Annotated in this window: 63 protein-coding genes and 1 tRNA gene (1 of these 64 only partly in view); 18 read left to right on the top strand and 46 right to left on the bottom strand. The window is 39.4% G+C overall.

The genetic code is table 11. From position 1 onward, the window contains the following. Positions 1 to 844 precede the first annotated feature (844 nt). The 5 genes from GKD17_RS02870 to GKD17_RS02850 all read right to left on the bottom strand — a co-directional run bounded on the left by GKD17_RS02870 (position 845) and on the right by GKD17_RS02850 (position 9609). The gene (locus GKD17_RS02870) at positions 845 to 1633 is read right to left on the bottom strand and encodes a hypothetical protein (protein WP_007836405.1); all 789 of its coding nucleotides are present in this window, start codon (positions 1631 to 1633) and stop codon (positions 845 to 847) included. A 24-nt stretch (positions 1634 to 1657) separates the two neighbouring features. Continuing rightward, positions 1658 to 3199: a RagB/SusD family nutrient uptake outer membrane protein gene (locus tag GKD17_RS02865; RefSeq protein ID WP_007836406.1), complete on the bottom strand. Its 1542-nt coding sequence runs from the start codon at positions 3197 to 3199 to the stop codon at positions 1658 to 1660. 24 nt (positions 3200 to 3223) lie between these two features. Then, entirely contained in the window at positions 3224 to 6163 is a 2940-nt protein-coding gene (locus tag GKD17_RS02860; RefSeq protein WP_007836407.1) for a SusC/RagA family TonB-linked outer membrane protein, read from the bottom strand. 1392 nt (positions 6164 to 7555) lie between these two features. Then, complete coding sequence (locus GKD17_RS02855; RefSeq protein WP_007839296.1) at positions 7556 to 8329, bottom strand: IS5 family transposase; 774 nt, start codon at positions 8327 to 8329, stop codon at positions 7556 to 7558. Positions 8330 to 8448: 119 nt separating this feature from the next. Further along, positions 8449 to 9609 carry a site-specific integrase gene (locus tag GKD17_RS02850; RefSeq protein ID WP_007836410.1) on the bottom strand — a complete coding sequence of 387 codons (1161 nt, stop codon included), beginning with the start codon at positions 9607 to 9609 and terminating at the stop codon, positions 8449 to 8451. Between the two features lie 368 nt (positions 9610 to 9977). Here GKD17_RS02850 and GKD17_RS02845 point away from each other — a divergent pair, with 368 nt between their 5' ends. The 4 genes from GKD17_RS02845 to GKD17_RS02830 all read left to right on the top strand — a co-directional run bounded on the left by GKD17_RS02845 (position 9978) and on the right by GKD17_RS02830 (position 19307). Next, positions 9978 to 13106, top strand: coding sequence for a SusC/RagA family TonB-linked outer membrane protein (locus GKD17_RS02845; RefSeq protein ID WP_007836412.1), 3129 nt, complete (start codon positions 9978 to 9980; stop codon positions 13104 to 13106). Positions 13107 to 13118: 12 nt separating this feature from the next. After that, entirely contained in the window at positions 13119 to 14615 is a 1497-nt protein-coding gene (locus tag GKD17_RS02840; RefSeq protein WP_007836414.1) for a RagB/SusD family nutrient uptake outer membrane protein, read from the top strand. Positions 14616 to 14864: 249 nt separating this feature from the next. Next, positions 14865 to 17663, top strand: coding sequence for a SusC/RagA family TonB-linked outer membrane protein (locus GKD17_RS02835; protein WP_007836416.1), 2799 nt, complete (start codon positions 14865 to 14867; stop codon positions 17661 to 17663). Positions 17664 to 17765: 102 nt separating this feature from the next. Continuing rightward, entirely contained in the window at positions 17766 to 19307 is a 1542-nt protein-coding gene (locus tag GKD17_RS02830; RefSeq protein WP_007836419.1) for a RagB/SusD family nutrient uptake outer membrane protein, read from the top strand. Between the two features lie 214 nt (positions 19308 to 19521). On the opposite strand, the gene GKD17_RS02825 is transcribed toward GKD17_RS02830, so the two are convergent. From GKD17_RS02825 to rsmI, 3 genes are all read right to left on the bottom strand, one after another. Further along, positions 19522 to 20211: a YjjG family noncanonical pyrimidine nucleotidase gene (locus GKD17_RS02825; protein ID WP_007836420.1), complete on the bottom strand. Its 690-nt coding sequence runs from the start codon at positions 20209 to 20211 to the stop codon at positions 19522 to 19524. A gap of 76 nt (positions 20212 to 20287) precedes the next feature. Continuing rightward, positions 20288 to 21136 carry a Cbp1 family collagen-binding glycoprotein adhesin gene (locus GKD17_RS02820; protein WP_007836421.1) on the bottom strand — a complete coding sequence of 283 codons (849 nt, stop codon included), beginning with the start codon at positions 21134 to 21136 and terminating at the stop codon, positions 20288 to 20290. A 28-nt stretch (positions 21137 to 21164) separates the two neighbouring features. Continuing rightward, a complete protein-coding gene (rsmI, locus tag GKD17_RS02815) occupies positions 21165 to 21839 on the bottom strand; it encodes a 16S rRNA (cytidine(1402)-2'-O)-methyltransferase (protein WP_007836423.1) in 675 nt (224 codons plus the stop codon). A 205-nt stretch (positions 21840 to 22044) separates the two neighbouring features. Between rsmI and GKD17_RS02810 the strand changes: the two genes are divergently transcribed. The 8 genes from GKD17_RS02810 (at position 22045) to GKD17_RS02770 (ending at position 30852) form a co-directional block, all read left to right on the top strand. After that, on the top strand, positions 22045 to 22644 hold the full coding sequence (locus tag GKD17_RS02810; protein WP_007836425.1) for a thymidine kinase: 600 nt from the start codon (positions 22045 to 22047) through the stop codon (positions 22642 to 22644). Between the two features lie 10 nt (positions 22645 to 22654). Further along, on the top strand, positions 22655 to 23791 hold the full coding sequence (locus GKD17_RS02805) for an AI-2E family transporter (RefSeq protein WP_007836427.1): 1137 nt from the start codon (positions 22655 to 22657) through the stop codon (positions 23789 to 23791). Positions 23792 to 23882: 91 nt separating this feature from the next. After that, positions 23883 to 23958, top strand: a tRNA-Lys gene (locus GKD17_RS02800). A gap of 1072 nt (positions 23959 to 25030) precedes the next feature. After that, positions 25031 to 26326, top strand: coding sequence for a cardiolipin synthase (cls, locus tag GKD17_RS02790; protein ID WP_007840615.1), 1296 nt, complete (start codon positions 25031 to 25033; stop codon positions 26324 to 26326). 356 nt (positions 26327 to 26682) lie between these two features. Beyond that, positions 26683 to 27636 carry a methylenetetrahydrofolate reductase [NAD(P)H] gene (gene metF, locus GKD17_RS02785; protein WP_007836433.1) on the top strand — a complete coding sequence of 318 codons (954 nt, stop codon included), beginning with the start codon at positions 26683 to 26685 and terminating at the stop codon, positions 27634 to 27636. Positions 27637 to 27663: 27 nt separating this feature from the next. Further along, positions 27664 to 28788: a DNA polymerase III subunit gene (locus tag GKD17_RS02780; protein WP_007836435.1), complete on the top strand. Its 1125-nt coding sequence runs from the start codon at positions 27664 to 27666 to the stop codon at positions 28786 to 28788. A gap of 89 nt (positions 28789 to 28877) precedes the next feature. Then, on the top strand, positions 28878 to 30392 hold the full coding sequence (locus GKD17_RS02775; protein ID WP_007836438.1) for a PSP1 domain-containing protein: 1515 nt from the start codon (positions 28878 to 28880) through the stop codon (positions 30390 to 30392). Beyond that, complete coding sequence (locus GKD17_RS02770) at positions 30355 to 30852, top strand: gliding motility lipoprotein GldH (RefSeq protein ID WP_007836440.1); 498 nt, start codon at positions 30355 to 30357, stop codon at positions 30850 to 30852. Before GKD17_RS02775 ends, GKD17_RS02770 begins: the two co-directional genes overlap by 38 nt. 3 nt (positions 30853 to 30855) lie before the next feature. Here the strand turns inward: GKD17_RS02770 and rodA are convergent, their stop codons facing one another. The 6 genes from rodA to purH all read right to left on the bottom strand — a co-directional run bounded on the left by rodA (position 30856) and on the right by purH (position 38261). Then, positions 30856 to 32310: a rod shape-determining protein RodA gene (gene rodA, locus GKD17_RS02765; RefSeq protein ID WP_007836442.1), complete on the bottom strand. Its 1455-nt coding sequence runs from the start codon at positions 32308 to 32310 to the stop codon at positions 30856 to 30858. Then, on the bottom strand, positions 32291 to 34141 hold the full coding sequence (gene mrdA, locus GKD17_RS02760; RefSeq protein WP_007836444.1) for a penicillin-binding protein 2: 1851 nt from the start codon (positions 34139 to 34141) through the stop codon (positions 32291 to 32293). Before mrdA ends, rodA begins: the two co-directional genes overlap by 20 nt. Then, complete coding sequence (mreD, locus tag GKD17_RS02755) at positions 34141 to 34641, bottom strand: rod shape-determining protein MreD (RefSeq protein WP_007836446.1); 501 nt, start codon at positions 34639 to 34641, stop codon at positions 34141 to 34143. Before mreD ends, mrdA begins: the two co-directional genes overlap by 1 nt. A gap of 8 nt (positions 34642 to 34649) precedes the next feature. Further along, positions 34650 to 35498 (bottom strand): rod shape-determining protein MreC, encoded by an 849-nt coding sequence (gene mreC, locus GKD17_RS02750; RefSeq protein ID WP_007836447.1) that lies wholly within the window; start codon positions 35496 to 35498, stop codon positions 34650 to 34652. Between the two features lie 105 nt (positions 35499 to 35603). Continuing rightward, positions 35604 to 36626: a rod shape-determining protein gene (locus GKD17_RS02745; protein WP_005842742.1), complete on the bottom strand. Its 1023-nt coding sequence runs from the start codon at positions 36624 to 36626 to the stop codon at positions 35604 to 35606. A gap of 111 nt (positions 36627 to 36737) precedes the next feature. After that, entirely contained in the window at positions 36738 to 38261 is a 1524-nt protein-coding gene (gene purH / locus GKD17_RS02740) for a bifunctional phosphoribosylaminoimidazolecarboxamide formyltransferase/IMP cyclohydrolase (protein WP_007836449.1), read from the bottom strand. Positions 38262 to 38540: 279 nt separating this feature from the next. On the opposite strand from purH, the gene GKD17_RS02735 reads away from it, so the two are divergent. Together GKD17_RS02735 and GKD17_RS02730 are read left to right on the top strand one after the other, a co-directional pair. Further along, complete coding sequence (locus tag GKD17_RS02735; protein WP_007836450.1) at positions 38541 to 40793, top strand: inorganic phosphate transporter; 2253 nt, start codon at positions 38541 to 38543, stop codon at positions 40791 to 40793. Between the two features lie 105 nt (positions 40794 to 40898). After that, positions 40899 to 41981: a phosphotransferase enzyme family protein gene (locus GKD17_RS02730; RefSeq protein ID WP_007840604.1), complete on the top strand. Its 1083-nt coding sequence runs from the start codon at positions 40899 to 40901 to the stop codon at positions 41979 to 41981. A 78-nt stretch (positions 41982 to 42059) separates the two neighbouring features. On the opposite strand, the gene GKD17_RS02725 is transcribed toward GKD17_RS02730, so the two are convergent. The 6 genes from GKD17_RS02725 to GKD17_RS02700 all read right to left on the bottom strand — a co-directional run bounded on the left by GKD17_RS02725 (position 42060) and on the right by GKD17_RS02700 (position 54669). Then, positions 42060 to 44501, bottom strand: coding sequence for a S9 family peptidase (locus tag GKD17_RS02725; protein ID WP_007840602.1), 2442 nt, complete (start codon positions 44499 to 44501; stop codon positions 42060 to 42062). A 111-nt stretch (positions 44502 to 44612) separates the two neighbouring features. Further along, positions 44613 to 45347 (bottom strand): outer membrane beta-barrel protein, encoded by a 735-nt coding sequence (locus tag GKD17_RS02720; protein ID WP_007836453.1) that lies wholly within the window; start codon positions 45345 to 45347, stop codon positions 44613 to 44615. Positions 45348 to 45543: 196 nt separating this feature from the next. Beyond that, complete coding sequence (locus GKD17_RS02715; RefSeq protein ID WP_032936388.1) at positions 45544 to 49944, bottom strand: hybrid sensor histidine kinase/response regulator transcription factor; 4401 nt, start codon at positions 49942 to 49944, stop codon at positions 45544 to 45546. A gap of 195 nt (positions 49945 to 50139) precedes the next feature. Beyond that, the gene (locus GKD17_RS02710) at positions 50140 to 51867 is read right to left on the bottom strand and encodes a pectinesterase family protein (RefSeq protein WP_007836455.1); all 1728 of its coding nucleotides are present in this window, start codon (positions 51865 to 51867) and stop codon (positions 50140 to 50142) included. A gap of 6 nt (positions 51868 to 51873) precedes the next feature. Beyond that, positions 51874 to 53034: a dienelactone hydrolase family protein gene (locus GKD17_RS02705; protein ID WP_007836456.1), complete on the bottom strand. Its 1161-nt coding sequence runs from the start codon at positions 53032 to 53034 to the stop codon at positions 51874 to 51876. 21 nt (positions 53035 to 53055) lie between these two features. Continuing rightward, a complete protein-coding gene (locus GKD17_RS02700) occupies positions 53056 to 54669 on the bottom strand; it encodes a pectate lyase (protein WP_007836457.1) in 1614 nt (537 codons plus the stop codon). A gap of 188 nt (positions 54670 to 54857) precedes the next feature. Here GKD17_RS02700 and GKD17_RS02695 point away from each other — a divergent pair, with 188 nt between their 5' ends. Continuing rightward, positions 54858 to 55349 (top strand): cupin domain-containing protein, encoded by a 492-nt coding sequence (locus tag GKD17_RS02695; protein WP_007836458.1) that lies wholly within the window; start codon positions 54858 to 54860, stop codon positions 55347 to 55349. A gap of 90 nt (positions 55350 to 55439) precedes the next feature. Here GKD17_RS02695 and GKD17_RS02690 read toward each other — a convergent pair whose 3' ends face one another. From GKD17_RS02690 to GKD17_RS02600, 19 genes are all read right to left on the bottom strand, one after another. Continuing rightward, positions 55440 to 57440, bottom strand: a complete 2001-nt coding sequence (locus tag GKD17_RS02690) for an alpha/beta hydrolase family protein (protein ID WP_007836459.1) — start codon at positions 57438 to 57440, stop codon at positions 55440 to 55442. 17 nt (positions 57441 to 57457) lie between these two features. Next, complete coding sequence (locus GKD17_RS02685) at positions 57458 to 59842, bottom strand: glycoside hydrolase family 31 protein (protein ID WP_007850932.1); 2385 nt, start codon at positions 59840 to 59842, stop codon at positions 57458 to 57460. A gap of 13 nt (positions 59843 to 59855) precedes the next feature. Beyond that, entirely contained in the window at positions 59856 to 63224 is a 3369-nt protein-coding gene (locus GKD17_RS02680; RefSeq protein WP_007836461.1) for a sugar-binding domain-containing protein, read from the bottom strand. Beyond that, positions 63221 to 66256 carry a glycoside hydrolase family 2 protein gene (locus tag GKD17_RS02675; RefSeq protein ID WP_007836462.1) on the bottom strand — a complete coding sequence of 1012 codons (3036 nt, stop codon included), beginning with the start codon at positions 66254 to 66256 and terminating at the stop codon, positions 63221 to 63223. The genes GKD17_RS02680 and GKD17_RS02675 overlap by 4 nt, the downstream gene beginning before the upstream one ends. 85 nt (positions 66257 to 66341) lie before the next feature. Continuing rightward, positions 66342 to 68030 carry a RagB/SusD family nutrient uptake outer membrane protein gene (locus tag GKD17_RS02670; RefSeq protein WP_007840592.1) on the bottom strand — a complete coding sequence of 563 codons (1689 nt, stop codon included), beginning with the start codon at positions 68028 to 68030 and terminating at the stop codon, positions 66342 to 66344. Positions 68031 to 68048: 18 nt separating this feature from the next. Next, on the bottom strand, positions 68049 to 71348 hold the full coding sequence (locus GKD17_RS02665; protein WP_032936391.1) for a TonB-dependent receptor: 3300 nt from the start codon (positions 71346 to 71348) through the stop codon (positions 68049 to 68051). Positions 71349 to 71403: 55 nt separating this feature from the next. Continuing rightward, positions 71404 to 72336 carry a FecR family protein gene (locus GKD17_RS02660; RefSeq protein WP_007836466.1) on the bottom strand — a complete coding sequence of 311 codons (933 nt, stop codon included), beginning with the start codon at positions 72334 to 72336 and terminating at the stop codon, positions 71404 to 71406. A 70-nt stretch (positions 72337 to 72406) separates the two neighbouring features. Next, positions 72407 to 72970: an RNA polymerase sigma-70 factor gene (locus GKD17_RS02655; protein WP_007836468.1), complete on the bottom strand. Its 564-nt coding sequence runs from the start codon at positions 72968 to 72970 to the stop codon at positions 72407 to 72409. Positions 72971 to 73034: 64 nt separating this feature from the next. After that, positions 73035 to 74582: a pectinesterase family protein gene (locus GKD17_RS02650; protein WP_007836471.1), complete on the bottom strand. Its 1548-nt coding sequence runs from the start codon at positions 74580 to 74582 to the stop codon at positions 73035 to 73037. A 35-nt stretch (positions 74583 to 74617) separates the two neighbouring features. Then, a complete protein-coding gene (locus GKD17_RS02645) occupies positions 74618 to 77164 on the bottom strand; it encodes a hypothetical protein (RefSeq protein WP_007836473.1) in 2547 nt (848 codons plus the stop codon). A 192-nt stretch (positions 77165 to 77356) separates the two neighbouring features. Beyond that, on the bottom strand, positions 77357 to 78964 hold the full coding sequence (locus GKD17_RS02640; protein WP_007840587.1) for a DUF5060 domain-containing protein: 1608 nt from the start codon (positions 78962 to 78964) through the stop codon (positions 77357 to 77359). A gap of 37 nt (positions 78965 to 79001) precedes the next feature. After that, positions 79002 to 80501 (bottom strand): family 43 glycosylhydrolase, encoded by a 1500-nt coding sequence (locus tag GKD17_RS02635; RefSeq protein WP_007836477.1) that lies wholly within the window; start codon positions 80499 to 80501, stop codon positions 79002 to 79004. A gap of 9 nt (positions 80502 to 80510) precedes the next feature. Further along, a complete protein-coding gene (locus GKD17_RS02630) occupies positions 80511 to 82547 on the bottom strand; it encodes a RagB/SusD family nutrient uptake outer membrane protein (RefSeq protein WP_007840585.1) in 2037 nt (678 codons plus the stop codon). Positions 82548 to 82577: 30 nt separating this feature from the next. Next, the gene (locus GKD17_RS02625; RefSeq protein ID WP_007836481.1) at positions 82578 to 85988 is read right to left on the bottom strand and encodes a SusC/RagA family TonB-linked outer membrane protein; all 3411 of its coding nucleotides are present in this window, start codon (positions 85986 to 85988) and stop codon (positions 82578 to 82580) included. 247 nt (positions 85989 to 86235) lie between these two features. Next, the gene (locus GKD17_RS02620) at positions 86236 to 88257 is read right to left on the bottom strand and encodes an SUMF1/EgtB/PvdO family nonheme iron enzyme (RefSeq protein WP_007836483.1); all 2022 of its coding nucleotides are present in this window, start codon (positions 88255 to 88257) and stop codon (positions 86236 to 86238) included. Between the two features lie 395 nt (positions 88258 to 88652). After that, positions 88653 to 90806 (bottom strand): RagB/SusD family nutrient uptake outer membrane protein, encoded by a 2154-nt coding sequence (locus GKD17_RS02615; protein ID WP_007836488.1) that lies wholly within the window; start codon positions 90804 to 90806, stop codon positions 88653 to 88655. Positions 90807 to 90809: 3 nt separating this feature from the next. Then, positions 90810 to 94040, bottom strand: coding sequence for a SusC/RagA family TonB-linked outer membrane protein (locus GKD17_RS02610; protein WP_007836490.1), 3231 nt, complete (start codon positions 94038 to 94040; stop codon positions 90810 to 90812). A 218-nt stretch (positions 94041 to 94258) separates the two neighbouring features. Continuing rightward, complete coding sequence (locus GKD17_RS02605; protein ID WP_007836492.1) at positions 94259 to 95209, bottom strand: pectinesterase family protein; 951 nt, start codon at positions 95207 to 95209, stop codon at positions 94259 to 94261. A gap of 14 nt (positions 95210 to 95223) precedes the next feature. After that, positions 95224 to 96453 (bottom strand): glycoside hydrolase family 88/105 protein, encoded by a 1230-nt coding sequence (locus GKD17_RS02600; protein WP_007836494.1) that lies wholly within the window; start codon positions 96451 to 96453, stop codon positions 95224 to 95226. A 289-nt stretch (positions 96454 to 96742) separates the two neighbouring features. Here GKD17_RS02600 and GKD17_RS02595 point away from each other — a divergent pair, with 289 nt between their 5' ends. The 3 genes from GKD17_RS02595 (at position 96743) to GKD17_RS02585 (ending at position 100802) form a co-directional block, all read left to right on the top strand. Next, positions 96743 to 98134: a PTS galactitol transporter subunit IIC gene (locus GKD17_RS02595; RefSeq protein ID WP_007840563.1), complete on the top strand. Its 1392-nt coding sequence runs from the start codon at positions 96743 to 96745 to the stop codon at positions 98132 to 98134. A gap of 18 nt (positions 98135 to 98152) precedes the next feature. Next, a complete protein-coding gene (gene kduI / locus GKD17_RS02590) occupies positions 98153 to 99109 on the top strand; it encodes a 5-dehydro-4-deoxy-D-glucuronate isomerase (RefSeq protein ID WP_005849178.1) in 957 nt (318 codons plus the stop codon). 217 nt (positions 99110 to 99326) lie between these two features. Next, a complete protein-coding gene (locus tag GKD17_RS02585; protein WP_007840561.1) occupies positions 99327 to 100802 on the top strand; it encodes an MFS transporter in 1476 nt (491 codons plus the stop codon). Between the two features lie 52 nt (positions 100803 to 100854). Here GKD17_RS02585 and GKD17_RS02580 read toward each other — a convergent pair whose 3' ends face one another. The 7 genes from GKD17_RS02580 to GKD17_RS02550 form a co-directional block, all read right to left on the bottom strand. Beyond that, positions 100855 to 104181 (bottom strand): DEAD/DEAH box helicase, encoded by a 3327-nt coding sequence (locus tag GKD17_RS02580; RefSeq protein WP_007836509.1) that lies wholly within the window; start codon positions 104179 to 104181, stop codon positions 100855 to 100857. Positions 104182 to 104202: 21 nt separating this feature from the next. Further along, positions 104203 to 104943, bottom strand: coding sequence for a hypothetical protein (locus GKD17_RS02575; protein ID WP_007836510.1), 741 nt, complete (start codon positions 104941 to 104943; stop codon positions 104203 to 104205). 95 nt (positions 104944 to 105038) lie between these two features. Further along, a complete protein-coding gene (locus tag GKD17_RS02570) occupies positions 105039 to 106502 on the bottom strand; it encodes a glycoside hydrolase family 140 protein (RefSeq protein WP_007840555.1) in 1464 nt (487 codons plus the stop codon). A 68-nt stretch (positions 106503 to 106570) separates the two neighbouring features. Beyond that, positions 106571 to 107575, bottom strand: a complete 1005-nt coding sequence (locus GKD17_RS02565; RefSeq protein WP_007836518.1) for a glycoside hydrolase family 43 protein — start codon at positions 107573 to 107575, stop codon at positions 106571 to 106573. A 185-nt stretch (positions 107576 to 107760) separates the two neighbouring features. After that, positions 107761 to 109197 carry an aldehyde dehydrogenase gene (gene aldA, locus GKD17_RS02560; protein ID WP_007836524.1) on the bottom strand — a complete coding sequence of 479 codons (1437 nt, stop codon included), beginning with the start codon at positions 109195 to 109197 and terminating at the stop codon, positions 107761 to 107763. Positions 109198 to 109389: 192 nt separating this feature from the next. Continuing rightward, positions 109390 to 113643 carry a hybrid sensor histidine kinase/response regulator transcription factor gene (locus GKD17_RS02555; protein ID WP_007836527.1) on the bottom strand — a complete coding sequence of 1418 codons (4254 nt, stop codon included), beginning with the start codon at positions 113641 to 113643 and terminating at the stop codon, positions 109390 to 109392. 125 nt (positions 113644 to 113768) lie between these two features. Continuing rightward, positions 113769 to 115343: the 3' portion of a glycosyl hydrolase family 28 protein gene (locus GKD17_RS02550; RefSeq protein ID WP_007836529.1), read on the bottom strand. 975 nt of this gene lie beyond the right edge of the window; only the last 1575 of its 2550 coding nucleotides appear in the window; its start codon lies off the right edge, out of view; the stop codon is at positions 113769 to 113771.

Here is a 115343-nt window from a genome sequence, read left to right as displayed (position 1 = left end):
TAAATCTCATTATAATGATTGTATTATAATAAGATTATAATTTTTTTGCAAAAAAAATGCATGAAATAATGAAAGAGGAAATCCAAATTGGAATTTAGAAATGGGAGAGAGCAAAAAACGTCTGTTACTTTGGACGAAATACTTAGCTATCTAGGAAAAGCAGACAAAATCTGCCTAGTAGCGATTGACTAATTTCAAGTTATCGCTCAATATCCGGGAAAGAACGTTAAAGCCATTTTGAGCATCTATATATAACATTGTACAATGTCCATTTATATATTTATGTTCACAATGTCATATGACGGGAGAAATTTTTATAAGTCTTCCGGCTTTTTTATCAAAGTACTATGATTTTGGATTTACAATCTATCAGACTGAAAGAATATACAAAATTTGTTACACACCATTTCCAGAAAAACGGGAAGTACATTAATAAAAATGTTATATCTGAAATATATCAACTGTTTGACGGCATAATATGCTACATCCGGTCTATGATCGTTTTTTTGAGTTTTGGCTGAGAAGAACATTAAAAAAACTGATGGAAGATTCCGTGTGTAATCAAAATTTGACTTCCCGTCAGGAGTTACAATCAGTTCATAAGGATTGATGGTGGTTTGTTGTGTTCCTTCCAAATATGTAACTAAATATTTAACATATATGTCTTTACAAGCACATTTATATAGTAATCGAATTCGAGTTAACAGATGTTTATCAATAATTTCTAAAGACCGATTTACTATATAGATTTACCCAAGTATACATTAATTTTGTATACTTGGGTAATAATTTATTGGATAATTAAGGAGAAAGCTTCATCTTTTCCTCATATCTTAAATCTAAATTATTTAGCAGGTAGGTAAAGTATTTCTTTAAATTCACCAAAACCACCAACATTGGGTACATCATGCGACAGCTTCACAGTAATAACCCCGTCTTCCAAAGCACCTTTGCCTGAAACAAAAACTTCTCCATAGGATGCGTGCTTCCATGCCGGCTGAGATTCTACAGTGACCTCATTGGCTTCATTAACTTTGAAGACAATGTTATATCCTTTTTCATATAAGTTCATAGCTTTATACCATGATATCTGGTCTGCTTTTTGAACTTCCACTTCCCAAGTTGCAAAATCTTCTCCTTCCTCTGCCATAGCCGCAGATTTAAATGTTCCAGTTCCTAATGAAGAAAAAGTATAATCCCTATAAACAGTTATGACTTTATCCGAAGTCTGGTCTATCGTAACCATTTCCTCCGGCAAAGATATCTTGACTTTATAATTCTGTCCAGGAGTTATATCTCCAACTGTAACATGAATATTGGTCTTAAATTCCCCTGCTGCGAATGAAACCGAGGAAGGTACGGTAATGGAGGCAGGGAGTTCCTGCTCTTTATCACCGACAACTAATGTTGCTGATAAATTAATTGTAGTAGCTTCCGAAGATTTCGCGCGTAAGACTTCTACATCAAAACCCTCATATCCTGTGGAAGGAAAGGAAACCGATTGTGTGCCTGTGGCGAATGTCACCCCCATTGTTGTGCTATTGTATATATCTCCTTCATTGTCGGTGTTGCACGATACAAAAAAAGTTGCAGTGGCAACAAACATGCCGATTATATATTTATTTACTTTCATAATTTACTTGCTTACAGATTAATACTATTTATGATCACCTATCGGATTCTGATCTTTGCTAGGATCCATGTTCGGATTACCATCAAATTCCGTTTGAGGAATAGTTAATACCCATGCATACGACTCAGGATCTTCCGTATCTGTACCAGCAATTAAAGCACTGGATGGCCAGCCCATGTCTGCAGTACGTCTGAACCCTTGTTTCAGACGGCGTATATCATAGATACGTCCAAATTCTCCCCAAAGTTCAATACGGCGTTGAATTATAATTTCTTCAAGTAAAGAACCAGTTTCATCTGAGGTGAGCTTACCTAATGCCGTTCCTGTTTTTTTGCAAGTGTAATCCTCATCACGTTTTTGCATTAAACTGTTCAACATCAGTTGTGCGCCTTTGTCATCATTTAAACGACAAGATGCTTCTGCTGCGGTTAAAAACATTTCCTCAATACGCATAAAAATATAGTCACCCGTCCATTTCGCATAATCTTTAAACTTGAATTTTTCTTGTTGGTAACCATTCTTTTCATTATTCTCGTCTTGTGGATTCCACCATTTTTTGCGGACATCATTTGTGCCTAGCTTTGCATAAAGCAGTTTGTTTATCTGTTTTCGAGCACTAGCTCCATATTTCCCTTGATCCGCATCCATGTGTGTAAAGAAACCTGCATACATTCCGGACTGGTCGGCTATGATTTCGGCCGCCCACATCACATTATTGGCAGTAGCATCATTCATTCCACCGGTTACCGCAGTTCCAGTGCCGATACTACACCCACTTTTGCTTATTGCGGCATTCGCGGCATCCAAAGCGGTCTGCCAGTCTTCCATCACTAAAGCGACACGAGCCTTTATACCTGAGGCAACAGCCTCATTGATATGGCTGATATGTTTTCTTTTACCTGAGTTGCCCAGCATGGTAATTGCTTTGTCAAGATCCGAAGTGATTTGTTGATATACTTCTTCAACCGTTGCGCGCCCTTTACCTTCTGTTGCAATATCAGTCGGTTCTGTATAGAGTGGTACACAAGGTTCGCTTTCATGTCCTTTATAAGTGCGAGAAAACATTTGTGCCAGCATAAAATAACTGTAAGCACGTACAGCGTAGGCTTGTCCAAGCACATAATTCTTTTCGGTTTCACTTCCAGACATGGTTTCCTCTTCTGCCAAAATGTAATTGACATTAGAAATCCAAGTGTAATAGCCATTCCACATATCATAAGAACGCCATCCGGTAGAGGTATATCTTGATTTTACGTTGTAAACGCAATCATACCAAAACCAGCCGCTACCTTGTCCGTTCATAATGCAATCTTCACCCATAACATCTGCCACCAGATTATAAGCTGTGATACCGAAACATTGATGAGTGTTAGAGCTGTTTGAAACCCCTGCTGTATACATTGCTCGATATACACCATTCAATGATACTAATGCATTAGTTGCTGTTCCTAATAATTCGTTGCCAGAAACAGAAGATGAAGGACTGGTTTCCAAAGCATCCTCACTGCAAGCTACCACAGACATTGCAGCCATCCCGGCAAATATGTATTTAAATATTTTTTTCATACTTTCCTGTATTCTTTTAAATTGTTAGAAATTAATTTCAAAACCTACTGAATAAGTCTTGTTGGGAGCATAAGAATAGTCTGTTTCGCCCTTGAAGTTATACTGTGGGTCCATACCGTCCAAATGAGAAAATAAAGCGAGATTATCTACCGATCCGAATATGCGGACAGACTCTAGCCCGGCCTTCTTTAGCCATTGTTTGGGAATAGTGTAGCCCAAAGTGATATTTTTGATAGCAAAGTATGAAGCATCAACTAAAAAACGGTCTGAAGCTGTGTAGGAACCTCCAATTTGAATACGAGGTACATCTGTGATGTCACCAGGTTGTTGCCAACGTCTCAAAGCATGTTTGTTCCATGTATTGCCTGCATACATAACTTCCATAGAACCAGCGTATAATGAATCATAAACTTTACCTCCTATAGAATATGTACCCAATATTGACAAATCGAAATTCTTGTAAGAGAAATCGGTATTGATACTACCATATAAATCAGGTATACGGCTGCCGGAATAATATTTGCTGTTCGCAGCTTTTTGATAGTCACTGCTGATATATTCGTTAGTGATGTTGCCATTATCATCCTTATCATATACCCAATAGAGCTGCGCTCCTGTTGCAGGATCCACACCGGCAGATTTAGCCATATAATATGTATTAATAGGCATTCCCTCTTTAATACTGAAAACTCCTTTGATAATTTCAGGAGATTCCCCAGTTAGTTTCAGCACTTTATTGGTTACAGTAGAGCCCATCCAAGTTAAGTTCCATATAAAATCAGTGGTTTTGATAAGGGAACCACCTAAACTAAATTCAAACCCGGTATTACGCATAGAACCGATATTCGCATTGTATTCAGAGAATCCACTAGAAGTAGCCTTAGGGTATCCCAGCAACATATCCGTTGTTTTGCGGTTATAATATTCAGCACTAACATTCAAGCGTCCGTCAAACATACTTGCCTCAATACCGACATTTAAATTACCGCTTTTTTCCCATGAAAGTTTTTTGTTTTCCAAAGCACCGATCAGACCTCCTACTTGATTGGCATTCGGATATTCCAATGGATAGAGTCCTTGCCAAGGATAATAATCCGGTACATATCCTCCTTCAAGACTATCATATCTTAACAGATTATCATTACCTTGTTCACCATAACTGATTTTAGCTGATAAATTAGAAATCCAAGTCAAATTCTGCATAAACTTTTCTTGTGAAATTCTCCAGTTGGCACCGACAGACCAGAAAGTACCCCAACGGTTATCTTTTTGGAAGCGTGAAGAACCGTCCGTACGGATAGAGGCTGAAAAATAATATTTTTCATTAAAGTTATAATTGAATCTCCCAAAGAAGGATTCCACACGATAATCTTCCGAATACGAGTCTGCATTGTATAGATTTGTACCCGGACGCAATTCAAGAATACCATCTACTAAATTGGTTTTTCCGGCAGACAGAAATTCATATTTGTATGCATAAAATTCATGACCAACCAAAAGATCGATGTTATGAAAGTTAAAAGAACGCCCCCATGTCAGTAACTGGTTAAAAGTATAAGATTGGGTTCTTCTGTTATATTTCATCAACAAACCGCCGGCAGCTGCCTGATTACCATGGTGCATATTCATATATGATTTTTGAGATTTGTTCCGGTAGTCCAGACCAAAGTTTAAAGTCAGCTTAATACCTTTAGCCCATCCGGCATCTTCCGAATCTGAGCCGAATGCCAAAAATGTGCGCAAACCGGCTACATCTGTTTTTATATCAGCCTTGTCATCTACCAAACCGCCTACGGGATTGAAATCACTATACTGTGGGCGTTGTACACTACCGTCACCGTAGTCCAGTTGGCGATTTCCATCGGCATCTAATACATCTTTACCATCTTCTCCCTTTATATACACCGGGTAAATCGGAGCCATAAATTGTGCAGAGTACCACACATTTGAATTAGATGAACCTTCGTAATCACTGAAATTTTGTGTGGAATTGGAAAGTGACACATTCAATCCAGTCTTCATCCATTTATTCACTTCTGTGTTTATGTTTGCACGGGCATTATAACGTTGGAAACCGGTATTAATCAAGATGCCATCTTCATTTAAATATCCCAAAGAGAACATATATTTGGTCTTTTCTGTACCTCCATTAACAGACAACTGGTGTTCATGACGAAATGCATTGTCTCTTTGTATTGCATCCATCCAAGATTCATTCCATGCGGATGTAGCATCACCCTGCACTCTACCTGTTGCAGGATCTATAATTGTTCCCCATGTGTAATTTTTAAATGGATTATATTGTTCTCCACCTAAAACGCCACCTAAATCTGCTGATGCTTGTCTACCGGCAGCTTCCCAGTTATATCCATTGTCAAAGATATATCCGTTGCGTAAACCTTCATACGTTAACTGTACAAATTCTTTTTGGTCAACCATGTCATAGGCTTTCAAGGAACGTGAAGACCAACCTGCCGTAGAACGCCAAGATACCTTAGTCTTGCCTTCTTTTCCTTGTTTGGTAGTAATCATAATTACACCATTTGCACCACGGGCTCCATAAAGGGCTCCGGCTGAAGCATCTTTTAAAACTGTCATGCTTTCAATATCGGCAGGATTGATAGAACTCATATCTCCACTAAAAGGTATTCCATCAACTACATACAAAGGATCTTGTGAGGCATTGATGGAACCGTAACCGCGAATCACGATCTTGGCAGCTTCGCCAGGTTGACCTGAGCCTGAAGTTGTTAACAGACCTGTAGTCTGTCCTTCCAATCCTTTAGTAACATTACTTATAGGACGTAATTCCAGTTTCTTATTATTAATAACGGATGCTGATCCTGTAAAAGATTCCTTTTTTGCAGTACCATATGCAACAACCATCACTTCTCCAAGCACTTTAGTATCAGATTTTAAAATGATGCTAACATTCTGTTTGATAGAAACCTCTTGACTAGCCATCCCGATAAAGGAAACTACCAAAGTCTTTGCAGAACTAATCAGTTATTTAATTTATTGATAATCAGTATTTAATACACTAAAGTCTTATCTGTTTTTCTTTATTTAAGCCATTCTAAGAGTATGAAAATAATTGTTTTCTACCTTTCTTCTACTGAAAGAAATAATAGACGTATAACATTTTGTAACACTCACCGCTGCCCTGTTCATAAAATGAAACTAAATTTATTATCTTCACTGAAAAGATATCGATAGCCCCTAAATAACATAAATTTGTTCTTAAAAGAGCCCCTTATCTTTGCTTTAAAACAATCTTGGCTTTTTAATAAGGTTCATCCTGTATAAATAGAAAATATGTGCAAAAAGAGTGCTACGAAAATTTTCACTATTAATAGAAATATTCTTTTCAAGCTAATAGGAAGATTTTATATCGTACAGAGTTACACATTCCTAAATATACAAAATGATATTATAAGGTTACATGTTTTTCTAATATATGAGTTTATACAATACTAATCTATGAATAACAATTAATATTAAGTTGTATCATTATATCCATGTTCTCACTTTTTGTTTTTTACATAATATTCTAAATCTTTGTTTTACAGAACAATATGTATACAGGTGTATAAATATCTGTTTTAGTATCCTTCTCTTTTCCCGTTTCTCTACAAAAAGTGAGGTAAACGAGAGCATAATCCACATAACTTTATATTAAATCAAATGAAGACAAATATTATTAGTCAAAATGGCTTTGATTAGTTTTATTCTTGAATTCTAATTTATCCATTTTAGGTCTATTTGTTTTAAGCTATACTTGTATATTACTTAAATTACAATTTGATTCTATAATTATTACAAAATTATTAATTCTGTAATTCGTATATATATTATATAGATCTTAAGAATGTCCTACAATTTCTAAGCATTGAGCTTTAAGTAAAGTTTTTGGATGGATAGCCTATATCTTTCATTTATGTATTGAATGTATTGCCAAAGTTGATATTTCTTGGTCTTTTTATATTTTAAGGCTTCCAAAAGATTGTTTGCTCTTCGAATTACAGAAGAAAACAGGGGGCATAAAGTAAAGTGGCAAACTATTATCATCATTTTCCGATGCAAAATTTTATATATGAATATTATATGGTATACATATATGATTCTTGCAGAAATTCAAGAACTTTGGTACCTATTTTCTACCCAGTTATGCCAAGATATGAATATTGTCACATTTTATTTCTTTTAGTTTATCGTATTGCAACCACAACAAAAATTTATCATGTTCACAAAACGATAAACTTTATTAAGAAGATAAGACTACATTCACTTTTGAAAATGACCCTTCCTCGTCTTTATAAGAAATATTGTATAGACAATAGAGAAGCTGTTTTGATTTCATTCGATAAATCTGTTAAGCATGATTTGGATGAATGCAATCTGTACCATAGCTTCTGCGGTTTCAGCAAGGAATTCGTAATCGATGGTCAGCCTTCTGAAGTTTTCCAGCCATGAGAAAGAGCGTTCCACAATCCAGCGTTTGGGCAGTACCTGAAATTTGGATGGACATTCGTCCGGTCTGAGTACGACCTCCAATATCCATCCGAATTTCTTCTTGACCCAATCAGCCAAATCTCCCCTGTAGCCTCCGTCCGCCAGGATTTTCACCAAACGCGGAAATTTATAAGCGAGTTTTTCTATGGCTTGTGGGGCGCCCTTGCTGTCATGCAGGTTGGCCTCATGGATTGCGACGGCTAACGGAAGGCCAAGCGTATCGACAATGATGTGCTCTTTCCGTCCTTTGATTTTCTTGTTCCCGTCTATACCACGGTCTGAATCAACATGATGGGAAGTCTTTACGCTTCTGGAATCCATGATGCCAAGACTGGGACTTTCCTGCCGTCCTGCCTGTTTACGGATGAAAGCGTGCAAGGTATCCATCACTTCTTCAAACACGCCTTCAAGCTTCCATTTACGGAAGTAGTAATAGACGGTTTGCCAAGGGGCGAAGTCAGAAGGAAGCATACGCCACTGGCAGCCGGTCTTGTTGATATAAAGGATGGCATTCATTATCTCTTTAAGCGAATGTTTTCGGTTCCTCGCTTGCGGCTCTAAAATATTTTTTATAACTTGCCACTGTTTTTCAGTCAGGTCGGTTGGATACTGTGTCATAACTTTATTGTTTGGTACCTTTAAAGATATAACATTTTTCCAATTGACCGGCTGATTCTGAATTGTATGTAGCCCTATAACATTATTCTTAAATCAATTCAAAACAGTTTCAGAGTTTACTACCTTTTTTGACATTTTTTTAGATCTCGTACGATTGTACTTCCCATTACTTCTCCATAAATTTGTGTTGTAGCAAGATTTTTATGTCCTAACAATTTTTGTACAGTTGTTATATTAGCACCTTTATATATCAATAAAGTAGCATTGGTATGCCTTGCAGAGTGGAATGAAAAGTGTTTGTTTATTCTAGCCAATTTACCAATTCGTATCAATTCTTTATTTACGCTTGAATTATTTTTTATTGAAAAAAAAGAACTCCATTTTCCTTGGTATTTTTGTAACAAAGTTAAAGCTTTACCTTCAAACAATAAACTTAAAGGCAATTTCACTTCTGCACCAGTTTTGACAGAGTCAAAGATTAGCCATAATTTTCCATCCATTTTTACGATATTTTTCTCATTTAAGCTTACAAAATCAGAATAACGCAATCCCGTATAGCAGCAAAATAAAAATGCATCAAGAGTATGTTCCAAACAACTATTTCTTCCTATCAAAGACACTTCTTCTAATTTTTTCATTTCTTCCGGTAATAAAAAAACATGCTTTCCTTCTTTCATTTTAATTTTATATCTTCTGAAAGCATAGTTATTAGGATCGATGTATCCTTTATTAATTGCAGCATTAACAAAAGATTTCAAATGCTTCATGTGTTTAGCTACTGTATTTGTTTGATAGTCGGAATCATAAAGAAATTTTTCAAAATCTGTAACGAAATTATAGGTTAAGTCTTCAAACTCAATTGTCGGTTTGAACGATTGTAAAAGGGATATTGTCGTTAAATGGTTACGCTTTGTGCTGTCTTTTAGCTGAGAAGACATTATTTCTTTACGTGCAAACCCTAAAAATGAAGCATCTGTGTTCGATTTGAACTCTTCTTTTATGAGGCTTAAGGTTATTGTCTTTCCTTGCCTCCACAAACTTAATTCTTTCTTTTCTAATTCTATAATAAATTCATTAAGCATGCCATTCAGTGCATCTTGATTAGGATGCTCTTTAATAATCTTTCTTTTTACATCCCATTGTTCTGGCCGTAAATAAACATGCGTAGAAAAATACACTTTCTTTTTATTCAAGTAAGCTTCAACTTGAACTAAAGCAGTTCCTCTGTCATTTAAACTTTTTTTTCGATTGTAAACGAAACGATAACTGATTTTCCTCATAATTTAATTCTTTAAATTGAAATTCTATAATAAGACGCAATAAAGAAAAGTAGAAAAGCATTATTCTGCTATTTTGTTCTCATCTTTATATTTATTAGGCGATTTGTTAACGTTTATAGGTTAATGTATGTTTATATGGTCAGTTATAATTTGAAACTCTCTTTTTCTTACGACTTAAAAAAAAGAATAAATATGAGGTTTATTTTCGTTTTTTGTGAGTTTTAAATGCCCAAAAGCATAAAAATATAGCAGTTTAGTATGATTTTTACAATAATTTGTTTGAGATTACAATTTTATTCATACCTTTGCAATTTGTTAGAGTGAATGAATTTATATTAATGTAAAGTTAAACTTTAAGAGAGAATTTTATGAAAAGAAAATTAATGCTGTTATTGACCTGCCTTTTTGTAGGTATAGGTTTGGTAACCGCTCAGATCACGAAAGTAACAGGTACTGTTATTTCGGAAGAGGACGGATTACCCGTAGTTGGCGCCTCTATTTTAGTAAAAGGTACCACTGTAGGTACAGTTACTGACATGGATGGTAAATTTACATTATCAAATGTTCCAAGTTCTGCAAAGACTTTGGTGGTTTCCTTTATCGGAATGGCTACACAAGAAGTGGCTATAAGACAGACTGTTAATATCACTTTGAAATCTGATACAGAGATGCTTGACGATGTGGTGGTTGTAGCTTATGGTACTGCGAAAAAGTCGTCTTTTACAGGTTCTGCGACTGCTGTTAGTGGAGAAAAAATAGCAAAAATGCAGGTTTCTTCAGTTTCTAAAGCCTTGGAAGGTGCAGCAGCAGGTGTACAAGTAATCAACACCAGTGGGCAGCCTGGAGAAAATGCTAAAATAAGAATCCGTGGTATTGGCTCTTTTAGTGCATCGTCGGCTCCTTTATACGTAGTTGATGGTATGCCTTATGATGAAGAGTCTGTTAATGCATTGAATCCTGCCGACATTGAAAGCATGTCTATATTAAAAGATGCTGCATCTGCATCTCTTTATGGTTCACGTGCGGCAAATGGTGTTGTGATGATCACTACCAAAAAAGGTATGGTAGATAAATCCAAAGTAACTCTTGATGCACGCTGGGGAGTAAATACTCGTGGTGTTCCAGAATATGATATCATGAAAGATCAAAGAGAATACGTACTAACAGCTTGGAATACTTTGAAAAATCAATCTACAGGTGCAGAAGCTTCCGAAGGATTAATAGGTAGCATTGGGTACAATCCATTCATCGGTGTAGCTAATAATGCCATGGTTTCAGCAGATGGTGTAGTTAGTTCTGCGGCTCTCCGCCATAATGACGATTGGGCTGATGCCGCATTACATAATGGTATGCGTCAGGAATATAATTTGAGTCTGCAAGGTGGTAACGCTAAGACAACTCATTTTTTATCATTGGGATATTTGAAAGATGAAGGAATTTTAAGGCATACTGACTTCGAACGTATTTCAGCACGTGCCAATATTAATCATACTGTAAATAAGTTTATTGACATCAATGGTAATTTGGCTTACGCAAGAGCGGAAAAAAATGCAGGCCAGTCACAAAATGCTAGTTTGTCTAATTACTCTAATGCCTTTATGTTCACTCAGCAAATCGCTCCTATTTATCCTGTATATGCGTATGACGAAAACGGAAATCGCATATATGACGAAGAAGGCAACACTGTTTATGATTTTGGTGATGGTACATATAGTACACGTATGGGCGGTTTCAGTAATCAAAATGTTGCAGCTAACTCTGGGTTGGATGTGCATCAGACTTTGAATGACAATTTTAATGGCCGTGGTACTATCAACATTAATATTATTGATGGTTTAAAAGCGACTGCTAACATTGGTTATGATTTAATGAATCAAATCCGTACAGACCATATGAATCAGTTATATGGGGATGCTGCTAATGTGAATGGTCGTACTTATAAATATAATCAACGTATTGAATCGTTTACAGCAAATCAACTTTTAACTTATAGTAAAGCATTTGGCCATCATAATATTGACATAATGGCTGGTCACGAATCTTATTCATATACACTGAAATATCAGTATACTCATAAATACAATTTTTATACTATTGGAAATCCTGAGTTCAACAATGCCATAACTATGAGTGATATGAATTCATATACACAAGAACATAGTATGGAAAGTTTCTTTGGTCGTGTAAACTATGATTTTGATAACAAGTATTATCTATCTGCAAGTATTCGTTCAGATGAATCTTCCAAATTCCATCCTGATCACCGGCGTGGTACTTTTTGGTCTGTCGGAGGTTCTTGGAGATTAACACAGGAAGAGTTTTTGAAAGATGTGGAATGGTTGTCTAATCTTAAACTAAAAGCAAGTTATGGAACACAAGGTAATGATGGAATTCTTGATATAAATGGTTATGTAGTCTATCAACCATATTTGAAGCAATATTCTGTAACCAATAATAACGGAGATTTCTCTGTAGTCGAAACTTATCGTGGAAATAAAGATTTGACTTGGGAAAAAAGCAAAAATTTAAATATCGGTTTGGAAGCTGCTTTTCTTAATAACCGTTTGAAACTAGAAACTGAATATTTCTTGAAGAAGACTTCGGATATGTTGTACAATATGCCTTATCCCATTTCTTCTGGAATTTCTTACGTTCCAATGAACCTGTTGGATATGCAGAATAAGGGGATTGAATTTACCATTTCTGCCACCCCAATTCAAACAAAAGATTTTATATGGAATTTATCTTTTAACGGTACACACTATAGCAATAAGATTTTGAATCTTCCAGAAGACAAAAGAGAGAATGGAATTATTCATGGTACCGCTTCTTTGTTCCGCTTAATGGAAGGAGGGTCTATTTATGATCTTTATACGTATGAATATGCAGGTGTTAATCCAGAGACAGGAGCGGCACAATGGTATATGGATGAGAAAGATGCTAATGGCAAGGTGACCGGAAGGACCGTAACCGAAGACTATACTCAGGCAAGCAAATATGAATTAGGTTCTACTTTGCCCGATTTCCAAGGAGGTTTTTCAACTGATTTTGCATACAAAGGAATCGATCTTTCTATAGCTACAAACTTTCAAATTGGTGGAAAGATATATGACAGCATGTATTCTTCTTTCATGCATGCGGGAAGCAATATTGGCAGCAACTGGCATAAGGATATCTTGAATGCTTGGACTCCGGAAAACAAAAATACAAATGTGCCTATAATGGATGGTGCGCAAAATAGTAATAGCCAATCCTCACGTTTCTTGATAAATGCATCATTCTTTAACATCCGTAACATTTCATTAGGATATACTTTCCCGAAAGAATGGATGAAAGCAATATCAGCAAGCAGTGCACGTATTTACGTATCTGCCGATAATGTAGCTTTATTCTCTAAACGTAAAGGTATGGACCCCCGCCAATATGCTTATGGATATTCGGCTGCCAATTATTCTGCGATTCGTACTTTATCATTCGGCATTAATTTGAACTTTTAAAAGAATAGAATTATGAAATATACAAAATATTTAGCAATATTGGCTGCAGCGTTTATGATGGGATCTTGTAGCGATGACTTTTTGGACAAGGAACCTTCAGAAAATGCATCAGAGGACCAAATTAAAGATTTGCTTGATAAAGATCCTACAGCTATTCAAGCATACATTACAGGATATTACAAAAATATGTTTTCTCCGGAAGCACAGCAAAGTCATGATGATTTCGGGTTAAAGGCATTTGAATTGGCCACAGACTTGATGGGAGATGATATGGCGTATATGACTTCACACTTCTTCGTATATGATTATCTGCTTGACAACCGTGCTTCAAGTTATCGTCGTACTACCACTTACTGGCAAGAATTATATGCTGTAATCAGTGGTGCAAATGAAGTAATCAGCGGTCTGAAAGAACAAGCGGACAGCGGTGATGAGAGTGTTGAGAAGATGCTGGGACAAAGTTACACTATACGTGCTTACTGCTATTTTTGGTTAATAAACATGTACCAACAACCTTATGAATGGAATAAAGATAAATTAGGTATTCCTATTTATACTGAATCTGAAACCAAATTGAATCGTGTTCCTGTAGGTGAGGTCTATGAACAGATATTAAGTGATATAGATAAAGGATATAATTATTTGAAAGGAAAAGGAATATCCAAGAAAGATGAATTAAATGAATATGCAGCAGCTGCTATTTATGCAAACATTCTTTCATTTGTTAATGATTATCCCGATCAATGGAATGAAGTTGCTAAATACGCAAAATTGGCTATTGAAGGTGGCTCACTGATGAGTGAAAAAGAATTACTTTCCGGCTTTAATGACCTTTCTTTGAGCGAAGTGTTGTGGGGGGCTGATATTAATGGTGAAACGAATACATTCTACGCTTCATTCATGAGTCAAGTTGATCCTTACGGTCCGGGATATGGTGGTAATTTAGGAAATTACAAAATGATTTCCAGTGATTTGTATGAAAAAATTTCAGATAATGACATTCGTAAAAAATGGTTTGGAGTTGATTTGGGAGAAGCAAATACTCATTATAAAGTAAGACAATATGTGCAGCGCAAATTTATTGATGTAGGTTCTACCGCGCCTGGTTTTACTCCTACAGGTGATACTTTTTGCTCTGACTATATTTATTTGCGTACTGGTGAAATGTATTTTGTAGCTGCAGAAGCATTATATAGGGCAGGGAAAGAAAGTGAAGCCAAAACAATGCTGACTACGATTATGAAAACTCGTAATCCAAAATATGAAACATCCGCAACAAGTGATGCACTTTTACAAGAAATTGAACTTCAAAAGCGTATTGAAATGTGGGGTGAAGGTCGTCGTTTATTTGATATGAAACGTCGTAATGAAAGTTTGGATAGGACACATGCAATTAATCATAGTGCGATTGCTCCAAAGGAAGTCCCTGCAGGTAGTAAATTATTCATTTATCAAATCCCCGATAAAGAGTTAAATGCCAATAGTGAGATTACTGATAAAAACGAATAACTAATAATAAGTCTATAATAAAAAAGATGCCTAGATTACTAGGCATCTTTTTTATGCTTAAGGTAGAATAAAAGTAGACATAAAATCAAATTATTTTTTTCTTTTTATAATATATAGTTGATTTATAGTTTGTTATAATAGACGTAATATTGTATATCTGTAAGAAAACAGAATGCTAAAACTTTGATTACTAGATGCTTTTTTGTATATTTTAGTTCTGCAAAGACTTTGGTAGTTTCCTTTATCGGAATGGCTACACAAGAAGTAGCTATAAAACAGACTGTCAATATTACTTTGAAGTCGGATGCCGAAGTGCTTGAAGAAGTGGTAGTAACAGGATATGGTAATTTCAAAAAATCATCATTTACAGGATCAGCCTCTAATGTATCAACAGAGAAATTACAAGATATCCCTACAGTTAGTGTTCAGGATCGTTTAGCGGGTTCTGTATCTGGTGTACAAATTACATCAACTTCAGGACAACCCGGAGCTGTCGCTTCTGTACGTATTCGTGGTATGGGTTCTATCAATGCCAGCAATGAGCCATTGTACGTTATTGACGGAGTCCCTATGCTGAATGGCAATGTTAGTGAATTCTCATACGCAGATTCAGGTAACAGCCTTATGGCTACATTAAACAGCAACGATATCGAATCTATGACCGTGATAAAAGATGCCGCCGCTGCATCACTTTACGGTTCTCGTGCTGCCAACGGTGTAATTGTTATCACAACTAAAAAAGGGGCATCCGGCAAGACAAAAATCAATTTAAGAGCAGATTGGGGACTTTCCAACATGGCCATTAACTACCGTCCGATCTTAAATGGAGAAGACAGACGTGAAATATTACATCTGGGACTTGCAAACTATGCATTAAACAATGGTAATGACGAAACAGCTGCAAAAGCCTTCGCAGATAAGAATATTGAAGACTTCGCCGCAAGACCATGGTCGGGTTATACAGACTGGAAAGACGTCTTATTCCGCAACGGAAGTCACCAAAATTATGAAGTAAGCGCACAAGGAGGAAGCGAAAAAACACGTTTTTATACTTCCTTTGCTTATACTAAACAGGAAGGTATTACAAACGTTTCCGGCTATGAACGCTTTACCGGACGTGCCAATGTAACTCATCAAGCCAATCGTTTGACACTGGAGGCAAACACAATGTTTACCAACTCCACTCAAAACGTAAACAACGAAGGGACCAGTTTTGCCAGCCCCATCATGTGCTATGCAATGACTGCCTCTCCTTCTACATATCCGTATAATGAAGATGGTTCTTTCAGCACAAACTTCCCGGCATTAAATGGTGCCAATCCTATACAAACAGAAGCCTATAATTATAACAGAAGTACAATAAACCGTTTTTTAGGTTCTCTTTCTGCAACATGGAACATTTGGGACAACTTAAACATAAAAGAGGTAGTCAGTTATGATTTCAATCAAAACAATGAACGTGTTTGGTGGGATCCCCGCTCAAATGACGGACGTTCTTCTAATGGAGTTTACCAGCGTGTTATGGGAAACCGTGCGAAATTGAATACCCAAACTCAATTGACATATAACAAAGTAATTGCAGAAAAGCACACTTTAGACGCTTTAATTGGCTTTGAAACAGAAGATTACAAATATGATTATGTATATGCTAACGGAAACACCTATCCATCTTATCTGCCGGAAATAGAAAATGCAGGTAATACCCGTGCATCCAGCAGTGTACAAAGATATCGTATGACATCATTTCTAGGACGTTTGAACTATGATTATGAAAATAAATATTATTTCAGTGCCAGTTTCCGTCGTGACGGAAGTTCACGTTTATCTAGAGAAAGCAGATGGGGTGATTTTTGGTCTGTATCCGGTTCGTGGAGAATTACCAGTGAATCTTTCATGGAAAATATAAAAGAAGTAATTACTGATGCCAAGTTACGTGCTTCTTACGGTGTAAATGGTACACAGCCATCTGATTATTATGGTTATTTGGGTGTTTTCGGATTTGGATACAATTATAATAAAGGAGCTGGTTCTGCAGAAAATCGTATCGAGAATCCTAATATGAAATGGGAAAAGAACTATGCAACAAATATAGGTCTGGACTTAACTTTGTGGAATCGTCTGGCTTTAACATTCGAATGGTACAATCGTGAAACTAAAGACTTGTTGATGGATAGAGCTATATCTGCTGTACCCGGCATTATTGACGGGAGTGGTATTGCTAATACATTGATGAATGTAGGCTCAATGAGAAACCGGGGATTTGAGTTTGAAATCAAATCAACGAATATTCAAAACAACAATTTGACATGGACTACCACATTCAACATCAGCCACAATAAAAACAAATTAACAAAGTTGGATGGTGAACAGAACGAAATGATTAGCGGTGTATCCATTCATCGTATTGGGGAACCATACTATTCTATTTATGCTTATGAATATGCAGGAGTTGATCCTGCAACAGGTAAAGAATTATATTATATAAACGGAGAAGATGGAAGCAGAGAGACAACTACCAACTCCGCACAAGCAAATAAAACAATCATAGGATCAGTTGAACCTACCGTACAGGGTGGTCTCACAAACTTTGTAAGCTGGAAGTTTATTGATTTCAATATGACATTAACCTACTCATTAGGAGGCCATGCTTATGACTATGCGACTTGGTTGCAATCTAACGGAGGTACATATAATTATTTGGGTAACGTACCTGCTTATTACAAAATAGAAGACACTTGGAAAAAACCGGGCGATAATGCTAAATTACCTCAGTTTGCATATGGAAATACTAATATCGCATCATCTCGTTGGTTGATGTCTACAGATCATTTGCGCATCAAAAATATCACATTAGGTTTCACTATGCCTTCCAAAGTATCTCAAAAGTGGGGAATCAACAAATTAAGGGCTTTCGTTTCTGCAAACAATCTGTTGACATGGAAATCAGATGGTTTATATGTTGATCCGGAAACACCCGTTGATGGACTATGTACATTTGAAACACCGGCTTTAAGAACCATTACATTTGGCTTAGAAGTTGGATTCTAATTTATTAATTATAAAGTTTATACAGAATAAGAAACAGGATATTAAAATTCCATTATCCAGAAATCTTATTCAACATATAATCTAAAAAATAAAGAGAACAAAATGAAAAAAATATATAAATCTCTAGTTTTCACGATGGCAACCATTGCATTGACTTCGTGTGTAAACGATTGGCTAGATCTGACACCATCAGATAGTATTCCCAGTAATTCTGCCATCACAAATTACAATGATGCAAAAACCGCTTTGTATGGTATGTATGATGGTCTGCAGGGAAACTCTACCTATACACAGTATTATGCCGCACGTATGTTTTACTATGGTGACGTCCGGGGAGATGACATGCAGGCACGTACACAAGGAATGCGCTCTTCCAGTTGTTACGAAATGAAATACACCATTGACGATGCTCCCAACATGTGGAATGTACAATACAATGTATTACGCCGTGCCAACCGTTTGATAGAAGCCGTAGAAAATAACAAAATAACAGATGCCGAAAAGAATCAGGCAAATGTGAACAACATCTATGCACAGGCAAAATCTGTTCGCGCCTTGGTACATTTTGATTTGGTAAAAGTATATGGTATGCCTTATTCTTTTGATTATGGAGCTTCAATGGGAGTACCCATTGTGACCACCCCGATAGATCCTTTGAATGCCAGTGCTATTCCCGGACGTAATACAGTGGCCGAAGTATATGCCCAAATTGTAAAAGATTTAACCGAAGCCATTGACTCCAAAGCCTTAAATGTTTCTAAATCAGCTGGAGACAATCAAGGATTTATTGACGAATGGGCTGCCAAAGCTCTACTTACACGCGTGTATATATACATGGGTAAAAACCAGGAGGCTTTAGATATAGCAAAAAACATTATCGAAAATTCTCCTTATAGCCTATGGACAAAGGCTCAATATGCAAACGCTTGGGATAAAAACAACGCCAATCATATCAATGAAATGATTTTTGAACTTGTCAATAGCGGCTCTGATGACTGGGCAGACCGTGAAGGTATTGCATATTTATATCATGAAGATGGATATGCCGATGCTATTTGCACAAAATCATTTGTTGATATGTTAGCTCAAGATCCAAGTGATGTTCGCTTGGATGTGATTCTGCCGGTACAATTGAAAACAGATGACAGTGGAAAACCGACCGATATGTATAAGACCTATGGAGACAATCGTATCTTTATCAATAAATTCCCAATGGGAAGTTTAGGGGATATGCGATTAAACAATTTACCTATTCTTCGTTTGTCAGAAGTGTATTTAAATGCAGCAGAAGCTGCAGCTAAGTTGAATGACAAAGCTTCTACAGTTAAATATCTGAATGAAATTATTAAAAACCGTACAGATGATACAAAACAATTAGTTACAGAGTCTACCGCTACTCTAGAAAGAGTCTTATTGGAACGTCGTAAAGAATTAGTAGGTGAAGGACAACGTTTCTTTGACGCCATGCGTAATAATGAAACAATAACACGTTATACCAATGAAGATGAGAAAGGTTGGCATTATTCTATAAATAAAGAATCACAAGTATTCGACCGTTCTTATTTTAGAGCGATTTTACCAATACCTGTCAGTGAAACCAATGCTAACCCTATTTTAAAAGCTCAACAAAATCCAGGTTACTAAATAAAAATTCAACTCCGCTAATTCTCAAATAATCTTTAAAGGAAGGAGTTGAAAGAAAAAAATGCTTATCAAGGGATGTTCCAATACACAGGAGCATCCCTTTGAAACAAATACCTGACACTCCTTATACAAATACATTGTTTGTGCCAACAGAATTATCCATCAACATCTTCCATTGCCAACAGAATTATCCATCAACATCTTCCATTCAATTTCATAAGAAAGAAGCGATATCCTGCCAATCCCTCATATCAAAACCAGGTTTAAAAGGCAAGCCCCTCTCACCTTTTATATTATAATAAACATTTCCCATCCCTACGTTTTTCGCACCTTCAACATCATTCTTCCAGTTATCTCCAATCATTAAAGAAGTATGTAGCTCGGACTGTGTAGCCGACATGGCAAAATAAAAAATCTCCGGAAACGGTTTATGTACTCCTATGTCCTCTGACAAAACAATTTTCTTAAAATACCCTTCCACACCGGCAGAACGCATCTTCTGCTCCTGCAATTCCCTGAATCCATTGGACAAAATATACAGATTATAACTGGATGCCAAATATTCCAAAGCTTCTCTTACATGAGGCATTAGTTTCTTCTTGTAAATTATATCATCAAAAAAATTATCCGAATAGGCTTTTACCAACGCTTTATCTGTAACTCCTACCTGCAACAATGGATAGGAAAATCTTTGCTCATTCAACTCATCTTTTGTAATCCTACCAGCACCATATTCATTCCACAACTCCTCATTCTTCCCGCTGTACAAGGTATAAAAATGAGAAAAAGAACGAAAATAACGATCAAAATGATATTTATCATACATATCTTGGAATGTATCACGAGCGTTTTCAGTAAAAGCCCATACTGTATCATCCAAATCAATAAATATACTTCTATACATACAACATAAAGCAGATTAAAAAAGGGTTGCGTCACTCACGGCACAACCCTTTCACAAAACAATAATTTAAATTCTCTTATTTCACCTGAATAACAAGATAACGTGATACGCTCCAAAATTCAGTAGGATTTGTAATTTTCAAGGCCAGTTGCCCTTTTGCATCTTTCACTAGTTCATATGAACCTACCGGATGTGTAGTCAGCAATTCAGCACGTTTAGAATACAACTTGATTTCCTTATCAGTACGAATATCAATCTGAGTAAAATAATCCTTATTAAAGTCCGCACTTTTCAGGACATCACCTTTTTCAAGAATTTTCTGGTCTTTCAATTCAGATTTTGTTCCAAAAACAAACCAGGCAGCATTCAAAGCTTTATCCTGGCTGGCTACAGTTGCAGCCTTCGCTTCATTTTCAGCGGTCAGTTCACTTACATTCTGGCTTAAACCAGCTACAGCATCATCCAGCTCAGCGATACGAATATTTTTTGAAGCTAATTCAGCCTGCAGAGTCTCAATCTGCTGCTGTTTAGCTTCCAACTCCTTCGTCAGGTTGGCTACAGCTTTCTTCAACTGAGCGGAATTATACTGACTATTCTTCAATTGCTTCTCCAGTTTCGCAATCTGCTCACGGTTTGACTGCAATTTTTCACTGATGAAGCGAATATCTTCTTTTATCTTATCAGCACTATTCTCACGAATAGAACCACTCTGTAAGTCTACACGATTTTCAGCCTCATTTATCTGACGAAAACCTTCCTGTACTTCATTGAAAGCACCCATGATATCGTCCAATTCAGCATTTCTGTTTGACAGTTCCACCATCAAAGAATCATTTTGAGCCTTCAAGGCATCTTTCTGAGCTCCATTACCACATGAAGTCAATAAAGCTACAGATAACAACGATAAAAATACTAGTTTTTTCATTTGCTTTACATTTTAAGTTTATTCATTTTTAGTCCTCTTTCCCACTGAGTACAATTACAATTTCACCTCGCGGCTCGTTTTGAGTGAAATGCGCTATAACTTCAGTTAATGTGCCCCGAACACTTTCTTCGTGAATTTTTGAAATCTCACGACATACGGAAACAGGCCTTTCGGCACCGAAAAACTCGGCAAATTGAGTTAAGGTTTTCACCAAACGGTAAGGTGATTCATAAAATATCATCGTCCGTTTTTCTTCTTGTAAAGAAGTCAAACGGGTCACTCTTCCTTTTTTTTGTGGCAAGAATCCTTCAAAACAGAAACGTTCATCAGGCAATCCCGACGCCACCAGCGCAGGTACAAAAGCAGTAGCTCCAGGCAAACATTGCACTTCGATGTCATTCTTCACACACTCACGCACTATCAAAAATCCGGGATCAGAAATACCAGGAGTTCCAGCATCAGATATTAAAGCAACAGTTTCGCCTGCTTTGATACGATTCACAATACCTTCCACTGTTTTATGCTCATTAAACTTATGATGAGACTGCATGGCGTTCTTAATTTCAAAATGTTTCAAAAGAATGCCCGAAGTACGCGTGTCTTCCGCCAATATCAAATCAGCCTCTTTCAACACACGGATGGCACGGAAAGTCATATCCTCTAAATTTCCTACAGGAGTAGGTACGACATACAGTTTTCCCATAAAACAATTGCATTCTGTTATAATGGAACAAATGTAGAAAGAAATTAAATGAATAAAGTTAATTGCCTCCATTATTTAACAGATGTTGCACTTTAGTTTAACATTATATCTTTTATTAATAAATTTCCGAGTGAAAATAGTCCTTTTTCGAGGTACAAATCGTACATTTGTACCTAAAATTAATCTATATTGTTACATCAAAATTATGGTAGTTTTTTCAGAAGACCACATTCAGGAAACGCGTAGAAGAGGAAGAATAGAAGTAATATGCGGTTCTATGTTCTCAGGTAAAACCGAGGAACTAATCCGCCGTTTAAAAAGAGCGAAATTTGCCCGTCAACGGGTTGAAATATTCAAACCGGCCATGGACACACGCTATTCAGAAGAAGAAGTCGTATCACATGACAGTAATTCCATTGCATCCACCCCCATCGATTCTTCTGCCAGTATCCTACTTTTCTCATCAGACAAAGACGTAGTGGGAATAGACGAAGCTCAATTTTTTGATGAAGGCCTGATTGATGTTTGCAACCAGTTGGCCGACAATGGCATACGAGTCATTGTAGCAGGATTGGACATGGATTTTAAAAGAATTCCTTTTGGTCCTATTCCTGCCCTGCTGGCTATCGCTGATGAAGTAACCAAAGTTCACGCCATTTGCGTGAAATGTGGAAATCTAGCCTATGCCACTCATCGAATCACCAAAAGTGACAAGCGGGTTTTATTGGGAGAAAAGGCTGATTATGAACCGCTTTGCCGAGCCTGCTATATGGAGTCCTTGAAAGAAGAAACTGAAAATAAATAACATATGCTTTATGCTGCAGAAAAAAATAACATTCGACAGTTTTATCCGTGGAATATTGACAGCGGTTGTCATTATCGGCATTCTATACTTAGTAAATCAGCTTAGCGGAGTGCTACTCCCCTTTTTCGTGGCATGGCTTATTGCTTATCTTATCTACCCGATGGTTATTTTCTTCCAGCATAAACTGCGTCTGAAGAATCGGGTTATCTCCATATTTGTTGTTTTATTAGTATTATTATCCATTATCACACTAGCATTTATCGGACTTGTTCCACCTATCATTGAAGAATTCGGCAAGCTGAAAGAACTGCTTACCGAATATTTTATCGAAGGTTCCAAGCAAGCAGCTATTCCCGGCACTGTGGCCAATTTCATAAAAGAACATATAGATATGCTGAAAATACATGAAGCACTGAACGAAAACAACTTCGCAAATACTATGCGTAATGTGCTTCCACAAGTATGGACCTTGTTGACCCAATCCGTCAATATTGTGGTCAGCGTATTTACCTCATTCATTATCCTGCTTTATACCTTCTTTATTTTATTGGATTATGAAGCCATTGCGCGAGGATGGATTAAACTGGTTCCTATCAAACACCGTGAAATGACAATACGCATTGTTACTGATGTGCAAGATGGAATGAACAAATATTTTCGCGGCCAGGCATTTGTTGCCTTTTGTGTAGGAATTCTATTCAGTATAGGTTTCCTTATTATTGACTTCCCATTAGCTATCGGTTTCGGTTTATTTATCGGACTTCTCAATATGGTACCTTATCTTCAGCTCATCGCTTTCATCCCCACCGTCTTATTGGCACTACTGAAAGCAGCGGATACAGGAGAGAATTTCTGGTGGATATTATTTTGCGCTTTTTTGGTATTCTGTATCGTGCAAATCATACAAGATGGCCTAATTGTACCAAAGGTTATGGGAAAAATTACAGGTCTGAATCCTGCCATCATCCTATTATCTCTCTCTGTTTGGGGAGCGTTAATGGGAATTGTAGGAATGATTATTGCTCTACCTTGTACCAGTTTAATGCTCTCTTATTATCAAAGGTATATACGAATAAAAGAAAAAGAATTTTCCGAAAGTACAAAAACGACTGACAATCAACAAATAAGCAATACCAAAGAGAAATAATTCAAAAAAAACAGGTAATATATTTGCATGTTTCATTTAAAAAGTCTACCTTTGCACTCGCAATTCGGAAGAATAGCAATAACAAAGGATTGATTCGCTAGCTCAGCAGGTAGAGCACAACACTTTTAATGTTGGGGTCTTGGGTTCGAGCCCCAAGCGGATCACCAAGAAAAAAAGAGAGTTACATCAAAATAACTCTCTTTTTTTATATCAGAATTAAACTGGTTAAACCAAGAATGGATTTTCCGGGTCAGTTTCCCAAAATATTCTTGACGCACCAGTCTTTCTCACTAGAAAGTTTGAAACATTTATGCCCTCATGCCCTCACAACAAACATAACAAGCTAATTATAAACCACTTATACATCAATGTAAAAATACTTACTCTCATTCATGCTCTCATGCCCTCACTACATTTTCAAGATAATTTTCTCATAGCATATTGGTTATCAGTTATATATTCTCTTTTTTATAAACTATTCCAGCTTGATACAAAGTAGAGCATTCCAAAACTTTTTCCTCGTAAAAAGCACCATAAAGGATTTGTACCTCCACGGAATGACGGCTTACGATGCGTCGGCAAAGATAAAAAACACCCCCGTTTCTGATGTGGAATTTCATTCTGGACGTATGGAAGTTCATATACATACACATAAGAATGAACATAATGTATGTATGGCCTGCACATACATCAGATTCGCCACTAAAAGATTTTATATGTATCCTCAGACCTTTCCTACCTTATGATTAAGGGTTTTCTTCCCGTGTGTTTTATCTCCGCAAGCCTTTGGAGTAAACTCCATAGCCTTGGGAGATAACTCCAAAGCTTATGGAGATAATTCCAAAGGCTATGGAGATAGAATACATCCGTATAAAAAGGTTTAATCAGAAGACAGAAAAGGCTTATGCAACAGGGCTGGAGATGCGATATGCATTCTTTTAATCCCGCTGACAGGTTATTATTTTTTTCAGTATCTCCTCCTCTTGAATGTCATAACAGCAGAAAGGCCGGACTGACAAACTTCTTTCACACACACTACAGATGTTTATACCGAACCTGAAGAAAGATATGAATAGAATAATAAAAAGCAGTCTTCATTAAATTTCTACCGCCCAATTTATCAACTGTTTAAACAGAATGACCACACTGTTCTATTTCTCCCTTTTAAACATAAATAATACCGATGGCTTGTTCATTCCTAGAATAATAAATACCTTTGCAGCTTTAATAAAAAAAACAATGAAGTTTGATATAAAAAAACATATTTATTTAATACTTTTATTCATCTTACCCTTCACTGTAAAAACAGCGCAGTCACAAGAAGTGACCAACATCCATATAGCGGTAACAGATACTGTACCAGCCTATACAAGCGACTCTGCCGTTATCAACTTCTTAAAGGACGCCGGCATTCCTATCACCCAAAACAGCAAACTGAAATTATTAAAAAGCGGTCGGGCCAAATTCATCGATCTCTTTGAAGAAATACGGCATGCCAAACATCATATCCACTTAGAATACTTCAATTTTCGTAACGATTCCATAGCGAACGCACTATTTGATTTATTGGGGGAGAAAGTAAAAGAAGGGGTGGAAGTTAGAGCTTTATTTGATGCCTTCGGCAACTTGTCAAACAACAAGCCATTAAAAAAGAAACACATAAAAGCAATCCGTGACAAAGGTATAGAAATTGTCAAATTCGACCCTTTCAAATTTCCCTATATCAATCATGCCCTGCACAGAGACCATCGCAAGATTGTAGTCATAGACGGAAAAATAGGATATACTGGTGGAATGAACATAGCCAATTACTACATAAAGGGTCTGCCGGAAATAGGCGACTGGCGTGACATGCATATCCGTATAGAGGGAAATGCCGTAAACGAATTGCAGAACATCTTCCTGACTATGTGGAACAAAAGCACTAAACAACACATAAGCGGAAGCCAATACTATCCCCTACGAAACGATTCTACTTTCAAGGGAAATAAGAATGTAGCTATTGTAGACCGTATTCCGAAAAAAGAGCCCAAACTGATGAGGCAGACTTATATCAAGTCCATTGATGCCGCACAGGATAAAATACAAATAGTGAACCCTTATTTCACTCCCATTCCAAGCATTAAAAAAGCCATAAAACGGGCTCTGAAGCGAGGTGTTGAAGTAGAAATCATGATACCGGGCAAATCGGATATTCCTTTTACCCCCGACGCCGCATTCTATACAGCAAACAAGCTGCGTAAGAAAGGGGCAAAGATTTATGTGTATAATGGCGGGTTCCATCACTCTAAGATCATGATGGTGGACAGCCTGTTCTGCACTGTGGGAAGTACGAATCTGAACAGCCGGAGCCTACGCTATGACTATGAAGTCAACGCTTTTATTTTTGACAAAGAAACCACACATGAACTGAGTACCATGTTTGACCATGACAAGCTGGACAGCACTCTGCTCACTAAGGAAGAATATAAAAAACGCTCCGGATGGAAACGCTTCGTCGGTTGGTTCGCCAATCTGTTCAGTCCGTTCCTATAAACCTCTGCCACTTCCCCAAACAAAGGTTTACAAATTGTTTCATCTCCTGCAAGGACGGGACTTATCCCATCTGCAACTTATTCTCCATGCAGTAAAGTTTGACAGGTCATCCTCTAAGAGAACAATGCCTGTAATCATGAGAAATGTTACTCCACCATCACGGACGGTATCCCTGACAAGTATGGAAAACCACGGCTTAACTGCAGGGAAATGCTTTTCTCTCCGTATGTTTCACTTTATTATAGAACAAAGATAAAATAAATCGCTTTTTCATCCCCATAAACTACGATATTTTTCTTATTTTTGCCCAAATATGTAATTCCGCCCGAGAAGGCATAAGAGAACGAGACAGAACGATGAGAGTAGTTGATTTAATAAAAAGCACGGACAATACGGCTTTTTCTTTTGAAATTCTCCCTCCGCTGAAAGGAACGGGTATTGAAAAACTATATAAAACGGTTGATACGCTACGCGAATTCGACCCTAAATATATTAATATTACAACCCACCGCAGCGAATATGTGTACAAAGAGCTGGGAAACGGGCTGTACCAACGTACACGCCAGCGCCGCCGTCCCGGAACAGTTGCTGTTGCCGCCGCTTTGCAGAACAAATACAATATAACGACAGTGCCACATATCCTGTGCAGCGGTTTTTCCCGCGAAGATACAGAATATGTATTGTTAGATCTACAATTCCTGGGCATCACCGACTTGTTGGTACTGCGTGGTGACAAGGCAAAACACGAATCAGCTTTCGTACCCGAAAACAACGGTTACAACCACGCCATAGAACTGGAAGCGCAGATCAATGATTTCAATAAAGGCGTATTTGTAGACGGTTCCCCTATCAAGATAACAGGAACTCCATTCAGTTATGGAGTAGCTTGCTATCCTGAAAAACATGAGGAATCACCCAATATGGAACAAGATATTTATTGGCTGAAGAAAAAAATTGAAGCAGGAGCTGAATATGCCGTGACACAGATGTTCTATGATAACCGCAAATATTTCGAATTTGTAGAAAAAGTAAGAAAAGAAGGAATCAACGTGCCTATTATTCCGGGTATCAAGCCTTTCCGCAAATTATCTCAGCTGAACATGATACCTAAGACGTTCAAGATAGACTTGCCGCAGGAACTGGCAAGCGAAGCGATGAAATGTCAAACAGATGAAGAAGCGGAAAGTCTTGGCATAGAATGGTGCATACACCAGTGCCGTGAATTAATAGCCTGTGGTGTTCCCAGCATTCATTTCTATACCGTAAGTGCCGTGAACAGTGTAAAGGAAGTTGCAAAAGCAATTTATTAAACAGTAAATAAATGACTATAAAAAGCAATGTTATTTAAAGATGTAATAGGACAAGAGGAAGCAAAACAGCGGCTCATAGCCGAGGTAAAAGAAGGAAGAATCCCTCATGCACAACTGATTTGCGGTCCCGAAGGTACAGGAAAGTTACCTTTGGCAATAGCTTATGCCCGTTACATCTGCTGTGAAAACCGTGGTGAACAAGATGCCTGCGGAATTTGCCCCACTTGTGTGAAATTCAATAAGCTGATACATCCCGACCTGCATTTCGTTTTTCCTGTTATCAAGAAAAAAGCCGGAAAGGATACTGTATGCGATGATTTCATAGCAGACTGGCGCAACTTTGTCCTGCAGAACCCATATTTTAATCTGAACCATTGGCTGAAAGAGATGGGAGCAGAAAACCAGCAGGCGCAAATCTTTGTAAAAGAAAGCGATGAGATTGTACGAAAGCTCAGTTTGAAATCCAGTCAAGGCGGTTACAAAATCATGATTATATGGCTTCCCGAAAAGATGAATGTGGAATGCAGCAACAAACTGCTGAAGTTACTGGAAGAGCCTCCTGCCATGACCGTCTTTTTATTAGTATCCGAAGAGCCTGATGCCATTTTGCAAACGATCCAAAGCCGTACCCAACGATTTAACATTCATGGGATCAAAGAACCTGAGATTTCAAAAGTATTGCAAACCAAATATGGATTACAACCGGAAGATGCTGACGATATAGCACATCGCTCAGAAGGCAATTTTCTGAAAGCACTGGAAACCATACACCTGAGTGAGGAGAACAAACTGTTCTTTGAACTCTTTATAAATTTGATGCGTCTCTCCTATCAACGGAAGATACGCGAAATGAAACAATGGAGCGATGCGGTAGCCTCCATGGGGCGTGAACGTCAGAAGAATTTTCTGGCTTACTGCCAACGTATGATACGAGAAAACTTCATATACAACTTTCATCAACGTGATTTAGTGTATATGAATCCCGAAGAACAAAATTTTTCCACCCGTTTTGCACCGTTTGTCAACGAGCGGAATGTGATGGGCATAATGGACGAACTTAGTGAAGCACAATTACATATAGGACAGAATGTGAATCCCAAAATGGTGTTCTTTGATTTCTCTTTAAAAATGATTGTGCTATTGAAAAATTAAAAATTGAGAATTGAGTATTAAAAAATAACAGAATTGCATGGCATTTATTTCTTAGTTCTCAATTTTCAATTCTCAATTAAAACAGAATTATGGACAATGAATTCAAATTAAAGAACGGAAGCGGCTGTTTGTGTTGCAAAGGCTGCGGACGACAGGATAAGCAGCTGAACACCTACGACTGGCTGGCTGATATTCCCGGCAACACCGAGGAACAGGAAATGGTTGAAGTTCAATTCAAGAATACCCGCAAAGGGTATTATAAGAACAGCAACAAACTGAAGCTGGGAAAAGGAGATATAGTAGCTGTAGAAGCAAGTCCCGGGCACGATATCGGTACAGTAACCCTGACGGGAAGATTGGTACCTTTGCAAATGCGTAAGGCAAACATCAAACCCGATGCCGAAATCAAGCGTATCTACCGCAAGGCAAAACCTGTAGATATGGAAAAATACGAGGAGGCAAAAGCCAAAGAACATGACACAATGATCCGATCCCGTCAGATAGCCAAAAATCTGAACCTGGACATGAAGATCGGTGATGTGGAATATCAAGGCGATGGTAACAAAGCTATCTTTTATTACATCGCGGACGAACGCGTAGACTTCCGCCAACTGATCAAAGTACTGGCCGAAGCTTTCCGTGTACGTATAGAAATGAAACAAATTGGCGCCCGTCAAGAAGCCGGACGCATTGGCGGTATCGGACCTTGCGGACGTGAATTGTGCTGCGCTACCTGGATGACAAATTTTGTATCTGTATCTACCAGTGCGGCACGTTATCAAGATATTTCTCTGAATCCTCAAAAGTTAGCCGGACAATGTGCCAAACTGAAATGTTGCCTAAACTATGAGGTAGACGCTTATGTAGAATCCCAAAAACGCCTTCCAAGCAAAGAAATGACTTTAGAAACGACAGATGGTACATTCTATTTTTTCAAAGCGGATATTTTGAAGGGAACTATCATGTACTCTACTGACAAAAATTTCATAGCTAATGCTGTAACCATCACCGCACGCCGTGCTTTTGAAATTATTAATATGAACCGACGTGGTGAGAAACCGGAAAGCTTAACCGAATCAGTAAAAAAGAACGAACCTCAAAAACCTGTCGATTTAGTAGAACAAGAAAGCTTAACCCGATTCGATAAACGAAAAGGCAACAACAGCAACCGAAAGAAAAAACGTAAGCCGGAAAATAACGGTAATAACGGAGAAAGTATTCCCAATGAAAACAGACGTCCGCAACAACCTAAAGAGAACCGGTCACAACAACCCAAGGAAAACCGGCCACCTAGAGAAGGACGTCCCAAACAACCTAGAGAGCCTAAAGAAAACAAAGCTCAGCAGCCACGCGAAGAGAACGGAAACCGCCCTAAAGAAGAAAATCGCAACAGGGAAAGTCGCGGTCGGGAAGAACGCAGTCGTGAAAATCGGGAAGACGGAAACCGGAACCGCAATAAACGCCGCCCCAATAATGATAATAATGAAGGAGGCAGTGAAAACCGGAATAACGGAGGAGGGAAGGAAAATGACAACAAGAACAACGGAAACAATAGCCAAATTCCGAATGAAAAGCCACAAACTCCTGTATCAATTAAAGAATAAACTGACATGGCTGCCAATAATCATATTGGCAGCCTGTCAAAACAATATAATCTATCACTCTTATACCCCCGTCCCCCTTGACGGATGGAATAAAAGTGATACTCTTGTTTATACCCTGCCCAATTCTATCCCTGCCGGAAATTACGAAGCAGAAATCGGCATCCGTTATCAAGAATCTTATCCTTACAGAGATATTTGGTTAGGAGTCAGCCATAACACAGAGGATACTTTGACTTACGTCACAGACACTTTACAACTTTTTCTAGTTGACGAAGCTGGAAATAAAACAGGAAATGGTCTTTGTGGATTATATCAATGTAATCTGCCTTATAAAGCATTTATTCCTATCCGTACAGAAGGAAGCACACGTACTTTCCGCATCGTCCATATCATGAGGGATAACCCGTTGACGGGAATCAGTGATATAGGTATCCAGTTGCGCAAACTGGAAAACCAATAAACTCTAACGTTTTCCCCGCCCTGCATCAATACGCAAGAATACAAAAAGCAAGATCGTAAATCCCCACAAAGAAGACCCCCCATAACTGAAAAAAGGCAATGGTATGCCTATAACGGGGGTCAGTCCTAAAACCATACCTATATTAATAAACAGATGGAATAAGAAAATGCTTAATACCGAATATCCATAAACACGGGCAAAACGAGTATGCTGACGCTCTGCCACCACAATAAGACGCAAAATAAGTCCGGTAAAAAGAAACAATACAGCTGCCGAACCTATAAAGCCTTCTTCTTCCCCTACCGTACAAAAGATAAAGTCTGTATCCTGTTCAGGCACATACTTCAGTTTAGTCTGTGTACCATTCAAAAAGCCTTTCCCCCATAAGCCTCCCGAACCAATAGCAATCTTACTTTGGTTCACATTGTATCCTGCCCCAGCCAAGTCTTCCTCCATACCAAGTACCACTTTAATACGTATTTGCTGATGTGGCTCCAGCACATTATTGAAAACATAATCAGCAGAAAAAAGGAATCCCACTGAACCTACCGCAAATAGAGCAATATAAAAATAATTACGCATACGTTCATGCATAGAAAGGAAGATCAAATAGAACAATAAAACTACGCACAATCCATATTGAAACCAAGTAATATCAAAAGGGATAACATAAAACGAAAATAATAAAGCCAGCAAGGTACCACCAACACCAACCCCTCCAATATACCACACTACCGATGCTTTTTTACAATAACTATTAACTAATAAAGCAGAAAGAATGACTATCAACAGCAACACAGAAAATTCACCGATGGAAGTACAGTCATCCGCCATCAATTCATTGCCAAAACGGATCCCAACTACAAAATAAACCACAGCGCAAATCCCAGCAAACAAAATAGAACCTGGCATCCCCTCCCGGTACAGCATAAAAAAGAAAGCCAGATAAACCAAAGCCGACCCCGTTTCCCGTTGCAAAATAATGAGCAGCATAGGCAGCAACACCATCCCTACTACAGGCAATGAATACTTTAACTTACTCATTGTAAACCCATAGACATTCATAAATTTAGCCAAAGCCAAAGCCGTAGCAAATTTAGCAAATTCCGCCGGTTGCAAACTTACAGGTCCGAATTTTATCCATGAATAAGATCCCTTGGTATCCTCTGCCAGAAAAGGTGTTATCAACAACAACAGCATCATGCCTCCATATAAAATGTAAGCAAACATATCATATAACTTATCCTCTAACATCATCAGGATAAATCCGAGCCCCAAAGAGCAACAGATCCATACAAATTGTTTTCCTGCACGAGTGTCGAAACTAAAAAAATCAATTTCACCATAATCATAGCTGGCTCCACATACACTGAACCATCCAAAGATAACCAGCATCAGATAAATGCAGATAGTCATCCAGTCCACTGATTTCCATATACTATCGTTCGTGTATGCCATAATCTATTCGTCTGTTTTGTATTTCCGCCGCTTTCGCCTCACTTTCCGGTGAAAGTTCTCCTTTCAAATATTTCTCCATAATCAATGCACCGATAGGTACACCATAAGTTGCTCCCCAACCTCCATTCTCTACATAGACTACCACGGCAATCTTAGGATCATTCATTGGTGCAAACCCCATAAAAGCAGAATGGTCCTTTCCACGGTTTTGCGCCGTACCTGTCTTGCCACACACCTCAATCCCCGGAATATTCGCACTACGGCAGGTTCCTCCCAATACTGCCGAACGCATACCTTCGACTACTGTCTGATAATGTTCACGGCTTACTTTAGTATAATGTTTGGTCGTATACAGGGTATCCAACGGCTCGTCTTCTACTTCTTTCACTACATGCGGAGTTATATAGTAGCCCCGGTTAGCAATAGTAGCCCCAAGGTTAGCAATCTGCAACGGAGTAGCCGTCACTTCCCCCTGACCGATGGAGATAGAAATAATCGTCAGTCCGTTCCATGATCCCCGATAGTTCTTATCATAATAAGCAGCATTCGGGATCATCCCACGCTTCTCACCCGGAAGGTCTACTCCCAAAGGATAACCAAATCCCATAGAAACCATATAATCACGCCATGTATTCATGGCAGCCTGTACAGAACCATACTTCTTCTTTGCCCCTATCATGTGAAACAACCCCCAACAAAAATAACCGTTACAGGAAGTTGCAATGGCAGGCACCAAAGGCAGGGGCGACCCATGGGAGTGGCAACCCACCCTAAGACCGGCATACACAAAACCATGATAGCAAGAATAGGCTGTCTGAGGAGTAATAATCCCCTCTTGCAGAAAAGTCAACGCCTGAGTAGTCTTAAAAGTAGATCCCGGTGGAAATTGCCCCATAATAGAACGGTTCAGCAATGGTTTCCAACTGTCACGCGCCAGTTCCAGATGATTTTTACCCCGTTGGCGCCCCACCATCAATCTTGGGTCAAAAGTGGGAGCAGATACCATACAAAGTATTTCTCCTGTGGATGGCTCGATAGCCACTATACTGCCTATCTTCCCTTCCAACAAACGCTCTCCTAACATCTGAAGCTCTATGTCTATACCTAGTTTCAGATTCTTCCCCGGAACGGGAGTCTTGTCATATTTCCCGTCCATATACCGTCCCTGAATACGTCCACGGGCATCGCGCAGTAATATCTCCACTCCTTTCTCCCCCCTCAACTGTTTTTCGTATGAGCGTTCCACCCCCTGTTTCCCTATAAAGTCACCGCGTACATAGTAATCATCCGCTTCAATATCCCCCTTGGACACTTCTGCAATATCTCCCAGAACATGAGCAGCCGAATTGTAATTATACTGACGGATAGTACGCCGCTGAATATAGAAACCGGGAAACTTGAACAGCTTTTCTTGGAAGACTCCACACTCTTCTGCCGAAAGCTGGGTCATAAATACTTGATGAGTATATGGAGAGTAACCCGGATTGGAACGTCTGTCCTTTATCTCACGAATACGCTTCTTGAAATACCCGGGAGTAATATTCAATGTTTTACATAAATCAAGCGTATCAAGATTATGCACCTCTTTCATCACCATCGTTACATCATAGGCAGGTTGGTTGTATACCAGCAGGTTACCGTTCCGATCATACATTACCCCACGGCTAGGGTATTGTGTCTTGTTCAGAAAAGCGTTGCTATCTGCATTCTTTTTATAATCCTCACTCATAATCTGCAAGGTAAAAAGACGTATCAAGTAAATCAGCACAATAACGATTACCGATGCACCGATTACATATTTCCGCTTCTCCAGATTATAATCTCTTTCCACTATTTTTTCCTCCTGATTGCCTCAGCACACAATATACAAATGACGGTTATTGAGGCATCTGTCAATATTTTCAACAATAAGACAGGCAGATTGAAGAATGAAAAAGTATCTATGACAAGTAAAATGGTACAAAATAAGAAAGTACATAATAAGATATACCGGAAGAAAGGCGAGAATCCCATACTTTTGATACCTGGTTCAAAATCCTCGACGCTATCGCGGAGTGTGACTAATCTTAAAATAGGTTCACGCATAAAAGCCAGTACAGTGGCCGCAGCCGCATTCATCCCCGGAGTGTTGCCAAATATATCGACTGCCAATCCCAACAGGAATGCCCATATCATAAGGACATTACGGCTAACTCCCGAATTGTACTTCAAAATAAAATAGATAAAAAAGAAAGGAGTGGCATACCCGTTGATATGCATATGATTCAGCACCAACACCTGCAACAGTACCAGTCCGATAAACCACTCTATTCTTTGTAGATAAGTCAACATCAACCTTCTTACTTAATCGTTTTTACCTGCTTTTCCAACTCCAATTGTTCCTCCTGCCCTTTTTGAGCAATTACGCGCACATCATTCAAACGGGCGAAGTCCGTAAATAGTTTCACCCGCAGCAAATAAGACAAGCCATCGTGACTATCGGCAATATCATCTACCGTACCCACCGGAATGCCGGAAGGGAAAACAGCACTGTGTCCACTGGTTACAATAGTGTCACCTAAAGAAAATAATGAATGACGGGGCATATCCTTTATAAAAGCAAATTCGGATGAACCGCCATCCCATTTCAAGAAGCCGAAATAATCACTCCGTTTTATTTTACAGCTAATACTGCTTTTGGAATTCAATACCGGAATGACAATGGAGTAATGTGGAGAGGTGAGATAAACAATACCAACCACACCGCTTCCATTTACCACTCCCATCTCACTACGAATGCCATCTACTTCTCCTTTATCAAGTGTAATATAATTATCAGCATGGGTCACACTGTTATTTATCACGCTAGCCTTAAAGATATCATATCCTGCCAGTGCTTCCTGCTTAAGCTGTTCCACACCACTGCTGTCTTCCGTTGCTTCAATCAAAGCTTTACGAATACTCTCCAACTGCAATTCCAGTTCCACATTTTTCTGTACCAACTCATCGTTAATCGTTTTCAAATGAAAATATCCGGTAACATTATTGGCTGCATCATACATAGCTCCCGACACAAAATTAGCAGATGTAAAGAACGCACTTCCCTGATAACTGTTGAAGCGGAATAATAAAGCAAAACTGATTATCTCCAAAAGAACAAAGAGAAACCAGTAATTATACTTTAAAAAGAAATTCAGCAGATTTTTCATTAATACTAATTGTTCAATGTGCTAATTTGCCAATGTGCCAATGTACTGCGCTATCCATACCGCATGGCATTAGCAAATTAGCAAACTGCCTCATTAGCAAATTATTTACCGCATCAAAAAAGAGAAACGATCTACATTCTTCAGTGCAATACCGGTACCTTTCGCCACACTCAGCAAAGGATCTTCGGCTATATGGAACGGAATATTGATTTTGTCTGTCAGACGCTTGTCCAAACCACGCAGCAAAGCACCACCACCAGCCAAATAAATACCGTTCAAAACAATATCAGCATAAAGTTCAGGCGGAGTCTGTTCCAATGCACTAAGGATAGCTGTTTCAATTTTTGCAATACTCTTTTCCAAACAATGCGCCACCTCCTGATAACACACTGGAACTTCCATGGGAAGAGCAGTGATACGATTAGGCCCGCGTACAATGTAATCTTCAGGAGCATCATCTCCCAAATCAGTCAAGGCAGCACCTACATGTATCTTGATACGTTCAGCCATACGTTCACTAACCTTCACATTATGCTGACGGCTCATATATTCCTGAATATCGGCTGTAAGATCGTCACCGGCAATACGTATCGAATTGTTGGAAACAATACCACCCAATGAAATCACGGCAATTTCTGTAGAACCACCACCTATATCAACAATCATATTACCTTCAGGAGCCTCTACATCAATACCGATACCAATAGCCGCGGCCATAGGTTCAAAAATCAAATAAACGTCTCGTCCTCCCGCATGCTCAGCACTGTCACGTACCGCACGAAGCTCTACTTCAGTGCTACCCGAGGGGACTCCGATCACCATACGCAAAGAAGGAGAAAAGAAACGATTACCCATGTTCACTTTCTTTATTAAACCGCGCATCATCTGTTCACAGGCATTAAAATCGGCAATAACCCCGTCGCGTAGCGGACGTACAGTACGAATATTCGGATTTTCCTTCTCGTACATCATTTTAGCCCGTTCGCCTACGGCAATCATCTTGTCGGTACGGCGATCAAGCGCAACGACCGAAGGTTCGTCCACTACAATCTTCCCGTTATTTAAAATGATGGTATTGGCAGTGCCAAGGTCCATCGCAATCTCTTGTGTAAAGGAGAATAATCCCATAAATTCATTTACAATTTAGCAATTTACAATTGACATTTGCAATTGACCATTTACTGAACAATGCTGTATAAACAGTCCGATTGTAGCCGCAAATGGTAAATTGCAATGATCTTAGTGTTTAAAGTGACGAATCCCTGTAACGACCATAGCTACGCCATGTTCATTGCAGTATTGGAAAGTCAACTCGTCTTTTACAGAGCCTCCCGGCTGGATAACAGCTTTCACACCCTCCTTATCCGCTATCTCTACACAATCGGGGAAAGGAAAGAAAGCATCACTGGCCATCACTGCGCCATTCAAATCAAACTCAAATGACTTCGCTTTTTCAATGGCTTGTTTCAATGCATCCACACGTGAAGTCTGACCGACACCGCTAGCCAGCAGTTGTTTGTTCTTAGCCAGTACAATAGCATTACTTTTACTATTCTTCACAATCTTATTTGCAAATAACATATCCTCTACTTCAGTCGCCGTAGGAGCTTTTTCAGTAACCTGCTTCAAGTCGGCAGGAGTTTCCACATCCAGGTCTCTTTCCTGAACCAAAACCCCATTCAATAAAGAACGGAATTGTTTCTTCGGCAATTTAGCTTCCTTACGAACCAAAATAATACGGTTCTTCTTCTGTCCCAAAATCTCTAATGCATCTACATCATAATCCGGAGCAATAATTACCTCAAAGAACAGTTTATTGATTTCTTCTGCTGTTTCTTTATCAATCACGGCATTAGTAACCAACACACCGCCGAAAGCCGACACCGGATCGCCTGCCAACGCATCTTTCCATGCTTCCAGCACAGTAGGGCGCGAAGCTAATCCACAGGCATTATTATGCTTCAGAATGGCAAATGTCACCTCATCAAATTCATCAATCAAATCAACAGCTGCATTGATATCCAACAAATTGTTATAGGAAATTTCTTTTCCATGAATCTGGTCGAACATCGCATCCAGATTTCCATAGAAATAACCTTTCTGATGAGGATTTTCACCATAACGAAGTTGTTTTTGTTCTTCCACCGCGCAACGGAAAGCCGAACCTTCACCACCATCAAAATAGTTAAAGATAGCAGAATCATAATGAGAAGAAACAGCAAACGCTTCTTTTGCGAACCAACGGCGTTCCTCGCGTGAAGTAGTAGCGCCATGTTCCAGCAACATATCACGGAACGGCTTATATTGTGCCTGACTAGCGATAATCACTACATCATTAAAGTTCTTAGCAGCAGCACGAATCAAAGAAATACCACCTATATCAATTTTTTCGATGATAGCTTGTTCTTCGGCACCCGAAGCCACAGTTGCCTCAAACGGATACAGGTCAACGATGACCAAATCTATTTCGGGTATCTCATATTTTTCTATCTGTTGCATATCTTGTTCCAAACCACGACGGCATAAAATACCTCCAAAGACTTTAGGATGCAGTGTCTTCACACGTCCGCCCAAAATAGAGGGATAAGTAGTAAGATCCTCCACCGCTTTGCAAGGGAAACCTAAAGATTCGATAAACTGTCTTGTACCTCCTGTTGACAGGAACTCTACTCCTTCTTCGTGTAGTTTGGTTATAATCTCGTCCAAACCTTCTTTGTGATAAACCGACACCAATGCGGTTTTAATTCTCTTAGCCTCTGACATTTTTTATAGATTAAGTATTTGGGCTACAAAGGTATAAATTTTCACTCTATAAATTCCACACATAAACGTGAAATATTATTTATCCACTCATATTTGTCTCAAAAAAGAAGAGATTCGCCACTAAATATGGATAATAATAAATTAAAAATCAAGTTGTGTGAATCCGTGCAATCTATGGTGAACAAAAAACACCTGTAACACAAATGTAACATATATGACATTTTATCATAATATACCTCCCGTACCTTTGCGCCCAATAAAATAGAGAGACAAAATTATATGGAAACTATGTTTTTGGGAATCGTTGTATTCCTTTTTCTGCTAGCCATATTCGATTTGGTAGTAGGCGTCAGCAATGACGCAGTGAACTTTATGAATTCCGCCATTGGTGCTAAAGCCGCGTCATTCAAGACCATCATCGCCATTGCCGCTTTCGGTATCTTCATCGGCGCCACACTGAGCAACGGTATGATGGAAATCGCACGACACGGTATTTTCAGACCTGAACAATTTTATTTTCAGGAGTTAATGTGTATCTTTCTAGCAGTTATGGTAACAGACGTAGTCCTATTGGATATTTTCAATTCCTTAGGAATGCCTACCTCCACTACCGTATCCATGGTATTCGAACTATTGGGAGGAACTTTCGTTCTAGCTCTTATCAAAATAGCAGAAGACAAAACCGGAATGCTAGGATTTGCTGATCTGCTGAATACGGAAAAGGCATTATCCGTCATTTTAGGTATCTTCCTCTCAGTAGCAGTAGCCTTCTTCTTCGGCACATTAGTACAATATCTCTCCCGTCTCCTCTTCACATTTAATTATACAAAGAAACTGAAATACACTATCGGACTGTTCGGCGGTATCGCTGTTACGGCCATTATCTACTTCATGTTGATAAAAGGCCTGAAAGATTCCGCCTTCATGACTGCCGAAAACAAACATTGGATTCAGGAAAACACCTTGATGTTAGTAAGTTGCAGTTTTGTGTTCTTCACCATTCTGATGCAAATACTGCATTGGTGCAAGATAAATGTATTCAAGGTGGTGGTAATGTTAGGTACTTTTGCCTTAGCTATGGCTTTTGCAGGCAATGACTTAGTAAACTTCATTGGTGTGCCTTTGGCAGGCTTCTCAGCTTATACAGACTTCATGGCTAATGGAAACGGTGAACCAATGGGATACTTGATGAATTCACTGAATGGTCCGGCTAAAACCCCATTCCTTTTTTTATTTTTAGCAGGCGTCATCATGGTATATGCGCTGATTACTTCAAAAAAAGCGCAAAATGTAGTGAAGACTTCGGTAGATCTCTCGCGTCAGGATGAAGGTGACGAAATGTTTGGTTCTTCCGCTGTAGCACGCAGTATTGTCCGTTCTACCATGAGCGCTTCAGAAAATATAGCCAAAATATTGCCCGACAATCTGAAACGATGGGCCGACAGCCGTTTTAACAAAGATGTGATGATTATGGAGAATGGGGCAGCATTTGATTTGATACGCGCTTCTGTCAATTTGGTACTGGCCGGTCTGCTCATAGCTTTGGGAACCTCTTTGAAACTCCCTCTTTCTACCACTTACGTAACTTTCATGGTAGCTATGGGTAGTTCATTAGCCGACCGTGCCTGGAGCCGTGACAGTGCCGTATATCGTATCACCGGTGTGCTTTCTGTTATCGGTGGATGGTTCATTACTGCCGGAGCTGCTTTCACTATCTGTTTTGTGGTTACGCTCATCATGTATTATGGAGGCACATTCGCCATGTTGGCTCTTATTGCACTTGCCATCTTCCTATTGGTACGCAGCAACATACACTACAGCAAGAAACAGAAGGATAAAGGCAAAGACGACATATTCTCCCGCCTCATTGCCAGTAAAGACAAAGAAGAGCGTTGGACATTACTTCGCCAGCATGTAAATAACACATTGGTAGCCGAAATGGCATTCACCAATGAAACCTACCGGCAGATAACCGACGGTTTCATCAACGAAAATCTGAAAGCTCTGCGCAAGGCCGTGAGCAATACTGACAACCAGAAAGAAATGTTAAAAAAGATACGCCGTAAAGAAATACTGGGCCTACGTCGCATAGACAACTTCACTGCTATTGAGAAAAATACTTGGTTCCATTTAGGAAGCAACAGTTGTGAACAAATGCTTTACTGTCTGAAACGTATCTGCGAGCCTTGTAAAGAACATGTGGACAATAAGTTCACCCCATTATCGGAACGTGCCACTAACGAGTTCATCCCTATCCGCGATGAGATGACGGCATTAATGGCCAAAGCTACTGAAGTACTTGCTAACAAGGCCTACGACCAGACTGATGCTTTGCTACGTGAAGGCGCCCTTCTGAAAGGCAAGATCTCCACCTTGCGCAAAGAACAGATGGACCGCATACAAGAACGGGATGTCAATGTAAAAGCTTCTATGGTGTACCTCAATGTATTGCAGGAATCACAAGAATTGGTTTCCTACTGGCGTCATCTGTTACGCGCTGACCGTATGTTCCAGACTGATTTAAAAAAATAAAAAGATTTATATTCCTATTATATGTTTTTTAAGATAACTTCTTTCCTCCAATTGAAGGAAAGAAGTTATCTTTGTTTCATATATAGACATTATTCAAACAAACCTATGGAAAACCTCAAAAAAATTATCAAACAGTTCCCCAAAGTGGGTGAAGTGAAAGAAATCAAAGCTTTGACATCCGGCCTCATCAATCAGACTTATCTGGTAAAATCGGTATCTCCTGAAGAGCCTGACTATGTATTGCAACGAATCAACCATTTAATATTTACCAATATTGAAATGCTGCAACACAATATAGAAGTAGTAACCAGACACATCCGCCAAAAGCTGGAAGCCAGACACGAAGAGGACATTGAACGTAAGGTACTCCATTTTCTACCTTCCACCAATGGCAAAACCTATTTCTATGATGGAGAAGGTTATTGGCGAATTTCAATATTTATTCCACGTTCACAAACATTGGAAACAGTTACACCGGAATCCTCCTATCTGGCAGGACTGAAGTTTGGTGAATTCCAAGCCATGCTGGCTGATGTACCCGAACAACTCGGAGAAATCATCCCCGATTTCCACAATATGGAATTCCGCTTAAAACAATTACGTGAAGCCGTATCTGCCAACATGTCTGGCCGTTTGGCAGAAGTACAGGACATAGTGGACGCAATAGAAAAAGATGCTGATACGATGTGCAGCGCTGAACGTTTTTACCGTGAAGGCAAATTGCCCAAACGCATCTGCCACTGTGACACAAAAGTCAGCAACATGTTATTTGATGAAAACGGAAAAGTGTTGTGCGTCATTGACCTGGACACAGTAATGCCCAGTTTCATTTTCTCCGATTTCGGTGATTTCCTCCGTTCGGCAGCCAATACCGGCAAGGAGGATGAGGCTGATTTAAATAAGGTGAAGTTCAACATGGAAATCTTCAAAGCATTTACCAAAGGTTATATTGAGTCGGCCCGAGCTTTCCTGACCCCTCTTGAAATAGAAATGCTACCATACGCTGCAACTCTGTTCCCTTATATGCAAGCTGTACGCTTTTTAGCAGATTATATAAACGGAGACACGTATTATCAAACCCGGTATAAAGACCATAATCTGGTACGTACCAAAGCGCAGTATAAACTGTATCTGGAAGCAAAATCCGCGACACCGGACATGAAGGCTTATATCAACAGTCTGCTATAAAAACAAGGAGCACAAAGGTATCTTAATGACACGAACCCTCTGTGCTCCTTTCATATTCGTCCGGCAATTATCCTAAATCTACCGTTTCGGTATATCCACCGATTTTTCACTTCTCCCTTTCAGATGTTCGGAGAAGTAGTCTACCAGTTTCCAATAGAAATATTCATTCATATCGCCGAATCCATGACGCTGTTGAGGAAGAATCAGCATATCAAAACGTTTCCCGGCACGAATCAATGCATCAACTACCCGTAAGGTATTGCCTGGATGTACATTATTATCAATATCACCATGAATCAGCAACAAATTTCCTTTCAATTGCTTCGCTATTTCAGGATTAGTAGCAATCTTATAAACGAAAGTTGTATCCCCTTTCTCACTCACTACTTCTTTTACGCCGTGATGCGTTTCACTCCACCAACGGTTATAGATATTATTATCATGATTTCCGGCACAAGAAACAGCCACTTTGAAGAAATCCGGGTATTGGCACATAGCCGCCGTACTCATAAATCCACCTCCCGAATGTCCATGAATACCAACCTTATCTATATCTATAAAATGATGACGCTGCGCCAATTGCTCGATAGCATATTTATGATCGGCCAGCGGATAATCACGCATATTTCCATATCCATAATTATGATACCATTTAGAGCGGCTAGGGTGCCCGCCACGTTGTCCTACAGAAATAACAATAAATCCGGCCTGTGCCAAACGGTCGGTACGGGGACTCATACGGGTAAACGGATAATAAACACCTTCCACCTGTGGCCCAGGATAAACATAATCCACAATAGGATAAACCTTAGTTGAGTCAAAATTAAAAGGTTTATACATCACACCATACAAATCTGTCACACCATCAGCCGCCTTTACTTTAAATATTTCCGGAAATTTATAACCGGCAGCAAAAAGCTGTGAAAAATCACTCTCCTGAATATCCATTACTTTATTGCCATTAGTATCCAGCAGGATGGCGCAAGGCACTGTATTTACACGCGAATAATTATCCACCACAAAACGAGCATCATCATCCACTTCCACACGATGGAAATAATCCCCTTTAGTCAGTAGTTTCAAACCGCTGCCATCCAAATTCACACGATACAAATGTTCATAATAAGGATGTTCTTTAGCATTCATTCCATTAGCAGTAAAATAAATCACACGCGCCTTATCATCTACTTTCAAGATTTCCTCCACGTGCCAGGGACCTTTTGTGATACGATTTTTCAAATTACCCTGATCATCATATAAATAAAGGTGTGCCCAACCATCACGCTCACTCCATTGAATAATTTCTTTTCCACCATTCAAGACTCTTAAAGGACGAGTTTCCTGATAGGTATTCATCCGTTCTTTTATAACAGGTACAACGGAATCCTGTCCTATCGTATAGGAACAAACATCAATCCGATGTAAATCACGGCTGCTGCGAGTCAGAAAAAAACGGTTGTTATCACCCTGCCAAACGACAGCCTGATCTTCCATATCACGCTGTTTTTGCATCATTGGTTTGTATTCCAGGCCAATGCTTTGATCTTTATAAGCTGCTACTTTAATTTCCTTACGTTTATTATCAACCAAGTCAAACAAGTACAGATGTTCTATGGGAGCTTCCTTTTCTCCCGGCATCTGGTATTTATAAGTTTCCAATGTGGGACGCGGATGGGCCATCGAATTTATTACCCATAATTCTTTCACAGCGCGATCGTCAGAAACTGTCATAGCAAAATAACGTGAATCCGGAGACCACACTCCACCTACACGACGACGCTTGCCATTACATAAAGTATCTGTATTAAGCATACTATAGGGAATACCATAGCCAAAATCCTTCATGCCATCTGTAGTAAGCTGGATTTCCACGATCGTACTATCCTTTTCATTTTTTTTCGCTTTTTCATAATCTTCACGACTCATGCGATACAAATTCAAATCCTTGGCATAAATCACCGTTTTACCATCAGGAGAAACTGATCCCCAATAGATTTTCTTCAGGTCGTCTTCTTTATCTTTCAAATGAGTCAATTTACGAGTAGGATAGTCATAAGAAAAATAAAAGATTTCCTTCTCATTCTTTTTGTCTTTCTTATCCTTACCTTCTGTCTTTGGTGTCGCATCTTTTGTTGATTTTACTTCAAAAGTAAAGGTACGCCCATCTTCTTTCGCTTTCAGATTTATAATTGGCAAATGGCGTGCCTCAAAGGGATCTTTTACAATTTCAGTAAGCTGAGAAGCTAATTCATCCCTATCAAACAAAAGCTTCTTTGTCCGGGCAACCGGATCAACCACATACCAAAAGGTTCCTTCACTTGTTTTGTACTCGAACCAGAAATTATTACCTTTCTGGAACCAATGCGGATCCACCACAGTAGAAAACAACATGGTGTTCAATTTTTCTTGTGTGTACTTCTCTGCCTGCAGGTATTCTGGCAAGCGTTCCTGTGCCTTTGCAACAGAGACAGTCGTACACAGACCGCCCATTAAAAGGGTAATGAATAGCATTTTCCTCATAGATTGAACTTTTATCGTGTTTATGAAAAAACAAACATACACAAAATTCTTCATTTAACAATCTTAAACAAGAAATTTTGTGTATGTTTGTTTCATTTATCCTTTTTCTTATCAAAAAGTATACCCTGAAATAAAGCTAACCATATGATTCCGTATCCTTAAATCATTCTGTTCCTTATTATATTTTCCCCAAGCCAAATCATACCCGATAGTAAATGAAATCCGTTTAACAGCAATCCCGACAGAAGCCGTTCCTCCCCAATCCAAACGAGGGGACGCCTCAAAACCAAATTCCTCATTTACTGCTTTTCCTTTAAATGTGCCAAACCGGTAATAATCATTCCGATATTCATACTGTCCAACACCTGTTTCTTCATCTATATTATATTTTGAGGAAGAAACATAAGCATGAGTGCGTCCACCAATTCCTACAGCTACATAAGGCCCTACTGCTAATTTAAGACGCACATCATCACAAAGTTTAAAACCCCAATGAGCCATAACAGGCAATTGCAAATAATAACGCGTGGACTCAACATCCGTTTTTTCATAATCCATGCTAAATCCTCCCCCTGTTGATATGTTTCCCCAACTCATAGGATGATACCCACCTTTCTGCATTAAGATATAAACTCCGGACTTCAAGCCAAAAGAAGGCTTTTTTCCCACCCCTTCCTTTAACTGATACAATACACCGGCACCAGCTTTAAAACCTAATGTAACTGATGTCCCTTCATTTTCCTTATTCACTACCAAGCCGGCTTCCGGCGTAACACTCCAACGAGACTGAGCACTCAACATCAGACTCGCCAAAACACCTACCATAAATAAAATTACTTTTTTCATCTTTTTCCTCTTTTTAGTTCATTATCTATGTAAAAGACTAAAAATTCAGAAAAACCCCCATTACATATTCGAAAAAATAATAAAATAACATGAGCAACTCACTCACATAACAAAAGAAATACCCGACACTTAAACATACCCTTTAAGAAATCATTAAAAAATAAACGCTGCAAGAACTAACAAATAGCAGCAAAAGTTATCGCTTATTTTTTGCATTCTCTTTATATTCAGTAGGTGTCATACCAAAACGTTGTTTAAAACATTTGCTGAAATAACGAGGATCATTAATACCTACCATATAAGCAATCTGCGTCATATTATAATCACCACTTTCTATCAATTGCGCGGCACGTTTCACACGCATCTCTTTAATAAACTCAATGGGGGCAAGTCCTGTCAGGGTTTTCAGTTTCTTGAAAAAGACAGAACGACTCACCGCAAGTTCTTGTACCAAATCATCCACTATCAAATCGCCATTATCCATATTCTTCTCCATTAATTCCGTCAGTTTTTCCATAAATTTACGGTCATGCGAAGACATCTCAGGCTGTGTTTGCTGTTCTTCCTCCGGAACAGGCTGAATATTCATCAGATTCGCACAATACAACTGTTGTAACTTGACACGTTGTGTCAAAATATTCTCCACCCTAGCCTTCAGGTAAGTGGCACTAAACGGCTTCGTTATATAATCCTCAACTCCCAGCTCCATACCCTCCAACTTACTGTCCATATCCGTTTTAGCCGTCAGTAAAACCACTGGAATATGACTGGTCGCCATATTAGCACACAAATCTTCTGTCATAGTAATACCATCCTTTTCCGGCATCATGATGTCACTAATAATAATATCCGGAACAAACTTCAAAGCTTTATCCAAACCATCAGCCCCATTAACAGCCTCTATGACGTTGAAATTTGAGATAAAGATACTACGCAAAAAGAAACGAAGTTCCAAATTATCTTCAACCAGCAACATCGTTTTACTTTCATTCCTTTTCTCTTCATGTCCCTGAACTGGTTCTTCCACCTCTTCCGGCCTCATTTCGACAGAATCAGAGAGAATGAACTCCACATTCTCCGTATAGTGCTCTTTACCTTTCAAAAACTCAACCGTGAAACAGCTGCCCTCCCCCTCTTTACTATCCACACGGATAGTCGCTTTGTGCAGTTCCACCAATTCCTTAACCAAAGAAAGACCGATGCCTGAACTTTGCTGATTAAACAAATTCTTGTCCAGCAGATTTTCAAAACGGACAAAAAGAGAAGCTTTCTTGCTTTCAGAAATTCCTATACCTTGATCCTGTACACCAATCGCCACATTATGCTCATTTTCATGAATGAAAAGCGTAATCATCTTACCCTGTGGAGTATACTTAAAAGCATTGGAAAGCAGATTAAAGACAATCTTTTCCAGCTTATCCGCATCTACCCACAGTTTCAAGGAAGGCATTTCACTTTCGAATACAAAATCAATATGATGCTCTTCGGCCAACGATTCAAAATTATCCATGATATGGCGTACAAAAGGAACAATATCGATCTGTTCTATACGCAACTTCATTTTATTTTTCTGTATTTTGCGGAAATCAAGAATTTGGTTCACCAAGCGAAGCATACGGTCGGTATTACGTTCTACTACATGCAATTGCTCACGTACATCATCTGGCAAAGTCTTGTTTTTCAAAACATATTCTACAGGACCTGCAATCAACGTTAGCGGAGTGCGAAGTTCGTGAGAAATATTTGTAAAAAAACGAAGTTTTATATCAGAAACCTGCTGTTCCACAGACACTTCATGTTTCAGACGATAAATAGTAAACAATATATATACTCCTGAAAACAGAATCAACAGAAAAGCAAGAATATAAATTGCCATAGCCCAAGCTGTTTCCCAAAACGAAGGCTGAATGGTGATTCTCAAACTGCGCTCGTTCTCTACCCAAACACCATCACTATTGGTCGATTTAACCTGAAAAACATAATCTCCTTTCGGAAGATTAGTATATGTAGCGGTACGCTGTCTGTCTACATAATTCCATTCTTTATCAAATCCGCGTAAACGATAAGCATAACGGATATTTTCAGGATAAATCATATCCAATGCAGCAAACGATAAGGTTACAATATTCTCCTTATGTGAAAGTACCAGATGTTCTGTATTATTGAGTGATTGCCGCAACAAACTTCCTGATACCCCTGGAACTACCTCTTGATTGGATATCTTCAAAGTACCTAAAATAATGGATGGTACATAATTACTCTTCTTAATATGCTCTGGTTCAAAATAAAGCACGCCACGACTGGTACCAAACAAAATGGTGCTGGAACTAAGATTCAACGACGTTCCCTCCTCAAAACGTATCTTACCACCAAAATCCCTTTCATTATAATTCTCAAAACGTTGTTCGGACGGAATAAATTTACTCAATCCGTTTTCCGTACTTATCCACAAGCTTCCTGTGTCATCCTCTTCTACAGACAACAGGATATCTGAAGGCAGACCATTCTTCACTGTATAGGATTTAAATACAGCTCCCCCTTCTCCGTTCATGGAAACAAGTTGGTTAAGGCCACCACCAAATGTAGCTAAATAAACTTCTCCTTGAGAAGTGGTTACAACCCGATATACGTTATTGTTGCTCAGACAATTCATATCATCGGGGATACGTGCATAAAGATGGAACACAATCGACTCCGGATCCTTAAAATCCTCTTTAAAACTAAGTGCGCCATCACTGCTCCCCACCCATATATTCCCCTTCTTATCAGAAGTGATATGGCGTACACGATAACAACGGTCATACGGAAAACCTTTCAGGTTATTTCTAGAACTAATAAACACATATTTCCCTTCAGGAGTTTTCTGAATATAATTCAACCCTCCACCAAAAGTTGCCACCCAAATACGTCCATGCTTGTCTTCATGTAACCAGTAAACACTATTATGACTCAGGCTATAAATATCATCTTCATCATATTTGAATCGAGTAAACTTAAAATGTGCCCCCTCCTTTTCTGCCAGAATAATACCATCCCCTTTAGTAGCAATCCAAATGTTTCCGCGAGAATCTTGCATGATATGATAAGGAACTCCACTTAACGGCCTACCAGATTTAGCTATAATCCCCTCTTCAGTCAGAATACCCTGAAAATCTAAATCAGAAGAATAAATTTCAATCTGACCGTCCCGTTTTCCCATCCAGATGCGATGTTCGCTATCTTCAAACAACGCACGTACCGTATTGGCATTCAAGTCATAACTGTGCCCCATGCGGGGATAAATATGGAACTGGCTTCCTAAAAAAGTAATCTTCTCCAACCCCTTAGAATGAGTACATAACCAAAGATTGCCTTGTTTATCGGATAACATAGAATGTAATTTGTTAGAAAAGTGCCAATCAGGTGAATCGGGGTCATTGTAGAAAGGTAACAGCCGATTTGCCTCCCTGTCATACCAAGAAAGCCCTCCTCCTTGCGGATGTACCCACAAATTACCGTTCAAGTCCTCACAAATATGAAAACTGGGATAGGAACGATCGGCACCACGAGGCTCCACTTGCATCTTTTCTTGCTTAAATACTTCCGTCAAAGGATTGAAATGACAAACCTTTCCCCATTCGGTCATCTCAAACCATGCTTCCTGCTTACTGTCAACATAAACAGAACGGAAAGCGTCTGCCGGGAATTCGGGACAATTGGATTTATTATAGACTTTACACTCTTTTGTATCCGAATGGTACAATATCAATCCTTCATGGGCAGTTGTTATCAACAGTCCCATACCTTTTATTTCATTTATAGCAATCACTTTATCCTTTACCGGCAATTCCCAAAGACGAAAGATTTCATTTTGCAAAGAATAGCACCATATCCGTCCCCTGTCTGATCCAAAATAAAGTTCGTCACCATAACTGCAAAAAGAGTAGAAAGCCTGTACGGATTCATCTTTGCCTGATTGGATATTCACAAAATAAGAAACAGGCTCTTCTTTATCATTCGTAATCTTTAGCAGACCGTTATCAGTAAGTAACCACTCTTGATTATAAGCATCGCTAAAAACCTGATTAATGTGAGCGGCATTTCCTCCATGACTATGAGTAGCATATACTTGAGTGGTTACACTGTAATCCTTAGGATTTGTTTTCACACGGACAGCCCCCTCATTTTCAGAAAGTAGCCAAATGACACTGTCGGGCAATATTTTAATAGAAGAGAAACGCATGCCCTCCTCTTCACCTTCTGCAGGAATTTGTTCGAATTTCTCTGTTCTTTGGTCAAAACGATACACACGGTAATCATACGTTTGCAGCCAAATATAATTATAAGGGTCTACTTCCAATAAGTCTACCCGGTTGTTAGTCATAGTAATTTTATTCCCTTGTCTGGCTTTATAAACTTTGAAGTCATAACCATTGAACCGGTTGATTCCATCCCAAGTAGAGAACCATAAAACTCCATTATGGTCTTGTACCATGCTCATGATAGAGTTCTGAGACAAACCGTTTTCCGAAGAATAATGAGTAAAGATACAATTAGGCTGACTTTTTGCATAAAAAAAGAACAGCAAAGTAAGTATAAACAGAATGTGTCTTTTCATTTCGTAGATTTTCATATATAGTATGGCAAAAATACATAAAAAACGAGAGATACCGACATACAAGTTCCTAAAAAAATAAAAGGGGCAAAGTTAAATACCCCTTTTATCATTCCACTCTTCCTTGACATTTTCCATAGGGGTAAATAAGATCCATCCCTACAGTGACAAAGTATTATTACATGAAGAAAAAACAGCTTATCTCTTTAAATTCTGCAACAATACATTTCCATTTTCCACAGGATTCCATCCGTCATCACCTGCCAAAATCTGTGCTTCATTATAATTACTGATATCGTTCAGTTGCTTTCCAAACGAAGCACGCGAAGCGGTAGCCGCCCCTTCTCCTGTATTCTGATATTCAGCATAGAATACGGTTTCCTCATTTTCTTTTTTGCCCCAGTTGTTCCACCCCACCGGAAGAATATGCTTTCCTAAATCACAATGAATAAAGACAGCCTGTGCATAAGGACGCCAAGGACGGGACAAATACACCTTCTGAGCCTCAACCACACCCGTCAATTTACAGCCAATAAAAACATAACCATATTTCTTGCCTTGATCTGTAGAAGGAGCGGTAACATAACCATCACCCAAGCTATGGATGGTGCAATCCTTAAACAATGCCGTAGACCAGCCAAAAATAAAATCCACCGTACCCTCTATATAACAATGGTCATAGAACTGACGACTGTCTTTGCCATAAGTATACAAAGTATCCTGATTTCCCAAAAAACGACAGTTTTTGAAATAAGCGCGATCTCCACTAACAAAACAGGCCACTGCCTGCCCTACTCTGCCGGCACTATTCTCGAAGGTGATATTCTCAGCATAGAAATCGGGAGCATAGATATAACAGGTTGACGAACCGGAGGTAGACATTTCTTCTCCGAAACAGTTCTTTTTAGAAGCAAAATCATCATTTGTCAGAATTGCTCCGTCCTCACCTATCAAAGAAATACTAATCTTACTTTCAGGAATAACCACTTTCTCTTTATATACCCCTTTACGGACTAGAATAGTAGTGCGTCCTGCTTTACGAAAATCGGGAACAGCATGGATCGCTTCCTGAATGGTAAAGAAATCACCACTGCCATCTTTTGCCACAACAAAATCATAATGACGTATAAAAGGCCCCAATACAGGAACCTCTTTAGCTATAGCATCCACTGTCAAACCTGCAATAGTACGCGCCCCATATACATTCAGGTGCGTATTATCCTCACGGCCTTTCGGACAAGCTGCACACACGCCTTCAGGAATCCACATGAACAATTTTTTTGAGGCCTCCGGCCCCATTCTCTGCACCAAATCATGCGTTATCTTATTCATATCCACAAAAGGCACATCCAATTCTTTTGCCACATTGCGCGGAGAATCCAAATATTTTCCATGAGTGTCAATCAGCACTTCTCCATCTTGAGAAACACCCCCCTTTGACAAATCCTTGCGCACATCATCTTCGGCCACCGCATTTTTATTATTCCGAAAATTACGGCGAACTATAGCATTGAACAAAACGGGAATTCCTCCTTTGGCACGTGTTTCTTTTACAAAACGGCGTAGATTGGCATCAAAAGTAGATCCGGGATCAGTATGACGTTTCTCATCTACCTTCTCATCATTATGCCCAAACTGAATAAAAACATAATCACCCGGCTTTACTTTATTAATTACTACCTCCCATAATCCTTCATCAATAAAACTTTTAGAACTCCGACCATTTCTAGCATGGTTTTCCACACGAATATTTTCACTGAAATATCCTCCCAGCACATGGCCCCATCCACGTTCCTGATTACCTCCCTCTAAGGATTTGTTGGCCATAGTCGAGTCACCTATCATAAAGATAGTAATTGTGTGGTCTGCCGTAAAAGCAGAAAATAACAACAAGGCAACAAATGCCATCAACATCTTAATTTTCATCGCTTTCTATTTTAAATTTTGATTAAAGAACTCAAGTATATCAGCCTGTATCTCCTTACTGCAAAAATGAGGCAAATCATAGAACTTGATAGTCAATAGATTTTCTACCGATTGACCCTTCCATACATCCTGCATGGTAGAGAAAGCGCTTTCAACGCCCTTTACAGGAAAAAGTTTGTCCCGCAAACCATTGATGAACAACATCGGTTTGGGACAGGCGATAGATGCCACATGAGGATAATCCATCCAATTCCGTATTCCGGGAATAATCATGGAATAAGCAGACCCGCCTTTGTTCTGATTATTGGTAAGTGTCATTAAGCTATCTGTAGTATTCATCCAGCACACAGCAGCGCCTGCCTTCACCACATCTGTAGCGGCACTGATCATCCAAGCACGATGTGCTCCCATAGAAAAGCCCATAGTACCTATTCTATCTTTACTGACCATAGGCAATGTAGCCAAAAACTCAGCACTACGGATATCATCCCAAACAATCAAGGCCCCCCATGACATTCCCATCTGTAGCATATTGGCAGCCAACGCTTGCTGTGAGTCATAGCGCACTCCTTCCTTACGTCCCCGTTCCCCCCAAAACAAGGCATCCACAGCAAGCACTACATATCCATGGCTTGCCAGATAATCACCCACATACTGTTTATCATAACATCTTTCCGCCCAATCATCCGCATTGGCTGTCACAGATGCCTCCACACCGAACGGACGTACCATCTTCTCTTTCCCTATTGAGAAATGGGCCCCATGGTCGTGAAGTAATAACACTGCAGGAAATGGTCCCTTCCCCTCAGGGACCAACAGATAAGCGGGAACACGGGAATATTTCGAAACATTAAACAGAATTTTTTCCACTGTATACCCTTCCCTCCGCTCAATATCTATCACTTCTTTATCAAAAGCCGCTACAGGAGGAGCAGGCTGCATACAATCCAACAAAACTTTTCTAGCCTCTTCACGCCATTTTTCAAAATTTCGGATAGAAGAGTTCCCCCATGCCATAGGATAAGTCAGACTTTCTTTCAGCTTCTGATAAAACAGCGGCATATCATTCTGCGTTTCATAACGCATAGAGACGGTTTCCACCTTTTCTTGAGCAGAAACCGTCAGACATATCCCGAACAACAATAAACAAATTACAGCATTCTTCATAAACCTATACCTAACAAACTTTTACTTTTCAAGGTAACTAATTAATTTTATCATATTATCAATATAATCCCCTACAGAGATGCACAATTCTCCGGTAGTACACGGATAAGGTGATGTATCGTGCTCGTCCCCTACAAAAGTAGCTATATATTTCGTTTCCTCACTAGATCCTGAAACAGTATATGGCTTATACGGGTTCGAGGTTGACTTTAAAGGAGAGAGCCAGCAACCGTCCTTAGTCAGTGATTGCACCAATTTCCGGGCAACTTCTTCCGTAGCTTTTCCACGTAAACGAGTATAATATTTAGGTAAAGGAACCAAATGATCCTGTAGCAAAGGTGAATTCTTCGCCAACTCGGATACAGGAAGTTTCTTCACTTCCTCATAACGGCGACGCAGTTCACCAGGATTCACAAAAGTTGCCGAATTATAATGAGCTATTGTATTTTCTATATTCTGATCAATATAATACGTTCCATTTTTCACATTACTTCCCTTACGATGGACATACAGTGGTTTACCTGTATCAGGATCAACAAAACGAGGAACCAAAATAGCTTCCGGATTAGTAGACTGACGCTTCCATTTCTTCACATCCGATTCCGGTAATTTCATTGAGTCCAAAAAACGAATTGCAGCAGGAATCCCCGACAGGAAACGAGTATCAGCTGTAAGTTTATAGTAATCCATCATTAAATTGATAAGACGGACGGTAGTACCGGTATTCACACTGCGCGGTTCATAAGAACGGGCATGAGCCGGTTTCAAATCATCTACTGTATATTGGTCCGCCCAGCCTGCATAAGGTTCCCCTTGTTGAAGAGAAATCATCAAGTACATAGCACGCATAATAGGCTCCTTTACCCCTTGCAACCCCATTGCTTGATAGCATTGAATCAAAAACTCGGTCGCATCAGGAATCACATCATCATTCAGAGTAATAAAAGACGAATAATCTTTCTTACCTTGAAAAGGGTGATCATACATCAAAGGATAACGTTGAGGCCATCCACCCACCGGATATTGACTTTTCAAAACAAAATCAATGGTTTTCTCCAAAGCCGGACGGAAAGCAGGATCATTTTTTTCCACATACATACGAAGTAGAAATTTAGCAGCCTCCATAGTACCCGCATCATCATAAGTCGCATTTCCATAATAATGTTGAAATTCCTCCAGACGCCAGCCATTTTTACCAACGGTATCATACCAGGACTTTAACGAGTTCTCTCCTGCAAAATCAAATACATAATTCCATCCTCCACATTCAAGCTGCCCCCAAATCAAAGTGTTAGCCACTTTTTGGGCAGCTTCATAATAGTACTCATCTCCTGTAGCATGATAAGCGTCAAGCAACAAATGACCGACAGAAGGAGTTCCCGGTGGCTGAATCCAAACCATTGTCCTCTTGGCTTCCATCTCTCCCCATGAGCGGGACATATCCGGCAAATAATTCCATACAAAACCACCATTATAACTCACTTTATCCATCATAAACTGAGTGGCGGTTTTCATTGTATTTATCACTTGGTCATCTAACTTTTTATTAGTTTGAGCCATACCTGCGCAAGCAAAATTTGCCATACACAAGCAAAGGGCAATTCTTCCCCATCTCTTCTTTAATGTGCTTTTCATTGTTGTTGTAGTGTTTTGATTCAAGTTTGAATATCATTATGAAGCAAAATAAGCCATTTTTTAGGGTATGGGATTGTAATATTTGGTCTTTTCCTCGTATATTTTAATCACGGTGAACCACTCTCCTTATATATTATATATATTTGAAGAAAAGTTTTAGTTATTCATTTTATATTAAATGCAAGATCATGAATCGTAAAGTAAGAACCGCATTGTATGCTTGTGCCCTGATGGCACCACTAATATTGCAGAGCTGCAATGCACAAAGTGAAAAAAAAGAGAGCGACAAAGAGTGTACTGAAGAAACAAACAAAAACACTGAAAAAAAGGTTATGAAAACAGGTAGTGAAAACTTCATTTTTGCAGAAGGCAAAGAATGGGAACCTGCAGGCGAAGGTGTAGTGCGCCAAATCATGGGTTACAATGATGACATCATGGTTGTTAAAGTAAAATTTGAAAAGGGAGCTGTAGGAGCTGTTCACCATCATATCCATTCACAAGTGACTTATGTAGAAAGTGGAAAATTTGAGTTCACCATCAATGGTGTGAAAAAAATTGTATCGGCCGGTGACTGTCTGTATAAGGAACCAGATGCAGTGCATGGTTGTGTATGCCTGGAGCCGGGTATGCTGATAGATTGTTTCAGCCCGATGCGTGCTGATTTCCTGGAAAAGAAATAGACAAGCCATATATTCCATCCACTGCAGGAGCAGATTGTTGTGCCTTCAGGACATTTAATATGCTCCTACAGTGGAGATAAATTCTGTTTTTTAATCTGCAAAACGGATGGGACGATTGCTTAACCTTATCAAATCCGGTAAATCATAATATTTCAAAGCACCATACAACACATTAGAATACATATCCCACTGCATAGGCTTCTCAATGTATTCCTTCCAAGTCTTCACACTATGTGTTATCTCCACACTGTTGATTCTTTCATCCAAATAAGCAGCATGAATTACAGCTGGACCATAAATACCATTGGCAAATACTTTGACGGGATGTCCTTTCAAAAGTTCATGTTCTGAACAAAAATCAAGCAAAGTCAGGATATCGACTACCCGTTGTCCCATAATAGGACGCCCTATATGCATACTGATCATTGCATTACGATATTCACGGTTCCAATATTTAGCATCCGTATAAAATGCAGGATCTGTTGTTTCCCCCAATCCGCGCAAGTCTGCCAACAACAAAATTTTTCCTTCCGTCAAGGCAGCAGCAAAATTCGCATATTCACTCAAATAAGTTCCTTTCCCCTCTTCCTGCAACCTTAACTCAATAGGAGAATCAGCATTCGCTCTGGACGGCATGATAAGAATACAAGGAACAGGCATCTCCCCTTCCCTTATGAGCTGAAACTTATATTGTTCATATTCACGCATTGAATCATGTCCGGTTGCCTCAATTCTTATTTTATGGTCAGGAAGACCTTTAAGACCTAACAAATCCAGCATCTTTGTTTGAACAGTTTTCTTTCCTTTCGAAAGAAACGTCTCACGCTTGGAAGCCCACTCATCCAGCTGATTCACATTTTCCTGCATAATACTGAGTGCTCCAGGCATAGATACATTCACCTGTCCTTTAGTCGTACAAAGCATATCTGACAACTGGAAACGGTCTTGTGCCGCTTTCTTCACCGGAGATTGATTATCTTTCAACCAACGCTTGAACCAACTGACCAACTTTTGCCTTTTTTCAGCTCCAAGTCCATGACCGGTTTCTACTGTCAGCATATCCACCTTTTCGGGAACTCCCAATACTTTATAGCACTGTTGTAATTCAGCAAATCCTTGTTGCGCACCCCATAAATCGACAAAATCATATTTACCGCTTAAAATCAATAAAGGCCGTGGAGCCATCATTAAAGCAAAATCAGGTACCTCCAGTTGTTCACGCCCTTCGTATGGTATATGTTGGCAACCATCGGAAGGACCTTGCAACTCCATAGTACGTTCTCGGGTAGAAAAGAAACTACAAATAACCGCTACCTTTACACGGGGATCCAAACCTATATAATAAGCGGTCTGAGTGCCACCGCCAGAAGATCCATATACTCCGATATGCTCCGGATCAATATCCTTACGGGTCAGTAAATAGTCCAAAGCCCGATGATTATCCCAATATTCCTGTGCTGCCAAACTAGTACCAAGCAAGTTAAAGCCCGCATTCAGTAAGGTATGTTCCGTAGTAGCCCCCCGTGTCAGCGGCTTTCCTTCCCTATCAATAATTTGCAACCGTTCTCCCTGGCCTATGGGATCTACCACCAGCACAGCAATACCATTGGATGCCATCAACATAGCGGCATGAGACGAAGGACCTTTGCCATTCAATCCATGTCCGCAAAGTTCCAATGTCGCCGGAACAGGAACAGTCGTGTTCTCTGGCATATAAAGATGTGCTGTGACATAGCGGCCGGGCTTGCTTTCAAAAATTATTTTCTCTATATGATAACCCGTACCTTGTACCTTCCCTACCACCTGAGCATTTAAACTCCCTTTTTCAGGAAAAGTACCTACTATTTGTTTATATCGTTCACGGCAACCCTCCAGATACTTCTGCATCCCGGCAGGAGAAGCAAACGCTTTTTGAATGGCAAACTGCCGGTCGGCAAACTGCCGATGCACATCACGCATCAGATAAGAATTATAAGCGGTACTTTGCCTCCAAGGTAATGCCTTAAACTCACCTTGAGCAGATACCACCAAAGTCCCCACCCATATTCCCAAACTTACGCACAAAGTGCGAAAACCGATGATTTTTCTCATAGAATCAATCCTTTAAGTTATTGTACCACAATTTCAATTTTCTGACGGTTATCTCCGGCTGTCTTCACATACAGACGTTTATGCTCCGTATCATAAAACCAGCCTGTATTCCGGTCTGCATCTGCAACTGATGAAAGAACGGGCAACGATTTACCATTTTCTATCACAGATTGCGGAGCGTTCTGCAAATAAGCCTTCACCAGATAAGTGTGTCTGACAGGTTTGTACTTCCCTACCGGTTTATCTGCAGTAAACGTCCAGCTATCATCAGCGAGCCTGCTGGTAAAGCGGGTCAATGAACCAATCCCTTTTTGATAATCCATTGATATACCATCATCTTCATACATCTCATAAGAAGAAATACCTGACGGATAGACATCCAATGTTATCACATCTACAGGATGCTGATCTACCCACTGCATAGCAGGTTGCATGGGAATAATAGCTCCGGCTTTTATATAGACAGGCAACACATCCAACGGAGTAAGAAAAGACTTATATTGGCGGCCCTCGTAACGCTCACCGGTTTCATAATCAAACCATTCTCCACCGGGGAAATAGACATGTTGGCTCAGTGCACCTTTGGTAGTGACAGGACAAACCATCATCCATGGCCCGAACATATATTGACGCGCCAGCTGATAGGTATTCTCATCCTGAGGATAATCCATCACTAAAGGGGTCATCATGGGACGTGCCGTTTTATAAAGCTGATAAGCATTACTATAAATATAAGGAATCAATGTATAACGCAAACTATCGTACTTGATAAAATTGGCCAAAGCCTCCGGACCATAAGTCCAAGGTTCATGATAACGGGGGTGATCCATACCGAACACCATGGCGATAGGTGAAAACATACCGAACTGTACCCAACGAGTATATAATTCCGTATCGTAAGGAGAATACTGTTCAAATCCTCCCATGCAATGAGTCCAGTTACCCACGCCACTCATACCGATATTAAGTCCCGCACGTATCACCGGTTCAAACCACTGCCATTCACTCCCCCAGTCTCCGGCCCAAATATAAGGATAACGCTGAATTCCCGCATAACCCTCACGGGTATGTGTCACCCCCCTCATATTATTATATTCCTGAAATTTACGATAGGGCGCTTCCGCATAAGCTAAAGGAAAAATATTATGAAGTCCTTTTAGGTCCATCGTCCCTCCGACATCCGTTTTCACAAACTTAGCCCCGATGGAAGCCACTTTCATTACTCCGTTCTCCCACCACCAATCCACCGCTTTCGGGTCAAAGAAATTCACCACCCCTTCTATCTTGGCTCCTGGATACAGCACATTTCCCTGTTCACGCGCCTTATCCAATAGATGATATTCAGGGCCATTATCTAATATGGAACGGATATGAAGCCCCACCATTTTTACATTTTGCGCATAGCAACTATCAAACATGGCTTTCGGATCTTTGAACGTATTGCGCCATTCAAAACAACAACCACCATTTCCGTAAGTGGTATTAAACAATCTCCAAGTAGAATCCAGCCAAAGCAAATCAAAAGGCACTCCTTCCTCACGCAAACGTTTACATAAAGCAGGCGGGTATTTATCGGAAGTCATCTCTTCATTCTTCCAAGTTCCACCGGAATAAGTACCAACATGCAACCCCATTGCAAAACGAGGAAGCATAGGGGATTTTCCAGTCAATTCCGTATATCGGTCAATCATGGTATAAAAATCGGGACCATACATAAAATAATAGTCCAAATCACCGCCAAAAGCTTTAAACGAATAATAATCACTACTATCCCACCCCATATTCCATTCGGTAGCAAACGGAGTATGAAAGAACAAACCATATCCTTTGGTACTCATCATAAAAGGTACGGGACAATAATTGGCACGTAAAATATCTTTTCCTCCTACAGCCGGTTTTATCCCTCTTCCCAACTCTACATTCAGATAAATCTTACGCCCTCGCTGATCCATGAAATCCATACGTTCCCCAAAACCAAAGAAATGCTCATCCGGCTGTAGAACAGCTTTCATCTTGACAGAATCCTTATAAAAACGTTGTTCCTCAAGTTCTGTATAAAGCATCTTGCCGTTTTTATCAGAAACAGACAGACAGAACGGATTCTTGGTAGCCTCTATAATCAGTTTTCTGGTCGTAATCAACCATGCAGTACCTCTATCTTCCACCGTATAGTTGACAGAAGAAAAATCATATTTCCGAACCATCCACTGTTCATTCTCAGCGAACACAGTACCTTGAGAATGACGTACACGGAACATATCATCTGTACAAAATTCCAATTTCACATTTCCCTGAGGCAAAAAAAACAACAAATCATTTCCTGTCTTCTTAAAAGAAGCACTAGCCGCCCATACCCCTATACAATACAGGCATAAACAAAAGCATAGGATTGTTTTTTTCATGGTATCTGTTATTTTATTTAAAATCAATCATATTGAAAATCAGCTTTTTGGCTACAAGTCCGGCAGCCGAATCATTAATGATGTTCCCATAGATATCCAATGTAGAGAACAAAACACTACCCTTACCCATAGGGACAATCCCCATAGCAGTTCCGATAGCCATAGGATAAGTATGATAGGCTCCGACCAGCAATTCTTCACCTTCCATCACTAATCCCATACGCTCCACCCCTGTATGTATCAATGCCTGATAAGGCCAGTTGAGAGCATTTCCGACAGGAAGTTCCTTGAAAATATCATGCGGCTTATTAAACATCACCCCGCCCAGCCAGTTGGTTCCAACAAAAAATTTGTCCTTAAACACCGCTTTACTATTAACCGCTATAAATTCCGACCACTCATCAGCACTCTGAATAATAAAGATTTTGGTTCCATCATTTACTGCACGTTCCATTAAACGCTGTGCATCCGGCATCTTATCATTAGGAACGGCCCAATCCAGACGACAACGCGCGTTACTACGAGGATGCCTGAAACGGATCTCTATATCGGCAGACTTGCCTCCTTCCAAATAGACTTTTCCATCGCCCAAATGCTCTTTCTTTCTAGTTATTTCATATATTTTCTTACCATTGACAAAGACTTCAATCATACTACGGTCATTACTTTGAGGAATAATTGTATATTCACCACTGACAGAGGGAAGTACTTTACCACTCCATTTAATACCATAACCATCAAGCATATACACAAAAGGACTTGGTGTAGCTCCCTCAATAGCACTCAGATTAACCACCTTGGCCACTTCATGATAAACTTCCTTCTGAAATTCCATATCCTCATAATAGACCACATCTAATCCCGGTTTGCCATCGGCAGAGCGTAACGCTTCCATCGGCACCATTGTCAACTGATCTTTCCTAGGAGGACGGGCCACCATAATCCAATCCAACTTTCCTAAATTATCCTCATAAGCTGCAACCGCTTCTTTCGTTTTACCCTTCAAGAAATTCTGTAAAGCACTCCCATCTTCCCAAACGGCCCCTTTACCATCCAACATATTGGATGCCAGATTTACAGACAATATATCATCATACCCAGTTGTAACAACAGAATTTTCCTTACATAGTTTTGCTTCAATTCTACAAAGTCCTCCAGCTGTAGGAACAGGTATTTTTACATCTTTCACCAACAACTGACCATAAACCTCACCTCCGGCAGCTTCCGTTTCATAAGTCCCTACCTCCATCACTTTTCCTTGAGAGTCTGTCACCGAGATTTTCAATTGATGGTTTCCCCGGACATTCTTCTCATTAATCAGATAAAAATCAACGGTCACCTCTCCCCCTGCGGCTGCAACCTGTTGCCTGGTCTTTACCGCTACATACAAAGGCTGATTATAACGAGCTATGATAGCCGGATCTGATTTGGGATAACGAAAACAATCGACAATTCCCGAATAATTCTCCGTCAATTCCGATTCCCATCCATTAACAACGTATGCATCCGTCAAATTATTCATTCTGGCCGATTCTATTTTACGTCCTTGGTGCTCATAGGATACAGTCCCCATAGCCACACACAAATCATCTACCGTAGGATAAACTGTCCTTAACTGTTTAGCATCCAGGAATTCATTAAATTCATCATACCAACGTAAAAACTCTCTACCATCCCATCCTTTATAGCTATATTTTTCCAAATCTTCTTTATTTTTTTCCAAACGAGGAGGTGATGATAAAGCCCCTTCCTCACCAAAGAATACAATTTCACGCTTATTCTTTGTATCATTATAATAATCTTCAGGGCCTTTGTACAAACCTTCATTCCAAACAGCAGGTCCTCCGGCACGATGATAATCATACCAACCACTCCAATACACTTTTTCATCGTAAGGACGAATATGAATTTTAGCCTGATCTTCTATATCATCCCCCTTTGCCCAAGCCGAGGTACGAAGAATCAGCCGGGAAGGATCCAGTACACGCATATCCTTCATCGCTTGAATCTCCAATTCTAACTTTTCAGGAGTAGCATTTCCCGATTCATTCATCATATTGTAGATAACCAGACAGGGATGACTGCGATCCCTCTTTACCATACGGATGACCTTTTCATGCAAAACAGCATTCATAAACGGCTGTTTCACATCCAGACGGAAGCCACCAGGCTCTTCAAAATAGAGCAGTCCCAACTCATCAGCATAATTCATTACGTCAGTATTACCGATAAAACGATGGAAATTCAACATATTCAACCCTAACTCCTTAGCTATGCGAATTTGCCTTTCAGCCAATTCTTCCGATGGGAAAATACCATTGACCGGCCAAAAACTCCAACTGATGGCCGAGCGAAGCATGATACGTTTTCCATTTAAACGAAAAACAGCATCCTCACCTATACCGGAAGCCTCGAACCAACGAAATCCAAAACGGCGGGAATCTTTATCTACCCAGTTCTTTCCTTCGGATAACTCCACCTCACATACATACAGATTAGGATCATCCACACTCCATAATTTCGCATCCGGAGCTGATACAGGAATCTTCAGTTCATTCATGCCTTTATTTAATGAAACACCCTTTATCTCTTTAGAATAAACTATTTTTTCTTTATTTTGCCACTCGTACACCGTTATACGAAGATCCTGCTTCGTAGTCTTTCCTTTTTCATTCTGTAATGTCAGAATAGCGTTGGCGGTGGTTATCTGAGGAGTGTTCTGCATATAAATATCCGCTACATAAACAGCATTACAGACCTTCATACCAACTTTTCCTGTTATTCCTCCAAAGCCATGACCGGGAGGCAACATTTTATCTCCCCACGGAATAGTTCTGGAGTCGCGCCAATCATGGTTACCACCCGCATCCGTTATACGTACAGCCAATTGTACTTGTTCTCCCGATTTTATATAAGGAGTAATATCCGTTTCGAAAGGAACATTGTCCACAATCTGATAATCCACTAATCTCTGATTAATAAAAATCTCCGCCCGTGAACGTATAGAACCAAAATTCAAAAAGACTTTTTGTCCTTTCTTCAACACCGGAATATCCATTGTACGACTCCACCATGTAACTCCTGTAATATCTCCTTCGGGTCCGGACTGAGTTTGAAGATATTCTTCAGCTGTTCCGGGAACCTGTACCGGAACAGCCTGGGCAGAAGTCAATATATCCCATCCCGCTGTAGGAACAATTACAGGACTTTTCCGTGCCTCTTCCAATGTCAAATAAATATCCTCTGTCTGCCAAGTCGCTTTTTTATCCTGCCATAAATGCCATCCTTTTCCTGACAAATCAAAAAATGGTCTCTCCTGTGCTCTCACCCCATAAAATGGACATAACAACAAAAATGCTATGGCAATAATACTCTTCTTCATAATGATCTATTACTTTCTTTTATTAAATTCAATAATAACTGTTGGCCCACTACATTAGCCCTATTCTCGCTTTTGGTATTAAAAGTATTCATCGACTCGTTCATGCCATCAAGATCAACAGGAACTGTATAAGCTTTGACATCCTTTATACATGCAGGAATATCCAATGTAGTAATAATTATTTTTCCACGACCTGCCGGAATAACAGACAAGGCAGAATAAACTTCTTTTTTATGATCGGAAACACAAGCAACCAATGTTTCCCCATTAAAGCAACGCAACCCTACACGATGACGGTTGTAAGTAGCAAAGCATTGATATTCCCAATTAAAGACACAATTGACAGGCAATCCATCAAAAATAGGATGTTCTCTATTGAAAAAGTTCCCACCATACCAAGCCGTACCTAGTTTCTTTGAACCACGATAATCCAAAACTTCTTTATCCGCTAAGAACTCAGCCCACCTTTCCGCATTATCCACAATAATCAATGTATGTCCCTTGTAAACCCATTCCATAATATCACTCATACCACTTCCCCATTGAGTAGGTTCAAAGGCGCCAACCAACAAATAATCTCCCGAAGGTGTCCCTTCTTTATATTCCGGAATATCAAAACCAACTGTTTTCATAAAATTGCTCAGAACGCCCGTAGTATCAGCAATAGAACCATTAGCTGTAATTCCTTTCGTATTCAAACTTACAGCAAACAAAGAATCGTCTCCAGTTGCAAAAGTTTTTTTGCCTTTGACCAACTTTGCTTCAATACAAACATAGCCTGTTGCCCGAGGAACAAAATTCCAGCCGATCTGTAAACATTGACCATATACATTCCCCCCTTTAACATGTACACTAGATACATGGGTAGCCAATACAGTACCTTCCGCATCTTTCGCTATCAATTGAAGAGAATAATTCCCCTTCAAATTCTTTTCATTTACAATATAAGTATCTACTATAGTCGTATCTCCAACATTCAGCACTTTCCGATTCATTTTTACAGCTAAAAATAACGGTTGGTTATAACGAGCCATTACTTCCACATCTCCTTTAGGATAACGATAATTATCAACAATGCCGGAGTGATTTTCCAGTTTCATACTTTCCCAACCATTTACAGCATAAGCATCCACCGTATTACTGATACGAATATTCTCAATTACCCTACCTTGATAATAGAAAGCCACATTCCCCATGGCACGGGTCAAATCATCCACTGTAGGAAATGCTTTGGCAAATCCATTGTGTTTAAGAAACGAATCATATGCATCATACCATTTCATATAATCCATCGCTTCCCATCCAGAAGTAGTGCCAGATTGCAGGATTTCATCCCGAATGAGCTGAAGACGCGGCGGAGTACCAATAGCCCCGTCTTCCCCCCAATAAATAATCTCATCCTTATGATCTGAAAAACGGTGATAGTTATCTTTACCCCAATATAAATTATCATGATAGCAACCCGGACCACCTGCATGATGCCTGTCATACCATCCATAATCATAAAAAGTAGTATCGTTTGGCATCAAGTGCAATTTAAAACGGGCATTCGCCTCATTTTCCGGGTTCTCTCCATTACTGGAATTATAAGTTAAGATACGGGTAGGATCCAACGAATGTGCCATACGCATCTGCGCATAATCCTGTACCTGTGGCCAAGCTCCCCGTTCATTATGCAAATTATAAATAACAAGAGACGGATGGTTACGGTCACGTTTAATCATTCGCACCAATTTTTCATTCCGGTAAGCAAAATAAAACTTGCTTTGCTTGTTATTATCATTAAAGTGACTGATAGGATACTGATTGCCTCCCGGTTCTTCAAAGTATAATAATCCCAATTCATCAGCATAATCCAAGACATTGCTATGCCCGATAGTACGGTGAAAATTCAACATGTTAAGTCCTAGCTTTTTAGCACTCTCCACTTGTCTCCTAGCCAACTCATCAGATGGAGTGATCCCATTATCCGGCCAGAAACTCCATGAAATAGCTGTACGTAAAACAATTCTTTTTCCATTCAAGAAAAATTGCTTATCTCCATGAATATCCTTCACTTCAAACCATCTGAATCCAAAACGCTGCGTATAATTATCCGTACCTACTGAAACAGACAAATCATAAAGATGAGGAGAATCCGTACTCCACAATTTTGCCGCTGGCAAATGAATATGAAAAGTTTGTTTATTCTCTCCGACAACAAGATTTTCAACAGAGTATTCTTTTCGGTAAAGTACTTTCTCACCTTTATGTTCTTTTACTGTTAAAAGCATTTTCTGAGCCTTCATCGGGTTCTTTGTTTCATTACAAGCCGTCACTTCAACTTCAATAGAATGAGGGTCCGGTTGGTTTTTAATAAAAACATCTCCAATATATAACTTATCCGTAGCAACCAACTCCACTTTTCCAGTTATACCGCCAAAACCATGAGAAGGATTAGTTCTATACTCTCCCCATGTATAGACTTGGGAATCTTTCCAATTAAAATTACCATTTGGATCAGTAATGCGGAAAGCAATCACATTTTCCTGACCAGGTAGAATAAAAGGTGTCACATCTACAGCAAACGGCGTACTATTCACCAAATCATATCCCACCAATTTTTTATTAACAAAAATCTCAGCTCTAAAACGGACAGAAGCAACATTCATCACTATCCGTTTATTTCTCCAATCAGCAGGTACATTTATTTTTGTATCAAACCATGAAACCCCTACATAATTTCCGGTAACTCCAAATGTTTCTCCATTCCATCCCCATAGGTGTTGCTCTACGGTAGCAGGAAGTGTCACCCCTATCTTATCGGGTGTATCAAGCAAATTCCAGCCTCCGGTAGGTATATGGACAGGGAGGTCATGAATATTGACAGGAGGAACGTAAAGAGAATCATTTTGCCATACAGCCGAACGATCAAGAGTGATATTCCATAGAGTTTCTGATAAATTGAGACATGCCCTCTGTGCTCTCATAGATGTTACAAGCAATAGTACACAACCCGTTAAAACGAATATTTTTTTTATAGCTGATTTCATTTTACCTCTATTTTTCTTTATGGTATATTGTAAAAGGAGTATGTTAAGAAGAAATACTTCAATATACTCCTTTTACAAAATTACTTTATTTTGTATATCCGGGATTTTGAGTGAATTCATCTTTATTAGTCACCGCATCCAATTGATTTTGGGGTATCGGACGTAGCATATGATATTCTTGAATATTATCTTTTGCATCCATATTATGCAACTTAACGTATTCAACTAACTTTTTAGTTCGTTTTAAATCAAACCAACGTATTTGTTCTCCACACAATTCCCTAGCCCTCTCATCTAAAATAAAATCGATAGTCAGTTCCGATTCAGTAATTCTCATGTCATTTTCTTTACTTGGTATTGCACGTTTCATCAAAAATTCATTCATCAAATCCACTGCTTCCTGTTTATTCGTTTGCAGCATCGCTTCGGCTGCAATAAAATACATTTCCGGCAAACGAATGACAAATGCATCCCGTTGACACCAATCCTGATTATAAACCGCCGTAGGATCGGCAAACTTATGCATTTCTACAAATTGCGACCTTAAGATAGCTTTACCTTCCGAAGTGTACACGTCATTAACATCCAGCAAACGATACCGCTTTGACGCCCATACTTTTTGTGAATCAGTAGCAGCCGTTTTCATGATATATATGGCCGTATCTCCTGTAGCCATTAAAGGATAAACTTTTAAATCACTCTCAGATAACGGATTCTTGTTTGCGTACCAGGCATCTTTAAACGTCACTTTATAACGCTGATCTATATTCTCATTATATAATTGCAGCAAATACCTGGACGGCATATATCTTTGGAAAGGACGAGCATTCAAGACATCGCGTTCCATTCCGGCTTCCTTATCATATTTCATTACAAAATCAACAATCCCTTTATTACCCGAATTAGTAGCAGTAGCATCAAAAGCATTATTTTCTAATTCTGAGTTGGTGTAATTTATAGAAAAAATTGCTTCTTTGTTTGTACCTCCATCACAATTGGCAATATCCCACATATCACTATAATCAGTATAGAAAGAATAGCGTTGACTATTGATAATATCCTTTGCCAACATAGCGGCCTCAGCATAAAGCGAAGCCTCGCCCGTTGCACAAGCTCTGGTCAAACAAGCTCTTGCTTTAAAAGCTTTAGCTACATCCTGAGTTATTCTACCATCTGTTGATTTGCCTGGTGCCAGTTGATTGACAGCCACATCTAAATCATCAAAAATAACTTTATAAAAATCTTCTACAGACGAACGGTGTGCTTCAGTAACAGCACCCGTTATAGGTTCTGTGTTCAATACCACGTCTCCCCAAGTTTCTGTTATCAACCACAAATAGAAGGCTCTCCAAAACTTAGCCTGGCCTTCAAATGACTTATTTTCAGCTTCGGTCAATACTTCACTTGGCAACAAAGAAATAGTCTGATTACAAGCACTTAATGACAAATAAAGATTTTTCCAGACATTTCCGATAGTTGATTGGGAGCCATTTAAGTCAATAGTATAATCAGCCAATTGATTTGCTTTATTATCTCCCCCACGCAAAAACAAATCAGTACCAGATTCTGTCATACCAAAACCATCTTCCTGACCATAAAATGTCCTTGCACCCGAATAACAGGAATTCAACGCACTCTCTATTCCAACTTTCGTTTTCATAAATGGATCCGTTGTCAATCCACTTTTATTAGTTTCTTCTAGAAAGTCTTCACAAGAGACATGACATAAACAAAGAAATAATATGCTTATATAATAATAAAATTTTGTTTTCATAATGATCATAATTAAAGATTACAAACTAAGATTGATGCCAAACAACACTTGCTTCGCCAATGGAAAGTCCATACTTCCATTGCTTTCCGGATCATAATTCGGGAAATCCGTGAAGGTAATGAAGTTATTCAAAGAACAATAAATACGCAACTTCTGCACCATCATTTTGGATGTCCATTCTTTAGGCAGTGTGTATCCCAATGTAATATCTCGTATTTTCACAAAAGAAGCTTTACGGAATGCCAATGAAGACTGTAACAAATAGCTGTTCGTTGAATAACCACTATTGGGACGAGGATACTCATTGCTAGGATTCTCAGGTGTCCAATAATTTACAGGTGCGCTATTTTCCAACGCACTTGGCTTGTATAACTGAGTATAGGCATCTTTTACATATTGTCCGATACGACCATAAATAAAGAACATTAAATCAAAATTCTTATAGGTGATATTATTAGTTATACCAAACGTATACTTAGGAACTCTTGAAAAAATAACCCGGTCATCCGTAGAGAAAACGCCTTCACCTTCAGAACCTTTAGGTGACATATCTGCCACTTTAATATCCCCTGGCTTAAATCCTCCAAAAGCCTTGGCCTGAGCTTCCTCACCTAATTGCCAGATACCAATCTTTTTATAATCATAAAAAACTTGAGTAGGAGAGCCAACAAACCAAAGATTACCTTCATCACGCGTTACACCACTATTTAAAGCTTTAATTTTTTCACGATTCAAACTATATGTCCAATCCGTATTCCAACTAAAATTTTTATTTTGAAACCAAATTGTATTCAATGTCACTTCAATACCTTTATTTTCTGTTTTACCTATATTCTGCATAACAGATGCATATCCAGTAGAACTAGGCAATAAACTTGGAAGTAACAAATCCGAGGTTTGTGAAATATAAGTATCAATTGTACCAGATATGCGATTTCTTAAAATTGAGAAATCCAGTCCAAGATTCCATGTCGATGTTTTTTCCCAAGTCAAATCTTTATTTGCAATCTCGCTAGGATAATATCCATAAACACTACTACCAAATGTATATACTGATTTTTTAAGTCCTCCTAAAGTAGCATAAGCATCAATTGCACTGTTACCAGCAACTCCCCAACTTAAACGTAATTTCAAATTACTAAAAATATCTTGATCAGCCATAAAGCCTTCTTCTGAAATACGCCACGCAGCGGATGCTGACGGGAAATACCCCCACTTGTGCCCCTTCGCCAAAACGGAAGATCCATCAGCACGCAAAGAAGCTTGGAATAAATAACGTTCATTAAACTTATAATTCAATCGTCCAAAGAAAGAAACCATTTGCGTCTCAATCAATTGACTGGCATTTTCTTTTGAATCAGCATTTGCTCCCAGATCGTGGAATGAAGTCAGAGCAGAAGCTTGGTTAGCTCCACTAGCCAAAACCTTTTCATATCCATAAGCAGTGGTACTACTACCAATCATTGCAGTTAGTCCATGTTTCCCAAATGTTTTGGAGTAATTCAGTATATTCTCCCAAGTATAACGCCAATCGTTATCCGCCTGAACAGAAGAGGTAGATTTTACACCAAGATTAGCTACTGTATTTTTATCTTTATAAATACCTTCCCGACTATCTGTAACATCAATGCCAATAGTGGATTTAAAGAAAAAATCTTTCAGAATATTCACATTCAAATACCCCGAAGCAAACATACGTTTCGTACGAATATTATCCTCGTAAGCACCCGGCTGCTCATCACATAAAGGACTGAATGCAGAACTATTTCCAGGAGCAGGGTTTAATATAAAATTACCATTATCATCATAAGCTCTGCCTATACATGGTATTTTGTTAGCCAAATTCAATGGATTCTGTCTCTTATCCTGATCTTTAAAAGTATATGAAACATTCACACCCACATTGAAAATTTTATTTATCTTATGATCAAGACTAATACGACCATTATAACGTTTCAATACATCATTTTTCAACAATCCTTTATCATCTTGAAAACCAAATGATAATGAATAAGATGTTTTCTCCGTACCACCAGACATACTGATTTCATAATTTTGGGTAATACCGGTACCCAACAATAAATCCTGCCAATCAACCCAATAACCTTTTTCCAAATACTCCAATTCTTCTGCATTGAAAATCAAAGCATCATCCATATATTGATCCGGCGCTGCTGAATTAGTAGTTCTATAGGCCTCTCTCTTTAATTGAGCATATTCTTCTCCATTCATCATACGAGGGTATTTAGCCTTATTTTTAATAGAAACATAAGCATTAAAATCGATTTTCGTCTTTTGTCCCTTGGCTCCGGATTTTGTTGTAATAATAATTACACCATTAGCTCCTTTCGTTCCATAAATAGCTGTAGATGAGATATCTTTCAAGACTTCAATAGACTCAATATCAGTAGGATTAATATCAACAAATGATCCGTAATCTATACCATCGACCAATACTAACGGATTATTGTCAGCTTTAAGAGAACGATTACCACGCATGGTTAATGAAATAGAGGCTCCGGGCTGCCCGCTAGATTGTGTTATATCCAATCCCGCTACTTTACCTTGCAAAGATTTCAACGCATTGGTAGTAGGAGTAGATGTAATATCCGCTGGTTTTATAGAAGATATAGAACCAGTCAAATCACTCTTCTTTTGAACACCATATCCAACCACTACCACTTCATCCAAAGATTGAGTATCATCTTTCATCACAATGTTTATGACAGACTGTTTCCCGACTTTTATCTCCTGAGTAAGATAGCCAATATAGGTCACCATTAATACATCATTCTCGTTTACATCAGCAAGAGAATAATTACCTTCAAAATCAGTAATGGCACCATTAGTCGTTCCTTTTACCAATACATTTACTCCAATCATAGGCTCACCTACATTATCTACTATTTTTCCTTTTATCATAGTAGTCTGTCGTGTTTCATCCAAACCGATACTTTTATGAGTAGTTGAAATTAAAATATGATCTCCATCAACTTGATACGTCATATTGGTACCTTGAAAGATTTTATTCAGAATAGCATTTATATTTCCATTCTCTATCTTTATACTTACTTTGTGTTTAGTATTCACCTTATCATTTAACACAAAAAGATAAGATGACTGGCTCTCAATCAAGTGTATCACTTGTTCCAAACTTTCATTCTTACATGAAATAGTGATACCTTCGCTCCGATCTGATGCTTGTACGTACACTGAACTAAATGACACACATAATAGCAACAAGACTGTTTTCAGTAATCTCACAATAGACCACCGACTTATTGGCCTATCACATACGTTTAAATAAGTTGTTTCCATGTTATTAGATTTTAGTTTTAAAAAAAATATAGTTGTGTTTTATGTATTTGAACCTCTATTTGATATAAATAATTTGTTTGTCCTCATCCTGCTCTATAGTAAAAGGAGCATCTTTCTGCAATAACCTTAACGCATTAATAACCCCTCTACTTTGTCTAAATTTTCCTGTATATTTATAATGTTCCACCTCTTTATTTTGAACAACAATGCTATCTCCAAAATATTTAGTAAAAGTTTTCATGATGTCCTTAAATTTTGCGCTTTTTATACAAATTAATCCCTCACGCCATCGGTACTGGTCATAATCGTGGATGGTTTCCAAATGAATTTTTCCATTTTTATGATAACATACCATTTGATCAGGTTTCAAATAAATATTGTTACCTTTTACTCTGACACGAACTTTGCCTTCAAACAAAGAAGTCTTAAATACATCAGCGTTAGAATAAGCTTCCAAATTAAAATGAGTACCGAGTACTTTGATTTCTCCTTTTGAAGTATGTACATAAAATGGCTTATTTTTATTGACCGATACTTCAAAATAAGCTTCTCCATCCAACTTTACTTTACGATTATTTGTTGCAAAAACAGAAGGATAACTAAATTTCGTATTAGAATTAAGGCACACAAACGTACTATCGGGTAAAATTATGTTTATTCTTTGACCGGCAGGAACAAGTATGGTTTGTAATACCTCTGATTTTTTCACCAATTCCTGATACTTATAAATAGTAACAGACACAACAACCAAAAGAACAACCGCAGCTATCTTTACGGTATAATTAATTAGCTTATATAACAACGGGGCATTTTCTTTTTGAGACAGTTCCTTTTTATCTACCAACAAAATACCTGCATCAAATATTTTCTTTTCACGACATAATGTCTCATAATTATCCGGTGAACTTTCAGCCCATCGTTTAATAGCTTCTTTCTGCTTGTCAGATGCTTTGCCTGCAAAAAAATGATACAACGATAATAAATTCATTTTCTTTCCATTATTTACTCTATAAGCACATGAGAATGGAAATACCCTAAACGAAAAACAAAAAAATTTGCTAAATTAGATAAATCAAAAAAGAAAGATAGTCTTTGAGGACAGCACGTAGAGCTTTTAATGCCTTACTTATATGATATTCAACGGTTTTTTGATTCACAAATAACTTTTTAGCTATTTCAGGGTAGGATATATCTTCATATCTGTTCATAAAAAAAATCTGTCGAGTTTTTGATGGCAATTTTTCAAGCGTATGATTTACAATCTCTTGCACCTCATTAGTATACAATTCACAAGGATCACATGCCGATAATGCTGATATCTTAAAATCCAATTCCCATAAAGCAAGTTCAGACAAAGAATTATTCTTTTCATAATGAAAGCGTTCCTGTCTTAAATAGTTCAAGCATTTATGCTTTATAGCCGTTAAAAGATAACTTAATATATTCTCATCGTTCTTTATATCTCTTCGATGTTCCCAATAATAAGCTAAAGTGTCCATCACAATATCTTCAGCTATAGAAATATCGGGAATATAAGTTTGCGCAAAACGAATAAACCGTAACCTGTAATCAGTATATAATTTATTAAAAGTTTCTGTTTCCAACTTTAATAGATCATCCATATCTGTTTCCGGTATTTAATTAGATACCTCAATATTCGATGCGCAAACTTATCTCCACTAATTATTACTTCGTCCCATTTATACAACTATCCGGCACCCAGCCTTTCAAAACAAAAGCAGGGTTCCGATAATTGTTAATCAGCTCTGTATCTTTATCTTTTGTCAGCTGGCGGGAATATGGATGACGTTTGGATACATCAACCGGATTTCCTGTCACCATATCACAAGTATTATACTCGTACATTTTAGCAGTCTTCGCTCCAATAGAACTCCACCCTTCAGGAATTATATTTTTCACTTTACAATCTATCAAGACAAACTCTGCATCAGGATAGGCCGAACCGTGGTTACTTTTAGTACGTCCGTAATCCGCCTGTTTACCATCCTCCGTAGAAAAAGTGCATTCAACAAACACATTACCATGATTGCCCGCCGTATTTCTTACCCATGAGAAAGGGCCGCCACCATTACGGAAATTACTTTTATAAGCAAACAAGCTGCCACGTCCTAAAATAGTATCACCACCACCATCCAACTCACAAGATTCCATATAGATTGTTCCATTCGCCTGCAATGCATCTCCTGAACCTATAATATGTACACGGTATAAAGCAATCCTTTCTCCATTAATCAACAACCCTTCTGCCTGACCTTTTAAATCTGTAGCAATGGTCATATCCTCAATGACTATATCCTTGCAATTATCAAGCATGAAAGCCGCCCGACGGGAAGGAAATGTACCGGGCCACTCATTGGTTTTCACAGTCAGCGGATGAGGATTAAAGACTTCATTATTTGCATAATGTACTTTAGTATCGGCCATTCCTGCTCCTTTAATTTTAACATGCCATTTATTTCTTGTATAGACCAATTCTTCATAATCACCGGGATTAACTAAAATCACAGTCTGTTGTTCATTAAAATCAGGAATAAAATCCAAGGCTCCCTGAACTGTATTAAAGTCTCCTTTTCCTGCAACATCCACAATCAATGTATCTGAAAGTTCCGGCATGTCAGATTTAGTAGTGAAAACCCACTCATCTTCTTTAGTGACTCCTTGAAAACTGCCATCAGCTAAATTTAACACACCATTATCTATAGTCACATAGTAAGTATGCCCATATTCCAGCATATTATTGTGTAGATAAATAGTAGCTATAGAATCACGCACGATGACGGGATAAAAATGAAAGGCATCCGTAAATCCCCCTATAATAGTAAGCTGATACACAGGAGGAGTAGGTTCCGCCGTTCCCGAAGGAGTACCCGGACGAGTATCTTTATTGGTAGGCATAACGGTACGAGTATAGTCATAAGGCACTTTTGTATAATCACATTCCGGACCATACGTACGGCTCTCCGTAGGACCAGGTGGGATACTCAAATCCAAACTGTCCACCACTTGGTCAGTAACTGCGTCATAAACCCGTATCATACCGGAATCTCCAAGGACAGGAGTCTCGGAAAAAGTAAGAACCAAATGAGTGTCCGGATTGACATTTTCCGAACCGGAAGCAGGAAAAAGTGTTGCATTGACCTGCCCTGTCTGATTACACGCCATTATAAAAGGAACTGCGGCAATCATACCTAAAAACGATTTTAATGTAACCATAGATTCATCAGTATTAAATTCAAGTTTTAATCACTCTATTCCCATTCCACCTTCATATAGTGCAGCATCGTTGTACTTTCACCACAACTGCCCGTATGCTGGATACCGGTGCCCCCAAAAGTGTTCGAGACTATATCCGCCTCCAAATCTACCGAAAGTTTCAAGTTCGGATCTGTTACAGGCGCCGGAAGCGGAGTTGTTGTTGAAGCGTGTGCCGTCAATTTTCCTCCTTTAGCAGTCAATGTCAGAGTACAATTTGTACGATAGCAGGTAGAAGACACCGGTTGACTGATGGCCTCAGCCACCCCGTTCTCATATTTCATCAAAATAAAATCAACCGCATTACTATACTTGGTCGTACGAATGATACGCAATGCATATCCCGTTAAAGTACGGGTATCAAACTTGATATACAAATCCAAATACTGTCCTGTTGCACTACCAAAACCTTGTCCTGCTGTTTTACTGGCATCCACATTCAAGGTTATTGCCATATCTCCATAGCTGCCATCCAATGGAGTATACAGCAAACGGGCTCCTTTCTGATCTTGCAACAAACCGGTTCCGTGAGAACCATTCATTCCCGGCCCATAAATCCAATAATCCTTATCCGGAACTACCTGCCAATCGTATGCTGCCGTATCCAAAGGCTTATATCCACCAATCGTCCAAAATCCCGGTAAAAGTTGTGGTTGATTCTTACATGGAAAGTTCTGAAAATCCGTTTCAAATATATGAGCAATATTCACTTGTCCTTTCTTTATCGGAGAGTTGGAAACAACAATCTGTTCTTTCCCCGGCACACAACGCAAGTGTTTGGGAGCAACCGCTGCCATCAGATAATAACCGACATCTTCTTTTACCAACGTATAGGAGTATTCCGGTTCATTCAAGCGAGATACAGAAACCGGAAGTCTATTGGCTCCATTTTTGTCTGTACATCTATACCAAGTTATCAAAGATTCATCTTTACGCCCATTCAATTCTAAAGCATAACTGACAGTAGCTACTCCTTTAGTGATATTCATCTTTGGAGTTTTCGTAAACGAAGGAGCCGGCACATAATCGGGAGCAACCGTAAGCTCTGTCGCACATTCCAAACCATCTTCTGTATAGGCTATCACAGTGAAATGCTTTGTTTCATCCTCCACATTAGTTGCCTCGACAACACATTCATAACCCTCGGAAGTGGATAATTTCACCTCCTTTTCGTAACCTTGTTGTACTTTCCACTTCACGGGAACATTATTCAGTACATAGTTACAATGCCTTTTTACTGTTGCAGTCAATCTGACCGTCCGGCCACCTGTTTGGATGGAAGCCGTTAAGGGCTCTACAGAAAGACAAGAGGGCATCCGAGTATAATCCCTTCCATCTCGCTTACCTATAGCAATAACACGGTCTTTCACCCGAAGAGGATCCCAGTCATCCTCTCCTCTCAATAAATTGTAAGTATTATAAACTACCTCTTCATTCTCTTCCAGCCGGAAAGCTTTCAGTTGATTCAGCTGATCCATGCAAACCGTATTATAAGGCTTGTCAGCCCCAATTACATAAGGTTGCCCGTTCTGTTTCACATTGTATTGGTAACAACGCAACCAATCTGTGGGATCATGTGTCCAGCCCGCATAAACCGGCTTCTTCGAATGATAACGGCAATCGACAATACTTAATGGTCCGACCGACTTACAAAAATATTGCCGATCTTCCTCATGACATACATAAAAGTCACAGTTCAAAAATACAGCTCCGCCCATATCACTTCTCCAAAAAGGTTTCTGACCATAAAAATGAAGTGTACAATCCAGATAAACCCCTGTTCCGGTCAATGCGTCATCCGTACTTTCCATGTGGCATTTATTAAAAAGTATCCGCTTGGCGCCATTCAACGGATTCATGTTCAAGCGGCTGATGAAATGTACATTATCCGCCACAATCTTGTCGCCATGACAATAAGCGACATGTGCCTGAGTGATGGCAGACATTCTTTTCTTCCTGCTTAATTCCTTCTTCAGAGGGTATTCCAAATCGACATTACAGAAATTCCCCATAGTCAAGTCCTTTACTAACAGACCGTCTCCCCAAAAATCAAACATGGTGAAATTACCGACAGCCCCCTGTGTCTGTCCACGTCTGGATGCCAGGACTGTATTTTCAGGATGAGTATTCAATCCGATAATATGGAGATAAGGGCATTTAACAACCAAGCCGAACGGTTCACGGCCGTCTTTACCAACACGAATAGCAGGGTCATCTGGATCATCAATCCAATAGACATAAGGAGCCAAATAAACTTTCATCGGTTCCGCTTCCGTACCAGCTGAGAAATTAGCGGCAGCTTTATTGAAACTATTAAAAACATAAGGATTACCCGCCACTTCCCTATCGGACAACTGCCCATCAACAAAAAATGTTTTCGGACCTAAAATAATTTCTTTATCTGCATAACGAAGGCAGTTCCCTTTAAATTCTATAGGTTGCGAAGGATCTAACGAACTATAATTATCAAGACTTTGTGCTTTTAACAGATGTCCCCATACAAGCCAGCACAAGACAAAAGCAAGAAAATGTAAATGTTTCATTTTGTATAGATTAAGATTTGTTCTAATACAAAATTAAACGAGAAACAGAGGACAGAAAGGTAAAAATTGGTCTATTATGTGCAAATTTTGAATAATGTGCTAATTTGCCAATTTGCTAATAGGCCAATTGACATGTAAACATAGCGGAACCAAACGGCAATTAGCATATTAACAAACTAACACATTCATAAATTATTCTACTTCAGTTATCCTTAGCAGCAGATAAGGACTTGCAGGCAGTCTTACTCTTCCTTGATTTTTATCATACACCCTATCCTTTACAGGAGCAGTCGTTTCAAAAACGACAGGCCATTCGGCTATCGTCATGTTCCAAGTATCAATGACTTCCACTTTAAAACGTACTCCTTCTTTCAAACGTGGATAAAAAGCGTTTTTTACCGGTAAATCAAATGCCCATTCCGGTTTTATTTCCTTGCCCAGATAAATCATATAATAATTTTCTCCGGCAGTCGAAGTATAAGGGTCCCAACTGCTATCACATAAATGTAGAGGATTAGGGAGTGCATCCAAAATCTGTCTTGTAAAGCCAATGCGCTTCCAGGATTCCCCTTGAAAAGTTCCTCCCACAGCCAAAAAGTCACGAGAATAATCTTTAGGATCATCCATATAACATTCTCCATGAGTCACGTAAGTCCCCACAATCAATCCTTGCCACAAGCGATAAAGGTATTCCTGACCGCTCAAGCTTCCCCATCGGTTATCCATATTACCCTCATAACATACCTCATCAAAAATAATCGGTTTCTTATAAATGTTTTTCACCGTAGCCGCTCTTCCAAATCCCTCCACAGGTGCCTGGTCCTGTATACTGGCATGAGTGTATTCAGGTTCCCAATATTTATAATACTTAGCTGTATAAGTATGAATGGAGCATAAATGGGAATAAGGATCATTCCCTACTACCGTATGTGTAAAAGTATCCCAATATTCCGGTTTTAATTCTCTCAAAAAATCATATTCATTGGCCAATGACCACCAAATATTGCGAAATGAACTCATACGGGCTGTCAGATACTTCAAGTATCGGACACCGGCTTCCAAAGGCATTCTGTCAAATCCCCAACGGCCACCATCATAAGGGTGGAAAAGAATCAAATCAGCCTCTACTCCTATTCCGGCCAATTTATCCACACATGCTTCCACATGAGCAAAATAAGCAGGATTGAAGCGGGTGAAATCCCATTCATACACAGGTTTTCCCTTTTCATCCTTTGTTATCTTCTTTATCTCAAAAGGAAACATGGAGGGTTCAGGATAATCCGGATCAAAGTTTTGCACAAAAAACAGCATCCTGATTTTATTGAACTTGGATAGCTCCAATGATTTCACTGTCTGATCAGGCTGGTTACCTGCCACATGCATCCAATCATAAGAAGTAGTTCCAACTGGATAATAACGCGTTCCGTCAGCATATTTAAAATTATAAGTTCCATCCACTTTAACTGGGCCATGATTTCCTTTACCCGGAGCAATACATTCTATCCGCCCTTTCACCTCATTCAGCACCGGAATCTCACTCTGCGTCACGTACGACCATACTCCCTGGTTCACAGGCATAAAACGAATTTTGAAGGTATCATTTCCGTCATAGAATCCACGTACAGTCAATGTAGTATCCGGTCCGCTAAACGTTGCCGTAAGCTCAATATCAAAAGGGTTCCCCTTTACTTTGGCAGGCAGGGAGATTTCATAACGTCCCCAACACTCCACCTTATCTTGGGCAAATCCACCGGAAATCCCAAAAAGCAATAACAATAAAAAAGAGCAGCAATATTTCATAAGCAATTCAATCATTAAATTCCAGTTAAACAACGCATCAATCAAGATTTCTCAAAACAAAATCTGTTACTTCCACCTGCCCGTCACCACCGGCAAAAATACCTGGGCGAACAAACAAGAAACCATATACCGTATTATGATGTACTCCCGATATCTCAAATCCCCATGGATACTTATGCCATTTTTTACCATCGGCACTGTACCAGGCCGACAATACATTAGCATCATTCCGCAAACGTAACCACATCTTTCCACATTGGTTTGCTTGAGGTAATTTTGATTCCGTACGACTTACTTGTCCACGCCGATAACGAAGCATCTGCTTATGATTAAAACCAAATCCAAAATGATAATTCTCATCATAATAAGCCACCAATCCGGCAGATGTATTTTCACCTTTCAGTTCAAAACAAGCCTCCACTTCATATTTATGAGCACTGGTGCGTGCTAATAAGGGAGATCCTTCTTTTGGAGTATTTCCCTTTGCCTCTATACTGATTTTATCAGAAGTAATCCGGAACCGATCATTTAAGTTATGTTCCCGGCACGTCTGCCATACAAAATCTTCTATACCAGATAATTTCAAACGTTCCGGTGCAGGTAAAGAAATGGCTCCTTCTTTCAAATGTAACCATCCATCTTCTTTTTGGACCAGTTCACGTAAAAGGGTCTGACGCCCCAATGTCTGGAATCCGTTTTCATAAGCATGGAAAATCATAAATAACCGTCCATCTTCCGTATCAACAATAGAGCCATGCCCTTTACTCCACCATTTTTCATTACGGGATTCCGTACGAAGAAGCGGATTGAAAGGAGCATTCTCCCAAGGGCCCATTATATTTTTACTACGTGCCTGTACTACCATGTGACTGGTGGGAGGACCTGCCGTCCCCCCTTCGGCCGCAAATAAATAATAGTACTCTCCTACTTTTTTCACATTCAGACCTTCCATGGAAACTCCTTCTATATCCCATTCCTCCGGTATTTCCCATTCCTTATAAATTCTGACCGGTTCTCCTGTAATAGAGCATCCGTCATCCGACAACGGATATAAAGCACCGGAACTGAGCAACAGATAACGTTTTCCATCCTCACTAACCACATGCTCCGGATCAATACCTCCTATTTTCAAATCTATCGGAGTGCTCCACGGACCTTCCGGACTATCAGCCCAAGTTACCATATTGGTCTTTCTCCCTTTTCCATTCAAGGTCGGGAAATAGATATAAAAACGATTGTTATGAACCACAATATCCGGAGCCCAGATATCTCCTGTAAAAGTAGTCAAAGCTGTGGAACACGGAGTCCAGTTTACTAAATCATCCGATTTGTAAACTACCAGTCCCGGGGTATAAACAAAGGAAGAATGAACCAGATAATAAGATTTTCCATAACGGACAATAGAAGGGTCTGAATTATCCCCCTCAAGAATGCGTACTGTAGTCTGATCCTCATTCAAAGGGTCTTGGGACTGCCCCCATAAAGGAAGCGTCCCAAAGGCCAATAAAAATGTGCAAATAGATAAAATGTTTTTCATATATACTCTTTATTCTTGTGCCAAGCCATATCCGTTCGTTATTTTGCCTTTAGACTTGCTCAGCGTTTCAAATGGAATAGGCCAATAATATCTGGGAGGAACATTACCTTCTTTTACTCCCGGCAACAAATTGCTATTTGTATAATGATCAGCATATTTCACCAATGTCACTCCCCAATCATCCTGTGTATAACCCTCGTCAAGCAATCTCTTTGCTTCAGCACCATCGGGATCTATATAATTAAACAGCCCCTCAATAGCCAGATTATGGTCTGTCCCAGTAACTTTTACCGGAGTAGTGCTATAATCATATTGACCTCTCCATCCCGGATACAGAGCCGGATTCGACTCATCTGGATCAAAAGTCAGCGGTGAACTTAAATACACTTTCTTAGTATATACATAATTCGAAATCACATTACCATTAGCAAATTCATGATATCCTTTTGTTTGCAAATCATTAACCATCTCCGTCATTTCTGCACGAACAGCTAAAGCTTTTTCCACAAACTTACCAGAACGAATCAAATCCCAGCGACGAGTCCCTTCACCTAGAAGTTCTAATTTGCGTTCTTGCAAAATAGCTTCCTTCAAAGCCTCACCTGAAGCTGAAATAGCATGTTCAGAATTCCCAAATGCACGTTGACGGATTTGGTTAAGTAATTGGATTGCTTCTCCTTCCGCTCCCAATTCCGCTTTGACCTCCGCTTGCATCAAAATAAGATCAGCAAGCCTCAACACCGGCCAATTCATTCCCGAAGTACGTTGAGATGTAGTATAAGGAGGATTCATACGATTCTCATCCCATTTATTAATAGCAATTCCCCCATCCAACTTGCTACCCGGAGTAAAAGACAACAGAGCTTCATTGCCATCACCTTTACTACCAGTAACAGTCACACTAGCATCTCTACGCATATCACCTGCTTCAAACTCACCATAATAGAAAGAGGGAATAATACGTAACGCCCCAAACGACTTGCAAGGCGCAGCCTGATTACTACCACCACTGGACGGACGTCCAAAAGCATAAGAATATTCACTGGTAGTAGTCTGCCCACTTTGTCCCCCTTGTATATTACCTACTTCAAAAATAGATTCTGGGCTCAGAGCCAGATCATGAGTATATTGAAAATGACGCTGAAACGGGTTATTCGCATAACTCCGGTCATCAACCGTAACTAAAGCAGCCGTCCCTTTATTATTCAAAGCAGCCTGAAAATACTTCTCGGCAATCTTATAATAATCTAGATAATCATTGCGCCGAGCATAGACACATCCTAGTTCTTCTTTTCCTTTTGTCGTAAACTGTACGTCACCATACAAACCGGGCACATCTGTACGAATTGTCTGATATCCACCGGAATAAAGAGCTATCTGTCCTAACAACGCGTCAGCAAACCCCTTGGAAAAACGTTCAGCAGTAATGCCACCTTCTCCCAGTGGATACATCAATGCTTCTGCCTCCTTCAATATCTCAATAAGATTATCATAAATTTCAAAACGGGAAGTCAATGAATAATCTTCCACATTGTTATTTTCATATCCATAAGGTACATCACCATAATGTTTTACCAAATCGAAATAGCAGAAAGCCTTCATTGTTAAAGCCTCACCATAAAGTTGAGTCCAATCATTTACTTTTCCTGCTGCCACAGCATCTTGAAATGCAGGTTTATCAGCTACCAATTCCGCTACCTTAGATGCACGTGCAATCGTAGTATAAAGCCCGTTGAAGCCTGAACCACCAGCATTTACACTTAACAATTCCGGTAATAGTCTAGCGTTGGCATTATTTAAAGAGCCTATTTCCGGATATATTTCAGAGTCTGAGCCAATGGGATCATTCCAACGATAAGCTCCCATAATACAATTCTGCCGATAATTAGCATAACACCAAGACAGGATTTTAAAAGTTTCGGAAGTAGAAGAGGTTACAAACTCATCTCCAGTGTTCTCCGGTGAAGAAGTATTCAGATAATCACTACATTGAGCAAAGGAACAGCATAGTGCCAATGCAGATATATATGTTGCTAATTTATTCATAATAATTAATTTAATGATTTGTTTTTTTGATTAGAAAGCAAGATTTAAACCAACCACAAACGAACGTGCTCTAGGATAAGTACCCCAGTCCAATCCTACTGTAGGGTATTTCGCCTTATTCTGAGAGGTATTAGCACTAACTTCAGGATCCAGACCTGAGTAACCGGTTAAGGTAAACAAATTATAGATTGTTCCATAAATACGCAATTTACTCAAACCAGCCTTATGCAAAACCTTATCGGGCAATGAATACCCCAATGTCAACGTGTTCAGACGCAAATAAGAACCATCTTCAATAGCAATACTGGAAGTAACCCCATTTTCACTATAAGGTAATGGTAAATTAGCATTTACATTAGCTGCATTTAATTGCTCAGGAGTAGTGAGACGAACTAATTTCCCATCTACCACGTCATAAATCTTATAGGAGTCTTTCATAAAACCAAGTTTATTCTCATATACTCCCTTTTCTTTTGCGCCGTACAAGGAAGCGATTTTATTCACATTATACACATCATTACCATAACTCCAATTAAAATACAATCCTAAATCAAAATTTTTATAAGTTGTATTGATATTGAAACCACCTGTATGAACAGGATTCATATCACCAATAATGGTAACATCTTTCTCATCAATGCTGCCACTATTATCCATATCCCTAAATTTCGGAAGACCCGGATAGGCATTTTGTCCGGACGGACGGTCCACCCCATGTACAGGATTAATAAAAGAACCTAAATCTGCCACGCCCTCTTTCAATATATATTGTCCGTTTACATAATTAAAGTCATCTGTAGTATAAAAGCCATCATATATAAAACCTCTGACCATACCCACAGGTTTGCCTTCCTGTAAAATATAATCCTCACCCGGGAAACTGCTACTGCCACACCAACTAGAGCCATATAAACCTGTTACATTTTCTGCCAACTTATCGACCTTACCCTTATTGAAATTTATATTCATACCAGCCGTAATATTCCAATCTTTATTTTCAAAAATCACACCTGACAAAGAAAACTCAATTCCCTTATTACTAGTCTGACCAATGTTATCATACGTAGATGTGAATCCGGTAATCCCCGGAAGCGAAGTCAACATCAGCAAATCCTTTGTTGTATTCCAATATAAATCCAAAGATCCCCACAAACGGTTCTTTAAAAATCCGAAATCGAAACCAAAATTACGTGTAATAGTTGTTTCCCATTTTAGATTTTTATTTGCCATTTGTTCCGTTGAAAGGTCATAAGAAGATGAATACTGGTTATTCAGTATATATTGATATCGTAAATCTGTTTCAGAAGTCCACGTTTGTGACCATAAATCTGAGCTGATACCATCATTACCTACCGTACCATAAGACAAGCGGACTTTCAAGTTATCTAACCAGTCTTTCGTCCCTTCCATGAAAGTTTCTTCAGAAAGGCGCCATCCAAAAGCCGCAGCAGGAAAATATCCCCAACGGTGTTCGGGGGAAAACTTAGAAGAGCCATCGGCACGGAATGTCACAGTAAACAAATAACGATCCATCAATGTATAATTAGCACGACCAAAGAATGAGAGAATACGTCCGGGAATATCTACTCCAGAAGAAAATTTACTTGTTCCATGATCTGCATCATATTGGTTAATCATGGCAAATGCATTATCCTTTGTAAAATTAGAGGGAAAGTGACTAGCTGAAATTGACATTTTACTACCTCCGGAGTCTGTAACTTCATGTCCCAACAGAATATTCAAACGATGCTGTTTAGGTAAAAAATTGAAGTCATAACTGATTGTATTCGTCCAACGCAGTCCCCAACTGTCACGCTTTGTATATTCCACATTTCCCGCATATAGTTTGGCTCCTGTTTCGTCATCCAAATAATTATTATAAATAGCTCCCCCCCAAATCTTATCTTGTTCCCATGATTGGTTTAAAGTAAAGTCAGTATGATAAGCAAAGCCATCAAACAATCTCCAATTTAAAGATAAAGTACCACGAAGTCTTTGTTTAATATATAGTGGATCATAATCTCCGATACGAGCCACAGGACTATAAGTATCCCAGGTAGACTGACGACCATACATCTCCATATTCCCTTCACGCAAAGCATTCAAGTCCCCCAAAATATCACGAGTAGCAATCGGACGAAAACGATAAGAAGATGAAAGCAATGAGCCGGAACCATTAGTTGTTCCTTCATCTCCCATAGTACGCATATCACTATAACGAGTATCCAGATTAATATCTAAATTATCACGTAATTTCTGATTAATCTTCAACGAAACACCTCCACGCTTTGCATAAGAGTTAAGTTTCATACCTTGCTCATCCATATAGTTCATCGCAAACAAGACTTTTGTTTTTTCAGTACCTCCACTAACAGACAAATCATGATTATGGGATACAGAACTATTATACACATCTTTTTGGATGTTATAATTCTTGGTGTTACGATAGCTTTCTATACCTCCTGTATTACTACCCAAATAATCACCAATACCATATAATTTTTCAAATGGCAAACGATATGCATCGCCACTGGCGGCAGCATTTCCCCAAACAAATGACAAATAATCATAAGGATCTAATGTTTCCAAGTATTTAGTCGGAGTATTGAATTTAACATAGCCATTATAAGAAACCGAAACCTTTCCTTCTTTCGCTCCCTTTGTAGTCACAAGAATCACACCATTGGCACCACGCGCACCATAGATAGCTGTAGAAGAAGCATCTTTCAGCACATCAATACTTTCCACTTGATCAGACGGAATATCATTTAAAGAATTCACAGTTACACCATCTACTAAAATCAAAGGTTCATTACTTTGCGAAATGGAACCTCCTCCTCGCACACGAATAGAAATCGCTGCATCAGGACGTCCATCTTGTGAGGTAATGTTCACACCAGGAAGTTTACCTTGCATAGCCTGTGCTACATTAGAAACAGGCATAACAGACACGGTTTTACCACTAACAGAAGCAACAGAACCAGTCAAATCCTTACGTTTAATAGTCTGATAACCAATTACTACCACTTCATCAAGCACCTCATTATCACTCTCCATCTTAATGGCAAACGTATTTTGGCTACCGACTTTTACATTTTGAGTCTTGTATCCGATATAGGAAACTACCAATGTAGCGTTTGTGGGAACTTCCAATGTAAATTTACCATCCAAATCTGTAACTGCCCCTGTAGTAGTCCCTTGAACTAAAACCGACACCCCAATCATAGGTTCACCTGTTTCATCAATAATGGTCCCGGTTATAGTCTTTGTCTGGCTAACAATTTGAGTACCATAGTTTTTCTCACCAACAGAAATCTCAGCCATCATCGGTATAACACTTATAGACATTGCGGCCGACAATCCCCAAATAAGAAAAGAACGGCTGGCTTTGCAACCGTATGCGCTTGCAAACAAACGCCTTGTTTTCTGAACATTTTCCATACTTTCCTGGGTTAACAAATAATCATTTTAGATTTAATAATTCTTTTTGTGTTCTCTTTAAACGTGCGCCATAATCATAGTATCTTAAATCACACATTGCAAAAGTAGAAATATTTTCGGAAAACAAAAATCATTTTGCATTATTTTGCTTTATTCTATTTCGATTATTTTCATTTATAACAAATAATACGACTAGAAAACAAAAGAAAAACAATACAAAGTGTTGGATATATGCGTTCTACGCCCTTTACTCAGACAAAGATTGAGGAGATATAATACTTTCGTTTTCTTTCAACCAAGCTAAATTAAATTTATAATAGAAGCGACTTGTTATCAAATGGATCATATTATCGGGTGTTTGTGTTCCAGCCAAATAACCACGAGGTTCGGCATGACTCTCATCCATTTCAAAAAACTGAGTCCAAGCCCCACCATTAAGAAAACGATAAGTACCGTCAGTCAACAAACGTTTTACAGGCCAAGTCTTACCTTCATCGTATGACAAAGCAGCATACATGCCATATCCTTTAAAAGACTTTCCTGATTGATCAGTAAACATCATTCCACGCTCCTCCTTCGGAGTACGATAAGGATGTTCAGTAAAAGAAATCAGCAAAATAGGACCTTCATTCAAACGCATCAATACCAACCGTTGTCCTCCATCAATGGGTGGAAATTCCGAAGCAGAATAATGCCAAGTCCTACCCATATCATCAGACACACTCATGGGCATACGTAGATGTCCTTCTTTATCACGAATACTATTATTACGCCCCAATGCCATCAATCTGCCATCCTTCAATTGCACCACTCCGGCATGGATTCCAGCGATAGTGGTACCTGTACCCCCTTCTTTAAAATCAGGCAAAGATGCTCCATCCCATGGATCCGTCCAAGTTTTTCCTTTATCCTTACTGATATGAACAGCCGCCCCGTCTCTTCCACCTGGTCCGGCATCACAAGCCTGAACAAACCAGCCTTCCTTTGTAATAGAGGTTCCGGCTATCACTTGATGGCGTCTCGTATGTTCTGGAGCAATAATACGAGGTTTACTCCAAGTTTGTCCATTATCTGTACTTGTACGCAAAGTCATCATCAAATTCTGCCAATGTCCGGCCGCCTCCACTCCATTAATATGATAAAGAGTCCCTTGATGGTCATTCAATAATGCAGTTCCGGTCAAGTTACGATCAGCTATCTGATAAAACATACGGGGCTTCTCCCATTCACTGCTTCCGGCACGCAAACGCGAAGAGAGCACCACCATCTCACGCCCTTTTTCTTCATTGGTAGAAAACCACACAGCTAACAAATCTCCATTATCACACCAAGTCAATGCCGGCTGATGATTATGTTTGAAGAAAGGCGTTCCACTATGCGCATCCGGTTCATGCACATAAACCAAAGGAGCAGTGAAGACAGGTTCCGTGACATATTGAGAGGCCCAATCCCATTTTATCTGAGACACAACATACTCATCTTTTGGCTGAGAAAGCGGAGCGGTCTGCGGATACTCTGCCTGTACCACCCGAAAGCCCGTCATTGCATGTTTATCCTCCGGCAACATAGCCATACGGTTTGCCGAACGGAGATATTTCACCGGCGTATTATGACTACCTCCTCTGGTCACACGTGCTATACCGTCCGAATAGCCGACAGGATCAGTCTGTTCCTTGTCTATATATGGTCCATACCAGTCCAAACACCACTCCTCCACATTTCCACACATATCATATAGGCCCCAGTCGTTGGGAGGAGTTTGTGCCACTCTCAAAGGCAAGGGTTTTAGAGTAGCCGTTATCACTTGATTCTTTTGCCAGGCGGCAGGAAGCTTGTCATCCATATAGAAGTTCCAGTAACGACCTGCCTTACACGCATATTCCCATTCAGCTTCGGTAGGCAGACGATAAGTTTTTCCTTCTTTCCGAGTCAACCAGTCACAAAAGGCAACGGCATCTTGATAAGTTACGAACACCACCGCTTCGTCATCTTCACTTGAAAAACCATTTTTACCACGCAGCGACTTGTGTTCGGGGCAGAACAATTCATATTGCGCATTAGTCACTTCGGTCAGTCCCATTTTAAACGGTTTAGATATGTGCACCTTATGCATAGGCGCTTCATCATAATTTTCATCTCCACCCAAAGTCCCCATATAGAAATTTCCCGCAGGTATTTCTATCATTGGAATCAATTCACTTTGTGCCGTAATACTTGCCGGCCATATCATGATGCTAACTATTGTACTTACTAAAACCTTTAATTTCATTTCGTATCTGATTAAAATATGTCTTGATACAAAAGTAACAGGCCATAAAAGAAGAACAAGGTAAAAATTGGTCTTTTATGTGCACAATTTTGCAACAAACGAACAAACCTATCACAAAAAAGATTTCTGCCTTTCTTATTGTAACTTCCTACAACAAAGTTTGATTACTCTGCTGCCACCTACATCTCCCTATCCATAGGTGATTCGGTAAAATGGTACAGCTATGGTAGCAGAAATTACAAACTTTAAGAAAGCAAACCTTAAGTTCAAATTGTCAATGCGATAATAACAGGAATGCTTGTTTAAAAATACATTCTTAAGAAACACAAAAAAGGAGAGAGCATTTACAATACGCCCTCTCCCCATACGTTTATTTTCGTTTAACGAATGAATTATTATTCCTGTTTAAAGCCATAACCATTCGTAAAGCCACCGGCAGCCATTACATTAGGAGTAAACGGCCACAAATAGATAGGAGCCGAAACGTAATCATAATCCCAAAACAGATACTTATCATATTCATCTCTATAATCAACCAAATCAATACCCCAATTAACTTTAGCATATCCTTGGCTTTCAAGAGATGCTGCCTCTTCTTCAGACACTATTTCAAACAACCCTTTTATTGCTAAATTGGTAGCAGGAATCGAACTTCCATAATTCAATCCCATTTCTTCCCAATTATCCTTTTGTCCGCGCCATCCCGGATAAAGCACCGGATCATTGACCTTGTCTGTCGGACACTGTGCTGTCAAACGATGACCATATATAGTTTTTGCATCAACTAATTTTGTCCATATATAAGCAGAAATAATATTACCATTTTCAAACTCATAATAACCTTTAGTTGCCAAACCATCCATCATAGCTTTAGTCATATCTTTGATTCTTTTTATATCTTCCGGAAGATAACCAGAACGAATCAATGTCCAACGACGATCACCTTCACCTGCATATTCAAACCCTCGTTCTTCAATAATCGCACGAACTAAGTCATTACCAAAAGATGCAATAAAAGCATCTGTGTTAGCCAAACCTTGCGGGAACGAACGTTCACGAACCGTTTTTAAATATTGTTTACCTGTAACCACATCACCTAATGCCGCACATACTTCCGCATAGCCCAAATAAACTTCAGACATACGCATATACGGACCATTGATACCTGATTTACGTTGTGCTGCCACCCATGGATTAGCCTGACGATTCTCATCCCATTTATTCAATGTCAAGCCACCGCCTTCAGCTTTTGAGTTGGGAACAAAAGGAATTAACTTCTCAACCCCTTTACCATTACTGCCGGTCATAGTAATGCTCACATCACGACGCATATCATTCGGATCAAAGACTCCATAAAAATAAGCAGGATTTATACGTCCCTGTCCATAGCTCTTACATGGATACGCAGCCTTTGAGCCACCAGACGAAGGACGACCGAAAGAATAGGGGCGACCATCATTTCCACCACCTTGCTGCATGGGATATTCATAAATAGACTCATCCGCATAAATAGCATCATCCATATGCATCTGTTCAAAGAAATACTGGTACGGATTATTAAAAGTACGTCCGGATTTATCCGAGGCACCCCGTGGATCAGTCAAATGAAACTGTGCATTACCCGGATCAGCCAACAAAGCCTCGTAGTATTTTTTAGCTATTGAGTACAAGTCTTGCCAGTCAGAACGACGTCCATAAGTAGCTCCATTATTTTCTTTCCCTTTGGTTTCAAATGTCATGATTTCCCCTTTTCCGTTTACACGTTTTATATCGCCACGACGAGTCTGATATCCAGCTGCATCCAAACACATTCTTCCAATCAAAGCCTGCACATAGGTTTTAGAAAAATAATTTTTATTGGCAGCAGCAATGCCGGGAATAGAACCAATGGTGTACATCAAAGGTTCCACTTTCTGCAAATCTTCAATGCATACATCATAAATAGAATCACGGGAAACCAAACCTTTAGGCACAACACCATAAACGCCAACGTAAGGAACATCTCCAAAATTTTTACACAGTTCACGATAAGCCGTAGCACGCATAGCTACCGCCTCACCATACATTTGCCCCATCTCTGATTGTCCACCATTGATGATCGATTCAAAATTTTCCGCATTTTCCATGGATGTTATCACCGCATTGGCTTTGCTTACAACCGCATACAAGCTAGCATAAATATCATTCTCCTTCAAATACGAAGTCAATCCATAACTACTTGCATATGTACCGTTTTGATAAAGACATTCCGGATAATGGCGCCCCAACTGATTAGAGAAAGACTCCGGGTGCCGTTCTATATCAGACCCGGCAATATCAGCAGCATAAAACAATCCATCGCCAAAAACCTTATTCTGCGCACAATCTCTCCACTGTTCATAAGCACCGTCTAATGCGGCACGTGCTGTTGTCGGATTAGAAAAGACAAAATCCGAATCTACAATAGAAGGAGAGCCAACCTCCAAATAATCACTACATGCTGTAGTCAAAAACATTCCAGCAAAGAAAAGTGTTGAATATACTATTTTTTTCATACGATTCATCTCCATTAATTAGAAAGTTAAATTAACACCAAAGGTATAAGTTCTAGCCTTAGGATAAGACTGGTAATCAAAATAAGGTGTAGGAAAACCATCCTTACCATCAGTCTTCGTGTTTACATCCGGATCTATACCAGAATACCCATCAATACAGAACAAGTTACTTCCTGTAAAATACACACGTGCATTCTGTAATCCAATCTTATTCATCCAATTTTTTGGGAAAGTATAACCTACTGTCAATGTATTCAAACGCAAATAAGACGCATCTTCAATAAACTTAGAACTTACGATTCCATATTCAGAGAAGAAAGAACTGTAATTTGTATTCGCGTTAAGAGCCGCCAAAGCTGTAGGATCTTTCACCAGCATCAAGTCACCGTTTGTATCAACATCATAATATTTGAAAGTTTCAGAAACGAACTTCAAACGATTCTGACCAGCGGAATTGTCTTTATTTCCCATCAAGGAGTGCATTGCATTGGCATTATACACATCACCACCAATCTGATAAGTAAAGCCTACAGAGAAATCGATTGCCTTCCAATTACCGTTAATTGTAAAACCACCTGTATGTTGTGGCATAGCTTCGCCGATAATCGTTTTGTCATCCTCGTCCACAACACCATCACCTGTTGTATCTGCAAATTTAGGCATACCCGGTACAGCGGTTTGTCCATCCGCAGCCAGCACTTTAACTCCATCCGGATAATTCACAATACCTTGAATATCCGGAACCCCTGGTTTCAACGTGTATTTACCATCCGCATAAGTAAAATCATCAATCGTATAATATCCTTCAGATTTAAAACCTTGGATAGTACCTACAGGATGCCCCTCACGGATAATATAATCATAAGCAGGCTTAGCCATAGATGAGCCCCAATCATTCATAGCTCTCGTATCTGCCAAGACTCCGTCCATCAGTTCGTCAATATTATTCTTGTTATAATTATAAGTCAAGTTTACACCTAAATTAAAATCTTTACCACGAACAATGTCAAAGCCTAAAGCCAATTCAATTCCCTTATTTGAGGTTTTACCTACATTTTGGAACTGATAGCTATAACCAGACGCTGCATCAATCGGCACTTTCATTAAAATATTCTTTGTCGTATTCCAATAATAGTCCAAACTACCACGAACCCAATTATTAAAGAAACCAAAATCAACACCTAAATTACGACTAATAGTAGTTTCCCATTTCAAATCAGGATTTCCTTTCATATCACCAGGTACATAAGTGGTTACCTTTTCACCATCCACTGTAATTTGTTTTGTTTTCCATGTTTCTCTCCATAAAGAAGCATCAATATTATCAGAACCAGAAGTACCATACGATACACGAAGTTTTAGATTATCCAACCAATCTCTTGTATTTTCCATAAAAGCTTCATCTGAAATTCTCCATGCAGCCGCAGCAGCCGGGAAATACCCCCACTGATGACTAGGTGCAAATTTAGAAGAACCATCAGCACGGAATGTAGCTGTTAAAAGATACTTACCTTTATAAGAATAATTAGCACGACCAAACCAAGATAAAGTATGATTAGGAGTACCTATCTCACCTTTAAAATAATCTTGTCCCAATGAAGGAGTAGTCATATTAATCATACCAAACGCATCATCCATTGTAAATCCTTCAGGATACCCTACACCATATATTTCAGTGTAATCTGACTTTGAAGCCAAGACTTCATTACCAACCAAGAAAGACAAATTATGATCATCTCCAAGCCCCTGTACTTCATAATTCAAAGTAGTTGCCCAACGCACACCGTAACCATCACTCTTCTTCAATTTAGCAGAACTATTATCTTTTTCTGTCTGTCCTGCATCCCATGTCTTTTCCTGGTTCCAATTACGATTTAACGATAATTCCGTCTTTGCCGTCAAGCCTTTAATAATATTCCAAGTTAAAGCACCTTTTGCACGAATACGGTACATGTTTTTTATATAATCTACAGTATCCAAGTAATACAAAGGATTACTAGTTTCTTCCATATTTGTATCACCTTGACCAAATCCAGCGGTAAAAGAAGCATCACCCAAAGGATTATCCACAGGACGATAAGTGTAAGCAGAGGTTGCATTACCAAAACCTGATCCATTAACTTCTATTTCACTATAACGCAAATCAAAGTCCGCAGTTAACTTTTTATTAATTTTTTGCGTCAATTTGAAATTCGCATTCCAACGTTGGAAACCAGACTTCACACGGATACCTTCATCATCCATATAGTTAACTGATGAATAAAACTTAGTTTTGTCTGTACCACCAGATAAAGATACATCATGATTCCAAGAAGACGCAGTCTGCATCAAATCATTTATATAATTATGAGTGGTCATATTTTTATATTCATTCAAATGATTTCCATACTTGGATCCTAATCCAAAATATCTGGCAACTCCATCACCATAAGAATCTCCCAAACTCTTCATATATGCCCATGTATTATATACATAATCATAAGGATCCATAGTTTCCAATAATTTTGGATTCTCCTTCATCTGATAATACATATTATATTTGACAGAAACCCGGCCATCCTTGCCTCCCTTAGTAGTAACCAATATTACACCGTTAGCACCACGAGCACCATAAATAGCCGTAGAAGCAGCATCTTTTAACACATCAATACTTTCGATATTGTCAGCAGGAATATCATCAATTCCACTAACTTGAACACCATCTACAATAAACAAGGGATCATTAGACTGAGTAATAGAACCACCTCCACGAATGCGAATAGACATACCTGCACCCGGACGACCGTCTTGAGAAGTCACACTCACACCAGGCAATTGTCCTTGTAAAGCCTGTGCGACATTGGCAACCGGATTAGCCGCTAATTTTTCCCCGGTAACAGAAGCGACAGAACCAGTCAAATCACGTCTTTTCACCGTACCATAACCAATAACAACGACTTCATCCAAAGTCTTGTTATCTTCTTCCAATACAATGACCAAATCTTTTCCAGATTTTACCTCTTTGGTAAGATACCCAATATAGGAAACCACTAAAGTAGCATTACTCGGAACATCCGGAATTGAAAACTTACCATCGAAATCCGTGATTGTACCATTGGTTGTTCCCTTTACCAATACATTCACACCAATCATGGGTTCGCCTGTCTTGTCTTTCACCAAACCTGTTGCGGTTTGAGCAAAAGCAACCAAACAAAGCATACTCAAAAAGAGAGTTGAGATAGCTTTTCTAGCTAATTCTTTTAGATTCATAAGATGTGTTTTTATAGTTATTAAAATGTTTTTTTAAGGTTTTGACCTTAGTTTCACTGTTGCAAAATTACGTATATAACGTTACCTTGATGTGTAGTTTTTATCTTTTTATGTGGATTTATTAGGTATTTTTCACGGGTTCCAATTATTCAAAACAACAAAAAAAGGAGACCTCCACCAACGTAGAAGTCTCCTTTTCAAGCAATTACAAAATCAATCTAGTCTATTGGATTCCAATTACTTTGAGTACGAAAAATAGCATCGACCGTCACCGCCTCAGCTTCTTTCTTTGTTAACTGTTTGCTCCATGCCACCCTTTCCGAAGCATTTGCGCCCTCACCGGTATTTTTATATTCCATATAACGGGCTGTTTCTTCATTAGACTGCTTGCCCCAATTGTGCCATCCGGCAGAAACAATATGTTTCCCCAACTCACATTCTATAAATAAGGTATAAGCATATGGACGCCAAGGACGACCTAAATACACTTTATCAACTCCCGGTTCTGCCGTCAGCTTACAGTGCTTAAAGACATATCCATATTTAGCCTCTTTCGGAGTAGAAGCAGCCGTTACATACGAATTGCGTTTACTGTGAATAATACAATCTTCAAATAAAGCGGTGGAAGGACCGAAAATAAAGTCAGTAGTACCATCAATATAACAATCTTTAAAATAAAGACGGGTAAATTTAGCACCGGTATAAATAGTGTCCTGATTACCCAAGATACGACAATTGATAAATTTCAAACGGTCACCTTCCGTATGTAAAGCTACCGCCTGTCCCAACTGAGCCGCATTATTCTCAATAGTCAAATTTTTAAAAGTGATATCACTACCCTCTACCTTCACCGTATAAGTGCGGAAAGTACCCATTTTATTTATATTCGCATGATCATCATAAGTAATAATCGTCTTATCACGATCTTCACCTATAATATCTATATTTTCCACCCATGAAGGAACAATCACTTTCTCCTTATATACTCCGTTCCTCACATAGATCGTAACAGTATAATCCATGAAAGCCCGCGCACTCTCTATAGCCTCCTGCAAAGTACGAAAATTCCCCGTTCCATCGCGTGAAACTACAATTGTATCCTGACGTTCCTGAGCCCATGTTCCACTAACAGCAACCAACAGCAACAATAATCCTAAAACTTTCCTCATCGTATCACCCCCTATTATTTACATGCAGTTCCACAATTGTTTTTCTGAAACAAACGTTCCCATTCCAGACTGGCCATAATGAACGGACCTACTGCCTTCGCATCATTAGAACGTATTTTTTCAGTTATATAATAATTATAATCTCCGGTACGATACACTGGCTTACCTCCCAAACCCGCGACAGCACAACCCTTAGTGATAGAAACTACCCCTTTATTGTCCACTTCTATAAACTGGGTCAAAAGCCCTTCATACCCCTTTTTAGCCACTTCCATGTACGAAGGACAAATATATCCCTTACGTAACGCTTTCAACAGAGTATATACAAACATGGTAGAACAAGAGGATTCCAGATAATTCCCCTCATCCCCACTTCTGTCAATCACCTGATACCATACCCCTGTTGCAGGATCTTGAGTACGTTTAATCTGGGCAACCAGTTTATTCAATATTTCGATAACAGATTCACGTCCGGCTTCGTGTTCCGGTATAAAATCAAGTACATCCACACAAGCCATTGCATACCATCCCATGGCGCGTCCCCAACAATGTTGTGACAATCCGGTAGTTTTATCCGCCCACTTTTCACGCTTGCTCACATCACATGCATGGCGGTATAAATCAGTCTTCGGATCATAATTATGACGAGCCACTGTAACAAACTGATTGATAATATCAGCATAATCATTCACACGGTTGTTACGGTAAGCATACTCCGCATAGAACGGCTGCCCCATATAAAGCCCATCCAGCCACATCTGATTCTCATAAATCTTCTTGTGCCAAAAACCGCCATCGGCATTACGAGGATGCGTATCCAACTGACTGCGCAACAAATCCAATGCTTTCTTGTATTTCTCGTCCTTAGTCTGCTCGTAAATACGGAAAAGCATCTTTCCGGAATTCAGACGGTCAATATTATATTCCTCCAGTTTATAAGTTTCGATAGAGCCATCCTGATGAATCATTGTATCAGCATAAGCCACAGCATAATCAAAAAACTTCTTATCACCGTATGCATCATATACATCCAGCATAGCTTGAAGTTCCAGGCCATGACAGTAATCCCACTTCAAACGGGTCTGAAAATCCAATTGCCAGGATTCGGGACAACGCACCATCTCTGATTCCGCCATACGTACAGACCAAGGCTTATTACCACAAACCTGCTGAGCCATGCCCATCAAAGGAACAGCCGTAAGCAAACCGGACACAATAATTTTACAAATAGAATTCTTTTTCATGAAGACGTTTATTTTTAGTATTAGACCTATTTATTTTATGAAACAAAAGTAGTATTTTTCTCGAAAAGCAGTGTGCACTTTTCAACCTACTAAGTGTATTATTTGGTATTCGTGTGCGAAAACGGTTATTTTTGTGCACGATAACGATAAAAATCGTTCAAAAATTGTCTTTTTACTAATTATTATGCCTTTCAGGTTTGATAAGTTGAGAAAAGGTTTTATTTTTGGGGCAGTTTTTAATTTATACTATTGTAGAAAACACAGTCATTTACTATTAATTCACAAGAGAATGGAACAAGTTTTTAGTTATATCATCGGTTTAGGAGCAGCGGTGATGATGCCTATAATTTTTACAATCTTAGGCGTTTGTATCGGAATCAAATTCAGCAAAGCATTAAAAAGCGGTCTGTTGGTAGGTGTTGGTTTCGTTGGTTTATCAGTGGTTACCGCACTTCTGACCAGCAGCCTGGGACCGGCCTTAAGCAAGGTGGTCGAAATATATGGCCTACAACTGAAAGTATTCGATATGGGATGGCCTGCTGCCGCAGCCGTGGCTTATAACACTTCCGTAGGGGCATTCATTATTCCGGTTTGTCTGGCTGTCAATATTCTGATGCTATTGACCAAGACCACCCGTACAGTCAATATCGATTTATGGAACTATTGGCATTTTGCTTTCATCGGAGCCGTAGTTTATTTTGCGACAGATAGTATTTTGTGGGGCTTCTTCGCGGCTGTTATCTGTTATATCATCACATTAATCTTAGCAGATTACACAGCAGACAAGTTCCAAGGTTTCTATGATAAGATGGAAGGAATTTCTATTCCACAACCTTTCTGTGCAGGTTTTGTGCCATTCGCTCTTATTATAAATAAGGTATTGGACAAAATACCCGGATTTGAAAAACTGAATATTGATGCGGAAGGTATGAAAAAGAAATTTGGTTTGCTAGGCGAACCTCTCTTCCTGGGTATCCTGGTAGGATGTGGCATCGGTGCATTATCTTGTAAAAACGGACAAGAAATAGTAGACAAGATTCCTTATATTCTAGGTTTAGGTATCAAGATGGGAGCAGTAATGGAGTTGATTCCCCGTATTACCAGCCTATTCATCGAAGGATTGAAACCCATTTCGGACGCTACCCGCGAACTGATCGCCAAGAAGTTTAAAGGTGCTGTAGGCTTGAATATCGGTATGAGCCCTGCCTTGGTTATCGGACATCCGGCCACATTAGTTGTATCATTGCTATTAATCCCTGTTACTATTTTATTGGCAGTTGTACTTCCGGGTAATGAATTCCTGCCATTGGCCTCGTTAGCCGGTATGTTCTACGTATTCCCGTTGGTATTACCTATCACAAAAGGAAATGTGGTAAAAACCTTCATCATTGGTTTTGTTGTGCTGGCCATCGGTCTGTATTTTGTAACTGATCTGGCACCTTACTTTACCAAAGCGGCACATGACGTATATGCCAAGACACAAGATGCCGCCGTAAATATTCCGTCGGGTTTTGAGGGGGGAGCGTTGGACTTTGCTTCAAGTCCTTTCTCATGGGCTATTTTCCATTTGACTTATTCATTCAAATGGATTGGTTCCGGAATTTTAGTACTGATAACACTATTCTTAATGGTGCTGAACCGTCGTTCCATCATTAAATACCAGAAAACAATGAAAAATTAAAATTTAAAGATAACGATTATGAAAAAATTAGCAATTGCAATGATGCTGAGTGTTTCTGCTTTGGCAGCTTCAGCTCAAGTAAATTACAAAGTACAGACCGCTTGCCATCCGCAAGATGTGAAACACTATGATACAGAACGTCTTCGTAGCTCATTTATGATGGAAAAGGTGATGGCACCGGATGAAATCAATGTTACATACACCCTTTATGACCGTCTTATCTACGGAGGAGCTATGCCAGTAAACAAAATACTAAAGTTAGAAACTTTCCGCGAACTGGGTCCGGAAATCACTTACTTCCTTGAACGACGTGAACTAGGGGTCATCAATGTAGGGGGTGATGGTGTGGTTACTGTAGACGGTAAAGAATATCCTATGAAATACAAGGAAGCACTCTATGTAGGTTGCGGAAATAAAGAGGTTACTTTCAAAAGTAATGACGCTACCAAACCGGCCAAATTCTATATCAATTCGGCACCGGCTTACAAACCATACGTTACTCAATTGATCACTACTGACGCTAAACTTCAAAAAGCAAATCCTAAACAATATGCTTTGGCCATTTCAGATCATTATGGAAAAATGGAAGACAGCAACGACCGTATTGTAAACCAATTAATTGTAAAGGATGTGCTGGAAAGAGTAAAAAACGGTGGTACAAATCAATTGCAGATGGGACTTACCGAACTGGCTCCGGGTTCTGTATGGAACACCATGCCGGCCCATACACATACCCGTCGTATGGAAGCCTACTTCTATTTCAACCTGCCTGAAGGAAATGCCATTTGCCACCTGATGGGCGAACCGCAAGAAGAACGTCTGGTATGGTTACATAATGAACAAGCCATTACTTCTCCGGAATGGTCTATCCACGCCGCTGCAGGTACCAGCAACTATACCTTTATTTGGGGTATGGGAGGTGAAAACCTGAAATACAGTGACAAGGATGAAATAAAATACACAGATATGAGATAAGTAGAATGGTACACACCATTACTCATTAACTCTTGTCATTCTGAATGTTGCAAGAAATCAACCCGTTTTTAGGTTTTTTGCGACATTCGGAATGTTTTTTTAGAAATCTTACCATTGTACCGATTTATACAGGCTTTCCACCAATTTTTGCATAGAGAATAGGTACAGAATGGTTATTTTTGCGTCTAATAAGAAAAACATAATTAAATCTATTATCATGAGTACATTTCAAAAAGTAGGTGAGAAGATGACAAACTTCAGATGGATAATCTGTGGTCTGCTATTCTTTGCCACTACAGTCAATTACCTCGACCGTCAGGTGCTTTCACTAACCTGGAAAGACTTCATTGCTCCGGAATTTCACTGGACGGATTCGAATTACGGAGATATCACAGCTATTTTTTCTATAGTATATGCTATCGCCAACCTGTTCGCCGGTCGTTTCATCGATTGGATGGGGACTAAAAAAGGTTATCTTTGGGCTATCTTCGTCTGGTCTTTAGGAGCTTGTCTCCATGCATTGTGCGGCTGGGCTACCGAAGAGACATTAGGTATTCATAATGCAGAAGAAATGCTTTCTGCAACAGGAGCTGTCGCTTCAACTATCGCCATTACCAGCGTTTATTACTTTATTGCTGCCCGAATTGTATTGGGTGTAGGTGAAGCAGGAAACTTCCCGGCAGCTATTAAGGTGACAGCCGAATATTTCCCGAAAAAGGACCGTGCATACTCCACTTCCATCTTCAATGCCGGCTCTACAGTAGGCGCGTTAGCTGCTCCGATCACTATTCCTCCCTTGGCGCGTTATTTTCAAAGCATTGGTGTGGGTAATGGATGGGAAATGGCTTTCATCGTTATCGGTGGCTTAGGTTTCATCTGGATGGGACTTTGGATGTTCCTCTACAAGAAACCCAATGTCAACCCTCGCGTGAATGCTGCCGAATTGGAATATATTGAACAAGACAACAACAATCCTGAAGAATCTAAAGCACAACAAGCTGCCGCCAACGACTTTGACAACAAGAAGATTTCATTCTTGCAATGTTTCAAATTTCCCCAAACATGGGCTGTATTTGTCGGTAAATTCATGACTGACGGCGTATGGTGGTTCTTCCTTTTCTGGACTCCGGCATATATTTCGGATGTATATGGTTTCGCCTCAGACACAGGTACTGCACAAATGTTGATTTTCGTATTATACGCTATCACCATGTTATCTATTTATGGTGGTAAGTTACCTACTATTATCATTAACAAAACTGGTAAGAATCCGTATGCAGCCCGTATGCAGGCTATGCTTATCTTTGCCTTGTTCCCATTGCTGGCACTGTTTGCCCAACCTTTAGGCAATTATTCATATTGGTATCCTATCATTATCATCGGTATTGCAGGTGCGGCACACCAATCATGGTCTGCTAATATTTACTCTGTAGTAGGCGATATGTTCCCCAAAAGCACCATCGCTACTATCGTAGGTATTGGTGGTATGGCAGGTGGTATAGGTTCATTCTGCATTAATATGGGATCAGGCAGACTGTTTGACTATGCAGCAGAAACGAATATGACTTTTATGGGATTCGAAGGGAAACCTGCCGGCTACTTCATCATATTCTGTGTATGTGCCGTAGCTTATTTAGTTGGTTGGATTATCATGAAAGCATTGGTTCCCAAATACAAACCGGTTGATGCCTAATTAAAGAATTCACCACAGACTACACATCTAAGTAGTCTGTGGTGTGTTTTCCCTAATAAATAGTTTTCAGAAGATGTTGATAGATAGAATTATGATTTAATATTTCAGGGACTCCTGTGATAAAAAGTTGCTTGCGTGCACGCGTTAAAGCGACATTCAGCTTACGGTCAATCTGTACGCCGTCTTCTTCTGTCAGGTTAGGCAGAAACCTTAATTGATAGAGGTGATTCACACAAAAAGAATAAATAATAACATCACGTTCGCTGCCCTGATACCGTTCTACCGTGTCAATGGAAATCCTACTCAGAGCAGGAATAGCCAATGTCTGAAGCTCTTTACGTATCAAAGCAATCTGACTTCGATAAGGAGTAATGATCCCTAACGTTCGATTCGGATCAAATTCCTCTTCATAAGCCAGATACACCTCTCTGGCCAAACCGGCAACAATCCGTGCCTCATATTGGTTTGTCTTTCCGGAAATGCTCTCCAAATCCTGTTCCGAAGGAATAAAACGTACTGGAGCCTCTATGTGTTCCAACTGATGAGGTAGTCCCAAAGCTTCCAATCTTCCAGCATAAAATGCTTTATTGGGAAAAAAAGCCACTCCCGGATGCATACGCCCCTGACGGCAAAGCATATCTATCGCTTTAGGAGATTCTTCTTTTAAATGAAAACGATAAAGCCGCTCAAACAGAGAATCTTTTAAATTAAAAAGTCCGACTTTCCTCAGCCCCTCATCATGCACTTCAGAATGTCCGCTATTCTGCAAAATAACGGCAGGTAACTGTTTATGATCACCTATCAGAATAAATTTACCGACTGCATTTCTTTCATCAGCAAACTTGGCACACAGAATACCCAACAATTGGGGTTCCAATATTTGGGTAGCCTCATCCACTATGGCTACATCAAAACGTTTTAATTTAAAAAGTTCAGCCTTAGCCGCAATAGAGGCCACGGTTCCAACATACACTCTGCAATCTGTCATACGGGTATTCACCTCCCGCCTGCTGTTACATTCCGCCAATATATTCTCCAACAGATGTCCTCTAAAACGTACATCACAGGAAAGTTCACTTCCCACCCGTATATAATCTATACCGGAGGTTATAGAAGAAAGTGACTGACATATTTCATCCACAGCCCGGTTGGTATAAGCTAGTAACAATATCTGCATAGATGATGTTGCATAAAAATGTTCCACCATTCTACGCAACGCTCTTGAAGTCTTTCCTGTTCCGGGAGGTCCCACCAGAAGAAAGTAATCACGGGCCGCTTGCGCTTTCAACACCACTCTCTCAAAATCATCACCGGCCTGCGCTATAGCTTCATCAAAAGACGAATCAAAGCGGGGGGAACGTTGTCCCAGCAACAACTCCCGTCTTTCCGTATTCGCATCCAGAAAAGCAGAAAGTCCCAAATACATACTGCGAAATGTAGTATCCATCGTATCATGTTCTACAGCATAACGGCTGTCCGGAGGAAAGACCGAAACATTACGCTGTGTGGCACGTAGCCGAATACGCAACTCTGTATCTGTAATCTGCTCGATGTTACCCTTAAAAACCATTTTATTGGTCACATTATCCGAATCATGATTACGCTCATACAATACAACCACATCTCCTGTACGGAAATTAGGAAGAAACATTTCGTCATATTGCGGAATGGACAAGAGTATATAAGCCTTATGAACCTGTGACGCCTTATTCTCAATGATCTGCAAATCATATAATATTTCCCCTGCCTCACGTTTCTCATCCAGTGTACTCAGCCAAAGAGCTGAAGCCCCTGCACGTCCTTCATAATCCACATCCCCCGATTTGGAGGTATAAAGTTCTTTTGTAATGAAATTATAAAGCGTATAGAAATAGGCCTGCTCCAAAGGTTCCAATGCCGACAGTTTTTCTCGGAAACGTGAGATAGAAGGCTTCAGATACTGTTCCCAGAATCTTCCACGCAACTTTCTTTCATTCATTACCTCCGGATTAATTTGCGCTAACAAATTTCGTGTAAAATCAGAATGATTATGGAATTGTACCCCATACTCGGCAGCAACAATACGGTTGCGCAGATTGATAACCCGCCTTACCTGAGCCCACGATGCTCTGGCAGGGTATAATAAAGGATAACGGGTATAAAGCAAATAGGGATGCATACGCCGCCGGTCCTGTCCCATGCTGTATTCCAGTACCGCCATATATAGCAACATCTGAACCTTGTTGTTTTCCTTGGGTTCCACTTTTCCCTGTATGGAGAATTCATCTGCTTTTCCCGATTTCATTTCGATAAAACTGCTCATATCCCGCTGCATATAGTCCAAACGTCCCTGAATACCCAATGCCTCACAAATATAAGACGGTTCCAGAACAGCATCCTTTTTATCCAAGTTATAACCAGGTTCCAGAAAAGTATGCTGCACGATATCCCGTATATGCTCAAAGTGCATCCGGCAATCCTTGGCAAACTCTTTCTCTTTGGACGGGTCACGAAGTTCGGCACAAGCAGCCAGTTCGATGGGATACTGCCGGAACGCCTTCTTCATACAGTCTATATAGTCCGGTTCCTCCTCACCTGCATGTATCCATTCATCCAGAAAAAGATTGGCTATATTTCCCAGCAGCAAAGGCCGGGCGTTATCAATCGGAACCAACCGGCTTAAAAAGTAATTTGCCGGATGGCTGCCATAATCCTTGTAGCATTCTGCCAGTGAACTGATATCTATTAGATAATCCGGCTCCAATACGATAAAAGAAGGGGTATAAATTCCTTCCCTATCTACAAAAACATCCAAAAGATTAAGCTGGGCATATCGCCAAAGTTCCTTTATAGTTTCTTCAAATTCATGGTTTATACCGGGTTTATTATAAACAACCCGAATAGGTTCATCAGCTATTATATCTACAGGATGTACATACAGATAGGTATCATCGGCATAATCAAAGCATACCCGTATACGACGGATGTATTCCTTCTTTTCTTTTTTCCCTAAAGATGTTATTTCTTGTTTAGGAAGAACCGAGAATAATTTCAAAGGAATATCTTGTGCAAACATCTTCCTATACGCAAAAGCCACTGCACGTAAATCACGTAGAAACTCTTCTTTGGCAGGAAACTTACGATGATTCAAAATATCATTGGAAGTCAAACGAAATGTATGTAACTGGTTCTGCTCTTTTATATCCAGTTCATATTGAGTGGCTACATAATTAATACGGGCGGCCAAATCAGTGGTCTGCAAACTATTCCCTTGTATCCGTTCACGCACCACACGCTCCAATGATTCACGCAATTGTCTGTAACGGCGTTCTAATGGCTGGTTCTCGTCTATATAAAGCCTGTATAATTCTTCGTAATACTCTGCTATTTCTTCATTCATGCCGTAAAGATACACAATTTATCATTTATAGAATACCGGCATAATAATAGGATGGGTTTCCCATTTGCGGGTCATCGGATTAAATTCCCTCTCTGCCCCCGCTTCAATACCGAAACTATCCGATATTTTGAATTCCAAAGTACCTCCGTATGAATTTTGATTCATAAAAAGCTGAGAGGCCGGAGTCATGCCGTATCCATTATACACAGAATATGTGCCGAACATATTAATTTTCATCCTGTCATTAATGCGAAAAGACAATTTTCCCTTACCACCGAAATCATTAAAGCGGACTCCATATACATTGTATTTAGCAGCATATACTCCTCCTGTCACGGTTATAAAATCATTGAGCCGCTGGGTATACATCACCCCGACATTGCGTGCCTCGCCTATAGAAGGCAATCCTTGAAATGAATGATAACCACTCAGAATCCCTGTATTATTAATCTGATAAGCACGTCCATCTATATAATCATGGCCGAAAGGATTCCCGGAAAAAGTATAGGGAGATATTTTAGGCATTTCTTCACGAGGAGTTAAATCAAATTTTGGCATCCGCAGCGTATCAGATAAAACGGGAGGTGTCAATGTAGGAGGTTCGTTTATAAAATCCATACTTTTATCAACCTCATTCATCTCATTGATAAATTCATTGATTTTATCTTGTCGGATGATGAGCGTATCCTTGTCATTTTCAGCTTGTGCCAGACCATACAAGGAAAGAATGCAAAAGAATAAGAAAAAGCCAATGCGTTTCATTTGTAAATGTGTTTTTTCAAAATTACAATTTCCGCATTGACTTTTCCCGTTTCATTAAGACTTAATAAGACTTTTTGGCTGTATTCCTCAAAACACTATTGATTTACCATGGGAAGTTCGAACCATTTGGTAGAAATATAATTCTTATTTGAATCTACAGCAATCAATACCTGATCATTATCTCGATTATAACTGCCATCATAGAGAAAAGGAGTAATTTTACTATCAAATTCCCCTATAAAAGAAAGTTTTCCATCCTTAGGGCTATACCACCATACTTTCTTTTTTGCGCCACTGATTTTAGTCAAGTCAACAGACATCGGGTTTCCGGAATAATTGTATACTAACAAATAATCCTTTCCGCGAGTAGCAATGGCTCTATCATAACGATTCCCATTCGTACCGGCAATCACACTTTGATCTGGTACACGTTCAAAATAAGGGAAAGTTAACATCAGATTCTTCAGATATTTCATCTGATTGAAGCCGGGATCCTGCATCGCCTTATACCAAGGTTTCTCTATTCCATCAGCCCCATATCCACCCGGTGTACCCGGTTTCAAGAACTGCATGATATTGTTATGTCCGTACGTATGTCCGCAAGAACCCGCAAAAACAGACCAATACCCATAGCGTCTTACATCACAGTCACGCCAGAGTGGCTGGGCAGGATCATGCAATCCCTGAGGAATACCTTCATAACTGGGTTCTGCATCCAAAACAGGCTTCAATGGAGTCATAGACAAAGCATCTTCTACATAACGCCAATTGTCCTCCTCCAATCCGGTTACAGAAGTATCACCATCTCCTTTTTTCTGACCATAGCGTCTGTGCCCACTTTGGAACATATTCATATCCATCCACTCCTTATTATTCAGATGTGCAGCACTAGATGTACGGCCAAACGGATGAAAAGTCATTATATGATTCTTGTCCACAGCAAGAATGCTGTTTGCCAAGGCTTCCCAAATCTCGGTATTCCGGTCGGCGTATGTATCTCCACCGATTACCCAAATGATATTAGGAGCATCTTTATATCGTTCACCTAAAAATTTACCATACGCCTTGGCCTCTTCGACATTCATCTTTCCGGAGCGTACCAAACCTCCCCAGATACATACCATCGCTATATAAATACCGTTCTGCTCAGCTTTCTGAATAATATAGTCCATGTGGTCCCAATATCCATAAACTCCTTTTCTGTCTATATTCTTAAAGTTAAAGCCATCTATCATGGAATACTGACCATAGAAATTCATAGCAGGGACTCCATTTATAGTCTGTACTTGTACCACATTAAATCCTGCCTGACGACAATGTTCCAGATAATAAGCAGCTTCATCCCTGTTCAGTTTCTCGGGCAACAGCCATCCTGTATCCCCCAACCAGAAAAAAGGAGTTCCGTCCGCATTCATCAGATAACGATTTTCTTTACTTACTTTCAGTCGTCCATGGCTCCAAGGTTTATAGATCCCGGACTTTCCTTGGGCTGACGCCGAAGTCAATTCTCCCCCCAACAAAAAGAGAAGAACAAATAATACCAGATTCTTGTTTTTCATTTGCGCATTTATCATATAAATTTCAAAGCCCAAAGTAACTTATTCAAGTAAACAATTCAGGGTAATAACTAGTCTTTTTGAGGGAATCTTTTAGCTTCCTCCGCTTTCAGGTTCAGCAAAACTGATTCAGGAACTTTTATAATAGTACCATGCTTATGTCCTTGCGGAATAGAAATCTGATTGTCTATAGGAGTAAAGGTCTTAAAATCCTTTGTCGCTACGGCTCCAAACCGACCTTCCCGATAAACATCAAAATAAATCAACCATTCATCACCTACTTTCACGGCACACGGTCCCTCGGAATAAGTCGGTGCAAATTTCGTTGACGGACTAGTATAAGGCCCTTCCGCCGATGGTCCGGACACACAGAACAGATCACTGTAACCAGGCTTACGATTGTCTTTTATAATTAATACATAGTCATTTTTATCACGCTTTACTATAAATCCGTCAATAGAATTAAATCCGGGATCATAAAATGCCTTTGCCGGAGCAAACGTTTGGAAATCCTTGGTCGTGGTATAATAGGCACGGTGACTTTTATTAGCTCCCAAACTATCGGCTGCCGTATATCTCTCTACTGGAATGGCAGAGGACCAGGCAACGATGAACTGTCCCTTTTCATCATCATAGAAAACTTCCGGTGCCCACACATTGTTAGTCAAAGAGTCTTTCATCACTTTGATTTCACGTTGTTCGCTCCAATGAATCAAGTCTTTAGAACTGGCATAACCAAATCCTTGTTCCCCATTCCAACTGATGGTCCACACCAAATGAAAGGTTCCATCCGGACCTTGGGTAATGGACGGATCACGCATCATCGAATTGGGAGCATATTTCTGTTCTTCGGTCTGTTTAGTGAAATAATTATAATAAGGGGTCTTGTTTCCTATTTCCGGTTTCAGCCATGAACCTGCAATACTATCCCAATGATAACCGTCATAGCTGTAAAGATAATGTAACCCGTCCAATGCCGGCTCACGATGAGAAGTGAAGATATAGACTTCCTTGTCAGGTTTTGTACAAGTAGTAAAAGCCAATAAGGCAAATACGAAAGAAAAAAATAATTTCATAGCATGCTGTTTTATGATGAATAAACCTTTTCCAACAGGACGAAACAACAAGTATTTTGTACTCTATACTTCTTAAAGTATCAATCCAAATCAATAATAAATATCCATCATATAACAAGATGTATCTCGAGACATAAAATACGAATTATATCCCGAGATAATCCTACATAGAATAATTATAAGAATTACCCTTTAGTCTCCAAATAAACCAGCTGCGTCTGCAAATACTCTTCCAGACCATGTTTACCATCCGCGCCACCGATACCAGATTTACGCCATCCGGCATGGAATCCCTGCATAGCTTCAAAATTCTCACGATTCACATAAGTTTCACCAAATTTCAACGCACGAATCAATTTAAATGCCATATCCAGATTCTGAGTATAAATAGAAGAAGTCAGCCCATATTCACAATCATTAGCCCAAGCAATGGCGTCTTCCACCTCTGTAAACTCAACAACCGGAAGTACCGGTCCAAAAGTTTCTTCCTGAATAATATCCATCTTTTGGGTACAATTAATCAAAATCGTCGGTTCAAAGAAATATCCTTTAGTACCGATACGATGACCACCGCATAGCAACTCAGCTCCCTGCTCAATAGCTTTTTTCACTTTCTCTTCTACTGATTTCAGTGCTTTGGCATCAATCAACGGACCCATATCGAGGTCTGTATACTGATTCGGATCCCCCACTTTCACCTGCTTGAATCCTGCCAACAGTTTCTCAAGGAAAGCCTCTTTTACACTAGAATGTACATACACACGCTCACAACAATTACATACCTGTCCTGTATTAATAACACGCGAAGCAATAATGGATTTTACAGCTAAATCCAAATCTGCATCCGGCATTACAATACCGGGAGCCTTCCCCCCCAATTCCAAAGAAACCTTCGTCACATTGGCAGAAGCGGCTGCCATGGTTTGTATTCCAGCCTCCACACTTCCGGTCAGACTAACCATACCTACTTTAGGGTTAGCAGCCAGTTCATGTCCTATCACCGAACCACGACCGTTTACTAGATTGAATACACCTTTAGGCAACCCAACTTCATCTACAATCTGTGCGAAAACATATGCATTTTCCGGTGTCAGCTGACTCGGCTTTACCACAATTGTATTCCCCGTCAACAGAGCAGGAGCGGCCTTACGGGCAATCAAGAAAAAAGGAAAATTCCAAGGCAGGATGCCTGTTGTCACCCCAATAGGTTTCTTAAAGACAAATATATTTTCGTGAGGACGGTCACTAGGAATGATTTCCCCTTCATAACGACGGGCCCATCCGGCTATATAATCAAGATAATCAGCCGTAAATAACACCTCTACATTAGCTAATCCTCTTGTTTTTCCACCCTCCCGGATGATAATATCAGTCAATTCCTGTTCCCGCTTTCGGATACCTTGTGCAATCCGAGTTAAATAGCCGGCGCGTTCAATAGAAGTAAGACTTTCCCAAGAAAGCTGTGCCTTTACGGCGGCATTTATAGCTGCGCGTGCATCTTCCGGTGTGCCATCAGGCATTTTAGATATCACTTCTTCCGTAGAAGGGTTCAATACATCAATCCACTTATCGGATTGGTTTTCGATGAATCGTCCATCGATGTACATCTTTAGTTCTTTCATGGTCTTAAATTTAAAATGAGTATCTTAATTTCTTTCAATCTGAAATATTCAAGCAGTATTTTACAAATATATCGTTATTTATAAAGCCCCAAAATGTATTTTTGTTCATTAACATGGAAATTTATACACTTTAAGCTTTTTAAGAAACGAACTGATATTTACCGCCCGATTATACAATAAAGGTTGCCCACTCTATATTTCTTTCTCTTTTCCACGCAGATAAACAGAAGGAGACACGCCATAGTGTGTCTTGAAACAACGGCTAAAATAAAGCGGATCACTGATACCTACTTTATAAGAAACTTCGCTCACATTATAATTACCTTCCAACAATAATTCCGCCGCTTTCTTCAGACGAATAATACGGAAATATTCATTAGGAGTATGCCCTGTCAAACCACGAACTTTTTTAGAGAATACAGTACGCCCCAATTTCATCCGGGCAGCAAAGTCTTCCATCGTAAATTCCGAATTTCCCAACTCCTGCTCTATAATAGCTTGCAATTTATCAAGGAACTGTTTATCTTTATCAGAAGTATAAATAGCCGGTCGCTCTATACTGGGATCATTCACATATTTCTCACGTAACTTTTCACGCTGGTCAATCAATTGAACCATCCGTGCCAAAAGCAATTTTAAGCTGAACGGTTTGGTTACATACGCATCCGCCCCACTTTCTACTCCTTCCAATTTATTTTCGGTAGTTCCCATTGCTGTCAGCAGAATGATCGGAATATGACTGGTACTAAATTCATTTTTTAACTTACGGGTTACTTCATACCCATTCATTCCCGGCATTAGGACATCACATATTATCAGATCAGCATCATAAGTCCGTGCACGTTCAAAACCCGCCACACCATCAGCCTCGGCTACCACCTCAAAATAAACAGATATTTCTTTCTTCAAAAATTCACGAATATCAGTATCATCTTCAATGATCAATATCTTTTTCTTGTTTAAAGGAGCCGCCATCTGTTCTTCTTTTACGAGACGGCACGGAATGCCTTCGTCTGTATGATCCGTTTCTTCCATTAAGGCTGTAGAGATCAAAAAATCTTTTGACTCATATACAGAACTATCCAATGGCAAAGTGACTGTAAAAACAGAACCCTGTCCTTCATTCTCCGCATATTCAATACTTCCTTTATGCACATTTACAAGTTCGTGAGTCAAATGCAACCCGATTCCCATACTATCACCAGAGAAACTACTTTGCATAAATCGAGAAAAAAGTTGCCCGCGTTTCTCCAAAGGAATACCAATACCGGTGTCTGACACGGAAATGATCAATTTTTTTGTTTCTTCTTCCACATCTACCGAACAAACTATTTTCCCGCCCTCCGGTGTGTACTTAAATGCATTGGACAGAAGATTATAGACTATCTTATCCAGTTTACCTTTATCAACAAACATAGGATAAGAACTGACAGAAGGAATAAATTTAAATTCCATTTCTTTAGATTCCGCCGTTTCCCTAAAACTCAGAAATATATCGTAAAGAAAAACGATAACATCTGTTTCTTCTAATGAAAGAACCAGTTTATTATTCTGCATTTTTCTGAATTCCAGCAATTGATTGATTAATCTGAGCATCCGCTGCGTGCTTCTATCCATCACTTTTATAGGATAAGCCAATTCTTTAGAACCCCTACCCATAGCCTCTATTTTTTCCAAGGCTCCTTGGATCAACGTCAACGGGGTACGAAACTCATGAGAGATATTGGTAAAAAAGACCAACTTATATTCTGTCAACTGTTTTTCTAATTGAATACGATTCCGCAAGATAGCAAACTTATGGATTAGTCTGAATGTCATATACATTGCCATACAAATCAGCATTATATAAATGGCAAAGGCCCAACCTGTTTTCCAAAAAGGCGGAGTAATAACAATCTGTAATACGGTTTCATCTTCCCCCCATACACCGGAAGCACTGGATGCTTTTACATGTAACTGATAAGTACCCGGCAACAAATTTTTATAAGCTGCAAAATTCAAGGAGGAAGGGACTCCCCAATCTTTATCGTATGGAATTAACTTATAAATATACTTGGCATCATTTGCCATAGAATAGTCAAAAGTAGAGAAATCTATACTGAATGAATTCTGATAATATTTCAATTCTATTCTATTTGTATAACTTAATGCCTCTGTCAAAGGAGAATCAATATCCCCGGGACGAACAGAAATTCCATTTATTTTTAAATCAGTGAGAACCACCGGAGAAACGACATGCTGTGGCATGACTTTTTCAGGATCGACCACAACCAAACCATGATTCGTTCCAAACAGCAAATGTCCGTTTTTCATAACACAGGCACTACTCTCCAAATAGACATTGCCGGGCATTATCGCTGAAAAAAAGAAACTATCAAAAACCTCCGTATCCGGATCAAACCGGGACATTCCATATTCGGTACCCAGCCAGATTTTTCCATCCCTATCCTCCACTATAGACTGGACTACATTATTTACCAACCCGTCATCCTCATCATAATGCCGGAATTCCAACTGATCATAAGTTTGTCCTGACTGGCAGACAGAAAAGCCTTTACCGGTGGTTCCAATCCACATACGACCTTTGCTGTCACAAAAAATATTACGAATTTCATTGCTACGTATTTTCCCATTATCCAAATTATAAACGTAATACTGCCGCGAATCATTCAACAAAGAATCCGGATGGAATACATAAATACCATTATTGGTTCCTACCCACATCCAATGATTCCTATCAGCAGTAATAGTACGAACCTCTTGCTCTCCAAAACTCCCCTTCAAAAAATGACGAAACACAAAATCGTTTTTCTGATAAACAGCCAAATCGAGTCCTCCCCCGAAAGTTCCAATCCACATTCTATCCCGGTAGTCCCTATAGATATCATAAATATGATTATGTGCAAGTGAATTCACATCATCAGCCCGATGCACATACCATCTATCGCCTATACATAATCCATCCCCACGGGTTCCCATCCATACTTGCCCTTTGTCATCCTCTTTGAGAGCAAAGACACTAAGATGATAATAATTTCTTTGCAATAAATTCAAGTGACAGTCATAAGCAAACAATCCCCCCCGACGATTTCCTACCCGCACATCCCCATTCTCCATACACGTAACCATACGTATGGTATTGGAACGATCCACCAATTTCTCATTTTCAGGATAAATATAAGTTGCCCCATCATTTAATACTGACAATAAAGCTATGCCGGAATATTCTGATCCCAACCAGATATTACCGGTTCTGTCGCCCATAGCATATAAAAGAAAATCAGAATTCACCCGATTAAACTCATCCACATGATACGAGTAATGGGTCATCTCCTCCTTTTGAGAATCATAAACAAACAAACCATTACCATAGGTAGAAATCCATATCAGTCCACGTGGAACATCTTGTATGATATGATAACGTTCATCTCCTATCAACTTAACTTTTTCATCAGACATTAATCTAAAAATCCGGACGGCACGTGTCCGGACATCAATATAATGTACAAGACCAGTGCCATTGGAAATCCACAGATTATTCAAATTATCCTTTTCACATTTTCCTAAACGAATATCAAGCGATGAATCATGAATCAATCTTTTCTCAGACATACTAAACACCTCTCCACCCTCAGGAGTAAAAAACACCCAATCGTTCTGTAAACGACAGGACTCATAGGTATTAAAAGCAGAAAGTTTCCACGGCAACCGGGCTGTCAAAAACAAATTCTTACCTGAAGACTTTTCATAAATACCTCCATCAGAGGTTACAAAAAAAATCTTGTGACGAAAAGACATCGCCCCTACAAAAGACAAACTATCTTGAACTACCTGGGTATATCCCTCTTCTGTCACCTGAAACAGCCCAAGCTGAGTACAAATCCAAATCACTCCCTGTTCATCCTCATAAACGGAATTCACTGCATTAGTTGATAATTTCCCATTTTCCTTTGTAAAAGATACAGAAGAGTGAATTCCATCCTTACAGACTATTTTACGACATCCACTCTGATGATGCCACAGCCAAATATCCCCGACAGCAGTTTCCAATATTTTATTGTAAGGCCGTCTATATTCCCCACACCCCGTAAAATCAACAAAACAATCATGTTTCAAATCGTAACAACTCATTAATTCCGGAGCAGTGATAAACCATAAGAAACCATTTCGATCTTCTTGTATCTTCTTTACATGATGATTTGCCAAAGAAATTTTATCGCCTGATTCCGGACGGAATGTCACAAATGAATGGCCATCATAGCGGCTCAGCCCATCTAATGTACCCATCCAAATAAACCCTTTGCTGTCTTGAAACAGATAACGTACCGAATTATTCGCCAATCCGTCACTAGTCGTGATAAAAGTAGGATGTACATCTACCGATGCATGCATTTCCCAACCTATACACCCAAAAACAACCCATAACAGACAAATATATGTTTTCATACAATTTCAATCAGATTCATACCAGGCATTTAAATATATGACGTACATCATTTTCCCGACATACGCCATATTAGCAAAGATAGTAAAAATAAACGGATGTGCCCTATCAACAAAAGAAAAATCATCTATTCATAGTTTTCCAGTTTCCATTCATCTTTCCACTCTATCATCGGTATGCCATCCTTCACCACAATTGGCAGAAATACATAAGTAGCCTTATATACATCTTGATTAGGATTAACAAGCGTATAAAATCTGTCGGCCACTTTAGGAGTTGCAAAATCCTTTGGATAAGGACGGTGATCCTTGTACCGGGTCAAGAAAGACTGCCAGTCTTTCTTGGGTATATCCGTTTTATTAGTATGCGGTAGCCAACGATCGGCCATAGCCACATAAAGATCCTTTCCCGGAATCTTTATCACACTTGTAATCTGCGAGCAAAAAGAATGTGCATACTCATCACCTATGTGTGGATTCCCTAACACCGTATATTCACCATGATAATCATCGAATACCGCTACTTCCGAAGGGTTGGGAGTATAACTAGTTGTCCCTGATGTATAAATATAATGTTTACCATCCATTACAAAATGTGCTGCCGCCTCACGTGTAAACGGTGGAACCTTTCCAACAAAATGTTCTGAATACCGGCCATTTACATTTGTATAATCATCAGAAAGTTCAGCACATATCTGCTCCCAATGAGGACGCTCAAACCAAACATAACCTTTTCCTGTATCGGGATCAGCATACATGTCAAAATCCCCCACAGCAAAGCCATTAGGTTTCAGATTGCGGACAAAATGATAGGGTCCCATAAAATGTTCAGCTTCTAGAATAACAAAATGCCCATCATTACTTTGTGATTTCAGCCAGCATACATACCTGCCTGTTTTGGCACAATAAAGAATATGTGGGCGTTCCAATTTCTGACAATGATGCAAAGGTGAATGTGGATCAGTAGCAGGTTCAATTATCCTCCCCTCATCTTTCCAATTGTAAAAATCAGTAGATGAGTAACAACGTACTCCGCCAAACATCCGATTGGTACCAAACAGAGTATGAGTTTTATCCTCACCATACCAATAATATTTGCCTTCACGAAAAGTCACTTGAAACCCATGGGCCTGAATAGGTTTTCCTTCAGTATCAAGCCACACTTCACCAGGACGAATGGACTGATAATTTACTGGGACAAGAGGATATGTCTGCACATTTAAATAGCGACATTCTCCTCCCGTTTTTTCTATCTTCACCGAACTACCTGTAGTTACATTGCTGAACCCAAAGAAAGAGGCGTAATCACAATTATCAATACGCATTACTGTATCACAACTCTCTATTCTTACATCTTTCATTGAGAATTTTGTGGCATCGCATATTTTGCCAATCCGATCACAATGTGCTTTGACATTGCCGAAAAAAAAGTTCTTCACCGGCTTCTCCGGTAATGCAGACACATCCACCAATGTGCTACATCCGGTGATCTCCACATCGTGAATGGAAATATTAGCAAACCACGGTGTAAGTGGAGTTATCTCACGGGCCGGATAACGCTGTGCCAACTCACCTACCCAGCGGGCAGAACCAAGCATATCGCAATACAAAGCCTGTCTTTTCACATTAGCCCGCACCCGTTCCACATATATATTCTCCACAAAACCTCCTCGTGGACGACGAGTTTTAAAACGGAAAGCCTG

Origin of the sequence: Phocaeicola dorei (assembly GCF_013009555.1) — a bacterium.
Classification (GTDB): domain Bacteria; phylum Bacteroidota; class Bacteroidia; order Bacteroidales; family Bacteroidaceae; genus Phocaeicola; species Phocaeicola dorei.
Note: the sequence above shows the minus strand (reverse complement) of the source record. Positions and strands in the feature narration are given on the sequence as shown.

Bases quoted from the DNA above. Each gene is read 5' to 3' on its own strand.
- GKD17_RS02835 (WP_007836416.1), top strand. From the start codon at position 14,865: ATGGCTACACAAGAAGTAGCTATAAAACAGACTGTCAATATTACTTTG.
- kduI (WP_005849178.1), top strand. From the start codon at position 98,153: ATGAAAAAATTAGCAATTGCAATGATGCTGAGTGTTTCTGCTTTGGCA.
- GKD17_RS02715 (WP_032936388.1), bottom strand. From the start codon at position 49,944: ATGAAAAGACACATTCTGTTTATACTTACTTTGCTGTTCTTTTTTTAT.
- GKD17_RS02745 (WP_005842742.1), bottom strand. From the start codon at position 36,626: ATGGGATTATTCTCCTTTACACAAGAGATTGCGATGGACCTTGGCACT.
- GKD17_RS02735 (WP_007836450.1), top strand. From the start codon at position 38,541: ATGGAAACTATGTTTTTGGGAATCGTTGTATTCCTTTTTCTGCTAGCC.
- aldA (WP_007836524.1), bottom strand. From the start codon at position 109,197: ATGAAAGAACTAAAGATGTACATCGATGGACGATTCATCGAAAACCAA.
- GKD17_RS02810 (WP_007836425.1), top strand. From the start codon at position 22,045: ATGGTAGTTTTTTCAGAAGACCACATTCAGGAAACGCGTAGAAGAGGA.
- GKD17_RS02805 (WP_007836427.1), top strand. From the start codon at position 22,655: ATGCTGCAGAAAAAAATAACATTCGACAGTTTTATCCGTGGAATATTG.
- GKD17_RS02700 (WP_007836457.1), bottom strand. From the start codon at position 54,669: ATGAAAAGCACATTAAAGAAGAGATGGGGAAGAATTGCCCTTTGCTTG.
- GKD17_RS02655 (WP_007836468.1), bottom strand. From the start codon at position 72,970: ATGGATGATCTATTAAAGTTGGAAACAGAAACTTTTAATAAATTATAT.
- rodA (WP_007836442.1), bottom strand. From the start codon at position 32,310: ATGGCATACACGAACGATAGTATATGGAAATCAGTGGACTGGATGACT.
- GKD17_RS02620 (WP_007836483.1), bottom strand. From the start codon at position 88,257: ATGAAATTAAAGGTTTTAGTAAGTACAATAGTTAGCATCATGATATGG.
- purH (WP_007836449.1), bottom strand. From the start codon at position 38,261: ATGTCAGAGGCTAAGAGAATTAAAACCGCATTGGTGTCGGTTTATCAC.
- GKD17_RS02625 (WP_007836481.1), bottom strand. From the start codon at position 85,988: ATGGAAAATGTTCAGAAAACAAGGCGTTTGTTTGCAAGCGCATACGGT.
- GKD17_RS02585 (WP_007840561.1), top strand. From the start codon at position 99,327: ATGAGTACATTTCAAAAAGTAGGTGAGAAGATGACAAACTTCAGATGG.
- GKD17_RS02825 (WP_007836420.1), bottom strand. From the start codon at position 20,211: ATGTATAGAAGTATATTTATTGATTTGGATGATACAGTATGGGCTTTT.
- GKD17_RS02595 (WP_007840563.1), top strand. From the start codon at position 96,743: ATGGAACAAGTTTTTAGTTATATCATCGGTTTAGGAGCAGCGGTGATG.
- GKD17_RS02780 (WP_007836435.1), top strand. From the start codon at position 27,664: ATGTTATTTAAAGATGTAATAGGACAAGAGGAAGCAAAACAGCGGCTC.
- GKD17_RS02570 (WP_007840555.1), bottom strand. From the start codon at position 106,502: ATGAAAAACAAGAATCTGGTATTATTTGTTCTTCTCTTTTTGTTGGGG.
- GKD17_RS02820 (WP_007836421.1), bottom strand. From the start codon at position 21,136: ATGAAAAAACTAGTATTTTTATCGTTGTTATCTGTAGCTTTATTGACT.
- GKD17_RS02680 (WP_007836461.1), bottom strand. From the start codon at position 63,224: ATGAAGAAGAGTATTATTGCCATAGCATTTTTGTTGTTATGTCCATTT.
- GKD17_RS02840 (WP_007836414.1), top strand. From the start codon at position 13,119: ATGAAATATACAAAATATTTAGCAATATTGGCTGCAGCGTTTATGATG.
- GKD17_RS02565 (WP_007836518.1), bottom strand. From the start codon at position 107,575: ATGAAATTATTTTTTTCTTTCGTATTTGCCTTATTGGCTTTTACTACT.
- GKD17_RS02845 (WP_007836412.1), top strand. From the start codon at position 9,978: ATGAAAAGAAAATTAATGCTGTTATTGACCTGCCTTTTTGTAGGTATA.
- rsmI (WP_007836423.1), bottom strand. From the start codon at position 21,839: ATGGGAAAACTGTATGTCGTACCTACTCCTGTAGGAAATTTAGAGGAT.
- GKD17_RS02575 (WP_007836510.1), bottom strand. From the start codon at position 104,943: ATGAAACGCATTGGCTTTTTCTTATTCTTTTGCATTCTTTCCTTGTAT.
- GKD17_RS02670 (WP_007840592.1), bottom strand. From the start codon at position 68,030: ATGAAAACAAAATTTTATTATTATATAAGCATATTATTTCTTTGTTTA.
- GKD17_RS02710 (WP_007836455.1), bottom strand. From the start codon at position 51,867: ATGAAAATTAAGATGTTGATGGCATTTGTTGCCTTGTTGTTATTTTCT.
- mreD (WP_007836446.1), bottom strand. From the start codon at position 34,641: ATGTTGACTTATCTACAAAGAATAGAGTGGTTTATCGGACTGGTACTG.
- GKD17_RS02685 (WP_007850932.1), bottom strand. From the start codon at position 59,842: ATGAAAAAAACAATCCTATGCTTTTGTTTATGCCTGTATTGTATAGGG.
- GKD17_RS02870 (WP_007836405.1), bottom strand. From the start codon at position 1,633: ATGAAAGTAAATAAATATATAATCGGCATGTTTGTTGCCACTGCAACT.
- GKD17_RS02720 (WP_007836453.1), bottom strand. From the start codon at position 45,347: ATGAAAAAAGTAATTTTATTTATGGTAGGTGTTTTGGCGAGTCTGATG.
- GKD17_RS02865 (WP_007836406.1), bottom strand. From the start codon at position 3,199: ATGAAAAAAATATTTAAATACATATTTGCCGGGATGGCTGCAATGTCT.
- GKD17_RS02860 (WP_007836407.1), bottom strand. From the start codon at position 6,163: ATGGCTAGTCAAGAGGTTTCTATCAAACAGAATGTTAGCATCATTTTA.
- GKD17_RS02855 (WP_007839296.1), bottom strand. From the start codon at position 8,329: ATGACACAGTATCCAACCGACCTGACTGAAAAACAGTGGCAAGTTATA.
- GKD17_RS02690 (WP_007836459.1), bottom strand. From the start codon at position 57,440: ATGAGAAAAATCATCGGTTTTCGCACTTTGTGCGTAAGTTTGGGAATA.
- mreC (WP_007836447.1), bottom strand. From the start codon at position 35,498: ATGAAAAATCTGCTGAATTTCTTTTTAAAGTATAATTACTGGTTTCTC.
- GKD17_RS02580 (WP_007836509.1), bottom strand. From the start codon at position 104,181: ATGAATGAAGAAATAGCAGAGTATTACGAAGAATTATACAGGCTTTAT.
- GKD17_RS02775 (WP_007836438.1), top strand. From the start codon at position 28,878: ATGGACAATGAATTCAAATTAAAGAACGGAAGCGGCTGTTTGTGTTGC.
- GKD17_RS02640 (WP_007840587.1), bottom strand. From the start codon at position 78,964: ATGAAATATTGCTGCTCTTTTTTATTGTTATTGCTTTTTGGGATTTCC.
- GKD17_RS02730 (WP_007840604.1), top strand. From the start codon at position 40,899: ATGGAAAACCTCAAAAAAATTATCAAACAGTTCCCCAAAGTGGGTGAA.
- GKD17_RS02645 (WP_007836473.1), bottom strand. From the start codon at position 77,164: ATGAAACATTTACATTTTCTTGCTTTTGTCTTGTGCTGGCTTGTATGG.
- GKD17_RS02605 (WP_007836492.1), bottom strand. From the start codon at position 95,209: ATGAGGAAAGTTTTAGGATTATTGTTGCTGTTGGTTGCTGTTAGTGGA.
- GKD17_RS02695 (WP_007836458.1), top strand. From the start codon at position 54,858: ATGAATCGTAAAGTAAGAACCGCATTGTATGCTTGTGCCCTGATGGCA.
- GKD17_RS02770 (WP_007836440.1), top strand. From the start codon at position 30,355: ATGAAAAGCCACAAACTCCTGTATCAATTAAAGAATAAACTGACATGG.
- cls (WP_007840615.1), top strand. From the start codon at position 25,031: ATGAAGTTTGATATAAAAAAACATATTTATTTAATACTTTTATTCATC.
- GKD17_RS02635 (WP_007836477.1), bottom strand. From the start codon at position 80,501: ATGAAAAACATTTTATCTATTTGCACATTTTTATTGGCCTTTGGGACG.
- GKD17_RS02650 (WP_007836471.1), bottom strand. From the start codon at position 74,582: ATGGTTACATTAAAATCGTTTTTAGGTATGATTGCCGCAGTTCCTTTT.
- GKD17_RS02725 (WP_007840602.1), bottom strand. From the start codon at position 44,501: ATGAGGAAAATGCTATTCATTACCCTTTTAATGGGCGGTCTGTGTACG.
- metF (WP_007836433.1), top strand. From the start codon at position 26,683: ATGAGAGTAGTTGATTTAATAAAAAGCACGGACAATACGGCTTTTTCT.
- GKD17_RS02675 (WP_007836462.1), bottom strand. From the start codon at position 66,256: ATGAAATCAGCTATAAAAAAAATATTCGTTTTAACGGGTTGTGTACTA.
- GKD17_RS02830 (WP_007836419.1), top strand. From the start codon at position 17,766: ATGAAAAAAATATATAAATCTCTAGTTTTCACGATGGCAACCATTGCA.
- GKD17_RS02615 (WP_007836488.1), bottom strand. From the start codon at position 90,806: ATGGAGATGAATCGTATGAAAAAAATAGTATATTCAACACTTTTCTTT.
- GKD17_RS02665 (WP_032936391.1), bottom strand. From the start codon at position 71,348: ATGGAAACAACTTATTTAAACGTATGTGATAGGCCAATAAGTCGGTGG.
- GKD17_RS02630 (WP_007840585.1), bottom strand. From the start codon at position 82,547: ATGAATAAATTAGCAACATATATATCTGCATTGGCACTATGCTGTTCC.
- GKD17_RS02600 (WP_007836494.1), bottom strand. From the start codon at position 96,453: ATGAAAAAGAATTCTATTTGTAAAATTATTGTGTCCGGTTTGCTTACG.
- GKD17_RS02705 (WP_007836456.1), bottom strand. From the start codon at position 53,034: ATGAAGAATGCTGTAATTTGTTTATTGTTGTTCGGGATATGTCTGACG.
- GKD17_RS02660 (WP_007836466.1), bottom strand. From the start codon at position 72,336: ATGAATTTATTATCGTTGTATCATTTTTTTGCAGGCAAAGCATCTGAC.
- GKD17_RS02610 (WP_007836490.1), bottom strand. From the start codon at position 94,040: ATGAATCTAAAAGAATTAGCTAGAAAAGCTATCTCAACTCTCTTTTTG.
- GKD17_RS02850 (WP_007836410.1), bottom strand. From the start codon at position 9,609: ATGAGGAAAATCAGTTATCGTTTCGTTTACAATCGAAAAAAAAGTTTA.
- GKD17_RS02555 (WP_007836527.1), bottom strand. From the start codon at position 113,643: ATGAAAACATATATTTGTCTGTTATGGGTTGTTTTTGGGTGTATAGGT.